The organism is Arsenicicoccus bolidensis DSM 15745 (assembly GCF_000426385.1).
GTDB lineage: Bacteria > Actinomycetota > Actinomycetes > Actinomycetales > Dermatophilaceae > Arsenicicoccus > Arsenicicoccus bolidensis.
In genome coordinates this window covers 114,228-228,524 of sequence record NZ_AUFG01000001.1, presented here as the reverse complement: position 1 = coordinate 228,524, position 114,297 = coordinate 114,228, and the positions used below count along the sequence as shown (strand labels likewise).

Annotated in this window: 101 protein-coding genes (2 of these 101 running past the window's edge); 42 read left to right on the top strand and 59 right to left on the bottom strand. The window is 72.4% G+C overall.

Annotated features, from left to right (window positions below; translation table 11 throughout):
- The 5 genes in view from sufC to K313_RS0101005 are tightly spaced (at most 4 nt apart) and all read right to left on the bottom strand, a layout consistent with a single transcriptional unit that may run on beyond the window.
- Nucleotides 1-533: the 5' portion of a Fe-S cluster assembly ATPase SufC gene (gene sufC / locus K313_RS0101025; protein ID WP_029210051.1), read on the bottom strand. 250 nt of this gene lie to the left of the window's left edge; only the first 533 of its 783 coding nucleotides appear in the window; it begins with the start codon at nt 531-533; its stop codon lies off the left edge, out of view.
- Nucleotides 534-537: 4 nt separating this feature from the next.
- A complete protein-coding gene (locus K313_RS19535) occupies nt 538-897 on the bottom strand; it encodes a non-heme iron oxygenase ferredoxin subunit (RefSeq protein WP_029210050.1) in 360 nt (119 codons plus the stop codon).
- Nucleotides 894-2,126 carry a Fe-S cluster assembly protein SufD gene (gene sufD, locus K313_RS0101015; RefSeq protein WP_029210049.1) on the bottom strand — a complete coding sequence of 411 codons (1,233 nt, stop codon included), beginning with the start codon at nt 2,124-2,126 and terminating at the stop codon, nt 894-896. Before sufD ends, K313_RS19535 begins: the two co-directional genes overlap by 4 nt.
- Nucleotides 2,126-3,547 (bottom strand): Fe-S cluster assembly protein SufB, encoded by a 1,422-nt coding sequence (sufB, locus tag K313_RS0101010; protein ID WP_019284798.1) that lies wholly within the window; start codon nt 3,545-3,547, stop codon nt 2,126-2,128. The genes sufD and sufB overlap by 1 nt, the downstream gene beginning before the upstream one ends.
- A complete protein-coding gene (locus tag K313_RS0101005) occupies nt 3,544-4,320 on the bottom strand; it encodes a helix-turn-helix transcriptional regulator (protein ID WP_205621780.1) in 777 nt (258 codons plus the stop codon). Before K313_RS0101005 ends, sufB begins: the two co-directional genes overlap by 4 nt.
- Before the next feature lie 192 nt (nt 4,321-4,512).
- Here K313_RS0101005 and K313_RS0101000 point away from each other — a divergent pair, with 192 nt between their 5' ends.
- The 3 genes from K313_RS0101000 (at nt 4,513) to K313_RS0100990 (ending at nt 6,979) form a co-directional block, all read left to right on the top strand.
- Entirely contained in the window at nt 4,513-5,220 is a 708-nt protein-coding gene (locus K313_RS0101000; protein ID WP_029210047.1) for an ABC transporter ATP-binding protein, read from the top strand.
- The gene (locus K313_RS0100995; protein WP_019284795.1) at nt 5,217-5,963 is read left to right on the top strand and encodes an ABC transporter permease; all 747 of its coding nucleotides are present in this window, start codon (nt 5,217-5,219) and stop codon (nt 5,961-5,963) included. Before K313_RS0101000 ends, K313_RS0100995 begins: the two co-directional genes overlap by 4 nt.
- Nucleotides 5,964-6,037: 74 nt before the next feature.
- Nucleotides 6,038-6,979, top strand: a complete 942-nt coding sequence (locus K313_RS0100990; protein WP_029210046.1) for a COX15/CtaA family protein — start codon at nt 6,038-6,040, stop codon at nt 6,977-6,979.
- A 299-nt stretch (nt 6,980-7,278) separates the two neighbouring features.
- Here the strand turns inward: K313_RS0100990 and K313_RS0100985 are convergent, their stop codons facing one another.
- Nucleotides 7,279-8,250, bottom strand: a complete 972-nt coding sequence (locus tag K313_RS0100985; protein ID WP_019284793.1) for a heme o synthase — start codon at nt 8,248-8,250, stop codon at nt 7,279-7,281.
- Between the two features lie 249 nt (nt 8,251-8,499).
- On the opposite strand from K313_RS0100985, the gene tkt reads away from it, so the two are divergent.
- The 5 genes from tkt (at nt 8,500) to pgl (ending at nt 15,630) form a co-directional block, all read left to right on the top strand.
- A complete protein-coding gene (gene tkt, locus K313_RS0100980; protein ID WP_019284792.1) occupies nt 8,500-10,725 on the top strand; it encodes a transketolase in 2,226 nt (741 codons plus the stop codon).
- Nucleotides 10,726-10,729: 4 nt separating this feature from the next.
- Nucleotides 10,730-11,836: a transaldolase gene (tal, locus tag K313_RS0100975; protein WP_019284791.1), complete on the top strand. Its 1,107-nt coding sequence runs from the start codon at nt 10,730-10,732 to the stop codon at nt 11,834-11,836.
- A gap of 205 nt (nt 11,837-12,041) precedes the next feature.
- Nucleotides 12,042-13,583, top strand: a complete 1,542-nt coding sequence (zwf, locus tag K313_RS0100970) for a glucose-6-phosphate dehydrogenase (protein ID WP_029210045.1) — start codon at nt 12,042-12,044, stop codon at nt 13,581-13,583.
- Nucleotides 13,580-14,866 (top strand): glucose-6-phosphate dehydrogenase assembly protein OpcA, encoded by a 1,287-nt coding sequence (locus K313_RS0100965; RefSeq protein ID WP_029210044.1) that lies wholly within the window; start codon nt 13,580-13,582, stop codon nt 14,864-14,866. Before zwf ends, K313_RS0100965 begins: the two co-directional genes overlap by 4 nt.
- Nucleotides 14,863-15,630, top strand: coding sequence for a 6-phosphogluconolactonase (gene pgl / locus K313_RS19530; RefSeq protein WP_034250896.1), 768 nt, complete (start codon nt 14,863-14,865; stop codon nt 15,628-15,630). The genes K313_RS0100965 and pgl overlap by 4 nt, the downstream gene beginning before the upstream one ends.
- Before the next feature lie 123 nt (nt 15,631-15,753).
- Here the strand turns inward: pgl and K313_RS0100955 are convergent, their stop codons facing one another.
- From K313_RS0100955 to hemE, 3 genes are all read right to left on the bottom strand, one after another.
- On the bottom strand, nt 15,754-16,104 hold the full coding sequence (locus tag K313_RS0100955; protein WP_019284787.1) for an RNA polymerase-binding protein RbpA: 351 nt from the start codon (nt 16,102-16,104) through the stop codon (nt 15,754-15,756).
- 119 nt (nt 16,105-16,223) lie between these two features.
- The gene (secG, locus tag K313_RS0100950; RefSeq protein ID WP_019284786.1) at nt 16,224-16,469 is read right to left on the bottom strand and encodes a preprotein translocase subunit SecG; all 246 of its coding nucleotides are present in this window, start codon (nt 16,467-16,469) and stop codon (nt 16,224-16,226) included.
- Between the two features lie 93 nt (nt 16,470-16,562).
- A complete protein-coding gene (gene hemE, locus K313_RS0100945) occupies nt 16,563-17,624 on the bottom strand; it encodes a uroporphyrinogen decarboxylase (RefSeq protein ID WP_029210043.1) in 1,062 nt (353 codons plus the stop codon).
- A 79-nt stretch (nt 17,625-17,703) separates the two neighbouring features.
- Here hemE and K313_RS24070 point away from each other — a divergent pair, with 79 nt between their 5' ends.
- The 7 genes from K313_RS24070 (at nt 17,704) to K313_RS0100910 (ending at nt 26,705) form a co-directional block, all read left to right on the top strand.
- On the top strand, nt 17,704-18,285 hold the full coding sequence (locus K313_RS24070; RefSeq protein WP_020424448.1) for a DUF3000 domain-containing protein: 582 nt from the start codon (nt 17,704-17,706) through the stop codon (nt 18,283-18,285).
- Nucleotides 18,286-18,391: 106 nt separating this feature from the next.
- Nucleotides 18,392-18,982: a response regulator transcription factor gene (locus K313_RS0100935; RefSeq protein WP_019284784.1), complete on the top strand. Its 591-nt coding sequence runs from the start codon at nt 18,392-18,394 to the stop codon at nt 18,980-18,982.
- A 52-nt stretch (nt 18,983-19,034) separates the two neighbouring features.
- Nucleotides 19,035-20,285 (top strand): HRDC domain-containing protein, encoded by a 1,251-nt coding sequence (locus K313_RS0100930; protein WP_029210042.1) that lies wholly within the window; start codon nt 19,035-19,037, stop codon nt 20,283-20,285.
- Between the two features lie 147 nt (nt 20,286-20,432).
- Complete coding sequence (locus tag K313_RS0100925; RefSeq protein ID WP_029210041.1) at nt 20,433-21,665, top strand: thiolase family protein; 1,233 nt, start codon at nt 20,433-20,435, stop codon at nt 21,663-21,665.
- Nucleotides 21,662-23,779 (top strand): 3-hydroxyacyl-CoA dehydrogenase NAD-binding domain-containing protein, encoded by a 2,118-nt coding sequence (locus K313_RS0100920; protein ID WP_029210040.1) that lies wholly within the window; start codon nt 21,662-21,664, stop codon nt 23,777-23,779. Before K313_RS0100925 ends, K313_RS0100920 begins: the two co-directional genes overlap by 4 nt.
- A 209-nt stretch (nt 23,780-23,988) precedes the next feature.
- The gene (locus tag K313_RS0100915) at nt 23,989-25,518 is read left to right on the top strand and encodes a UDP-N-acetylglucosamine 1-carboxyvinyltransferase (RefSeq protein WP_029210039.1); all 1,530 of its coding nucleotides are present in this window, start codon (nt 23,989-23,991) and stop codon (nt 25,516-25,518) included.
- Between the two features lie 224 nt (nt 25,519-25,742).
- Nucleotides 25,743-26,705, top strand: coding sequence for a DUF808 domain-containing protein (locus K313_RS0100910; protein ID WP_019284778.1), 963 nt, complete (start codon nt 25,743-25,745; stop codon nt 26,703-26,705).
- A 44-nt stretch (nt 26,706-26,749) separates the two neighbouring features.
- Here K313_RS0100910 and K313_RS0100905 read toward each other — a convergent pair whose 3' ends face one another.
- The 3 genes from K313_RS0100905 to ahpC all read right to left on the bottom strand — a co-directional run bounded on the left by K313_RS0100905 (nt 26,750) and on the right by ahpC (nt 30,041).
- Nucleotides 26,750-27,658, bottom strand: coding sequence for a LysR substrate-binding domain-containing protein (locus tag K313_RS0100905; RefSeq protein ID WP_029210038.1), 909 nt, complete (start codon nt 27,656-27,658; stop codon nt 26,750-26,752).
- A gap of 10 nt (nt 27,659-27,668) precedes the next feature.
- The gene (ahpF, locus tag K313_RS0100900) at nt 27,669-29,249 is read right to left on the bottom strand and encodes an alkyl hydroperoxide reductase subunit F (RefSeq protein ID WP_313534803.1); all 1,581 of its coding nucleotides are present in this window, start codon (nt 29,247-29,249) and stop codon (nt 27,669-27,671) included.
- 228 nt (nt 29,250-29,477) lie between these two features.
- Nucleotides 29,478-30,041, bottom strand: a complete 564-nt coding sequence (gene ahpC / locus K313_RS0100895) for an alkyl hydroperoxide reductase subunit C (protein WP_019284774.1) — start codon at nt 30,039-30,041, stop codon at nt 29,478-29,480.
- A 190-nt stretch (nt 30,042-30,231) separates the two neighbouring features.
- On the opposite strand from ahpC, the gene K313_RS0100890 reads away from it, so the two are divergent.
- Entirely contained in the window at nt 30,232-32,283 is a 2,052-nt protein-coding gene (locus tag K313_RS0100890; protein WP_019284773.1) for a M3 family metallopeptidase, read from the top strand.
- A gap of 35 nt (nt 32,284-32,318) precedes the next feature.
- Here K313_RS0100890 and K313_RS0100885 read toward each other — a convergent pair whose 3' ends face one another.
- From K313_RS0100885 to K313_RS0100865, 5 genes are all read right to left on the bottom strand, one after another.
- Nucleotides 32,319-33,017 (bottom strand): HAD family hydrolase, encoded by a 699-nt coding sequence (locus tag K313_RS0100885; protein WP_029210036.1) that lies wholly within the window; start codon nt 33,015-33,017, stop codon nt 32,319-32,321.
- On the bottom strand, nt 33,010-33,999 hold the full coding sequence (locus K313_RS0100880; RefSeq protein ID WP_019284770.1) for an LLM class F420-dependent oxidoreductase: 990 nt from the start codon (nt 33,997-33,999) through the stop codon (nt 33,010-33,012). Before K313_RS0100880 ends, K313_RS0100885 begins: the two co-directional genes overlap by 8 nt.
- Nucleotides 34,000-34,047: 48 nt before the next feature.
- The gene (gene dxs, locus K313_RS0100875; RefSeq protein ID WP_019284769.1) at nt 34,048-35,901 is read right to left on the bottom strand and encodes a 1-deoxy-D-xylulose-5-phosphate synthase; all 1,854 of its coding nucleotides are present in this window, start codon (nt 35,899-35,901) and stop codon (nt 34,048-34,050) included.
- Nucleotides 35,902-35,992: 91 nt separating this feature from the next.
- Nucleotides 35,993-36,361 (bottom strand): hypothetical protein, encoded by a 369-nt coding sequence (locus K313_RS0100870; RefSeq protein WP_029210035.1) that lies wholly within the window; start codon nt 36,359-36,361, stop codon nt 35,993-35,995.
- A gap of 163 nt (nt 36,362-36,524) precedes the next feature.
- A complete protein-coding gene (locus K313_RS0100865; RefSeq protein WP_034251052.1) occupies nt 36,525-38,624 on the bottom strand; it encodes a glycogen debranching N-terminal domain-containing protein in 2,100 nt (699 codons plus the stop codon).
- Between the two features lie 152 nt (nt 38,625-38,776).
- On the opposite strand from K313_RS0100865, the gene K313_RS0100860 reads away from it, so the two are divergent.
- From K313_RS0100860 to K313_RS0100845, 4 genes are all read left to right on the top strand, one after another.
- Entirely contained in the window at nt 38,777-39,805 is a 1,029-nt protein-coding gene (locus K313_RS0100860; RefSeq protein WP_034251049.1) for a LacI family DNA-binding transcriptional regulator, read from the top strand.
- Nucleotides 39,806-39,943: 138 nt separating this feature from the next.
- A complete protein-coding gene (locus K313_RS19525) occupies nt 39,944-41,050 on the top strand; it encodes an extracellular solute-binding protein (RefSeq protein ID WP_338021316.1) in 1,107 nt (368 codons plus the stop codon).
- Nucleotides 41,051-41,222: 172 nt separating this feature from the next.
- Complete coding sequence (locus K313_RS19520; RefSeq protein ID WP_029210032.1) at nt 41,223-41,936, top strand: carbohydrate ABC transporter permease; 714 nt, start codon at nt 41,223-41,225, stop codon at nt 41,934-41,936.
- Entirely contained in the window at nt 41,933-42,769 is an 837-nt protein-coding gene (locus tag K313_RS0100845; protein ID WP_029210031.1) for a carbohydrate ABC transporter permease, read from the top strand. The genes K313_RS19520 and K313_RS0100845 overlap by 4 nt, the downstream gene beginning before the upstream one ends.
- 59 nt (nt 42,770-42,828) lie before the next feature.
- Here the strand turns inward: K313_RS0100845 and K313_RS0100840 are convergent, their stop codons facing one another.
- Entirely contained in the window at nt 42,829-43,809 is a 981-nt protein-coding gene (locus K313_RS0100840) for a zinc metalloprotease (RefSeq protein WP_029210030.1), read from the bottom strand.
- Between the two features lie 162 nt (nt 43,810-43,971).
- On the opposite strand from K313_RS0100840, the gene K313_RS0100835 reads away from it, so the two are divergent.
- Nucleotides 43,972-45,600 carry an NAD-binding protein gene (locus tag K313_RS0100835; RefSeq protein WP_029210029.1) on the top strand — a complete coding sequence of 543 codons (1,629 nt, stop codon included), beginning with the start codon at nt 43,972-43,974 and terminating at the stop codon, nt 45,598-45,600.
- Nucleotides 45,601-45,681: 81 nt separating this feature from the next.
- Here K313_RS0100835 and acnA read toward each other — a convergent pair whose 3' ends face one another.
- The 3 genes from acnA to K313_RS0100820 all read right to left on the bottom strand — a co-directional run bounded on the left by acnA (nt 45,682) and on the right by K313_RS0100820 (nt 52,124).
- Entirely contained in the window at nt 45,682-48,465 is a 2,784-nt protein-coding gene (gene acnA / locus K313_RS0100830) for an aconitate hydratase AcnA (protein ID WP_034250891.1), read from the bottom strand.
- Nucleotides 48,466-48,624: 159 nt separating this feature from the next.
- Nucleotides 48,625-50,091 (bottom strand): class I SAM-dependent RNA methyltransferase, encoded by a 1,467-nt coding sequence (locus tag K313_RS19515; RefSeq protein WP_029210027.1) that lies wholly within the window; start codon nt 50,089-50,091, stop codon nt 48,625-48,627.
- Nucleotides 50,088-52,124, bottom strand: coding sequence for an APC family permease (locus K313_RS0100820; protein WP_029210026.1), 2,037 nt, complete (start codon nt 52,122-52,124; stop codon nt 50,088-50,090). The genes K313_RS19515 and K313_RS0100820 overlap by 4 nt, the downstream gene beginning before the upstream one ends.
- 78 nt (nt 52,125-52,202) lie before the next feature.
- On the opposite strand from K313_RS0100820, the gene K313_RS0100815 reads away from it, so the two are divergent.
- Both K313_RS0100815 and K313_RS0100810 read left to right on the top strand, forming a co-directional pair.
- On the top strand, nt 52,203-52,865 hold the full coding sequence (locus K313_RS0100815; RefSeq protein WP_029210025.1) for a potassium channel family protein: 663 nt from the start codon (nt 52,203-52,205) through the stop codon (nt 52,863-52,865).
- Nucleotides 52,866-52,879: 14 nt separating this feature from the next.
- Nucleotides 52,880-53,587: a potassium channel family protein gene (locus K313_RS0100810; RefSeq protein WP_019284756.1), complete on the top strand. Its 708-nt coding sequence runs from the start codon at nt 52,880-52,882 to the stop codon at nt 53,585-53,587.
- A 324-nt stretch (nt 53,588-53,911) separates the two neighbouring features.
- Here K313_RS0100810 and K313_RS0100805 read toward each other — a convergent pair whose 3' ends face one another.
- From K313_RS0100805 to K313_RS24065, 8 genes are all read right to left on the bottom strand, one after another.
- Nucleotides 53,912-54,586: a DUF3159 domain-containing protein gene (locus tag K313_RS0100805; RefSeq protein ID WP_019284755.1), complete on the bottom strand. Its 675-nt coding sequence runs from the start codon at nt 54,584-54,586 to the stop codon at nt 53,912-53,914.
- A gap of 2 nt (nt 54,587-54,588) precedes the next feature.
- Nucleotides 54,589-54,999 (bottom strand): OB-fold nucleic acid binding domain-containing protein, encoded by a 411-nt coding sequence (locus tag K313_RS0100800; protein ID WP_019284754.1) that lies wholly within the window; start codon nt 54,997-54,999, stop codon nt 54,589-54,591.
- Nucleotides 54,999-55,766 carry a DUF3710 domain-containing protein gene (locus K313_RS0100795; RefSeq protein ID WP_029210024.1) on the bottom strand — a complete coding sequence of 256 codons (768 nt, stop codon included), beginning with the start codon at nt 55,764-55,766 and terminating at the stop codon, nt 54,999-55,001. The genes K313_RS0100800 and K313_RS0100795 overlap by 1 nt, the downstream gene beginning before the upstream one ends.
- Before the next feature lie 38 nt (nt 55,767-55,804).
- Nucleotides 55,805-56,257, bottom strand: coding sequence for a dUTP diphosphatase (gene dut, locus K313_RS0100790; protein ID WP_029210023.1), 453 nt, complete (start codon nt 56,255-56,257; stop codon nt 55,805-55,807).
- Nucleotides 56,244-56,540 carry a DUF4193 domain-containing protein gene (locus K313_RS0100785; RefSeq protein WP_029210022.1) on the bottom strand — a complete coding sequence of 99 codons (297 nt, stop codon included), beginning with the start codon at nt 56,538-56,540 and terminating at the stop codon, nt 56,244-56,246. The genes dut and K313_RS0100785 overlap by 14 nt, the downstream gene beginning before the upstream one ends.
- Before the next feature lie 167 nt (nt 56,541-56,707).
- On the bottom strand, nt 56,708-57,583 hold the full coding sequence (locus tag K313_RS0100780) for an inositol monophosphatase family protein (protein WP_029210021.1): 876 nt from the start codon (nt 57,581-57,583) through the stop codon (nt 56,708-56,710).
- A gap of 59 nt (nt 57,584-57,642) precedes the next feature.
- Nucleotides 57,643-58,740: a ferrochelatase gene (locus K313_RS0100775; RefSeq protein WP_034251030.1), complete on the bottom strand. Its 1,098-nt coding sequence runs from the start codon at nt 58,738-58,740 to the stop codon at nt 57,643-57,645.
- Nucleotides 58,737-59,363, bottom strand: a complete 627-nt coding sequence (locus K313_RS24065; protein ID WP_051273945.1) for a trimeric intracellular cation channel family protein — start codon at nt 59,361-59,363, stop codon at nt 58,737-58,739. Before K313_RS24065 ends, K313_RS0100775 begins: the two co-directional genes overlap by 4 nt.
- Nucleotides 59,364-59,513: 150 nt before the next feature.
- On the opposite strand from K313_RS24065, the gene sepH reads away from it, so the two are divergent.
- Nucleotides 59,514-61,313, top strand: a complete 1,800-nt coding sequence (gene sepH / locus K313_RS21875; protein WP_051273944.1) for a septation protein SepH — start codon at nt 59,514-59,516, stop codon at nt 61,311-61,313.
- A 33-nt stretch (nt 61,314-61,346) separates the two neighbouring features.
- On the opposite strand, the gene K313_RS0100760 is transcribed toward sepH, so the two are convergent.
- From K313_RS0100760 to K313_RS19505, 8 genes are all read right to left on the bottom strand, one after another.
- Nucleotides 61,347-61,751, bottom strand: a complete 405-nt coding sequence (locus K313_RS0100760) for a VOC family protein (RefSeq protein ID WP_029210017.1) — start codon at nt 61,749-61,751, stop codon at nt 61,347-61,349.
- A 104-nt stretch (nt 61,752-61,855) separates the two neighbouring features.
- Entirely contained in the window at nt 61,856-64,558 is a 2,703-nt protein-coding gene (gene ppdK, locus K313_RS0100755) for a pyruvate, phosphate dikinase (protein WP_029210016.1), read from the bottom strand.
- A gap of 120 nt (nt 64,559-64,678) precedes the next feature.
- On the bottom strand, nt 64,679-65,374 hold the full coding sequence (locus K313_RS0100750; protein ID WP_029210015.1) for a thymidine kinase: 696 nt from the start codon (nt 65,372-65,374) through the stop codon (nt 64,679-64,681).
- A complete protein-coding gene (locus tag K313_RS0100745) occupies nt 65,374-66,537 on the bottom strand; it encodes an alkaline phosphatase family protein (protein WP_240483909.1) in 1,164 nt (387 codons plus the stop codon). Before K313_RS0100745 ends, K313_RS0100750 begins: the two co-directional genes overlap by 1 nt.
- Before the next feature lies 1 nt (nt 66,538).
- Nucleotides 66,539-67,180 carry a DUF5998 family protein gene (locus K313_RS0100740; RefSeq protein WP_019284742.1) on the bottom strand — a complete coding sequence of 214 codons (642 nt, stop codon included), beginning with the start codon at nt 67,178-67,180 and terminating at the stop codon, nt 66,539-66,541.
- An 18-nt stretch (nt 67,181-67,198) separates the two neighbouring features.
- Nucleotides 67,199-69,877, bottom strand: a complete 2,679-nt coding sequence (locus K313_RS0100735) for a bifunctional acetate--CoA ligase family protein/GNAT family N-acetyltransferase (RefSeq protein WP_029210013.1) — start codon at nt 69,875-69,877, stop codon at nt 67,199-67,201.
- Between the two features lie 24 nt (nt 69,878-69,901).
- Complete coding sequence (locus K313_RS0100730) at nt 69,902-71,065, bottom strand: beta propeller repeat protein (RefSeq protein WP_156911080.1); 1,164 nt, start codon at nt 71,063-71,065, stop codon at nt 69,902-69,904.
- Between the two features lie 331 nt (nt 71,066-71,396).
- Nucleotides 71,397-71,939, bottom strand: a complete 543-nt coding sequence (locus K313_RS19505) for an RNA polymerase sigma factor (RefSeq protein ID WP_029210011.1) — start codon at nt 71,937-71,939, stop codon at nt 71,397-71,399.
- Between the two features lie 72 nt (nt 71,940-72,011).
- Here K313_RS19505 and K313_RS0100720 point away from each other — a divergent pair, with 72 nt between their 5' ends.
- The 7 genes from K313_RS0100720 (at nt 72,012) to ptsP (ending at nt 79,165) form a co-directional block, all read left to right on the top strand.
- Nucleotides 72,012-72,671, top strand: a complete 660-nt coding sequence (locus K313_RS0100720; RefSeq protein ID WP_029210010.1) for a nitroreductase family protein — start codon at nt 72,012-72,014, stop codon at nt 72,669-72,671.
- Nucleotides 72,672-72,917: 246 nt separating this feature from the next.
- A complete protein-coding gene (locus tag K313_RS0100715) occupies nt 72,918-73,679 on the top strand; it encodes a DeoR/GlpR family DNA-binding transcription regulator (RefSeq protein ID WP_019284737.1) in 762 nt (253 codons plus the stop codon).
- Nucleotides 73,676-74,620, top strand: coding sequence for a 1-phosphofructokinase (gene pfkB / locus K313_RS0100710; RefSeq protein WP_029210009.1), 945 nt, complete (start codon nt 73,676-73,678; stop codon nt 74,618-74,620). Before K313_RS0100715 ends, pfkB begins: the two co-directional genes overlap by 4 nt.
- A 39-nt stretch (nt 74,621-74,659) precedes the next feature.
- Nucleotides 74,660-75,106 (top strand): PTS sugar transporter subunit IIA, encoded by a 447-nt coding sequence (locus K313_RS0100705; RefSeq protein ID WP_019284735.1) that lies wholly within the window; start codon nt 74,660-74,662, stop codon nt 75,104-75,106.
- A complete protein-coding gene (locus K313_RS0100700) occupies nt 75,103-77,043 on the top strand; it encodes a PTS fructose-like transporter subunit IIB (RefSeq protein WP_029210008.1) in 1,941 nt (646 codons plus the stop codon). Before K313_RS0100705 ends, K313_RS0100700 begins: the two co-directional genes overlap by 4 nt.
- Nucleotides 77,044-77,199: 156 nt before the next feature.
- Nucleotides 77,200-77,469, top strand: a complete 270-nt coding sequence (locus K313_RS0100695) for an HPr family phosphocarrier protein (RefSeq protein ID WP_019284733.1) — start codon at nt 77,200-77,202, stop codon at nt 77,467-77,469.
- A gap of 7 nt (nt 77,470-77,476) precedes the next feature.
- Entirely contained in the window at nt 77,477-79,165 is a 1,689-nt protein-coding gene (gene ptsP / locus K313_RS0100690; RefSeq protein WP_029210007.1) for a phosphoenolpyruvate--protein phosphotransferase, read from the top strand.
- Nucleotides 79,166-79,206: 41 nt separating this feature from the next.
- Here the strand turns inward: ptsP and K313_RS21870 are convergent, their stop codons facing one another.
- Entirely contained in the window at nt 79,207-80,340 is a 1,134-nt protein-coding gene (locus tag K313_RS21870; protein ID WP_029210006.1) for a GNAT family N-acetyltransferase, read from the bottom strand.
- A gap of 143 nt (nt 80,341-80,483) precedes the next feature.
- Between K313_RS21870 and K313_RS0100680 the strand changes: the two genes are divergently transcribed.
- The gene (locus tag K313_RS0100680) at nt 80,484-83,126 is read left to right on the top strand and encodes a DNA gyrase/topoisomerase IV subunit A (RefSeq protein WP_029210005.1); all 2,643 of its coding nucleotides are present in this window, start codon (nt 80,484-80,486) and stop codon (nt 83,124-83,126) included.
- A 96-nt stretch (nt 83,127-83,222) separates the two neighbouring features.
- Here the strand turns inward: K313_RS0100680 and K313_RS19495 are convergent, their stop codons facing one another.
- The 6 genes from K313_RS19495 to K313_RS0100650 form a co-directional block, all read right to left on the bottom strand.
- The gene (locus K313_RS19495) at nt 83,223-83,645 is read right to left on the bottom strand and encodes a DUF1345 domain-containing protein (protein ID WP_029210004.1); all 423 of its coding nucleotides are present in this window, start codon (nt 83,643-83,645) and stop codon (nt 83,223-83,225) included.
- Nucleotides 83,645-83,935, bottom strand: a complete 291-nt coding sequence (locus K313_RS0100670) for a hypothetical protein (protein WP_029210003.1) — start codon at nt 83,933-83,935, stop codon at nt 83,645-83,647. Before K313_RS0100670 ends, K313_RS19495 begins: the two co-directional genes overlap by 1 nt.
- Before the next feature lie 23 nt (nt 83,936-83,958).
- On the bottom strand, nt 83,959-84,933 hold the full coding sequence (locus K313_RS0100665) for a sucrase ferredoxin (protein ID WP_029210002.1): 975 nt from the start codon (nt 84,931-84,933) through the stop codon (nt 83,959-83,961).
- Between the two features lie 40 nt (nt 84,934-84,973).
- Nucleotides 84,974-86,356, bottom strand: a complete 1,383-nt coding sequence (locus K313_RS0100660) for a TrpB-like pyridoxal phosphate-dependent enzyme (protein WP_029210001.1) — start codon at nt 86,354-86,356, stop codon at nt 84,974-84,976.
- Nucleotides 86,357-86,443: 87 nt separating this feature from the next.
- Entirely contained in the window at nt 86,444-87,916 is a 1,473-nt protein-coding gene (locus K313_RS0100655) for an APC family permease (protein ID WP_029210000.1), read from the bottom strand.
- A gap of 79 nt (nt 87,917-87,995) precedes the next feature.
- Nucleotides 87,996-90,203 (bottom strand): DNA gyrase/topoisomerase IV subunit B, encoded by a 2,208-nt coding sequence (locus tag K313_RS0100650; RefSeq protein ID WP_084412318.1) that lies wholly within the window; start codon nt 90,201-90,203, stop codon nt 87,996-87,998.
- Between the two features lie 210 nt (nt 90,204-90,413).
- On the opposite strand from K313_RS0100650, the gene K313_RS0100645 reads away from it, so the two are divergent.
- Both K313_RS0100645 and K313_RS0100640 read left to right on the top strand, forming a co-directional pair.
- The gene (locus K313_RS0100645) at nt 90,414-90,623 is read left to right on the top strand and encodes a DUF7455 domain-containing protein (RefSeq protein WP_029209998.1); all 210 of its coding nucleotides are present in this window, start codon (nt 90,414-90,416) and stop codon (nt 90,621-90,623) included.
- A gap of 91 nt (nt 90,624-90,714) precedes the next feature.
- The gene (locus tag K313_RS0100640; RefSeq protein ID WP_019287066.1) at nt 90,715-91,188 is read left to right on the top strand and encodes a DUF456 domain-containing protein; all 474 of its coding nucleotides are present in this window, start codon (nt 90,715-90,717) and stop codon (nt 91,186-91,188) included.
- Between the two features lie 29 nt (nt 91,189-91,217).
- Here the strand turns inward: K313_RS0100640 and K313_RS0100635 are convergent, their stop codons facing one another.
- From K313_RS0100635 to K313_RS0100610, 6 genes are all read right to left on the bottom strand, one after another.
- Complete coding sequence (locus tag K313_RS0100635) at nt 91,218-91,706, bottom strand: DUF3040 domain-containing protein (RefSeq protein WP_019287065.1); 489 nt, start codon at nt 91,704-91,706, stop codon at nt 91,218-91,220.
- Between the two features lie 107 nt (nt 91,707-91,813).
- Nucleotides 91,814-93,073, bottom strand: coding sequence for a DNA polymerase IV (gene dinB / locus K313_RS0100630; protein WP_029209997.1), 1,260 nt, complete (start codon nt 93,071-93,073; stop codon nt 91,814-91,816).
- Between the two features lie 12 nt (nt 93,074-93,085).
- Complete coding sequence (locus tag K313_RS0100625; protein ID WP_029209996.1) at nt 93,086-93,877, bottom strand: methyltransferase domain-containing protein; 792 nt, start codon at nt 93,875-93,877, stop codon at nt 93,086-93,088.
- Between the two features lie 51 nt (nt 93,878-93,928).
- On the bottom strand, nt 93,929-97,777 hold the full coding sequence (locus K313_RS0100620) for a DNA polymerase III subunit alpha (RefSeq protein WP_029209995.1): 3,849 nt from the start codon (nt 97,775-97,777) through the stop codon (nt 93,929-93,931).
- On the bottom strand, nt 97,767-98,207 hold the full coding sequence (locus tag K313_RS0100615) for an SAV_6107 family HEPN domain-containing protein (protein WP_019287062.1): 441 nt from the start codon (nt 98,205-98,207) through the stop codon (nt 97,767-97,769). The genes K313_RS0100620 and K313_RS0100615 overlap by 11 nt, the downstream gene beginning before the upstream one ends.
- Before the next feature lie 135 nt (nt 98,208-98,342).
- The gene (locus tag K313_RS0100610) at nt 98,343-98,621 is read right to left on the bottom strand and encodes a DUF6504 family protein (protein ID WP_019287061.1); all 279 of its coding nucleotides are present in this window, start codon (nt 98,619-98,621) and stop codon (nt 98,343-98,345) included.
- A gap of 259 nt (nt 98,622-98,880) precedes the next feature.
- On the opposite strand from K313_RS0100610, the gene K313_RS0100605 reads away from it, so the two are divergent.
- The gene (locus tag K313_RS0100605; protein ID WP_019287060.1) at nt 98,881-99,474 is read left to right on the top strand and encodes a DUF4126 domain-containing protein; all 594 of its coding nucleotides are present in this window, start codon (nt 98,881-98,883) and stop codon (nt 99,472-99,474) included.
- A 3-nt stretch (nt 99,475-99,477) separates the two neighbouring features.
- On the opposite strand, the gene metF is transcribed toward K313_RS0100605, so the two are convergent.
- The gene (gene metF / locus K313_RS0100600) at nt 99,478-100,389 is read right to left on the bottom strand and encodes a methylenetetrahydrofolate reductase [NAD(P)H] (RefSeq protein WP_019287059.1); all 912 of its coding nucleotides are present in this window, start codon (nt 100,387-100,389) and stop codon (nt 99,478-99,480) included.
- 113 nt (nt 100,390-100,502) lie between these two features.
- Here metF and K313_RS0100595 point away from each other — a divergent pair, with 113 nt between their 5' ends.
- Nucleotides 100,503-101,600 (top strand): polyprenyl synthetase family protein, encoded by a 1,098-nt coding sequence (locus tag K313_RS0100595; protein ID WP_019287058.1) that lies wholly within the window; start codon nt 100,503-100,505, stop codon nt 101,598-101,600.
- Nucleotides 101,601-101,679: 79 nt separating this feature from the next.
- Here the strand turns inward: K313_RS0100595 and K313_RS0100590 are convergent, their stop codons facing one another.
- Complete coding sequence (locus tag K313_RS0100590; RefSeq protein WP_019287057.1) at nt 101,680-102,069, bottom strand: Rv2175c family DNA-binding protein; 390 nt, start codon at nt 102,067-102,069, stop codon at nt 101,680-101,682.
- A gap of 164 nt (nt 102,070-102,233) precedes the next feature.
- On the opposite strand from K313_RS0100590, the gene K313_RS0100585 reads away from it, so the two are divergent.
- From K313_RS0100585 to K313_RS0100575, 3 genes are all read left to right on the top strand, one after another.
- The gene (locus tag K313_RS0100585; protein WP_029209994.1) at nt 102,234-103,082 is read left to right on the top strand and encodes a LysM peptidoglycan-binding domain-containing protein; all 849 of its coding nucleotides are present in this window, start codon (nt 102,234-102,236) and stop codon (nt 103,080-103,082) included.
- A 33-nt stretch (nt 103,083-103,115) separates the two neighbouring features.
- Nucleotides 103,116-105,029, top strand: a complete 1,914-nt coding sequence (gene pknB, locus K313_RS0100580) for a Stk1 family PASTA domain-containing Ser/Thr kinase (RefSeq protein WP_029209993.1) — start codon at nt 103,116-103,118, stop codon at nt 105,027-105,029.
- A 63-nt stretch (nt 105,030-105,092) separates the two neighbouring features.
- On the top strand, nt 105,093-105,962 hold the full coding sequence (locus K313_RS0100575; RefSeq protein WP_240483908.1) for a DMT family transporter: 870 nt from the start codon (nt 105,093-105,095) through the stop codon (nt 105,960-105,962).
- A gap of 108 nt (nt 105,963-106,070) precedes the next feature.
- On the opposite strand, the gene K313_RS0100570 is transcribed toward K313_RS0100575, so the two are convergent.
- Nucleotides 106,071-106,652: a molybdopterin-dependent oxidoreductase gene (locus K313_RS0100570; RefSeq protein WP_029209991.1), complete on the bottom strand. Its 582-nt coding sequence runs from the start codon at nt 106,650-106,652 to the stop codon at nt 106,071-106,073.
- Between the two features lie 33 nt (nt 106,653-106,685).
- On the bottom strand, nt 106,686-108,089 hold the full coding sequence (locus K313_RS0100565; RefSeq protein WP_084412315.1) for a class II 3-deoxy-7-phosphoheptulonate synthase: 1,404 nt from the start codon (nt 108,087-108,089) through the stop codon (nt 106,686-106,688).
- A gap of 45 nt (nt 108,090-108,134) precedes the next feature.
- Here K313_RS0100565 and K313_RS0100560 point away from each other — a divergent pair, with 45 nt between their 5' ends.
- The gene (locus K313_RS0100560) at nt 108,135-108,992 is read left to right on the top strand and encodes a DUF1028 domain-containing protein (protein WP_029209989.1); all 858 of its coding nucleotides are present in this window, start codon (nt 108,135-108,137) and stop codon (nt 108,990-108,992) included.
- A gap of 58 nt (nt 108,993-109,050) precedes the next feature.
- Here the strand turns inward: K313_RS0100560 and K313_RS0100555 are convergent, their stop codons facing one another.
- The 3 genes from K313_RS0100555 to K313_RS19490 are packed head-to-tail and all read right to left on the bottom strand — an operon-like array spanning nt 109,051 to nt 111,763.
- On the bottom strand, nt 109,051-109,749 hold the full coding sequence (locus K313_RS0100555; RefSeq protein ID WP_019287049.1) for a response regulator: 699 nt from the start codon (nt 109,747-109,749) through the stop codon (nt 109,051-109,053).
- A gap of 1 nt (nt 109,750) precedes the next feature.
- Nucleotides 109,751-110,881, bottom strand: coding sequence for a MacS family sensor histidine kinase (gene macS / locus K313_RS0100550; protein WP_029209988.1), 1,131 nt, complete (start codon nt 110,879-110,881; stop codon nt 109,751-109,753).
- Between the two features lie 3 nt (nt 110,882-110,884).
- The gene (locus tag K313_RS19490) at nt 110,885-111,763 is read right to left on the bottom strand and encodes a lysophospholipid acyltransferase family protein (protein ID WP_156911079.1); all 879 of its coding nucleotides are present in this window, start codon (nt 111,761-111,763) and stop codon (nt 110,885-110,887) included.
- A 107-nt stretch (nt 111,764-111,870) separates the two neighbouring features.
- Here K313_RS19490 and K313_RS0100535 point away from each other — a divergent pair, with 107 nt between their 5' ends.
- The gene (locus K313_RS0100535; protein WP_240483913.1) at nt 111,871-112,623 is read left to right on the top strand and encodes an alpha/beta hydrolase; all 753 of its coding nucleotides are present in this window, start codon (nt 111,871-111,873) and stop codon (nt 112,621-112,623) included.
- 4 nt (nt 112,624-112,627) lie between these two features.
- Nucleotides 112,628-113,290, top strand: a complete 663-nt coding sequence (locus K313_RS23325; RefSeq protein ID WP_029209987.1) for a hypothetical protein — start codon at nt 112,628-112,630, stop codon at nt 113,288-113,290.
- A 60-nt stretch (nt 113,291-113,350) separates the two neighbouring features.
- Here the strand turns inward: K313_RS23325 and K313_RS0100525 are convergent, their stop codons facing one another.
- Nucleotides 113,351-114,031, bottom strand: a complete 681-nt coding sequence (locus K313_RS0100525) for an endonuclease/exonuclease/phosphatase family protein (RefSeq protein ID WP_029209986.1) — start codon at nt 114,029-114,031, stop codon at nt 113,351-113,353.
- On the bottom strand, nt 114,028-114,297 hold the 3' end of the coding sequence (locus K313_RS0100520; RefSeq protein ID WP_029209985.1) for an ROK family glucokinase. Its footprint extends 708 nt past the window's final position; the window shows 270 of its 978 coding nt (coding positions 709-978); the start codon falls outside the window, past its right edge — the gene reads right to left on this strand; it ends in the stop codon at nt 114,028-114,030. Before K313_RS0100520 ends, K313_RS0100525 begins: the two co-directional genes overlap by 4 nt.

The following is a 114,297-nucleotide window of genomic DNA, read 5'->3' as shown; positions in this document are numbered from 1 at the left end:
AGGCCGGAGTCGGTCTCGTCGAGGATCGCGAAGGACGGCTTGAGCAGCTCCATCTGGAGGATCTCGTGGCGCTTCTTCTCGCCGCCGGAGAAGCCCTCGTTGACGTTGCGCTCGGCGAAGGCCGGGTCCATCTTGAGGTCGGCCATCGCGTTCTTGACGTCCTTGACCCAGGTACGCAGCTTGGGGGCCTCACCGGCGACCGCGGTCTTGGCGGTGCGCAGGAAGTTGGACACCGTGACGCCGGGCACCTCGACGGGGTACTGCATCGCGAGGAACAGGCCCGAGCGGGCGCGCTCGTCGACGCTCATCGAGAGGACGTCCTCGCCGTCGAGGGTGACGGTGCCGCTGGTCACCTGGTACTTCGGGTGACCGGCGATGGCGTAGGCGAGCGTGGACTTGCCGGAGCCGTTGGGGCCCATGATCGCGTGGGTCTCCCCCGAGCGGACCGTGAGGTCGACGCCCTTGAGGATCTCCTTGGAGCCCTGCTCGGTGTCGACCGAGACGTGCAGGTCGTTGATCTGCAGAGTGGCCATTGGTTCAGTTCTCCTTGCTGGCGGACTGGGCGCTGACGCGCTGGTCGAGGGTCCCGTGGACGTCCACCAGGACGTCGTCTCCCTCGAGCATGACGGGATAGACCGCGACGGGCACGGTCGCGGGTGGGGTGTTGGGCTCGCCGGAGCGCACGTCGAAGGAGCTGCCGTGCAGCCAGCACTCGAGCTGGCATCCGTCGAGCTCGCCCTCCGAGAGCGACACGTTGGCGTGCGTGCAGGTGTCGTTGACGGCGTGGAACTCGCGCTGGCCCGTGCGGGCGAGGGCGATGGTCACGCCGTCCACCTCGGCGGCCGCGACGCGGCCCACCGGGATGTCCTCGACCTGGCAGACGACCTCGTAGCTCACGCGGTGGCCTCCTTCGGCGACCCGGACCCGGTGGCGACAGGCGCTGCCGCGAAGGCCGCGTCGACGGAGTCGGCGAGCTCGCGGTCGATGACCTCCATCAGGCGGGCCTGGGTGTCGGTCACGCCGATACGGTTGATGATGTCGGCGAAGAAGCCGTGCACCACCAGGCGGCGGGCCTCGCGCTCGGGGATGCCCCGGGCCTGGAGGTAGAACAGCTGCTCGTCGTCGAACCGGCCCGTCGCCGCCGCGTGACCGGCGCCGACGATGTTGCCGGTCTCGATCTCGAGGTTGGGGACCGAGTCCGCGCGCGCGCCGTCCGACAGGACCAGGTTGCGGTTGAGCTCGTAGGTGTCGGTGCCCTCGGCCGCGGCGCGGATGAGGACGTCGCCGACCCACACCGAGTGGGCGGTGTCGCCGCGCAGGGCGCCGCGGTACTCGACGTTCGAGGTGCAGTGCTGCGCCTCGTGGTCGACGAACAGCCGGTGCTCCTGGTGCTGCGCCTCGTCGGTGAAGTAGACGCCGAGGCACTCGGCCGAGCCGCCGGGGCCGGCATACCGCACGTTGGTCGACAGCCGCACGATCGAGCCGCCGAGGGTGACCGCGATGTGCTTGACGGTCGCGTCGCGGCCGACGAGCACGTCGTGCTGAGCCAGGTGGATCGCGTCGTCGTCCCACTCCTGCACGGTGACCACCGTCAGGTGCGCGCCGTCACCGACGCGGATCTCGACGTTGGCGGTGCACTGGGCCGAGCCCTGGTGCGACAGCAGCACGGTCGCCGAGGAGTGCGCGCCGGCGTCGATGACCAGGTGGCCGTTGATGCGCGCCTGGTCGGACCCACGCACGGTGAGGCGGGCGGCCTCGCCGAACTCGCGGCCCTGCGGGATCTGCACGACGTGGCCGTCCGCGAAGGACGTCCAGGCCGCGGCCGAGGCGCGGTCGGCCGGCGTGAGGACCGTGCCGAGCCGCGGGTCGCCGGCGGGGACCTCCGACACCTTGATGCCCGCGGGCACCTGGATGTCGGTCTTGATGCCGGCCACGTCGGACGGCGCCTGCTGGAACAGCTCCTGCAGGCGGTCGACCGGCGTGAAGCGCCAGTCCTCCTCGCGACCGTTGGGGACCGGGAAGTCCGCCAGGTCGTAGGAGGTGCGGCGCTCGCCGCGCGACTGGTCCGGGACGTAGGCCTCGGGGACCCCGGCGAGGGTGGGGGGTGACTTGAGCTCGACTGGCATCAGCCGACGGCTCCTTCCATCTGAAGCTCGATCAGGCGGTTCAGCTCGAGGGCGTACTCCATGGGCAGCTCGCGCGCGATGGGCTCGACGAACCCGCGCACGATCATGGCCATGGCCTCCTCCTCGGACATCCCGCGGGACATGAGGTAGAACAGCTGGTCGTCGCTCACCTTGGACACCGTCGCCTCGTGGCCCATCTGCACGTCGTCCTCGCGGACGTCGACGTACGGGTAGGTGTCCGAGCGGGAGATGTCGTCGACGAGCAGGGCGTCGCAGCGCACGTTGCTCCTGGAGCCGTGCGCGCCCTCGGCGATCTGGACCAGACCGCGGTATGACGTCCGGCCGCCACCGCGGGCCACCGACTTGGACACGATGGAGCTCGAGGTGTGGGGCGCGGCGTGGACCATCTTGGCGCCGGCGTCCTGGTGCTGGCCCTCGCCCGCGAAGGCGATGGACAGCGTCTCGCCACGGGCGTGCTCGCCGAGCAGGAAGACCGCGGGGTACTTCATCGTGACCTTGGAGCCGATGTTGCCGTCGACCCACTCCATGGTGGCGCCGGCCTCGCAGGTGGCTCGCTTGGTGACGAGGTTGTAGACGTTGTTGGACCAGTTCTGGATGGTCGTGTAGCGCACGCGGGCGCCCTTCTTGACGACGATCTCCACGACCGCGCTGTGCAGCGAGTCGGACTTGTAGATCGGCGCCGTGCAGCCCTCGACGTAGTGCACGTAGGAGCCCTCGTCGGCGATGATCAGCGTCCGCTCGAACTGGCCCATGTTCTCGGTGTTGATCCGGAAGTAGGCCTGCAGCGGGATGTCGACGTGGACGCCCGGCGGGACGTAGATGAAGGAGCCGCCGGACCAGACCGCGGTGTTGAGGGCGGAGAACTTGTTGTCGCCCGCAGGGATCACGCTGGCGAAGTACTCCTTGAAGATGTCCTCGTGCTCGCGCAGCCCGGTGTCGGTGTCAACGAAGATGACGCCCTTCTCCTCCAGGTCCTCGCGGATCTGGTGGTAGACGACCTCGGACTCGTACTGCGCGGCCACACCGGCGATGAGGCGCTGCTTCTCCGCCTCGGGGATGCCGAGGCGGTCGTAGGTCGCCTTGATCTCCTCGGGCAGCTCCTCCCAGGAGGTGGCCTGCTTCTCGGTGGACTTCACGAAGTACTTGATGTTCTGGAAGTCGATGCCCGTGAGGTCGCTGCCCCAGCTCGGCATGGGCTTCTTGTCGAACAGCCGCAGGGACTTCATCCGCAGGTCGAGCATCCACTGCGGCTCGTTCTTGCGCGACGAGATGTCCTGCACCACGTCGGGGTTCAGGCCGCGCTTGGCGGTCGAGCCCGCGACGTCGCTGTCGGCCCAGCCGTACTCGTATCGGCCGAGACCCTGCAGTCCAGGGTTCAGCTCCTCGATGTTGGTGGTCATCGCTCGGACCTTTCGTCGGGGTCGGTGGGGTGGGGGTGGATGAGGTCGTCGGTGTGGGTGTCCGGCGGGGCGCTCAGCGCGCTCACCGGCACGAAGGTGGTGCAGACGTGCTCGCCGTGCGCCAGCGTCGCGAGGCGCTGGACGTGCACGCCGAGCAGCCGGGAGAAGGCCTGCTGCTCGGCCTCGCAGAACTGCGGGAAGGCGGACGCGACCTGCTGGACGGGGCAGTGACCCTGGCACAGCTGGACGCCCAGCGTCGTCGAGCCGTCCGCCAGCGTGAGCGGGCGGCTGGACGCGGCATACCCGTCCCTGGTGAGCACCTCGGCGAGCACCCGGGAACGGGCCTCGGGAGTCTCGCCGGCCGACTCGACCAGGGAACGGTAGCGGTCCTCGAAGGACGCGACGTGCTGGTGGGCGAAGGCCTCGACGGCGTGCTCCCCCACCTGCTCGGACAGGTAGCGCAGGGCGGAGGTGGCGACGTCGTCGTACGAGCTGTCCAGGGCCTGGTGACCGGCCGAGGTGAGGACGAAGGCGCGGGCCGGACGGCCACGACCACGGGTCGCGGGCGCGCTGGCGTGCTCCTCGATCAGCCCGGCGGCGGTGAGCGCGTCGAGGTGCCGGCGGACGGCGGTGGTGGTGACGCCGAGCCGCTCGGCGATGGCGGTCGCGGTGATGGGGCCGTGCTCGGAGACGAACTGCTGGACGCGTCCGCGCGTGCCGGACTCCCGCACCGCCTCGACGGTCCGGGCGCGCTGCGGGGTCAGGTCACCCATCGCGTCTGCCTCACGTCCGATAAACACAACACCAGTGTTACCTAATTCCCTGGGAGGCATCTACCAAGGCTTGCCTATCCTCGGGTGGTGCCCGGTCCGGGCCGCCCTCGCCCAGGCCGACCCTTCCATCATCACGCGCGTGACCCGGTCCGCCGCAGGGCGATCCGGGGATCCCGCGTACACTCGCCGACCGTGACGGTAGCGGTGACCACCGAGCGGCTGCGCAGGAGCTTCGGCTCGGTGCGGGCCGTCGACGACATGACCTGGAGCGCCGAGCTCGGTCGGGTGACCGCGGTCCTCGGGCCCAACGGTGCCGGCAAGACCACGACGATGGAGATCCTTGAGGGCCTGCAGCGACCCGAAGAGGGCATCGCGCGCGTGCTCGGCACGGACCCGTGGAACGCGTCGGCCGAGCACCGGGCCCGCGTCGGGGTGATGCTCCAGGACGGCGGGCTGCCCAACGGCGCCAGGCCGGTCGGTCTCCTGCGCCACCTGTCCAGCCTGTATGCCGACCCGGTGCACCTCGACGACCTGGTCTCGCGGCTGGGGATCGATTGCTTCGCCGGCACGACGGTCCGCCGTCTGTCCGGGGGGCAGCGGCAGCGCGTGGCCCTGGCCGCGGCGCTCGTGGGCAACCCCGAGGTGGTGTTCCTCGACGAGCCGACCGCCGGACTCGACCCGCACGCGCGCCTCGACGTCTGGGACCTCGTCCGCGAGACCCGGGACCGCGGGGTCGGCGTCGTCGTCACGACCCACTCCTTCGAGGAGGCCGAGCGCCTCGCCGACCATCTCGTCGTCATCAGCGACGGGCGCGTCGTCGGGGACGGCTCCCCCGACGACCTGTGCGCGGGCCGGTCCCTCGAGGACGTCTACTTCGAGCTGACGAGGAAGGCCCGATGAGCCGCCCCGCACCCACCGCCGCGCGCGTGCGCGCCCAGGCGACCTTCGACACCCTCACCTTCCTGCGCAACGGCGAGCAGACGCTCGTGTCCATCGTGCTGCCCGCCCTGGCGCTGGTGGGCGGGGTGCTGGCGCCCTGGCCCGACCTCGGACCCGGCCGCCGCGCGGACGTGGTCGTGCCCGGCGTCCTCGCCCTGGCCGTGCTGTCGAGCGCGTTCACCGGCCAGGCCATCCAGACCGGTTTCGACCGGAGGTATGGCGTGCTGAGGCTGCTCGGGGCGTCGCCGCTCGGCAAGGGGGGCCTGGTCCTCGCCCGCGTCCTCGCGGTGATGGCGGTCCAGGTGATCCAGTTCGTCGTGCTGTCGGCCGTGGGCCTGGCGATGGGCTGGCGACCCGACGTCGTGGGCGTGCTCCCCTTCGTCGCGTTCTGGCTGCTCGGGACGGCGACCTTCGTGGGGTTCGCGCTGCTGTTCGCCGGCACGCTGCGGGCCGAGGCGACCCTGGCGCTGTCCAACCTCGTGTGGGTCCTCATGCTGGGGCTCGGTGGGGTGCTGATCCCCGGGTCGAGCCTGCCCGAGCCGTGGTCCCGGGTCGTGTCCTACCTGCCGTCCGCCGCCCTCGGTGACGGCTTCCGCTCCGCGTTCGAGCACCACGGGCTGCCGCTGCAGGCCCTGGTGGTCCTGCTGGTCTGGGGTGCGATCCTCTGCACCGCCGCGGCCCGGTTCTTCCGCTGGTCCGACTGACCCGGTCGCCGCTCGACGGGGACGCACCCGGGCCCCTCGTCAGCGCTTGTGCACGCGCGCACTAGGCTGGGCGGGTGAGCACCTCGACCACCCCCGGCGCACCGACCCACTCCCCCACGGACGTCGTGGCACCACCCCGCGGGGCGCGCGACTGGATGTGGATCGCGCTGATCGCCAATCTCGTCGGCAACATCGCGATCATCCTGACCGGAGGTCTGGTCCGGCTGACGGGATCGGGCCTGGGGTGCCCCACCTGGCCCGAGTGCACCCCCGGGTCGCTGGTCCCGACGGGCGACCAGACCGAGGGGTTCCACAAGTTCATCGAGTTCGGCAACCGGCTGATGTCACCCGTGCTCGTCGTCGTCGCGCTCTGGGTGCTGGTCCTCGCCGTCCGGCGGTTCTGGAGGTCCCGTCGGCGCTTCGTCTACGCCTGCGCGATCCCCTTGTTCTTCGTGCTCGTCCAGGCCGTGGTCGGCGGCATCATCGTGCTGGCCAGGCTCGACCCCCGCACCGTGTCCCCCCACTTCCTGATCTCGTTGTTCCTCGTCGCCAACGCGACCTACCTGCTCTACCGCTACCGCGAGGGCGACTCGGCGCCGGAGCGTGTCGTGCCGACCGTCGTGCAGCGCCTCGCCTGGGCAGCGGCCGCCGTGGGCGGCGTCGTGTGCGTGCTCGGCACCGCCGTCACCGGCTCGGGCCCGCACAGCGGTGACAAGTACGAGAACGTCCGCTTCGGCTTCGACCCGCACGCCACCAGCTGGCTGCACGCGGACGCGGTCATGCTCTTCCTCGGGCTGACGGTGGCGCTGGTCGTCGCGTCGCGTCTCGTGGACGTGCCCGCGCCGTTCCGCCGGGCCTGGGACTGGACGCTCGCGCTGTCGCTGCTGCAGGGCCTGGTCGGCTACGTGCAGTACTTCACGGGCCGCCCGATCGCCGTCGTCGCGGTGCACCTGCTGCTGTCCGCCGTCTTCACGGTCCTGCTGACCCAGGGCGTCCTCACCGCGCGTCGCCGCTGACCGCTCCCCACGATCGTGAGGGTTTCGTCCAAGAATGTCGGACGAAACCCTCACGTTGTTGTGGGGTGAGCGGGGTGAGCGGGGTGAACGTTTGGTCCTGGCGGCGGGCGCTCGGCATACGAGCTGGCGGCCCGGCACCACGATCAGCACGATCAGCCCGGGTTGGTCACGTCAGCCCGCCCACGTCACGTCAGCCCGGGTTGGTCACGTCAGCCGGGGTTGGTCACATCAGCCGGCCTCGGGCACATCGGCCTGCCGTGCGAAGGCGGGCGGATGTGACTACCTGAGGTAGGTCTGTGCTAGCCGAGGGAGGTCGGGAGGGGGAGGTGCACGAGGGGGTCGATCGCCACGGCCATGAACAGCAGCGTCACGTAGGTGATCGAGTAGTGGAACAGCCGCATGGGCTTGAGCGAGGCCATCGTGGCGTTGGCGGGGTCCTTGGCGCGGCCCAGCAGCTTGTAGGACTCGAGCAGGAACAGACCGCCGGACAGGATCGCCGTGACGAGGTAGATCCAGCCCATGCCGGCCACCGGGACCAGCACCAGGGAGATGAGCGCCGTCGCCCAGGCGTACGCCACGATCTGGCGCGCGACCGAGGTGTCCTGCTTGAGAACGGGCAGCATCGGGATGCCGGCGGCGGCGTACTGGTCCTTGAACCGCATCGACAGCGGCCAGTAGTGCGGCGGCGTCCAGAAGAAGATCCACAGGAACAGCACGATCGGCGTCCACGAGATCGACTCGGTGACCGCCGCCCACCCGATGAGGACGGGCATGCAGCCCGCGACGCCGCCCCACACGATGTTCTGCGAGGTCCGGCGCTTGAGGACGAGCGTGTAGAAGATGACGTAGAGCAGGATCGCGCTGACCGACAGGACCGCCGACAGCCAGTTGACCAGGAAGCCCAGCCACAGCGTCGACACCACGGTGAGGACGATCCCGAAGCGCATCGCGTTCGACGGGGAGATCTCGCCGGTCACCAGCGGGCGGTTCTGCGTCCGCGCCATGAGCCGGTCGATGTCACGGTCCAGGTAGCAGTTGAGCGTGTTGGCCGCACCCGCGGACAGCGAACCACCGACCAGGGTGTTGACGACCAGCCAGAAGTCCGGGAACCCGCGCTGCGCGAGGAACATCACCGGGAAGGTCGTCACGAGGAGCAGCTCGATGATGCGGGGCTTCGTCAGCGCCATGTAGTTCTTGACGGTGTAGGAGAAGCGCGACGACGAGGCACCGGTCCGGTCACGCGGCGCGGTGCGCGGCTGCGAAGCTGTCACGGTGTCCTTCGGTCGTCGGGCGCGAACCAGACCGTGTGCCGTCGGGGCCGGGCGAGCGCTCGCGCCGACAGCAGGGGGTCGCGGATAGGCCTCCCGATCCTATCCCTTCCGGGGAGCGGGAGCGAAGGCGCGCGACGCGCCGCGCGGCACCGGCCGCTATGACCTCGCCCACGCCGGATCAACGTCACGCGCGGTGGGTAGGAATGGATAGGCTCGATGTGACTCCGACCACGAAGGAAGTGTGACCACGTGAGCATCACCCCCCACGCCAACGGCCGCCAGGTGTCCGACCCCGTCGCCGAGCAGGTCGGCTGGAGCGACGTGGACGTCCGCGCCGTCGACACCGTGCGCACCCTGGCGGCGGACGCCGTGCAGAAGACCGGCAACGGTCACCCCGGGACCGCGATCAGCCTCGCTCCCGCCGCCTACCTCCTCTACCAGAAGGTCATGCGCCACGACCCCGCTGACCCGCACTGGCTGGGCCGCGACCGCTTCGTCCTCTCGGCCGGGCACTCGAGCCTGACGCAGTACATCCAGCTGTACTACGCCGGCCTCCTCGAGCTCGGCGACATCGAGGCCCTGCGCACCTGGGGCTCCAAGACCCCGGGCCACCCCGAGGTGCACCACACCGCCGGCGTGGACCTGACGACCGGTCCGCTCGGGTCGGGCGTCGCGACCGCCGTCGGCATGGCCATGGCGCAGCGCCGCCAGCGCGGGCTCTTCGACCCTGAGGCCGCCCCCGGCGAGAGCATCTTCGACCACGACGTCTACTGCATCGCCGGTGACGGCTGCATGATGGAGGGCGTGGCGAGCGAGGCCAGCTCCCTGGCGGCCACGCAGCGCCTCGGCAACCTCACCCTGATCTACGACCAGAACCAGATCTCCATCGAGGACGACACGGACGTGTCCTTCTCCGAGGACGTGGCGGCGCGCTACGAGGCCTACGGCTGGGACGTGCGCGTGGTCGAGTGGCGCACCAAGCACGGGGTCCGCGACGAGGACTACGTCGAGGACGTGGACGCGCTCCACGCCGCGATCGAGGAGGGCCGCAAGGTCCTCGACAAGCCGACCTTCATCGTGCTGCGCACCGTGATCGCCTGGCCCGCCCCCACCAAGCAGGGCACCGGCAAGTCCCACGGCTCGGCTCTCGGCGACGACGAGATCAAGGCCATGAAGTCGCTCCTCGGCTTCGACCCGGACCAGACCTTCGACGTCTCCGACGAGGTCCTCGCCCACGTGCGCAAGGTCCGCGACCGCGGCGCCGAGCTGCGCAAGGGCTGGGACCAGCGCTACGAGGCGTGGCGCTCGTCCCACGCCGAGGCTGCCGCCCTGCTCGACCGCGTCCGGGCCCACGAGGTCCCCGAGGGCTACGCCGAGGCGTTCCCGACCTTCGAGCCCGACGACAAGGGCCTGGCGACGCGCGCGGCGTCCGGCAAGGTCCTCGGCGCCCTCGCCGACGTGCTGCCCGAGCTGTGGGGTGGCTCCGCCGACCTCGCCGAGTCCAACAACACGACGATGGGTGGTCAGCCCTCCTTCGTGCCCGAGGACCGGCAGACCTCCGAGTGGCAGGGCGGCCCCTACGGCCGCACGCTCCACTTCGGCGTCCGCGAGAACGCCATGGGCATGATCGTCAACGGCATCGCGCTCGAGGGCCTCACCCGGCCCTACGGCGGCACCTTCCTCGTCTTCTCCGACTACATGCGTCCCGCCGTGCGCCTGGCGGCGATCCAGGAGGCGGACTCGATCTTCGTGTGGACGCACGACTCGATCGGCCTGGGCGAGGACGGCCCCACCCACCAGCCGATCGAGCAGCTCGCCTCGCTGCGCGCGATCCCGGGCCTGGACGTCGTCCGCCCGGCCGACGCCAACGAGACCGCCCACGTGTGGCAGACCATCCTGACCCGCCACGGCAACCCGACCGGCATCGCCCTGTCCCGCCAGGCGCTCCCGATCCTGGACCCGTCCTCGACCTCGGTCGAGCAGGTCGCCAAGGGGGCCTACGTGCTCGTCGAGGGCAGCAAGCCGACCCCCGACGTGATCGTCATGGCCACGGGCTCCGAGGTGTCGGTCGCCATCGCCGGCGCCGAGCAGCTCGAGGCCCAGGGCGTCGCGACCCGCGTCGTGTCCATGCCCTGCCAGGAGTGGTTCGCCCAGCAGGACGAGTCCTACCGCGAGCAGGTGCTCCCCAAGGCCGTCAAGGCCCGCGTCAGCATCGAGGCCGGCTCCACCATGGGCTGGCGCGACTACGTCGGCGACGCCGGCCGCGTCATCGGCATCGACCACTTCGGTGCGTCGGCCGACGCCAAGACGCTGTTCACGGAGTTCGGCTTCACGCCGGAGGCCGTCGTCGACGCCGCCAAGGCCTCGATCGCTGAGTCCGGCGACCCCACCCCCGGCGACACGGCGCCCGGCTACGCCTCCAAGGACCCGGGCTTCGAGTCCTCCGCCCCGGCCGAGCGCCAGGAAGGCAAGTGATCGTATGACGAGCAAGAACCTCGAGGCCCTCGCGGCCGCAGGCGTCTCCATCTGGCTGGACGACCTGTCCCGAGAGCGCATCTCCACCGGCAACCTGCAGGAGGTCGTCGACACCAAGGGCGTCGTGGGGGTCACCACCAACCCCTCGATCTTCGCGTCGGCCCTGGCCAAGGGCGAGAAGTACACGCCCCAGGTCAAGGAGCTCATCGCCGAGGGCGCGGACGTGGAGCGGTCGGTGTTCGCCCTGACCACCACCGACGTCCGGGACGCCTGCGACATCATGCGTCCCGTCTACGACCGCACCGACGGCGTGGACGGCCGCGTGTCCATCGAGGTCGACCCGCGGCTGGCGCACGACACCGAGCGGACCGTGCAGGTGGCCCAGGAGCTGTATGCCGCGGTCGACCGGCCCAACGTCATGATCAAGATCCCGGCCACGGTCGAGGGTCTGCCGGCGATCAGCCGGGTCCTGGCGGAGGGCATCTCGGTCAACGTGACGCTCATCTTCAGCCTGGACCGCTACCGCGCCGTCATGAACGCCTTCATGACCGGGGTGGAGCAGGCTCGCGAGGCGGGTCGGGACCTGTCGCAGATCCACTCGGTCGCGTCCTTCTTCGTGTCCCGCGTGGACTCCGAGGTCGACAAGCGCCTCGACGAGGTCGGCACCGACGAGGCCGCCGCGCTCAAGGGCAAGGCCGGCCTGGCCAACGCGCGCCTGGCCTACCAGGCCTGGCAGGAGCAGTTCGGCACGCCGCGCTGGGCCAACCTCGCCGACGACGGCGCGCACGTGCAGCGTCCCCTGTGGGCCTCGACCGGCGTCAAGGACCCGGCCTACAAGGACACGATGTATGTCGACGAGCTGGTCGCCCCCCAGACGGTCAACACCATGCCGGAGAAGACCCTCGATGCCGCGGCCGACCACGGCGAGATCACCGGCGACACCATCACCGGCACCTACGACGAGTCGGACGCCGTCATGGACGCCCTCGAGCGACAGGGCATCTCGTACGTCGAGGTCGTCGAGCAGCTCGAGCGCGAGGGCGTCGACAAGTTCGAGAAGTCCTGGACCGAGCTCCTCGAGACCGTGCAGGGCGAGCTCGACAAGCACTGAACCTCGAGCAGCCTCACCGCTGCCGACCGGCCCCACCACAGCGACGTGCGAGGGTCCCCGCCACCACGGCGGGGACCCTCGCGACTCGTGCGGCGGGCCGCGGCGGCATACGACCCTCTCGCGGTGCGACTCCGATAACGTTGCACCGCACCCGCCCGGCCGCTGAGCGGCCGCGGGAGCACCCACCGCTGACGGGAGACCACACGTGAGCCCCACCGCAGTCACCGCCGACCACAACCCCCTACGGGACGTCCGGGACAAGCGCCTCCCCAACATCGCGGGCCCGTGCGCCCTGGTGCTGTTCGGCGTGACCGGCGACCTGTCCCGCAAGAAGGTCATGCCGGCGATCTACGACCTCGCCAACCGGGGCCTGCTGCCGCCGGGCTTCTCGCTCGTGGGCTTCGCCCGGCGCGACTGGGCGGACCAGGACTTCGGCCAGATCGTCCACGACGCCGTCAAGGAGCACGCGCGCACGCCGTTCCGCGAGTCGACGTGGAAGGCCCTCGCCGAGGGCATCCGCTTCGTGCCCGGCACGTTCGACGACGAGGAGGCCTTCGACCTGCTCGCCGAGACGGTGCAGCAGCTGGAGCGCGATCGCGGCACCGGTGGCAACACCGCGTTCTACCTGTCGATCCCGCCGGGCTTCTTCGGGCAGGTGTGCCAGCAGCTCGAGCGCAGCGGCCTGGCCGAGGCCGAGCAGGGCCAGTGGCGCCGTGTCGTCATCGAGAAGCCCTTCGGCCACGACCTCGAGTCGGCGCGCGAGCTCAACGACATCGTCGAGAGCGTCTTCGCCCCGGACTCGGTCTTCCGCATCGACCACTACCTCGGCAAGGAGACGGTCCAGAACCTCCTGGCCCTGCGCTTCGCCAACGAGCTGTTCGAGCCGGTCTGGAACTCCCACCACATCGACCACGTGCAGATCACCATGGCCGAGGACATCGGCGTGGCCGGTCGGGCCAGCTACTACGACGGCATCGGCGCGGCCCGCGACGTCATCCAGAACCACCTGCTCCAGCTGCTCGCGCTGACGGCGATGGAGGAGCCGACCGCCTTCACCGCCCAGCACCTGCGGGCCGAGAAGGAGAAGGTGCTCGCCTCGGTGCGGCTGCCCGACGACCTCGGCGCCTCGACCGCCCGGGGTCAGTACGCCGAGGGCTGGCAGGGCAGCGAGAAGGTCGTCGGCTTCCTCGACGAGGAGGGCATGAAGCCCGGCTCGACGACCGAGACCTACGCCGCCATGAAGGTCGAGGTCGACACCCGCCGCTGGGCCGGCGTCCCCTTCTACCTGCGGACCGGCAAGCGGCTCGGCAAGCGGGTCACCGAGATCGCCGTGGTCTTCAAGCGGGCCCCCCACCTGCCGTTCAACGACACGGAGACCGAGGAGCTGGGGCAGAACGCCATCGTCATCCGGGTCCAGCCGGACGAGGGCATCACGCTCCGCTTCGGCTCCAAGGTGCCGGGCGCGCAGATGGAGGTCCGCGACGTGACCATGGACTTCACCTACGGCAACTCGTTCACCGAGAAGTCCCCCGAGGCCTATGAGCGGCTCATCCTCGACGTCCTGCTCGGAGCGCCGTCGATGTTCCCGCGCAACGAGGAGGTCGAGCTGTCCTGGGGCATCCTCGACCCGGTCGAGGAGTACTGGGCGGCGAACGGCCGGCCCGAGCCCTACCCGAGCGGCACGTGGGGACCCGCCAGTGCCGACGAGATGATGGCCCGTGACGGCCGCGAGTGGAGGATGCCGTGATCATCGACCTGCCCAACACCTCGACCTCCGCCCTCACCAAGAAGCTCGTCCAGATCCGCAACGACAGCGGAGCCATGGCCCTCGGCCGGGTGCTCACGCTCATCATCGTCGTGGACGAGGACCGGGCCGAGGAGGCCATCGAGTCGGCCATCGAGGCCTCGCACATGCATCCGTGCCGCGTGGTCGCGCTGGTCCACGGCAACCGCCGGGGCTCCAGCCGCGTCGACGGGCAGATCCGTATCGGCGGGGACGCCGGGGCCTCCGAGGTCGTCGTGATGCGTCTGTACGGCGAGGTCAACGGCCACGGCGAGGCGCTCGTGCTGCCGCTGCTGCTGCCGGACTCCCCCGTCGTCGGGTGGTGGCCCTGCGATGCGCCCACCGACCTGGCGAGCGACCCCGTCGGCGCGATGTGCCAGCGTCGCATCAACGACTCGGCCGTCGCCAAGAACCCGCACGCCGAGCTCAAGCGCCGGGCCAAGAACTACGCCCCGGGCGACACCGACCTCGCCTGGTCCCGCATCACCTTGTGGCGGGCCCTGCTCGCGGCGGCGCTCGACCAGCAGCCCTACGAGCCGGTCACAGGCGCGGTCGTGGTCGGCGGCATCGACTCCTCCGCCACCGACCTGCTCGCGGGCTGGCTCGCCGAGGCCCTGGACGTGCCGGTGACGCGAGGCCGCAGCCCCCAGGGCTCGGGCCTGATCAGCGTCCGCCTCGACCGACCCTCCGGCCCCCTGGACCTGGTCCGGCCCGAGGGCACCACCATCGCCACCCTCTCGCACCCCGATCAGCCCGTCCGCCGGGTGGGGCTCACGCGCCGGTCCGACGCGGACTGCCTGACCGACGAGCTGCGCCGGCTCGACCCCGACGAGGTCTACGAGCTCGCCCTGGTCGAGGGGCTGCGGCGCGTGACCGACCGGTCCTCGCTGGCGAGCGCCCTCGTGCGGGCCGGCAAGGCGCCGTCGCCGGACGAGGCGCGCCTGATGGCCCGCCGTGCCGGCGAGAGGTCGCGGCAGACGTCCAGCGACATGGTGACCGTCGACACCGAGCGCGACCAGGTGGTGGCGACCGACAAGGCGACGGACTCCGAGGTCGGGCACCGTGCCGAGGGGCAGAAGCGCATCGGCAGCCGCGTCTCCGACGGGCCGACGGTCGGCCAGGGCAGCGCGCCGGCCGCGGAGGCATCCGCGACCAAGAAGCCGGCCGCGACGAAGTCGTCCGGCTCCAGGTCCACCACCACGAAGTCGTCCACGAAGAAGTCCACCGGCAAGAAGGCATCCTCATGACCTCGCAGGTGATCGTTCACCCCGACAAGGCGACCCTCGCCGCCGCCATCGCCGCCCGCCTCGTCACGGCGATCACGGACGCGCAGGCCCAGCACGGCGAGGCGCACGTCGTCCTCACCGGCGGCTCGATGGGCAACGCCTTGATCGAGGCGCTCGTCGACTCCCCCGCCGCCCCTGCAGTCTCGTGGGAGCTCGTGCACCTGTGGTGGGGCGACGAGCGGTATGTCGACCGCGAGTCCGCAGACCGCAACGCCACCCAGGCGCGCGAGGCGGGGCTCGGCCGCATGGACGCGTTGGGGCTGGACCCCGAGCACGTCCACGAGATGCCCGCGATCGACGATCCCGAGGGCGACGACATCGGTGCGGCGGCCGAGCGCTACGCCGCCGAGCTCGCGCGGGTGGCGGGGACGTCGGACCGCGGGGGCGAGGGCGCACCGACCTTCGACGTGGTGATGCTCGGCGTCGGCCCCGACGCGCACGTCGCCAGCCTCTTCCCCGGCAAGGACACGCTCGGCCTCACCGACCGCACCGTGGTGCCCGAGGAGGACTCGCCCAAGCCTCCGCCGGCCCGGCTGTCGCTGACGCTGCCGGTGCTGTGCTCGGCCGACGAGGTGTGGCTGCTGGTCGCGGGCGGCGACAAGGCCCAGGCCGTCGCGGCTGCGACCGGAGGGGCCGACGTGAACGAGGCGCCCGCCGCCGGCGTCACCGGTCGGCGCCGGACGCTCTGGCTGGTCGACGAGGCCGCTGCCGCCGACCTGCCCTGATCGACCTGCCCTGATCGACCTGCCCTGTTCGAGCTTGCCTGACCGGCCGACCCGCCCCGGGCCGCCCGACGATGGTGGTCGGCGACCGGGGCGGGACCTCTGCTACGTGATCCGGCCGCGCTGCTACGTGATCAGGCCGCGGCGCCGCAGACCGGCGAGCGCCTCGTCGAGCAGCGCCTGGCCGTCGGCGTCGCTGCGTCGTTCCTTCACGTACGCCAGGTGGGTCTTGTAGGGTTCGGTGCGCGGCGGGTTGGGTGGGTCGTCCGGGTCGAGCCCGGCGGGCAGCCCGCACCGCTGGCAGTCCCACTCGGCCGGGACGTCGTCGCCGGCCTCCTGCGAGAAGGCCGGGCGGGTCTCGTGACCGCGGGCGCAGTAGTAGCTGATGACGAGCCGCGGCGCGGACTCGCCGCGCTCCACCTCGCCCATGGGGCCTGCTCCGATGCGGCTGCCCCTGATGGCGTTACCACCCGACATGGGTTTCTCCTCGAGCTACCGGTCCCGACTGGCTGCAGGACCGGGGCGGGCCCAGGTGCCCGCAAGTGCGTGGGAGGGCGGCTCCGCAGGGAGCCGCCGGCTCCGGTGAGCGGCTGCCGTCAGCCGCTGAACCGCTGGATCAGCCCGAGCGCGACGACGCACGCGAACCAGACGATCGCGACGGCGATGGTGAAGCGGTCGAGGTTGCGCTCGGCCACGCTGGACCCGCCCAGGGTGTTGGACACCCCGCCGCCGAACATGTCGGACATGCCGCCGCCCTTGCCCTTGTGGAGCAGGATCAGCAGGGTCAGGAAGAGCCCGCCCAGGACGAGCAGCACCTCGAGGACGATCTTGACTACGGTCATGCGGCAACCATCTGTCGGGACGGCCCGGTGGTGGGCCGTCGGGCGGGACGGGTCGTGAGCGACGTCCGGCGGGACCGGGCGCGAGCACCCATGCTACCGGCCCAGCTCGTGGACGAGCTCGACGACGCGGGTGATCACCGTCGGATCCGTGCTGGGCAGGACCCCGTGACCGAGGTTGAAGATGTGGCCCGGAGCCTCGCGGCCCTCGTCCACGATGCGTCGGACCTCGCGCTCCAGGGCGTCCCAGGGCGCGAAGAGCAGCGCCGGGTCGAGGTTGCCCTGGACGGCATACCCCGGTCCGAGGCGCTCGACGGCGTCGAGGAGGTACACGCGGTAGTCGACGCCCACGACGTCGGCCCCGGCCGCTCCCATCGCCGGGAGCAGCTCCCCCGTACCGACCCCGAAGTGGATGCGCGGCACGTCGGTCGCCTCGGCCACCGTGCGCAGGACGGCGGCGGAGTGCTCCTGCACCTGCGCCTCGTAGGTGCGGCGGGGAAGGGCCCCGACCCAGGAGTCGAACAGCTGGACGGCGGAGGCCCCGGCCTCGGCCTGCACCCGCAGGAAGGTGCCGGAGATCTGGGCGAGCCGGGCGCACAGGTCGTGCCACAGCTGCGGGTCCCCGTGCATGAGGGCCTTGGTGCGCTCGTGGTTCTTGGACGGCCCACCCTCGACCAGGTATGACGCCAGGGTGAACGGCGCTCCGGCGAACCCGATGAGGGGCGTCCCACCGAGCGCGGCGACGGTCTGGCGGACCGCCTCGGTGACGTACGGGACCATGTCCGGGCTCAGCTCCGGGACCCGGTCCAGGTCGGCCCGGGTGCGGAACGGCTCGGCCATGACCGGTCCGACGCCGGCCACGAGGTCGACGTCGACCCCCACGGCGGCCAGCGGCACCACGATGTCGCTGAAGAAGATCGCGGCGTCGACGTGGTGACGGCGCACGGGCTGCAGGGTGATCTCGGTGGTGAGCTCGGGGTTGCGGCAGGCCTCGAACATCGTGGTGCCCTCACGCACCGCGCGGTACTCCGGGAGGGAGCGACCGGCCTGGCGCATGAACCACACCGGGGGGTGGGGCACGGGCTGACGGCGGGCGGCGCGCACGAGGAGGCTGTCGGCCGGGGTCGAGGGAGCCGGGCTGGCTGCAGGGGTGTCCACGCGCACGATCCTCGCACGACCGACCGGGCGGTCGGCGCGCCGCCCGGGCCTCGCGTGGTCGTCCGCATAGCCTCGTGAGGTGGCCGATCGACCCCTCACGGACGACAGCGCGCGCCGGTTCGACGCGGTGCTCGCCCGGCTGCGCGACGCCCGGCGTCGGCCCGAGGTGCTCGTCGAGGAGGTGCCTGCGCCCGGGCGGCTGGCACCCTTCTCCGTGGCCCTGGCCGCCGACGTCGTGCCCGACCGGCGCACCGACGAGGACGTCGCCTCCGGCCGGTTCGTCGTGCTGTACGACCCGTCCTCCCCCGAGCAGTGGGAGGGGCAGTGGCGGGTCGTGACCTTCGCCAAGGCCGCGCTGGAGACCGAGCTCGCCGGCGACCCCGCCCTCGGGGCGGTGGGCTGGACCTGGCTCGAGGACGCCATCGCGGACGCCGGGGCGAGCGCGATCGCCCTGGCCGGCACCGTCACCCACGTGGTGAGCGAGCGGTTCGGTGAGCTCGAGGGCGAGGCGACGACGGTCGAGATGGAGGTCCGCGCCTCGTGGACGCCGGTCGACGACGACCTGGCGGCACACTTCGAGGCCTGGACCCAGCTGCTGTGCACGTTGGGGGGACTGCCCCCGCTGCCGGAGGGCGTCGCCCTGCTCACCTCGCGTCGGTGACCACGGGCAGTCACGACAGTTCGGCCAATCTCACCCGTTCGGCACTAGTCCTGTTCTACAGTCTTCAACATCAGCACTGTCGTGCAGGAGAGACGGAGGGGGCACCGTGAGCGTCATCACCAAGAACGCCCGGATGGCACGCCCGCAGCCCATCAGCGCCATGGTCATCTCGGCGGGGCCGCACACGGGGGCCATGGTGCGCCGCGCGCTCGGCCGCATCACCGAGGGGCACATCATCGAGGCGCAGACCATCGAGCGCGCCCGCATCGTGGCGCGCGAGGTGCCGGCCGGCGAGTTCTGCATCGCCGACCTGACCCTGCCGGACGGCTCCGGCATCCCGCTCCTGCACGAGCTGCGCGCCCGGGGGTGGCGTCGCACGATCGTGCTGTCGGACTCCGAGGACCCGATCTACGTCCGGGGTGCGCTCAAGACCGGTGTCCGGGCCTACATCCGCACCGGCGGACAACCGCCGGCCGGTCCGGGGACCCGGGGAGCCGGCAACGAGCAGTTCTCCGCCCGCGAGGTCGAGGTCCTGCAGCTGGTGTCGCAGGGCAAGACCAACAAGGAGGTCGGGGCCTCCCTCGGCCTCTCGGCCCTGACGGTCAAGAGCCACCTGGCGCGCATCGCCCGCAAGCTCGGCACCGGCGACCGGGCCGCGATGACCTACACCGCGCTCCGCCGCGGCCTCATCACCTGACCGCCGGGACGTCGCCGCGGGACACCTCTCGCGGGGCGTTAGGTTGGAGGGCGTGACGGACCTGACCTCGACCGACGACCCCACCGCGGACGCTCCTGCGGAGACCCCCGAGCCCCGCCTGGTCTCGGCGCCCGCCGAGCCGCTGCGGCCCGTGGTCGAGGACGAGCGCCGGTTGCGGGAGCTGGTCGCCTCCGTCGCCGACGGGCACGGCCCGATCGCCATCGACGCCGAGCGCGCCTCCGGCTTCCGCTACGGGCAGAAGGCCTACCTCGTGCAGCTGCGCCGGGCCGGGTCCGGCACCTGGCTGATCGACCCCGTCATGTGCCCCGACCTGTCCGAGCTGCAGGACGTGATCGCCGACGTTGAGTGGGTGCTGCACGCCGCCACCCAGGACCTGCCGTGCCTCGCGGACCTGGGGCTGCACCCCACCCGGTTGTTCGACACCGAGCTCGGCTCCCGGCTCGCCGGCCGGCCCCGCGTGGGACTGGCCGCCGCGATGGAGCACTACCTCGGCATCACCCTCGCCAAGGAGCACAGCGCCCAGGACTGGTCCACCCGGCCCCTGCCCGAGCCGTGGCTCGTCTATGCCGCGCTCGACGTCGAGGTGCTCGTGGACCTGCGCGACGCCGTCGACGAGGACCTGCGCTCCCAGGGCAAGTCTGGCTGGGCCGCCGAGGAGTTCGAGGCCCTCACCCACTTCCGCGGACCGGCGCCCAAGGTCGACCCGTGGCGCAAGACCTCCGGCCTGCACAAGGTCCGCACGCGGCGCGGCCTGGCGGTCGTGCGCGAGCTGTGGGAGACCCGGGACCGCCTGGCCCAGGACCGGGACTGCAGCCCCGGACGTGTGCTCGGCGACGCCGCGATCGTCGAGCTGGCCCTGCCGTCCGGCGCGGACGGCCCCCGCCGCACCCCCCGCGCCGTGCAGCGCAACCCGCAGGTGTGGCTCGCCGCCGTGGACCGCGCGATGCTCCTGCCGGAGGACGAGCTGCCGGCATACCACCTCCCCAGCGAGGGACCACCCCCGCAACGTGCCTGGGCCGACAAGGACCCGGTCGCCGCGGCCCGGCTCGGCGCCGTCAAGGAGCTCGTCACCGGGCTGAGCGCCAGCGTGAGCATCCCTGCGGAGAACCTCCTCACCCCCGACACGCTGCGGCGCGTCATCTGGGCGCCCCCGGAGGACGAGTCGGCCCACGGCTTCAGCGAGATCCTCCTCGACCTCGGAGCCCGACCGTGGCAGGCGGCCCTCGTCTCCCCGCTGCTGGCCGAGGCCGCGTCGGACAACCCCTATCCCCCGCGGGCCTAGGCCGGAGGACGGGGTTCGGCGCGTGGGTCCCGTCACGTGGGGCTCGGCACGTGGGTCCCGTCACGTCCCGGCGCGCTGGTGCTGACATCGGGATTACCCGCAAGTAGCATCCGACGGGTACCGATCACCTCGACCTGGGAGGCCACCGTGCCCCGCACCCTGCACGAGGTCGTCTTCGTCGACGGCGTCCGCACGCCGTTCGGCCGAGCCGGGGACAAGGGCATCTATGCCCAGACCCGCGCCGACGACCTGGTCATCGCCTGCATCCGCGAGCTCGTCCGCCGCAACCCGTCCCTGCCACCCGAGCGCATCGGGGAGGTCGCCGTCGCGGCCACCACCCAGATCGGCGACCAGGGGCTCACCCTCGGCCGGATGGCAGCGCTGCTGTCCGGACTGCCCAGCACCGTCCCGGGCTACTCGATCGACCGCATGTGCGCCGGTGCCATGACGGCCGTCACCACGTCCGCCGGGTCCATCGCGATGGGCGCCACCGATGTCGTCGTGGCCGGAGGAGTCGAGCACATGGGACGGCACCCGATGGGTGAGGGCGTCGACCCCAACCCGCGGATCGTGTCCGAGCGGCTCGTCGACGAGTCCGCGCTGGTCATGGGCAAGACCGCCGAGAACCTCCACGACCGCTACCCGAGCCTGACCAAGGAGCGCAGCGACGCCTTCGCCGTGGGCTCGCAGCGCAAGCTGGCCGAGGCCTACGCCGCCGGCAAGGTCCAGCCCGACCTGGTCCCGGTCGCGGTCCGCTCCGCGGAGCAGGGCTGGGGCCTGGCCACGGCCGACGAGCCGCCCCGCCCCGGGGTGACCATGGCGGACCTGGCCACGCTCAAGACGCCGTTCCGTCCTCACGGGCGGGTCACCCCCGGCAACGCCGCCGGGCTCAACGACGGCGCCACCGCCTGCCTGCTCGCGTCCGAGGAGGCCGCGACCGAGCTGGGGCTGCCCGTCAAGATGCGGATGGTCACCTACTCCTTCGTCGGGGTCGAGCCCGAGGTCATGGGCTACGGCCCGGTCCCGGCCGCCGAGAAGGCCCTCGCCCAGGCCGGCCTGAGCATCGAGGACATCGGGCTGTTCGAGCTCAACGAGGCGTTCGCCGTGCAGGTGCTGGCCTTCCTCGAGCATTTCGGCATCGCCGACGACGACGCCCGGGTCAACCCCTGGGGTGGCGCGATCGCCACCGGCCACCCGCTCGCCTCGTCCGGCGTCCGCCTCATGACCCAGCTGGCCGCCCACTTCGCCGAGCACCCCGAGGTGCGCTACGGCATGACCGCGATGTGCATCGGCATCGGCATGGGCGGCGCCGTCATCTGGGAGAACCCGCACCACGCCGACTACCGCCCGTCCACCGACCCGCAGGAGCAGCAGCGATGACCGACACCGACCTGCTGGCAGCCTTCGACGACGAGGTCGTCACCCACGCGCTCGAGCGCGACGTCCAGCTCCCCGGCGGCGTCGGGACCATGGCGCTGATCACCCTCGACAACGGCCACGACCACACCCGCCCCAGCACCTTCGGCCCGCGCGGCCTGCTGGAGCTGCGCGACGTCCTCGACCGCTGCGCCGAGCGCGCCGCCGCCGGCGAGATCGCCGCCGTCGGCGTGACCGGCAAGCCCTTCGTGTTCGCCGTGGGGGCCGACCTGACGGGCGTCCCGCGCGTGACCGACCGCGAGCAGGCCGTCGCCATGGGCCTGCTCGGGCACGAGGTATTCTCCCGGCTGTCCTCGCTGGGCGTCCCGTCCTTCGCCTTCGTCAACGGCGCGTCCATGGGCGGCGGCGTCGAGATCGCCCTCGCCTGCGACTACCGCACCGTCAGCTCCTCGGTCCCCGCCGTCGCGCTCCCCGAGGTCTTCCTGGGCCTCGTGCCCGGCTGGGGCGGCTGCTGGATGCTGCCCAACCTCGTCGGCGTCGAGGGCGCCCTCACGGTCGTGGTCGACAACCCGCTGTCCAACAACCGCATGCTGAGCGGTGTCCAGGCGGCCCGCCTGGGGATGTACGACGAGGTGCTCGAGCCCGCGGACTTCCTCGCTCGCTCCGTCGCCTGGGCGGCGGACGTCCTCACCGGCGCCGTCACCGTCGAGCGCCCCGAGGTCGACCGCGACGAGTCCCGCTGGGACGCCGCCGTCGCGGCGGCCCGGCGCACCGTGACGCAGCGCACGGGTGGCCGGTCGCGGGCGGCATACCGCGCCCTGGACCTGCTGGCGGCGGCTCGCACGACGAGCCGCGAGGAGGGCTTCGCGGCCGAGGACGAGGCCCTCGGCGACCTGCTCATGAGCGACGAGCTGCGCGCCGGGCTCTACGCCTTCGACCTGGTGCAGAAGCGGGCCAAGCGACCCGCCGGTGCCCCCGACAAGGCGCTCGCGCGCCCGGTGACCAAGGTGGGGATCGTCGGGGCCGGCCTGATGGCAAGCCAGCTGGCGCTGCTCTTCGTCCGGCGCCTCGAGATGCCGGTCGTCATGACCGACCTCGACGAGGAGCGGGTCGCCAAGGGAGTTGGCTACGTCCACACCGAGATCGACACGCTCGCGGCCAAGGGTCGGCTGAGCGCCGACCAGGTCAACCGCTACAAGGCCCTCATCACCGGGGACACGTCCAAGGACGGCATGGCCGACGCCGGCTTCGTCGTCGAGGCGGTCTTCGAGGAGATGTCGGTCAAGCAGCAGGTGTGGGCCGAGGTCGAGGCCGTGGTCTCGCCCGAGTGCGTGCTCGCCACCAACACCTCGTCGCTGTCCATCACCGAGATGGCCTCGCGGCTGCAGCACCCCGAGCGCGTGGTGGGCTTCCACTTCTTCAACCCGGTCGCCGTCATGCCGCTGCTCGAGATCATCTCGGGCGAGCGCACCGACGACGCGACGCTGGCCACGGCCTTCGCCGTCGGCAGGACGCTCAAGAAGACCACCGTGCTGTGCGCGGACTCACCGTCCTTCATCGTCAACCGGCTACTCGGTCGGTTCATGTCCGACATGGCGCGCATCGTCGACGTCGGGACGCCGGTCGACGTGGCGGACCAGGGCTTCGCAGGGGTCGCCCCCATGCCGCCGTTCGTCCTCATGGGCCTGGTCGGTCCGGCCATCGCGCTGCACAACAACGAGACGCTCGCCGCGGCCTTCCCCGACCGGTTCTACGTCTCGCCCAACCTGCGTCGCGTGGTCGAGGCGGGCAAGCGTGGCTACTACACCAAGGTCGACGGGCGCACGGTGCTGGACCCGGAGGTCCTGGCCCTGCACGAGACGCCGGCGGACCCTGAGGTCCTGACCGCGGAGCAGGTGCGCGAGCGCGTGCTGGCGGGCCTGGCCGAGGAGGCCCGGATCATGCTGGACGGCGGCGTCGTCAGCGCCCCCATGGACCTAGACCTGGCCATGATCACCGGTGCCGGCTTCCAGTTCTGGAACGGCGGGCTCACGCCGCTGCTCGACCGGACCGGCACGTCGGAGCGCGTCACGGGGCGTCGCTTCCTGCCCGCGGGGGCCGCCGACGCAACCCGCTGACCGAGCGACGGGTTCACCGGTCCGGCCAGGCTGCGTGGCAGCATGGTCGGACCGGTCCATCGACGCCGGCGCACCGTCCGGGCGGCCTGCGCACGAGCAACGACCGTCGTCGGGGGACGTCACCGCGCTCCTCGCCGTCTGCCCTGGTGCCACTCCGAGGAGGCGGACGAATCCGGGCGAGCGGCTCTCGCTGACCTACGATGGAAGGCATGACTGATGGCTACCTCCGCCGCATCGGCACGCTCGTCCGCGAGGCGCGCGTCCGACGCGGGTTCACCACCCAGGACCTCGCCGAGCGGGTCGGGATGACCGGCACCGACATCGAGCAGATCGAGGCGGGCGACCACGACCTGAGCCTCGACGTGCTGGCCGCCCTGGGCAAGGAGCTGGAGGCCGAATTCGTCTCCATGGGCCACTCCGGGCCCCAGCACCTACGCATCGAGGGCGGGCGTCGCCTCGCCGGGTCGATCGAGGTGCGCACCTCCAAGAACGCCGCCGTCGCGACCCTGTGCGCCTCCCTGCTCAACAAGGGCACGACCACCCTGCGCAACCTCGCCAAGATCGAGGAGGTCAATCGGATCCTCGAGGTCCTGAGCAGCATCGGCGTCCGCACCGAGTGGGTCGACGGCGGCAACGACCTGCGCATCACGCCCCCCGCCACCATCGACCTTGCCTCGATGGATGAGGCCGCGGCCAAGCGCACCCGCACGATCATCATGTTCCTCGGCCCCCTCCTGCACGAGTTCGACGACTTCTCCCTGCCGTATGCCGGAGGCTGCGACCTCGGCACCCGCACGGTCGAGCCCCACCTCATCGCCCTGCGCCACTTCGGGCTCGCCGTCGAGGCGACCCAGGGGGCCTACCAGGCCGAGGTCTCCCCCGACACCTGGCCGCGCCGGGCGATCGTGCTGACGGAGCGCGGCGACACCGTGACCGAGAACGTCCTGATGGCCGCTGCCCGCTACGAGGGCGAGACCGTCATCCGCAACGCCTCGCCCAACTACATGGTCCAGGACCTCTGCTTCTTCCTCCAGGAGCTCGGGGTCGAGGTCGACGGCATCGGGACCACCACGCTGACGGTGCGGGGCGTCCGCGAGATCGACCGCGACGTCGAGTACTCCCCCTCGGAGGACCCGATCGAGGCCATGTCCCTGCTCGCCGCCGGTGTGGTGACCAAGTCCGAGATCACCATCAAGCGGGTCCCCATCGAGTTCATGGAGATCGAGCTCGCGACCCTCGAGACCATGGGGATGCGCTACACCCTGTCCGAGGAGTACCTCTCGGGCAACGGCAAGACCCGCCTGGTCGACCTGACGCACGTGCCTGGGCCGCTGACGGCGCCGCGGGACAAGATCCACCCGCTGCCCTTCCCAGGGCTCAACATCGACAACCTCCCGTTCTTCGCCCTCATCGCGGCGACGGCCGAGGGCACCACGATGATCCACGACTGGGTCTACGAGAACCGCGCGATCTACCTCACCGAGCTGACCCGCGTGGGCGGCAACGTGCAGCTCCTCGACCCGCACCGGGTGATGATCAGCGGGCCGACCCGCTGGCGTCCGGCCGAGGTGGTGTGCCCGCCCGCGCTGCGTCCCGCCGTGGTCGTGCTCCTGGCGATGCTGGCGGCCCCGGGCACGTCGGTGCTGCGCAACGTCTACGTCATCAACCGCGGCTACGAGGACCTCGCCGAGCGGCTCACCGCCCTCGGTGCGGGCGTCAGCACCTTCCGCGACATCTGATCCGCCGGGCGACGGGCCGGCGGCGGCACCGCGTCGCCGGCCCGTCGTCCGGTCCGCAGCATCGCGCCCGGCGAGGGTCCGCGCCACGTATCGTGGGGCGGGCCCTTCTCGACGCCCTGCGCGCCCTCGTGCCCCGCGCACTCCCTGCGCACTCCCAACGCCCCTCCCGTGCTGTGCTCGCTCTAGACTCCCCTCGCACCCATCCCGACCCTCGGAGGACCTCCATGGCCGGCGGACTCGCTGCCCTGCTCGACGACATCGCCACCATGGCCAAGCTGGCCGCCGCCTCCGTCGACGACGTCGGCGCCGCCGCCGGGCGGGCCAGCGCCAAGGCCGCCGGCGTGGTGGTCGACGACACCGCGGTGACGCCGCGCTACGTCACCGGGTTCACGCCCGACCGCGAGCTGCCGATGATCAAGAACATCGCGATCGGCTCGCTGCGCAACAAGCTGCTCTTCATCCTGCCGGCGGCCCTGCTGCTGAGCCAGTTCGCGTCGTGGGCACTCACCCCCCTGCTGATGCTCGGTGGCACCTACCTGTGCTTCGAGGGCGCGGAGAAGATCTGGGAGAAGGTCTCGGGCCACGGGCACGACGCCGACGAGGCGACGGCGACCATGAGCGGGGAGGAGGCCGAGGGGACCATGACGTCCGGCGCCATCCGCACGGACTTCATCCTGTCCTCCGAGATCATGGTCATCGCCCTCAACGAGGTCGCCAAGGAGGCCTTCTGGACCCGGGCCATCACGCTGGTGATCGTGGCCATCTTCATCACGCTCGGCGTCTACGGCTTCGTCGCCCTGATCGTCAAGATGGACGACATCGGCCTGCACCTGGCCAAGCAGAGCAACGGCGCGTCGCAGTCGATCGGCAACGGCCTGGTCAAGGCGATGCCCGTGCTCCTGCGCTGGCTGGCGATCATCGGCACCGTGGCAATGCTGTGGGTCGGTGGCCACATCCTGCTCATGGGGGTCGACACGCTGGGCTGGCACCCGCCGTACGCCTTCGTCCACCACCTGGAGGAGGCCGTCAAGCACGCGACCGGACCGCTCGGCGGGGTCCTGGGCTGGCTGACCAACACCATCTGCTCGGCGATCGTGGGGCTGGCGGTCGGGGCGGTGATCGTGACGATCCTGCACCTCGTCAAGCGCGGCAAGGGCGAGCCGGCCGAGGGCCACGCCGCACACTGACCGACGAGGCAGCGCGGACGGCTGGACCGACCCGCAGCCGCGCGTCAGAGCGGGGTGACGAGCCCGGCCGGCAGGCGGCCCAGCACCTCGGCCACCTCGTCGAGGAGGGGCGCCTGCACGCTGCTGCGCCGCCAGACCATCGCGATGTCGCGGTGCGGCGCCGCCCCCACGAACTCGCGCAGCACGACCCCGTCCGGGTTGCGGCTCGGCGGCGACACGGCCAGGCGCGGCAGCAGGGTGGTGCCGACGCCTGCGGCGACCATGTGGCGCAGTGTCTCCAGGCTGGTGGCCTGGAAGCCGGACTGCTCCCGGGCCCCGGCGGTCTGGCAGACGTCCAGCGCCTGGTCCCGCAGGCAGTGACCCTCCGCCAGCAGGAGGAGGTCCTCGCCGGCGAGCCGCTCGGCGGGCAGCCTCCCGGTCTCGCCCGCCAGCTCGTGGTCGGCGGGCACCGCGAGCAGGAAGTCCTCACGGAACAACGGCCGCACGTGCAGGGCGTCGTCCACGACCGGCAAAGCGATGAGAGCGGCGTCCAGCGTGCCCGCCAGCAGCTGCTCGCGCAGCTCACCGGTCTTGGCCTCGGTGAGCAGCAGCTCGGCGTCCGGCAGCCGCTCGCGGAGCGCCGGCACCACGTGGGGCAGCAGGTAGGGCCCCAGCGTGGGGAAGAACCCCAGCCGCAGCCGCCCCGCCCGGGGGTCCCGGGCGGAGCGGGCGATGTCGCGGATGTCCTGGGCCTGCCCCAGGATCGACCTGGCCCGCTCGACCACGCGCTCCCCCGCGCCCGTCAGCAGCACCTGGCGGGTGCCGCGCTCGACGAGGTCCACGCCGAGCTCGGTCTCGAGCTTCTTGAGCTGGGTGGACAGGGTGGGTTGGCTGACGTATGCCGCAGCGGCCGCCCGGCCGAAGTGCCGGTGGTCCGCCAGGGCGACGAGGTACTCCAGGTCTCTGAGGTTCACGGGGGACCCGTCAGGCCATCGCCGGGGACGGGGCCGAGGTGCGGATCAGGTGGTCGAAGGCGGACAGCGCGGCCGTCGCTCCGGCGCCCTGCGCCACGACGATCTGCTTGTAGGGGACGTTGGTGCAGTCCCCGGCGCCGAGGACGCCCGGGACCGACGTGCGGCCCATCGCGTCCACGACCAGCTCGCCGCGCTCGGTCAGCTCGACCGCGCCCTTGAGCCACTCGGTGTTGGGCAGCAGGCCGATCTGGACGAAGATCCCCTCGAGCTGCAGCTCCTTGGCCTCGCCGGACGCGCGGTCCTCGTAGCGCAGACCCGTGACCTGCTTGCCGTCGCCGACGACCTCGGTGGTCCGGGCGGACAGGATGACGTCGACGTTGGGCAGGCTGTGCAGCTTGTCCTGCAGGACCTGGTCGGCGCGCATCTCGTCGAGGAACTCGATCAGGGTGACGTGGCCGACGACGCCGGCCAGGTCGATCGCGGCCTCCACGCCGGAGTTGCCGCCGCCGATGACGGCGATGCGCTTGCCCTTGAACAGCGGGCCGTCGCAGTGCGGGCAGAAGGTCACGCCCTTGTTGCGGTACTCCTCCTCGCCGGGCACGCCCATGTGGCGCCAGCGCGCCCCGGTGGCGAGCACGACGGAGCGGGCCTGCAGGGAGGCGTCGCCGAACTTCACCGTGTGGTAGCCACCCTCGGTGTCGGCAGGCACGAGCTCGGTGGCCGCCGGGCCGGAGACCACGTCGACGTCGTACTGGCCGACGTGCTCCTTGAGCGCGTCCGCGAAGCGCGGACCCTCGGTGTAGGACACGGACACGAAGTTCTCGATCGCCATCGTGTCGAGCACCTGCCCGCCGAACCGCTCGCCGACCAGGCCGGTGCGGATCCCCTTGCGGGCGGTGTAGATGGAGGCGGCGGCGCCGGCCGGGCCGGAGCCGACGACGAGGACCTCGTAGGGCTCCTTGCCGTTGAGCTTCTCGGTCGCCCGGTCCACCGCGCCCGCGTCGATCCGGCCGAGGATGTCGGCCATCGTCATGCGGCCGGAGTCGAACAGCTCGCCGTTGACGTAGACGGTGGGGACGGCCTTGATGCCGTGCTCCTCGATCTCGTCCTGGAAGAGCGAGCCCTCGACGGCGGTGTGCTTGATCCGGGGGTTGATGACGGACATGGCGTTGAGGGCCTGGACCACCGTGGGGCAGTTCTGGCAGGACAGCGACATGTAGGTCACGAACTCGAAGTCGCCGTCGATCGCCGCGACCTGCTCGATGGTCTCGGCGTCCTCCTTGATCGGGTGCCCGCCCACCTGCAGCAGCGCCAGGACGAGCGACGTGAACTCGTGGCCGAGCGGGATGCCCGCGAACTCGACGCCCACGTCGGTGCCCGCGCGCTCGATGCGGAAGGACGGACGACGGCTCGAGGTGCCGTCCGTGCGCAGGCTGACCAGGTCCGACAGCGCCGCGATCTCCTCGAGGAGCTGACGCATGTCGCCGGCCTTGGGTCGGTCGTCGAGGGACGCGACCAGCTCGATCGGCTCCTTGACGTTGACGAGCAGGGACTTGACCTGGGTGGTCATGGCGGCGTCGAGCACGGGCACGGGACACTCCTTGGATCGCGTATGACGAGACGGCGGCGGGGTGGGCGCGCGACGCAGGTGCTGCGCGGCGCCGAGGTGAGGTCAGGTGGGGTAGATGCGCGGGGTTGGGGTGGGCCGGACGGCGGCGGCGGGTGACCGGGGTCCGGCCACCCGCCGCGGCACGTGGTGGTGCGTCGGCGAGCGGGTGGGCTCGCCATACGACCTGCTCGGGAGACTCCCGAGGTGAGGTCAGATCTTGCCGACGAGGTCCAGGCCGGGGGTGAGGATGGCCTCGCCCTCTTCCCACTTGGCGGGGCAGACCTCGCCCGGGTGGGCGGCGACGTACTGGGCGGCCTTGACCTTGCGCAGCAGCTCGGTCGCGTTGCGACCGATGCCCTCGGCCGTGACCTCCATGAACTGGATGGTGCCCTCCGGGTCCACCAGGAAGGTGGCGCGGTCGGCGAGGCCGGCGCCCTCGCGCATGTTCTGGAAGTTGTTGGTGATCACGCCGTTGGCGTCGCCGAGCATGTAGTAGTCGATCTTGCCGATCGTGTCGGACGTGTCGTGCCAGGCCTTGTGCACGAAGTGCGTGTCGGTGGACACGGAGAAGACCTCGACGCCGAGCTTCTGCAGCTCCTCGTAGTGGTCCGCGACGTCACCGAGCTCGGTCGGGCACACGAAGGTGAAGTCCGCCGGGTAGAAGAAGAAGATGGCCCACTTGCCGAGGACGTCCTTCTCGCTCACGTCGACGAACTCGCCGCTCTTGAAGGCGGTCGTGGAGAACGGGAGGATCTTGGTGTTCATGAGGTTCATGCGTGCTCCTTGGCTACGGTGCTGGTGGGAACTGCCGATATACAACCTATATGAATCGACCCGGAAACGAAAGTCAGAGTCGATCGTTTGTGTGCATGTGGTGCATAGGCGCCGTCAATGCGGGCGCACCCACCACGCTAGTGCGCGGGCCCGGCGACACGGACCCCGGGGATGGGATTGACTACGAGGCATGACGCGCACCAACCCCCTGCTCTCGCCCTCGGCCCTCCCCCACCACCTGCCGCCCTACCCGGACCTCCAGGACGAGGACTACCGCGAGGCGATCCTCGAGGGCATGGCCGAGCAGCTGCGCGAGCTGGACGCCGTCGCCACCGACCCGTCGGCGCCGACCGTCGAGAACGTCGTCGAGGCCTGGGAACGCTCCGGACAGACCCTGCGCCGATCGATGGACGCCTTCTGGCCCGTGGCGGCGGCCGACACCAATGCGCGCCGGGACGCCATCCGCGCCGAGCTGGCCCCGCTCCTGGCGGCCCACGGGGACGCGATCATGCTCGACCGCCGGCTCTACGACCGGCTCCTCGCCCTGCGGGCGCGGGTGGACGCCGGCGACATGACGCTGGACGAGGAGACGGCGTGGCTGCTCCACGAGGCCGTCCGGGGCTACGAGCGGGGCGGCATCGCCCTCGACGAGGCGGGGCAGTCCCGGCTGCGGGCGATCAACGCCGAGCTCGCCACGCTGGCGGCCGAGTTCAACGAGCGCGCCGTGGCCGGACGCAACGCCGCCGCCGTGCACGTGACCGACCAGGACCGGCTGGCGGGCCTCGACGAGGCCGACCTCGAGGGTGCCCGCGCCGCCGCCGAGGCGCGGGGTCTCGACGGCTGGCTGGTCGAGCTCGTCAACACCACCGGGCAGCCCCGGCTCGCCGTGCTCGCCGACCGGTCGCTGCGCGAGGAGCTGCACCACGCCTCGGTGGGCAGGGGGCTCGAGGGCGAGCACGACACGCGGGAGCTCGTCGTGCGGACGGCGCGGCTGCGGGCGGAGAAGGCCGCCCTGCTCGGCCACGAGCACTACGCGGCCTACGTCGCCTCCGACGGCTGCGCGGGGTCGACCGAGGCGGTCATGCAGATCCTCACCCGGGTGGGGCCGGCCGCGGTCCGCAACGCCCGCGCCGAGGCCGAGGTCCTGCAGGAGCGGCTGCAGGAGATCGAGCCGGGCGCCGTGCTCGAGCCCTGGGACTGGGCGTATGTCGCGAACCTCGTCCGCGGCGAACGCTACTCGCTGGACGAGAGCCTCCTGCGCCCCTACCTCGAGCTCGAGCGCGTCCTCCACGAGGGCGTCTTCGCGGCGGCCACCGCGCTCTACGGCATCACCTTCCACGAGCAGCCGGAGCTCGTGGGCTACACGGCGGACGCCCGGGTCTACGAGGTGCGCGAGCCGGACGGCGCGGTGCTGGGTGCCGTGGTCCTGGACCCGTGGACCCGGCCCGGCAAGCAGGGTGGCGCCTGGATGACCTCGCTGCTGGACCAGAGCACCCTGCTCGGGCACCGCCCGGTGGTCACCAACACGTGCAACCTGTCCCGGCCCGCCCCCGGCCGTCCCACGCTGATGTCCTGGGACGAGGTGATCACGCTGTTCCACGAGTTCGGGCACGACCTGCACGGGCTCCTGTCCGACGTGCGCTACCCGTCGCGGTCGGGCACCGCGACCCCGCAGGACTTCGTCGAGTTCCCGAGCCAGGTCAACGAGATCTGGGCCTGGGACCCTCAGCTGCTCGCGCGCTACGCCGTGCACCACGAGACCGGCGAGCCGATGCCCGCGGCGTGGATCACGACCCTGCTCGACGCCCGGCACTTCGACCAGGGCTACGAGATGACCGAGTCGTATGCCGCGATGCTGCTCGACCAGGCCTGGCACCAGACCCCGCTGGACCGGCTCCCGTCGTCCGTCGACGAGGTGGAGGCCTTCGAGCGGGCGGCGCTCGAGCAGGCCGGCATGGCCTTCGACCTGGTCCCGCCGCGCTACCGGTCCACCTACTTCTCGCACGTCTTCGCGAGCGGGTACGCCGCCAGCTACTACTCCTACATGTGGTCCGAGGTCTACGACGCGGACACCGTGGCGTGGTTCGAGGCGAACGGCGGCCTCTCGCGCGAGACCGGCGAGCGCTTCCGGCGCGAGCTGCTGGCCCGCGGCGGGTCGCTGGACGTCACCGAGGTCTACCGCAGGTTCCGCGGGCAGGACCCCGACGTGCAGCACCTGCTGGACCGGCACGGCCTCGACTGACCTCAGGTCTGACCGCAACGGTCGGAGGCCTGGCGCTAGGAGCGTCCGGCCACGTCGTCGGGCACCGCCCGCGCCACCTGCCCCAGCAGGGACGAGTCGAGGTGGGCCAGCAGGTCGGCGGGGTCGTCATACACCTCGTCGGCCCCGGCCTCGAGCAGCTCGGCCCGGCCGATCCCGCCGCAGGTGACCATGATCGACCGCAGGCCGGCGCGCTCGGCCGCCGCGACGTCCCACACGGTGTCCCCGACGACGACCGTCTGCTCCGGGTCGAGGCCGTAGCGCTCGACCGCCACCGTCAGGAGGTCCGGCTCGGGCTTCGCCTCCTCGACGTCGCCGCTGGTCGTGGCACCCGCGAGGACGTCCTCCGAGACGCCGATCGCCGGGACCATCCAGTCGAGGTCACCCTCCTGGCCGCTCGTCGCGAGCACGACCAAGAGCCCGGCGTCGTGGCAGGCGCGCAGCAGGTCCGCGGCGCGGGGGAAGGCGGTGAGGTCGGCCTTGAGGGGCTCGTACTCCTCGCTGTGCCGGTCCACGGCCTCCTCGTCCTCGCCGCCGGTGAGGTGGCGGACCAGCCCCGCGCTGGCGATGCCGATGGCCGAGTGGCACTGCTGCATGGTGATCTCGTCGTGGCCGGTCGCGCGCAGCGCCCGCCACCAGGCGAGGGTGTGCAGGTAGTTGGTGTCGAGCAGGGTGCCGTCGACGTCGAAGAGGACGCCAGGTCGCAGGTCAGCCACGGGAGGCCTCCCGCAGCCGCTCCAGCAGCGGTCCGGCGGCCTGCTCCAGGAACGCGTCCTGGGTGTCGCCACCGATCTGGACGAGCGCGACGTCGGTGAACCCCGCCTCCCAGTAGGGGCGCACGCTCTCGACGATGGCGTCGAGGTCAGGTCCGCAGGGGATGCTCTCGGCGACGTCCTCGGGCCTCACGAACTGCGTGGCGCCGGCGAAGCCCGCCGTGGTCGGCAGGTCGGCATTGACGTCCCACCCGCCCGCGAACCACCGGAACTGCTCGTGGGCGCGCTCGACGGCGGCGTCCTTGCTGGGGTCCCAGCTGATGGGGATCTGCCCGATGGCCCGGGCGCCGGCGCCGATGCTCGGCTTGCCCGGCAGGTCGTCCCACGCCGCGATCAGGTCGGGGTCCGGCTCTGTCGCGACGAGGTGGTCGGCGAAGGCCGCGCAGCGCTCCAGCGCCTTGGGGCCGCCCGCGGCGAGCGCGATGTCGACGCCCTCCTCTGGCAGGTCCCAGATACGAGCCGAGTCGACGCGGTAGTACTCGCCGTCGTACGTGACCAGCTCGCCGGAGTGCAGCTCGTGGATGATCTCCATGGCCTCGGCCAGCATGTCCTGGCGGGCGGAGACCGCGGGCCAGCCCGCACCGACGACGTGCTCGTTGAGGTTCTCCCCGGAGCCCAGCCCGAGCGTGAACCGGCCGTCGGCCATGATCTGGACGGTGGCCGCCTGCTGCGCCACGACCGCCGGGTGGTAGCGCAGGATCGGGCAGGTCACATAGGTCATGAGCTCGACGCGCTCGGTGACGTGCGCGACGGCACCGAGGACGCTCCAGACGAACGGCGCGTGACCCTGGGCGCTCAGCCAGGGGAAGTAGTGGTCGCTGGCGACCTCGAGGTCGAAGCCGACGTCCTCGGCCTTGCGGGCGAAGCGGACCAGGTCCTTGGGACCGGCCTGCTCGGTCATCAGGGTGTAGCCGAATCGGGTCATGGGACAGGCATACCCGTGGGTGCCGGGTCGGTAGACCTCGGCTGGTCCTCAGGCGAGCAGCGTCTCGGCGATCGCGTCGGGGGTGAGCCCGATGGCCGCGAGCACCTGCCCGCGGGAGGCGTGGTCGAGGAACTCCTTGGGGATCCCGAAGGGTCGCACCGGCGCCGTGACGCCGGCCTGCTGCAGCGCGAGCGTGATCGCGGAGCCCACGCCGCCGGAGACGAGGTTGTCCTCGATGACGACGACCTGGTCGGCGCGGCGAGCCTCGTCCACCACGTCGTCGCTGACCGGGAGCGCCCACACTGGGTCGACGACCCGGACGGACCGGCCGGCGTCCTCGAGCCGGGTGGCCACGCCCAGGGCGGTCGGCACCATGGAGCCCACCGCGACCACGAGGGTGTCGACGTGCTCCTCCCCCGGGCCGTGCAGGACGTCGACGGTGCCGCGCTGCTCGAGGGCGGGGATCGGCGCGGGCGGGTTGCCCTTGGCGAAGCGGATGATCGAGGGGGCGTCGGTGATGTCGACCGCGCGGCGCAGCGCGAGGTCGATCTGCTCGCCGTCGCGGGGGGCCGCGAGGTGCAGCCCCGGCACGACGTTGGCCAGGGTCATGTCCCACATGCCGTTGTGCGACGCGCCGTCCGACCCGGTCACGCCGGCCCGATCCAGCACGAAGGTCACGCCCGCCCGGTGCAGCGCACAGTCCATGAGCAGCTGGTCGAAGGCGCGGTTGAGGAAAGTCGAGTAGATCGCCACGACCGGGTGCAGCCCGGCGTAGGCCAGACCCGCGGCCATGGTCACGGCGTGCTGCTCGGCGATGCCGACGTCGATGACCCGCTCGGGGAACTTGAGGGAGAAGTCGCGCAGCCCGACGGGGATGAGCATGGCGGCGGTCAGGGCCACCACGTCGTCGCGCTCCTGGCCGAGGGCGACCAACGAGTCGGAAAAGTCGTCGGTCCAGGAGCGGCCCGACACCTCGAGGGGCAGGCCGGTCTCGGGGTTGATGACGCCCACCGCGTGGAACTGGTCGTCCGCGTGCTGGCGGGCGGGGCGGTAGCCCTTGCCCTTCTTGGTCAGGACGTGGACCAGCACCGGCGAGCCGTAGCCCTTGGCCTGGCGCAGCGCCACCTCGAGGGCGTGCTCGTCGTGCCCGTCGACCGGACCGACATACTTGATGCCGAGGTCCTCGAAGAGCCCCTGCGGCGCGACGATGTCCTTGAGACCCTTCTTGATCCCGTGCAGGGTCTCGAAGGCGGGGCGCCCGACCACGGGAGCCCCCGAGATGGCGCGCTTGCCGATGCTCAGCATCCGCTCGTAGCCCTGGGTGGTGCGCAGCGTCGACAGGTGCTCGGCGAGCCCGCCCGTGGTGGGGGCGTAGGACCGCTCGTTGTCGTTGACGACCACGACGAGGGGCAGGTCCTTGCGGGCGGCGATGTTGTTGAGCGCCTCCCAGGCCATGCCGCCGGTCAGGGCCCCGTCGCCGATGACGGCGACCGTGTGCCGCTGGCGGTCACCCGTGAGCTGGTGGGCGATGGCGATCCCCTCGGCCCAGGACAGGGAGGTCGACGCGTGGGAGTTCTCGACCACGTCGTGCTCGGACTCGGCGCGGGACGGGTAGCCGGAGAGCCCGCCCTGGGCGCGCAGGGCCGAGAAGTCCTGCCGCCCGGTCAGCAGCTTGTGGACATAGCTGATGTGTCCGGTGTCGTAGACGATCGTGTCGTGCGGCGACTCGAAGACGCGGTGCAGCGCGATGGTCAGCTCGACGACGCCGAGGTTGGGGCCGAGGTGCCCGCCCGTCCTGGCCACCTGGTTGACCAGGAACTCCCTGATCTCCGCCGCCAGGGCGGGGAGGCGAGAGGCGGGCAGCCGACGCAGTGCCGTCGGGCTGGTGATGGTCGAGAGCACACCTTGAGCCACGAGTGGATCCGACTCCTTCGGAAGAGGACGCGACTTGCGAGTCTAGACCAGCGGATGGTCCCGGACGGGCGGGGCGGGCTCAGAGCCGGGGCACGAACCGGCGCCCCTGCATGGCCTCGTGCACGAGGTGGACGCTGCGCGCCGTGGCTCGCAGGCGCACCCCCTCCGCCTCGAGGTCGGCCATGACGTCGCGGAGCGCCTCGGGGGGCAGCTCCTCGCCCAGCGCCACCCGCACCTGGCGGTAGGCCTGCCGCATCGCGGCGAGCTGGGCGTCCACGTGCTGCACCGCCACCCAGGCGAGCGCCTGCGGGTGCCGGCGCCACGACGCGTAGCCGCGGAAGTCGGCCGGGCACTGGTCGAGCAGCCACGGGACGGCGTGCTCGCGCCAGCCCTGGCTCTCGGGCGGCGGGATCTCCCCGGGCCAGCCGGGTGGGACGTGCGCGGTCATGGGACCAGTGTGCCGCGGGCCTCTGACAGACCCTCGGCGGCGGGACGCCCGGGACGTGGTCGTCCCCGCCGATCGTGACGGATGCCGTATGCCGGATGCCGGATACCGGATGCCGGACCCCGTATGCCGGACGCCGTGCTCCCTGTGCCCACGCCCTGTGCCGTCAGGCGGTCGCCACCGTGACGTCGTCGGGCAGGCCCTCCACCGTGGCCGTCCCGTCCGCCGCCACCGTGACCGAGAACGCCGTCGGGCCGAAGCGCAGGCCCCGCACGGTGAGCGGGCCGAAGGGCAGCGACGGCAGCGGCCGCACCTCGACCTGCCGCCCGGGCACGTCGACGCGCAGGCCGAGGACGGCGGTCACGACGGCGGCGGCCGACGCTGCGGACCAGGCCTGCGGGCGGCAGGACGCGGGGTACGGCGCCGGGCGACCGAGGACCGGGTCCCCGGCATACAGCTCGGGCCATCGGTAGCCGAAGGCGACCGACGAGGCGACCAGGCTGCGGGCCACGTCCCCGGCCCGCTCGGTGCGGCCCTCGGCCACCAGGCCGAGGAGCCCGATAGCCGTGTCGTGGACCCACACCGAGCCCGTGTGGTAGCCGATGGGGTTGTAGGCGGGGTTGCTGCGCGAGAGCGTGGCGATGCCGTAGGGGCCGAGCAGGTCAGGCCCCGTCAGGGTGTCGGCGACGAGGGCGGCCTCGTCCGCAGTGAGGGCACCCGAGCCGAGGGCGTGGCCCATGTTGGACCCGATCCCGTCCACCGGGCGCCCGTCTGCGTCCAGGGCCATGGCCAGGTGCGGACCCCGCGGCCCGCGCACCCAGTAGGCCTCGCGGACCCGGGTCGCCAGCGCGTCGGCCAGCCGGTCCAGGTCCGCGAGCTCCTGCGGCGTGCCGGCGTCCAGGGCCTCCAGCAGCGCTCGGGCCTCGCGAGCCGCCTCGACCGCGTAGGTCTGCGCCTCGAGCAGGGCGATCGGCGCGGGGGCGATGGAGCCGTCGGAGCGGCGCATCGAGTCGCCGCTGTCCTTCCAGCCCTGGTTGGCCAGCCCCGTCCCGCTGCGGTCGACGTAGCGGAGCAGCCCGTCGGGGCTGTCCTGCACCTGTCGGGCGATCCACCCGAGGGCCGCCCGCAGGGGCGGGAGCAGGTCACGCACCTCGTCCTCGGGGAGGCCGTGGCGCCACGCGTCGTGCAGCAGGCACACCCACAGCGACGTGGCGTCCACCGTGCCGTAGTAGGTGGACGGCAGGGCCAGGCCGGTGACGTCGTCGACGTACCGCTCGCGGCGCACCTCGTGCAGGATCTTGCCGGGCTCCTCCGCGGTCGTGGGGTCGTCCACGCGGCCCTGGCGTCGGGCCAGGGTGCGCAGGGTGCCCCCCGCGAGGGTGGTCCCGAAGGGCAGGGACAGCCGGGCGGCCCAGATCGAGTCGCGACCGAACAACGTGAGGTACCACGGGGACCCGGCACCCGCGAAGACGTCGTCCGGGGCGTCGGGGTCCCGCATCGTCAGCTGGCGCAGGTCCTCGAGCGCGCTGCTGACCACGACGTCGAGGCGGGTGTCGGCGGCCTCGACCAGCACCGAGGACCAGTCCACCAGGTCCGCGCCGGGGTCGGCGTCGAACGCCGTGGCGGCGAGGCGCTGGGTGACCACCGACACCCGCACCGACCTGGTCTGGCCCGGGGGCACCTCGAGGTCGAAGCGGATGCGCGAGGGCCGGTCCGGCTCCCCCGCCTCGACGGCGGAGGGTCGCGGCTCGGTCACGACGTGCGTGAGGTGCCGGTCGTCCGACCAGGTGAGGACCACGTCGGGGGTGCGGGCCCCCGCGGTCATCGTGGGCAGCAGCGGGCCCGCGGGCTCGCCGGACTTGACCGCGCCCAGGGAGGCCACGTCCCCGCCGATCTCCACCACCAGGCGGGTGCGGACGGTCTCGGCCGCGCGTGAGGTCAGGCGGATGGTCTCGGTCATCCCCGCGTCGTGCACCGCCCGGACGCGCCGCAGCTCGACCGTGGGGTCCGGGCCGGGGGTGCCGAGGTGGCGCAGAGAGGTGAGGACATGGGTCTCGGGCCCGACGCTCGAGGACATCACCAGGTCGCCGGCGTGGTCGTCGGCCAGCACCCTGAGGTGGGAGACGACACGACGGTCGTCGACGAAGACCCCCGTGCCAGGCGCGGTCATCGTCCCGTCGCGCGCGGACAGCGCCGTGGCATTACCGTGAACTGCCAGCTCCAGCTCGTGCAGCCATGGCCGCCGGCGGCTGGCGTCTGGTGTCAAGCGGCTCTGCTCCGGCACGGGACGACCTCTCGTGGAGACCCGAGCGCCGCTGTTGACAGGCTGATTGCCCGGGGTGACGATGATTCTGATCGTTCAAAGATGATGATACCTCGCAGCGATCGCACAGCCTGTCCAAGGAGTCGATGGTGACGATGAGCAGCAGCATGGGGCACCGCCGCGCGACGATCAACGACGTCGCCCGGGCGGCCAACGTGTCACGGCAGACCGTGAGCAACGCCGTCAACCGGCCGGATCGCGTCGCACCCCAGACGCTGCAGCGGGTGCAGATCGAGATCGACCGTCTCTCCTACCGCCCCAGCTCGGCCGCCAAGTCCCTGCGCGAGCAGCGGGCGGGCGCGATCGGCCTCGAGCTCGACGCCCGCGGCGACGCCGCCAGCGCCGAGGTGGCCTATCCCTTCCTCACCCAGCTCTCCCTGGCCGCCCGCAGCCACCGCTGCCACGTCGTCACCTTCGGGACGGACTCCCCCACGCCCACCACCTCGGGCTACGAGTCCATGGTGCGGGCCCACCTGGTCGACGCCTTCGTGCTCTACGGCACCCACCACGGCGACCCGCGCCCCGAGTGGCTCAACGAGCACGGCATCCCCTTCGCGACCTTCGGGCGGGTCTGGGACGACCCCGAGTTCACCGCCTGGGGCGACGTCGACGGCCGCGCCGGCACGACCGCCGCGGTGCGTCACCTCGTCGACCAGGGCTACCGGCGGGTGGCCTTCCTCGGCTGGCCCGAGGGCTCGGCCGTCGGGGACGACCGCCTGAGCGGGTGGCGCGACACCGCGGCGGATCTCGGCGTCCTCGACGAGTCGCTGGTGGCTCGCACCGAGCAGGACCTCCCGCAGGCCAAGGCCGCCGCGGCCGACCTGCTGGGGTCGCTCCAACCGGGTGACGCGATCGTCTGCGTCTCGGACATGGTCGCCCTCGGCGCCCGGCATGCCGTCGTCGACGCCGGCCTCGTCCCCGGCCGGGACATCGGCCTCGTCGGCTTCGACGGGACCAGCACGGCCGGCATGTTCGACCTGACCACCGTGGTGCAGCCGCTGGCCGAGATCGTCGAGCACCTGCTCACCCAGATCGACGTCCTCCTCGCCGACGGCGACGAGCCGGCGCAGGGAGCCCTGCTGGCGCCGACCCTGCGCCTGGCCGGCAGCACGAGACGTCCCTGACGAGAGGGCGACCTCACCACGAGCCCGACCCCGCCCCGCGGCGGGTGGGCGGCATACCCGTCGATCCCCAGATTTGAACGATCCAACCCCGAGCACCAACCAAGCGCACCCACCGTCCCGGACCACCAGGAGCCAACGATGACTCTCCCCACCCGCACCGTCGTCCTCGTCAGCCTCGCGGCCACGACCGCCCTCGCCCTCGGGGCGTGCGGCGGAGGGGGGTTCGACGCCGCCCCGAGCAGCAGCGCCCCCGCGGCGCAGTCCGGACCGGCCTCCCTGCGGATGCTGGTCGGCGTCTCCAACGACGTCGAGCTCGGGGCCGTCCGCAAGGCCACCGAGGCGTGGGCGGCCAAGACCGGCAGCTCCGTGCAGGTCACCGGCACCGCCAAGCTGCCCGAGGAGCTGGCCAAGGGCTTCGCCGGGGGCTCCCCCGTCGACCTGTTCTACCTCGAGCCCGCCCAGGTGGGCACCTTCACCAAGGCCGGCAACCTCTACGCCTACGGCGACCAGCTGACGGGCCTGGACTACGTCCCCTCGCTGCGGCAGACCTTCACCATCGACGGCAAGCTCCAGTGCGCGCCCAAGGACTTCTCCACCCTCGCCCTCGTGATCAACGAGGAGCTCTGGACCAAGGCCGGCCTCACGGACGCCGACGTCCCCAAGGACTGGGCCGGCCTCGAGCGGGTCGCCACCCGCCTGACCACCGGATCCCAGACGGGGCTGGTGATCTCCCCCGAGTTCCAGCGCGTGGGTGCCTTCATGACCCAGGCCGGGGGCTGGGTGCTGTCCGAGGACGGCAAGACGGCGACGGCCGACTCCCCCGAGAACCTCGCCGGCCTCACCGAGGCGCAGAAGCTCCTGCGCAGCGGTGCCATGAAGCTCTCCAAGCAGGTCGACGCGGGCTGGGGCGGCGAGGCCCTGGTCAAGGGCAAGGCCGCCATGACGATCGAGGGCAACTGGATCCGTGGCGCGCTCGCCAAGGACGCCCCCGACCTCAAGGTCAAGGTCGTCGAGCTGCCCGCCGGCCCCAAGGGCAAGGGCACCCTGATGTTCACCAACTGCTGGGGCATCGCCGCCAAGAGCAAGAACCAGGCCGCCGCGGTGGACCTCGTGAAGTTCCTCGGCGAGGACGCCCAGCAGCTGAGCGCCGCCAAGGCCTTCGGGGTCATGCCGTCGACCACCTCCGCGATGGCCAAGTACAAGGCGGCCACCCCGGCGGACGCCGCCTTCGTCGCCGGGGCGTAGTACGGCAAGGGAATGCCCACCACGCCTGGCTTCGACGCGGTGCTCGCGGACGCCAACGCCCCAGATCGAGTCCCTGGCGACCGGTGACCCCAAGGCCATCCTCACGACGATGCAGCTCAACGCTGAGGCAGCGATCAAGGGCTGACCGGGCCGTCGGCAGCGAGAGGACGCCATGACAAGCCCCACGACGGAGCGACGTTCGCGACGGTCCGGGCCCGGCATCCACGCCGGGCAGACCGCCGCGGGTTGGGCCTTCACCCTGCCGATGATCGTGGTCCTCGGCACCTTCATGATCGTGCCGATCGGTATGGCGCTCTACGTCTCCTTCACGCGCTGGAGCGGCAACGGCGACCCGTTCGTCCAGGCCAACGCCCCGTTGGTCGGCCTGGACAACTACGCGACGCTGCTGTCCGGCCAGGGCCTGACCGGGCGCGACTTCATGACCTCGGTCGGCAGCCCGTCGGTCGCGATGCTCGTCCTGATCCTGCTGGCCGTGTGGACCACGACCGGGACCTTCATGCTGATGTTCCTCGCCGCCCTGCAGGACCTGCCCGAGGACGTCGACGAGGCGGCCGCGCTCGACGGCGCCACGGGCTGGCAGAAGCTGTGGTACGTCACGGTCCCGCAGCTGCGGTCCGTGCTCTTCCTCGTGGTCACGCTGGGCCTGATCGGCACCTGGCAGGTCTTCGACCAGGTCTACGCGACCGGCGGCGGCTCCCCCGGCAAGACCCTGCTCACCCCGGCCTACCTGTCCTACGAGCAGTCCTTCAAGCAGGGCCGGTTCGGGACCGGGGCCGCGATGGCCTTCATCATCTTCGTGATCATCGTGCTGCTCACCTGGGTGCAGCGCCGGGTCATGACCGAGCGCGACGAGGTGGGGCGATGAGCCTGCGACGCACCCTGGCGTACGCCGTGCTGGTGGCGGCGGCCGTGGTCTACCTCTACCCCTTCGTCATCCAGGTGGCCACGTCCCTCAAGACCGACCCGGACGCCTCGACCAACCCCCTGTCGCTGCTCCCCCACCCCCTCTCGACCCAGGCGTGGGGCGCGGTGCTCGGCAGCGGCGACAGCCAGCTGCCCGTCCTGCGGTGGCTGACCAACTCGGTGGTCGTGACCGTGGCCGTGACGGCCGGCCGGGTGTTCTTCGACTCCCTCGCCGGCTACGCCCTGTCGCGGTTGCACTTCCGCGGGCGCGGCGCGGTCTTCGCCCTGGTCCTGGCCGTCATGTCGGTCCCCGGCGTCGCCCTGCTCATCCCCAAGTTCCTCATGGTCAAGTACCTCGGCATCTACGACACCTACGCCGCGATGATCCTGCCGCTGCTGGTCGACGCGGCCGGCGTCTTCATCATGAAGCAGTTCTTCGACAGCGTCCCCGTCACCATCGAGGAGGCCGCCCGCCTGGACGGCGCGTCGGTCTTCCGGACCTTCTGGTCGGTGATCCTGCCCATGGCGCGACCCGCGCTGATCACCTTGACGATCCTGTCCTTCCAGGGTTCGTGGAACGAGTTCAGCCACTTCCTGGTGGTGACGGGCAGCCCCGAGCACAAGACGCTCGTGACCGGCCTGGCGGACCTGACCGCGGGCGGGCTGGGGTCCGGGACGCAGTTCCCGCTCAAGATGGCGACGGCCCTGATCACGACCATCCCGGTCGCCGTCCTGTTCTTCGTCTTCCAGCGGCACCTCGTCCGGGGCGCCAACGGCGGGGCCGTCAAGGGCTGAGGCAACCCTCAACGGCCTCGACGGCCCCGCCGGCCGCGTCGGCGGGGCAGGACGCGTGATCAGGCCTTGGACGGGTCGCGGAAGTACTGCCAGGCGTCGCTCATGCGCTTGGCCTGACCGGCGGTGAAGCTGTCCATGCACGAGTCCTGCGTGTAATCCATGAAGTTGTGGATCGGGTCCAGACCGGGAGCGTCGCAGGAGTCGGCGCCGACGGGGCAGTCGAACTGCGGGTGCGCCTCGGCAGGGGTGTCGGCGACGAAGTCGTTGGACCACGTGCAGCCGCCCTGGAAGGTGTGGTAGAGCGAGAGCCAGTGCCCGGCCTCGTGGACCAGGGTGTCGCCGAGCGCGTACTTGCCGGCGGTGCCGCCCGGCATCGACTCGTCGAGCATCACCACGCCGTCGAGGTAGTCGCGCCCGTTGTTGTAGTCCTTGGGGAAGTAGGCCCAGCCCAGCAGGCCGCCCCCGATGTCGCCGGTGTAGACGTTGAGGGTCCGGGAGTCGCCCGTGTGCAGGGCGGCCTTCATGGCCTTCTCGGTCTTGCCCGGGACGACCGTGTACCACGCCGGGTTCACGGTGTGGTCGATGCCCGCCAGGCGCCAGCGGAAGGGTGTGTCGGCGCCGCCGGTCTGCCCGCTGTAGGACGCGTTCATGACGTCCATCTGCGCCGCGATCATCCGCTCGTAGCGCGCCCGCTCGGCGGCGGTCAGCACGTGGTCCGACGTGACGTGGAAGACGACGGGGACCGTCACGCTTCCGGGGGCCAGCTGCGGGAAGCTCTTGAGCACGCCGTAGGCCTTGGCGCCGCTGCCGCGGGTGACGTCCGGCTCCTCGGCCGCGGAGGTGTCCTTCTTGCGGGCGGCCGAGAACAGCTCGAGGCAGTCCTGCACGGCGGCGGACGGCTGGACGGCGGTGCTCGCCGCGGTGGGGGCGGCGACGGTGGAGGTGGCGACGGTGGAGGTGGCGACGGCGGCGGGACCGGCGGTGATCGCCGCGGCGGCAGCGATCGCGAGGGCACCGGGGAGAGCGAGCCTGCGGGACATGGCAGAGCCTTTCGTTGGGGGTTGCGTGACCGTATGCCGGACCCGCCCCTCACGTCAGCACCCGAATGGGCGAAACGCCCGGCTCGTTCCCAGCGAGGGACCGTCCCGGCGACGGCTCGCGGGGCCGGCCGTCTGTCGGTGGCGCCCCCTACGATGCGGACCATGGAGCAGCACGTCATCGTCGTCGGGGTCGAGACCACGACCGTCCGCGTGGTCGAGGAGCCGGCCCGCTCGCGCACGGCCGCCGTGGTCGTGGTCCCGCCCACGGCCGACCCGATGGTCGTGGCGGAGCTGCGGGCCCGGGACGTCACGGTCGTCGAGGCGGCCCGCACGGACGAGCGGGTCCTGCGCGAGGCCGGCGTCCACCGGGCGCGGGCCGTCATCGTCCTCGGCCGGGACGAGGTGGCCTCCACGAGGACGGCCCTGGCGGTCGAGGATGCCGACGGGCGCGTCCCCATCGTGCTCGAGGTCGTCAACCCGGCGTTCGGCTCGCGGCTCGCCCCGCTGCTCGGCGACTGCACCGTCCTGTCCCCCGCCCAGCTGGCGGCGCCGGCCTTCATCGGGGCCGCGATCGGCGACGGCGAGGTGCAGGCCCTGCGGCTCGGCGGTCGTGACGTGGTGGTGGGTCCCAGCACATCGGTCGCCGGGCAGGTGCTGGCCGACCTCGGGGACCCCGTGCGCGGGCCGCTCCCGGACGCCCACGGCGCGAGCGCAGACGTGCGCCCGGACGACGCGACGGCCGTGGTCATCGGCACGCAGCACCGCCACCACGGCCGGCAGGTCCGCACCCGCGGGATCCTGGGCGGCGCCGCACGACTGCTGGACCGGCGCCAGCGGATCGTGCTCCTGCTCCTGCTCGGCGTCATCCTCGCGAGCACGGCCTACTTCCACAGCACCGCCGGCAAGGACTGGCTCACCTCGCTCTACCTCGCGTTCACCACGGCGACGGGGACGGGCTACGGCGACCCGGACGACGCCGAGCTGACGGTGCGGTTCACGGCGATCGTCATCCAGGTCATGGGCCTGCTGCTCGCCTCCGGCCTGACGGCCGTCATGACCGACGCCCTGACCAGCTCGCGCCTCGCCACCCTCACGGGCAGCGTCCGCGGGCGGCCCCGGCACCACGTGGTGGTGTGCGGGCTCGGCCGGATCGGCACCGCCGTGGTCGTGGGCCTGCGCGAGCGCGGGATCCCGGTGGTCGCGGTCGAGCGCAACGAGGAGGCCTACGGCGTCAACCGGATCCGCCGCCTCAAGGTGCCGGTCGTGATCGGCGAGGCGAGCGACCCCTCCACCCTCGAGGAGGCCGGCATCCACCGCTGCGACGCCGCCATGGCCCTGACCGACGACGACGCCGTCAACCTCGGGATCTCCCTGGTGGCCAGGGCCGCCCGCGAGGACCTGCGTATCGTGACCCGGCTCTACGACGACGACCTCGCGACCCGCGTCGAGCGTCGGCTGCAGCTCGGCGCGACCCGGTCGGTGTCCATGCTGACCGCGCCGGCATTCGTGGCGGCGGCCCTCGGGCGTCCCCGCTCCACGATCGTCCCTGTGGGGCGCCGGGTGGTCCTGCTCACCGAGCTGCAGGTCGAGGAGGACGCCGGGCTGGTGGGGGTGCTGCCGTCCCAGCTGTCGCAGGGCGGCGACGTGCGGCTGCTCGCCGTGCGGCGCGAGGGCGGCGCGTGGGTCTGGCACGAGCCGGACGAGGCGTTCGGCCCCGGCGACCGGATCGCGGTCGCCGCCACCCGCACCGGGCTCGGGCAGCTGCGGCTCGCCTGCCGACCCCCAGCGTGACGGCGCGGGACGGCATACGGCCGTGGCCCGGTCCCCCTCGAGGAGGAACCGGGCCACGACCAGCCGGACGACGCTGGGTCGTCAGGCGGTGACGAGCGACCGCAGGACGTACTGCAGGATGCCGTCGTTGAGGTAGTACTCACGCTCGCCGGGGGTGTCGATCCGGACGACCGCGTCGAACTCGACCGTGTCGCCGCCGTCCTTGGACGCCGTGACGTGCACGGTCTTGGGGGTCTTGCCCTCGTTGAGCTCGGTGACCCCGGTGATGTCGAAGGTCTCCGTGCCGTCCAGGCCCAGCGAGTCGGCCGACTCGCCCTCGGGGAACTGCAGCGGCAGCACGCCCATGCCGATCAGGTTGGAGCGGTGGATGCGCTCGTAGGACTCGGTGATGACCGCCTTGACGCCCAGCAGGCGCGTGCCCTTGGCCGCCCAGTCGCGCGACGAGCCCGAGCCGTACTCCTTGCCGCCGAGGATCACCAGCGGGACGCCGGCCTCCTGGTAGGCCTCGGACGCCTCGTAGATCGTCGTCTGCTCGCCACCGTCGAGGAAGTTGCGGGTGTAGCCGCCCTCGACGCCGTCCAGCAGGAGGTTCTTGAGACGGATGTTGGCGAAGGTGCCGCGCACCATGACCTCGTGGTTGCCGCGGCGCGAGCCGTAGGAGTTGAAGTCCTTGCGCTCCACGCCGTGCTCGGCGAGGTACGTGCCCGCAGGGCTGTCGGCCTTGATCGACCCGGCCGGGCTGATGTGGTCGGTGGTGACCGAGTCGCCCAGCTTGGCGAGCACCCGCGCGCCCGAGATGTCCTCGGCCGGCGTGAGCTCCATGGTCATGCCGTCGAAGTAGCTCGGCTTGCGGACGTAGGTCGAGTCCTGGTCCCACGCGAAGGTCTTGCCCTCGGGCGTCTCCAGGCCCTGCCAGCGCTCGTCCCCGGCAAAGACGTCCTTGTAGTCGTCGACGAACAGGTCGCGGCTGATCGACTCGGCGATCGTGCGCTCGACGTCCTCCGGCGAGGGCCAGATGTCCTTGAGGTAGACGTCCTTGCCGTCGGTGTCCTGACCGAGCGCCTCGGCCTCGAAGTCGAAGTCCATCGTCCCGGCCAGGGCGTAGGCGATGACCAGCGGCGGGGACGCCAGGTAGTTCATCTTGACGTCCGGGCTGATCCGGCCCTCGAAGTTGCGGTTGCCCGAGAGCACGGCCGACACCGACAGGTCGTTGTCGTTGATGGCCTTGCTGATCTCGTCGTCGAGGGGCCCGGAGTTGCCGATGCAGGTGGCGCAGCCGTAGCCGACGAGGTGGTAGCCCAGCGCCTCGAGGTGCGGCCACATGCCGGCCTTGTCGTAGTAGCCGGTGACGACCTGCGAGCCCGGCGCCATGGAGGTCTTGACCCACGGCTTGGCCTTGAGACCGCGCTCGTTGGCGTTCTTGGCCAGCATGGCCGCGGCCATCATGACCGACGGGTTGGAGGTGTTGGTGCAGGACGTGATCGAGGCGATCGCGACGTGGCCGTGGTCGATGTCGAAGGTGCCCTTGTCGGTCGTGACCGAGACCTTGTGCGAGGGGCGCGAGGACCCGTTGCCCTCGTTGGCCGGCTGGGTGCCGCCGCTCTCGGTGTCGCTGGTCTGGGACGGGGCGTCGGAGGCCGGGAACGACCCGCCCGAGGACCCGTTACCCTCCTCGTGCTTGACATAGGTCGGCAGGACCTTGCGGAACGCGGCCTTGGCGTCGGTGAGGACGATGCGGTCCTGGGGACGCTTGGGCCCGGCGATCGAGGGCACCACGGTGCTCAGGTCCAGCTCCACCAGCTCGCTGTAGCGGGCCTCGGCGCTGGGGTCGAGCCACATGCCCTGCTGCTTGGCGTAGGCCTCGACGAGGGCGACCTGCTCGTCGTCGCGCCCCGTGAGGCGCAGGTAGTCCAGCGTCACGTCGTCGATCGGGAAGATCGCGCAGGTGGAGCCGAACTCGGGGCTCATGTTGCCGATGGTGGCGCGGTTGGCCAGCGGGAGCTCGCCGACGCCCTCGCCGTAGAACTCGACGAACTTGCCGACGACCCCGTGCTTGCGCAGGATCTCGGTGATGGTGAGGACGACGTCGGTGGCGGTGACGCCGGCGTTCATGGAGCCGGTGAGCTTGAAGCCGACGACGCGCGGGATGAGCATCGACACGGGCTGGCCGAGCATGGCCGCCTCGGCCTCGATGCCGCCGACGCCCCAGCCGAGGACGCCGAGACCGTTGACCATGGTCGTGTGCGAGTCGGTGCCGACGCAGGTGTCGGGGTAGGCCTGGCCGCCCCGCGACATGGTGACGCGGGCGAGGCGCTCGATGTTGACCTGGTGGACGATGCCGGTGCCCGGGGGGACGACCACGAAGTCGTCGAAGGCCGTCTGGCCCCAGCGCAGGAACTGGTAGCGCTCGTTGTTGCGCTGGTACTCGAAGTCCTGGTTGATCTGGAAGGACTTGGGGTTGCCCGCGGAGTCGATCTGCACCGAGTGGTCGATGACGAGCTCGGCGGGGGCCAGCGGGTTGATGCGGGTGGGGTCGCCACCCAGGTCGGCGACGGCCTCGCGCATCGTGGCGAGGTCGACGACGCACGGCACACCGGTGAAGTCCTGCATGATCACGCGCGCGGGCGTGAACTGGATCTCGGTGTCGGGGTCGGCCTTCTCGTCCCAGCCGCCCAGCGCCCGGATGTGGTCGGCGGTGATGTTGGCCCCGTCCTCGGTGCGCAGGAGGTTCTCCAGCAGGACCTTCAGGGAGTACGGGAGGGTCTGGCTGCCCTCGACCTTGTCGAGCCGGAAGATCTCGTAGGACGCGTCACCGACCTCCAGGGTGTCCTTGGCTCCGAAGCTGTTCACACTCTCTTGGCTCACGCCTGTTCCTTCCACGAAGGGTCGTTGTCTCGACGTCGAGACAACGATCTCACGGTGATGTCTTGACGTCAAGACACCTGTCGTACGCGGGATGGTGCTCCCGCCGATTGTCCCCCACCAGCGCCGTCGGGGCGAGGGCAGGGTGGTCCTGGGCGCCGGTCAGAGGACGCTCCTGCTCGTCCCGTCGCCGTCGGCCTCGGCTCGCGCGTCGCTGTCGAGCACCTCGTCGTCCTCGTCGTCCTCGTCGTCCTCCAGCTCCTCGTCGCCGGCCGGCTCGAGCAGCGCGATGCACTCGACGTGGCTGGTCATCGGGAACGCGTCGAAGGCCCGCAGGTCGGTGAGCCGGTAGCCGAGCTCCTCGGCGATGGCCAGGTCGCGCGCCAGCGCGGACGGGTCGCACGCGACGTACGCCACGGCCCGCGGCCCGAGCTGGGCGATCTGCTCCATCACCCTCCGACCGGCTCCGGAGCGTGGCGGGTCGAGGACGACCAGGTCGGCTCCTATGCCGCCGCGCGCCGCCTGCCCCAGCACCGCGTCGACGCGGCCCTGCCGCACCTCGACGTTGGCGTGCTCGGCGAGGTTGTCGAGGGCATGGTCCACGGCCTTGGCGTCGGCCTCGATGGCCAGCACGTGCCCGGACTCCCCCACGGCGTCGCCGAGCCCGGCGGCGAACAGCCCCACGCCGCAGTAGAGGTCGAGCGCGTGCTCCCCCTCGACGGGGTCGAGCATCTCGACCACCTCGGACAGGAAGGTCGTGGCGGCGCCCGGGTGGACCTGCCAGAAGCCGCGCGCCGCCACCTCGAAGCCGTGCTCCCAGTCCTCGAACGCGACCAGCTCCAGGACCGTGGGGTCGGCGCCGGCCGTGCCGTCGGCGTGCAGCGGGACGAGCACGGCCTCCTCGAGTCCCGAGGCGTCGACGACGTCGACGCCGGTGCACCCCTCCCAGGAGGTGGTCAGCACGCCGCTGGCGATCACGGGGCGGGTGGCGATGAGGCAGTCGTCGATGACCTCGACCTCGTGCGAGCGGTGCCGGCGCAGCCCCGCGTGGCCGTCCTCGGTGACGGCGAACTCGACGCGCGTGCGCCAGTCGAGCCCGTCGTCGGGTCCGGTGCCGTCGAGGGGCTCGACGACGATGCCCTCGACGTCGAGCCCGGCGAGACGGTCCAGCTGCTCGTGCACCACCGCGGCCTTGAGCTCGCGCTGGTGCTCCAGCGAGGCGTGCTGCCAGTCGCAGCCCCCGCAGCGGCCGGGACCGGCATACGGGCAGGGCGGGGTCACCCGGTGCGGCGAGGGCTCGAGGACCTCGACCGCGTCCGCCCGCAGGAACCGGTCGCCCGTGCCGCCCTCGGTGATGCGGACGCGCACCCGCTCGCCCGGCAGCGAGTGCCGGACGAAGACGACGCGGCCGTCGAGGCGCCCGACGCAGAACCCGCCGTGCCCGACGTTGCCGATCTCGAGCTCGGCCTCGGTGCCGACCAGCGACTCCCCCTTGACGCGACGCTCGCGCGCGGGCGAGGTCCGCTGCCCGCGACCCGCGTCCTTGCCGGCCCTCGTGCCGTGCCTCCTGCCGGAGGACGCTCCAGGGCGGCCGGACGAGCTCTTGGGGGTGCGGTGGGGTCCGCTCACGGGGTGGGGCCTTCCTCGGCGTGGACCAGGCCGCGGCCGCGGTCCTGGGCGGCGGTCGCCGCGTCGATCTCGTCGCGCAGGTCGTCGGACGAGCGGAGCTGGTAGGGGACGCTGGTCATCATCACGCCGGGCATGAACAGCAGCCGGCTCTTGATGCGGAACGCGCTCTGGTTGTGCAGGATCGACTCCCACCACCGGCCCAGGACGTACTCCGGGACGAAGACCATCACCAGGTCGCGGGGCGAGGTGCGCCGGATCGACGCGATGTAGCCGAGGACCGGGCGGGTGATCTCGCGGTAGGGCGAGTCGAGGACCTTGAGGGGGACGGGGATCCCGCGACGCAGCCACTCCTCCTGGAGGCGCTCGCCCTCCTCGGGGTCGACGGCCACGGTGATCGCCTCGAGGGTCGAGGGGCGCGAGGCGCGGGCGTAGGCCAGGGCGCGCAGGGTCGGCTTGTGCACCTTCGAGACCAGGACGACGGCGTGGACGCGTGACGGCAGACGACCCTCGAGCGTGTCGTCCTCGGGGACGGCCAGCTCACGGCTGACGTGCGAGTAGTGACGGCGGATGGCCTTCATCATCACGAACAGCACGACCATGGCGAGGATGGCGTACTTGGCACCGGCGGCGAACTTGGTGACGAGGACGACGAGCAGCACCGACCCGGACATGAAGGCACCGACGTAGTTGACGACGCGGCTCGTGCGGTACTGCCGCCGCTGCTTGGCGTCGGTGTCGCCGCGCAGCAGGCGGTTCCAGTGCCGGATCATGCCGATCTGGCTCAGGGTGAACGACACGAACACCCCGACGATGTAGAGCTGGATGAGCTTGGTGACCTCCGCGTTGAAGATCACCACCAGGACGATCGCGGCGGCCGCCAGGATCATGATGCCGTTGGAGTAGGCGAGACGGTCGCCGCGGTTGTGCAGCTGGCGCGGCAGATAGCCGTCCTTGGCGAGGATCGAGCCGAGGACCGGGAAGCCGTTGAAGGCCGTGTTGGCGGCCAAGATGAGGATGAGGCCGGTGACGGTCGACACGAGCACGACGCCGAGCGGGAAGTTGTCGAACACCGCCAGGGCGAGCTGCCCGATGATCGTGTGCTGGACGTAGTCCGGGCCGACGTGCTGGCCGTTCAGGAGCAGCTGCTCCTGGGGGTTCTCGGCATACTTGACCCCGGTCTGGATCGCGAGGTAGACGATCGACATGAGCATGGTCACGGACAGGGTGCCCATGAGCAGCAGGGTGGTCGCCGCGTTGCGGGACTTGGGCTTCTCGAACGCCGGGACGCCGTTGGAGATCGCCTCGACGCCCGTGAGCGCCGCGCAGCCCGAGCTGAACGCACGCAGCAGCAGGAACACCAGCGCCACGCCGGTCAGCCCCTCGTAACCGTGTTCCGGCAGCAGCTCGAACCTGGCGCTCTCGGCCTGGGGCAGCGACCCGCTCGCCGAGCGCACCATGCCCCACACCGCCATCCCGATGATGGCGAGCATGAAGGCGTAGACCGGGATGGCGAAGGCCTTGCCGGACTCGCGGACCCCCCGCAGGTTCATCGCGGTCAGCAGGACGATGAGGGCCACCGCGACCGGCATCTCGTGCCCGTCCAGACCGGGTATGGCGGCGGTGGCGTTCTGGACGCCGGACGAGATCGAGACGGCCACCGTGAGGACGTAGTCCACGAGCAGCGCGCTCGCGACGCCCAGGCCGGCCCAGGGCCCGAGGTTCTCGTTGGCGACCTCGTAGTCGCCGCCGCCGCTGGGATAGGCGTGGACGTTCTGCCGGTAGGACATGACCACGACGACCATCACGAAGACGACGCCGAGCCCGATCTGCCAGGAGTGGGTGGTCGCGAACGCCCCGCCCGCCAGGGCCAGGGTCAGGAAGATCTCGTCGGGGGCGTAGGCCACGGACGACAGAGCGTCGCTGGCGAAGATGGGGAGGGCCAGCTTCTTCGGCAGGAGCGTCTCGCCCAGCTTGTCCGACCTCATGGCGGGGCCGACGACGACGCGCTTGAGCGCACGACCTAGATCTGACACGACGACAACTGTAGGCCCGCCGGGCGGTGACGGTGGCGCGGCCCCGGACGGTGGGCGCGCCCGGTGTAGCGTTCTCACGTGCACTTCGTGATCATGGGCTGCGGCCGAGTCGGATCGACCCTGGCGCTGAGCCTGGAGGAGCGCGGCCACGACGTGGCCGTCGTGGACCAGAACGCCGCGGCGTTCCGTCGGCTGGGGCGCGGGTTCGAGGGTCGCCGGGTCAAGGGCATCGGCTTCGACCGCGACACGCTCAAGGAGGCCGGCATCGAGTCGGCCTACGCCTTCGCCGCCGTCAGCAACGGCGACAACTCCAACATCCTCGCCGCCCGCGTGGCCCGCGAGACCTTCGGCGTCGAGCACGTCGTCGCCCGCATCTACGACCCGCGGCGCGCCGAGATCTACCAGCGCCTCGGCATCCCCACGGTCGCGACCGTGCAGTGGACCGTCGACCGCGTGGTCCGACGACTCATGCCCCAGGGCTCCGTCCCCGAGTTCATCGACCCCAGCGGCCAGGTCGCCCTCAGCGAGGTCGCGATCGACCGCAGCTGGGTCGGGCTGCGCCTGTCCACCGTCGAGACCGCCACGGGCGCCCGGGTCGCCTACCTCAGCCGCCTCGGCGTCGGGATGCTCCCCGGCCCGGACACCGTGCTGCAGGAGGGCGACATCGTCCGGGTCCTGTCGACCACCGAGGACATCCCAGCCATCGAGCGCGCGCTCGCCGCCGCGCCGCCCACGGAGTGAGGTCAGCCAGTCCCATGCGCGTCGTCATCGCCGGAGCCGGGTCCGTGGGTCGCTCCATCGCCCGCGAGCTGCTCCACAACGGTCACCAGGTCCTGCTCGTCGACAAGGACGCCGACGACGTGCAGGCCAGCCGCGTCCCTGAGGCCTCCTGGCTGCTGGCCGACGCCTGCGAGATCACCTCGCTGACCGAGGCGGGGCTCGCCGACTGCGACGTCGTGGTCGCGGCCACCGGCGACGACAAGGCCAACCTCGTCGTGTCCCTGCTCGCCAAGACCGAGTTCGGCGTGCCCCGCACCGTCGCCCGCGTCAACAACCCCCGCAACGAGTGGATGTTCGACGAGTCCTGGGGCGTGGACGTGGCCGTCTCCACCCCGCGACTCATGACGGCGCTGGTCGAGGAGGCCGTGAGCATCGGCGACCTGGTCCAGATCTTCACCTTCCAGAAGGGCGGGGCCACGATGGTGGAGATCACCCTCCCCTCGGACAGCCCGTATGCCGGGAGCCGCGTCGGTGACGTGGACCTCCCCCGCGACACGGCGCTGGTGGGGATCATCCGCGACGGCCTGCCGATCGCGCCCACGCGGGACGACTCGGTGGAGGCCGGCGACGAGCTGCTGTTCCTGACCGTGCAGGAGGTCGAGGACCACCTCGAGGACCTGCTCTCCCCCGGGCACCGCAAGCCGCGCACCGAGGTGGACCACGCCGAGGACGACGACGACTGACCTACCTCAGGTCGTCACATCCGCCCGGCTTCGCACGCCAGGTCGATGTGCCCGCCTGAGGTAGGCACATCCGCCCGGGTTCGCACTCCCGCCCCGCCTCGCCGACACACCTACCCCCGGCCGTCACATCGACCGGCCTTCGTTCCCCAGGCTGATGGACCTACCGGGGGCGGGTCTTGAGCCTGGGTGGCCTCCGAGCCCTTTTCTGGCCGTATGACGACCGCCGCCGCCTCGCACCGCGCCGACAACGCCGGCCCGCGAGCACGTCCGGTCACGCATCGCGCTCGCAGCGCGGGGTCGACGAACCGCGGTCGCTCCTGACCGTCAGAGCTGGCGGTCGGCCTCGTGCTCCAGCTCGTGGCGCTCCACCGGCGTCGCGCCCCTGACCAGGATCAGGCCCATCACCGCGATGGCGGCGAGATAGGCCGGCCACCCCAGCGCGATCTTGGCGATGCCGAGCGCGGCCACCTGCCCGGCGAGGTAGAGCGGGACCATCACGATCAGGCGTAGCGCGAACAACCCGACGAGCACCCAGGTCAGGCGCGCGCTCACCCGCACGAGGGGGGCGTTGCGGCGCCACCCGAGCGGGTCCTCTCGGTAGCCGGGGTCACCGATGGCCACCAGGAAGCCGACGGCCGGGACGCGCCCGAGGATCGACAGGAGGGTGCCGGCGAGATACGCGGCGCTGACCGCCATACCGGGTAGGAAGGCATCCTCGGCCCGCCCCGACCGCAGGGCGAAGAAGGCCGCCAGGGCGGTCGCGACCAGGCTGGACAGGACGTACTGCGGCGTCTGGCGCTGGGCGAGACGCAGCAGGAGCAGGATCGCCACGGGAACGAGCGAGGCGATCACCGCGGTGCGCACGTCGCTCGTGACGAGCCACACCACGACGAAGGCGATGGTGGGCAGCGCAGCCTCGAACGACCCGCGCAGGCCTCCGACGGCGGTGGCCAGCCGGGTGCGGATCAGGTGCTCGACGGTCTCGACGTCGCCGGCCACGGTCAGTGCCCCCCGGCGGTCGGCGTGCCGCGCCCGGGCAGCAGCTCGTAGCGCGGGTTGTAGATGGTGGGGACGCCGTCGACCCGGCAGACGCGGCCCTGGGCCGTGAGGTAGGTGCCGGGGCGGATGCCCGCGATGCGGCGCCGGCCGAGCCAGATGAGCTGGAGCCGCTGGGTGCCGTCATAGATCTCGGCCTTGAGGGCAGGGACCGTGCCCTCGGGGCTCAGGGTCGTGGAGCGGACCGCCCCGGAGACCGTCGCGACCTCGCGGTCGACGAGCTCGGCGATGCAGGTCACGCCGAGCCTGTCGGAGTCCGAGCGCAGCTCGTCGTCCTCGATCTCCTCGGCCGGCTGGACCATCCGGTGCAGCGCCCGGCGCAGGAAACCCCCTCGGCGGTCGGCGCGGGTGGCCATCAACGGATCTCGGTGATCTCGGGCCCGCGCTCGAAGGGCTGGAGGTCGTCGGTGCCGCGCGCGGGCCGGTCGCCCCGGTCCGCGGCAGGGTCGCCGTCCCCGGGGCCGACGCCGGCGTCGACACCGTCCTGACCGACCTCGTCGAAGCCCGGCTGGGCTCCCTCGGGCAGGGCCAGGGGCAGCAGCTCGCGCGGCGCCATCGCGTGCTCGCCGCGCACGACGACGACGTTGGCGAAGACGTGCAGCAGATCGGCGGCCTGTTGGTCGTCCTCGGCGGCCGGGCCCGAGAGGAAGCCCCGCAGGAACCAGCGCGATCCGTCGACGCCGAGGAAGCGGGCCGGGGCGAAGGTACCGGGGCCGGTGGGCATCTGCACGGCCAGCTCGGTGCCGAACCTGCCGTCGCGCGTCTCGGCCGCCCCGCCCTGGCCCTCGATGCCGGCGGCGATCTCGTCGCGGATGTCGTCCCAGATGCCGAGGGTCCGCGGTGCCGCGAAGGCCTGCAGCTGCAGGGCCGATCCCCCCAGGTGGCAGCTCACGGCCACGACCTCGCCGGTCTGCTGGTCGAGCTCGAGCCGCAGCTCCATGCCGGTGATGCCGGGGACCCACAAGGACCCGAGGTCCAGCCTCTCGCCGAGCTCGGTGACCTGGGCGCGGTCGTAGGGACCGTCCTCCGTGGCCGCGTCGTCCGCGGTCGCCTCCGACGTCGGGTCGGCGGGGATGCTGTCGACGTCGGCCTTGTCGGCCTTGCCTCGGCGGAAGAGAGCCACGGGATCGGTGTCCTTCGGTGGTCGGGTGCAGTGGGTCGTCAGGCGCGTCCGCTGGCCCCGTGCCCGGTGACTCCGCGGACGGACTCCGGCAGCGAGTCTACTGTCCGGAAGCTCGCGTGGGACACGCGTTGGAGGACCAGCTGGGCGATGCGGTCGCCGCGGCTGATCCGCACCTCGCGCTCACGGTCGGTGTTGAGCAGGTTGACCAGGATCTCGCCCCGGTAGCCCGCGTCGACCGTGCCAGGGGCGTTGACGATCGTCACGCCGTGCCGTGCCGCCAGCCCCGACCTGGGGTGGACGAAGCCGGCATACCCCTCGGGGATCGCGACGGCGATCCCGGTCGGGACCAGGGAGCGCTCCCCCGGGGCGAGGACGAGGTCCTCGCGGGCGCGCAGGTCGGCACCGGCGTCGTCGTGGTGCGCGTATGCCGGGGGCTCCAGCTCCGGGTCGAGCCGGAGCAGGAGCACCTCGATCTGGTCAGGCGCACTCACGGCAGACCGGCTGGCCGCCGACCTCCTTGGCGAGCTGGCTGCGGTGGTGCACGAGGAAGCAGCGGCTGCAGGTGAACTCGTCGGCCTGGCGCGGGAGCACCCGGACGGAGAGCTCCTCGCCGGACAGGTCTGCGCCGGGCAGCTCGAAGCCCTCGGCCTGCTCGGTCTCGTCGACGTCGACGCTCGACGAGGCGGTGTCGCCCCGACGTGCCTTGAGCTCCTCGATGGAGTCCTCGGAGAGGTCGTCGTCGGTCTTGCGCGGTGCGTCGTAGTCAGTTGCCATGTGGGGCCTCTCCATGCAGCTCTCGCCGGGGACCTCCCCCGACGGTGCGCCGGGTCCAACGCATCGCTGGTCGGTTTTGTGCCCGGTCTCGCGGCGCATTGTGCCGCAAATCGAGATCGGCTGCACCTCGGGTCGCGATCAGCTCGGGCCCGCGCCCGGATCGAGACTCAGGACGGCTCGACGAGGCCCTCCAGCAGGGGCACCAGCGCACCCACCAGACCGGCCGGCCCGGCGACCGTGACGGGGTCGGCCGGGGCGGTGTCGTGCAGCCCCCGCACCACGCCGCCGGCCTCGGTGACGACGAGCCAGGCGCCGGCAAGGTCCCACTCGTGCAGGCCACGCTCGTAGTAGACGTCGAGGCGCCCCTCCGCCACCCAGCACAGGTCCAGCGCAGCGCTGCCGCCCCGGCGGATGTCGCGGACCCGTGGCAGCACCTCGGCCACGACCCGGCCCTGATCGGCGCGCACGTCGGCGTCATAACCGAACCCCGTGCCGCACAGCGCCGCGCCCAGGTCGTCCGACTCCACGCAGACGAGGGTCTGCTCCTGCGGACCCGACCCTGGGTCGCGAGGGTCGCTGCGCAGGAGCCGGGCGCCTCCCCCACGCCGGGCGACATAGGCGTCGCCCCGGGCCGCGTCGACCACCGCGGTGGCGACCGGTGCCCACGCGCCCGGCACCGACGGGTCTCCCACCACTGCGGCGACGGAGACGGCATACGCCGGTATGTCGTAGAGGTAGTTGACCGTCCCGTCGATCGGGTCCACGACCCAGGTGATGCCGGACGTGGCGGTCACCCGCCCGCTCTCCTCGCCGTGGAACCCGTCGTCGGGGCGGGCTCGGCCGAGCAGCTCGCGCGCCAGCGCCTCGGAGCGCTGGTCCATGACCGTGACGACGTCGGTGCGGCTCGACTTGGTGGCCGCGACGCCGAGGTCGCGAGGGCGCTCGTCGACGATCAGCCGCGCGCAGGTGCGGGCCACGTCGAGGGCGAGGGACTCCAGGGCGGCCAGGTCGAGGTCGGCGGGTGGCTGCGGGGTCTGCGACATGGCGCCCAGTCTGTCACCGGGCCCCGCCCGGGGTGCGTCCGCGCCGGGGCCCGGCGCCGTCAGCCGCCGCAGAGGGCCGGTCGCCCCGAGCGGCCCCGGCAGCAGCCAGGAGGGCAGGTGGACCACAGCGGGCCGGGGGCGACCGCAGGACGCTCGACCTCCTCGCCGCGGGCCTGCGCCGCCCGCTCGAGCACCAGGTCGGCCAGCCCGGCCACGAAGTCCGGGTGCGTGCCCACGGTGGGCACGCGGTGCAGCCGCAGGCCGAGCCGTTCTGCCGTGGCCATGGCCTCGGTGTCGAGGTCGTAGACGACCTCCATGTGGTCCGACACGAAGCCGATCGGGGCGACCAGCACGTCGGAGACACCCTCCGCAGCGAGCACCTCGAGCTGGTCGTTGATGTCGGGCTCGAGCCACGGCTGCGAGGGCGGGCCGGAGCGGGAGCAGTAGGCCAGGGAGCTGGGCACGGGGACACCGATCCGCTCCTCGACGGTGGCGTCCACGAGCGCGGCCAGCTGCTCGTGCTGGTGGCGGTAGGACACGTCCGGGGCGTCCGCCGGGCCGGAGGAGTCCTGCATCCACCGCGGGATCGAGTGCGTGACGTGGACGAGGCGGGTCGACGGCAGGACCTCGCGCGGCAGCGCGGCGGCGGTGTCGGCGGTGAGCGACGCCATCGTGCGGGCGAACCCCGGGTGCGTGGCATAGACGCGCACCTTGTCGACGTCCAGGACGCGCCCCTCGGCCGCCAGCTCGCTGACGGCGTCGGCCAGGTTCTCGCGATACTGACGGCAGGAGGAGTATGACGAGAAGGCACTCGTCACCACCGTCACGACCCGGCGAGCCCCCGCGTCGTGGAGCGTCCGCAGGGTGTCGACGAGCCACGGCGACCAGTTGCGGTTGCCCAGGGCGACGGGCGTGTCCACGCCCCGGCGACCGAGCTCGTCGTGCAGCGCCGCCACCAGGGCGCGGCCCAGGTCGTTGACCGGGCTGCGGCCACCGCGGTCGTAGTAGTGCTGGCCGACCACGGCGAGCCGCTCGTCGGGGATCCCGCGTCCGGCGGTCACCTGACGCAGGAAGGGCAGCACGTCCTCGGGGCGCTCCGGACCTCCGAAGGACAGGACGAGCACGGCGTCATAGGGGTCGCAGGGATGGCTGGTCACGGGATGCTCCTCGGGGGTCGGGGGGCCGACCAGCGCCACCGCAGGGCGGCCATCCGGACGGTGAAGACGAACGCGGCGCACGCCACGCTGGGCAGGGGCCCGGTCACCTCGAGCGACGTGAGGACCACGAGCAGGGCGCTGCCGGCCAGGGCGGGCACGGCATACAGCTGGGTGCGGAGCACCTCCGGGACGACGCCGGCCAGGACGTCGCGGATCATGCCACCGCCCACGGCCGTCATGAGCCCGACGAGCACGGCCTCGAGGGCCGGCGCGTCGAGGCTCAGCGCCTTGACGGTGCCGGCGATCGCGAACGTCGCGAGACCGACGGCGTCGAAGGTCAGGACCAGCTTGGACAGCCGCTGCACCACGTGGGCGTAGCCGAAGGCCACGAGCCCGGCCAGGACGGCCGCGAGGACGAGCCGCCAGTCGGTCAGACCGACGGGTGGGACGTCGAGGACGACGTCGCGCATCACCCCGCCGCCGAGCGCCGTCACGCAGGCCAGCACGAGCACGCCGAAGATGTCGAGCCCCTTGCGGACGCCGACCAGGCCTCCGGACAGGGCGAACGCGAAGACGCCGACGAGATCGAGGCCGAGCAGGGCTTGGGGGTAGGAGTTCAGCATGTCTCGGCCAAGCCTAGTGGGCCGGTGCTGCGGCGGTCGGCGTGGTCGGTTGGTGGACGTCCCGTTCCGTGAAAACCTAGGGTCGACGTGTACTGGGCAGGTGCTGGGCATCGCCCGCGCCGCGCCTGCGAGCGGTAGGACGGAGACTTCATGAGCGTGCAGGACCTGCGGTTGGTCGGGATCTCGGACGACGGCGTGCACCTGCTGCTCGCGACCGACGACGGCACCCGCTACCGCGTCCCGCTGGACGCGGCGCTGCGGTCCGCCATCCGGCACGAGCGTCCGCGCCCCGGCGACGGCCCCGCCTCGCCGTCCGCCGGCCCGCGACAGGTGCAGGCCCTGATCCGCGCCGGCGCGTCCGCCGACGAGGTCGCCGAGCTGACGGGATGGTCGCTCGACAAGATCGCCCGCTACGAGGGGCCGATCATCGCCGAGCGGGAGCACGTGGCCGGTCTCGCCACCACCGTGCGTCTGCGGACCGGCGGTGGGCAGACCGCCCCCTTGCTGGGTGCCCGCGTCGCCGACCGTCTCACCGAGCGCGGCGTGGACCCGACGAGCGCGTCCTGGGACGCGTGGCGCGCCGCGGACTCGCCGTGGACCCTTGCTCTGACCTTCGCCGCGGGCGGCCGGCTGCGCGAGGCCCGCTGGCACTTCGACCTCAGCACCCGGGCCGTCGACCCGGTGGACGACGAGGCGCGCTGGCTCAGCGGCGACGACGCCCCTGCCACGCCGGGCCCCGCTCCCCTCGTGCCGCTCAACGCCACCCCCCGCGTCTACGACGTCGAGTCCGAGGGCGGCATCCACTCCGCGCAGCAGGACGACGACCCCGGCGACGACCTGCGCCCCATCACGGCCACCGAGCCCGCCCGGGCCCGCCGCCAGCACGACGAGGACGAGGACAGCGACCTCGTCGACTCGATGCGCGAGCGCAGCAGGGCGCGCCGTCGGCGCGCCCCGTCACGCCCGGCCCGTCCGGTGGCGTCCCAGGAGTCACTGATCCCCGTGTCCGGCGACGACCCGGCGCGCGTCACCTCGCCGGTCGAGCCCGCGTCGGCCCCGGTCGAGTCTGCTCCGGTCGAACCGGCCCCAGCGCGACGCGGACGGTCGCGCAAGCGCGGCGCGCAGCAGCCCCCGCCCCCCGCCCCGAATGAGACGGCTACCAGTCCGACGTCGAGCCACACAGACGCACAGGGCGCACAGGACACAGGGGACGCAGAGCCCGCGCAGCACGCACCAGACCCGTCGGACGCGCCGGCAGCAGCGAGGGGCGCCGGGTCACGGGCCGCGCCCACGGTGCCCCTGGCGCGTGAGGAGATCGCGGCCGCCCTGTCGCAGGGGTCGGTCGGCGAGCTGGACGCCGTCGTGGACGAGGTCATCGCCGACCGGGAGCTCGAGTCCGCGAGTGCCTCCACGCCTCCCGCACCCGACGAGCCGGCGCTGCCCCAGGGGGGCCCGGTGAGCCGGGAGTCGCTGCGGCCGGACGACGGCACCGAGGACGCGGCGAACCCCGCGCCTCGACCTCACCCACGCGTGCCCGGCCAGGTCGCCCTGCCCGAGCTGGACCACCGGGACGACGACGCGAGCGAGGGCGCTGAGGTGGCCTCGCCGAGCCGCGCCACCGAGGTGCCCCACATGCCCGACGACAGCGCTGCCCCGATCGACGAGGCCACGTCGCTGGCGGACCGCACGAGCGGCACCAGCTCCAGGGCGGCAGACGTGGAGTCCGAGAAGTCGTCCAACAAGCTGCCGCAGGCCGATCCGTCGGTCGGCGCGCAGCCTGGTCGGGCGGAGCCCGCGCCGCCGGCAGCCGCGCAGCCCGACGCAGAGCAGCCGGAGGCAGAGCAGCCGGCGACCAACCGTTCGCAGCGGCGGGCGCAGGCCCGACGCAAGGCCGGTCGGCCGTCGGTGCCCAGCTGGGACGACATCATGTTCGGCGCCAAGCCGGAGTGACCGTCTGACGCGGTGGCCCCTAGCGCCTCCGGCTCAGCGGTCCCGCGAGGACAGCACGCAGAACTCGTTGCCCTCCGGGTCGGCGAGCACCTCCCAGGTGACGTCCGCACGGTCCTGACCCACGTCGACCCGACGGGCCCCGAGGGCGACCAGGCGGTCGATCTGCGCCTGGCGGTCGTCGCTGACGTGCGGGGCGAGGTCGATGTGGAGACGGTTCTTGACCTCTTTGCCCTCGGGCACCGGGACGAACACCAGCCCGGGCGGGGTGGAGGCCCAGCGGTCGGCCGCGATCGGATCCTCCGACAGGTCCCGTGGGACGACGGCGACCTCGTGCTCGTCCTCGTAGACGATGTGCCAGTCGAGCACCTCGACCCACCAGCGGGCCTGGGCGGCGATGTCGTGGCAGTCGATGACGATGGTGTACCAACGCAGGTTCATGCCCCCAGCCTCCCAGCGGATGCGGACGATCTGCGTCCTGCTCTGGGACGACCGTGCGCGCCGGCCCTGGAGGTCCAGGGCCGGCGCGCACGGCATACGGCAGGTCAGGCGGTGGCGTCGCTGTCCCCGACCGTGGCGCGGCCCGCCTCGAGCCGGGCGACCGGCACGCGGAACGGCGAGCAGGACACGTAGTCCAGCCCCACGGAGTCGAAGAAGTGGATCGACGCGGGGTCTCCACCGTGCTCGCCGCAGACGCCGAGGTGGATGCCGGGGTTGCCCGCGCGGCCGCCCTCGGCGCCGAGCTGGACCAGCCGACCCACGCCGGTGCGGTCGATCGTCTCGAACGGCGACACCGTGAAGACGCCCTTGTCCATGTAGTTGGTGAAGAACGCCGCCTCCACGTCGTCGCGCGAGAAGCCCCAGGTCGTCTGGGTCAGGTCGTTGGTCCCGAACGAGAAGAAGTCGGCGGACTCGGCGATGCGCTCGGCCGTGAGGGCGGCGCGCGGCAGCTCGATCATGGTGCCGATCGGCATCTGCAGCTCGACGCCCTGCTGCTCGGCGACCTCGGCGATGATGCGCTCGGCCTCGTCCCGGATCAGGTCCAGCTCGTTGATGGAGCCCACGAGCGGCACCATGACCTCGGGCCGGGGGTCGCCCCCCGCCTGCTTGCGGATGGCGGCGGCCTCGGCCAGCGCCCGCACCTGCAGCGCGAACAGACCCTTGACGGTCAGGCCGAGGCGGACGCCGCGCAGACCGAGCATCGGGTTGGACTCGTGTTGCTTGCGCACGGCCGTCAGCAGCTCGACGTCGCGCGCGTCGGGCTCGCCCTTGGCCTCGGCGACCGCGACCTTGACGGACAGCTCGGTCAGGTCGGGCAGGAACTCGTGCAGCGGCGGGTCGAGCAGGCGCACCGTCATGGGCAGCCCGTCCATCGCCTCCAGCATCTCGACGAAGTCCTGGCGCTGCAGCGGCAGCAGCGCGTCGAGCGCCGACTGCTTGTCCTCGTCGGACGTGGCGAGGATCATCCGCTCGATCAGCACGCGGCGGTCCCCGAGGAACATGTGCTCGGTCCGGCACAGGCCGATGCCCTGGGCGCCGAGCTGCCGGGCGCGGCGGGAGTCGTCGGCGGTGTCGGCGTTGGTCCGGACGTCGAGGCGGCGGACCTTGTCGGCGTGGGTGAGCAGCCGGTCGACCGCCTTGACGAGCTCCGTGGTCTCGTCGTCGAGACCCTCGACACCCCGCTCGATCCCCTCCTCGAGGTAGCGCATGACCGGGCTGGGGACGACCTCGAGCTCGCCCTCGAAGACCTCGCCGGTGGCGCCGTCGATGGAGAGCCAGTCGCCCTCGCCGAAGGTCCGGTCGCCGACCACCATGGTCTTGGCGTTGGCGTCGATCTGGAGCTCTTCGGCCCCGCACACGCAGGTGCGGCCCATGCCGCGCGCGACGACGGCGGCGTGGGAGGTCTTGCCGCCGCGGGCGGTGAGGATGCCGACGGAGGCGATCATGCCCGACAGGTCGTCGGGGTTGGTCTCACGGCGGACGAGCAGGACCTTCTCCCCCGCCTCGGCCTTGGCCACGGCGGCCGCCGAGTCGAAGACGATCGTGCCGACCGCTGCGCCCGGGGAGGCTGCCATGCCCCTGGTGAGCAGCGTGCGATCCCCGTCGGGGTCCAGCTGCGGGAACATCAGCTGGACGAGCTGCTCTCCGGTGACCCGCTCGAGGGCCTCGTTCATCGTGATGAGCTGCTCGTCGACCAGCTGACCCGCGATGCGGAAGGCCGCGTTGGCGGTGCGCTTGCCCACGCGGGTCTGCAGCATCCAGAGCTTGCCCCGCTCGACCGTGAACTCGACGTCGCACAGGTCGCGGTAGTGCGTCTCGAGCAGGTGGAGGTTCTGCTCGAGCTGCTTGAACGGCTCGGGGTGGTGGGTGCCCATGTCGGCCAGGGACATGGTGTTGCGGATGCCGGCGACGACGTCCTCGCCCTGGGCGTTGATCAGGTAGTCGCCGTAGTGGCCCGAGTGACCGGTGGAGGGGTCGCGGGTGAACGCCACGCCGGTGCCGGACGTGTCGCCCATGTTGCCGAACACCATGGTGCAGACGTTGACGGCGGTGCCGAGGTCGTGCGGGATGCGCTCGCGGCGGCGGTAGAGCCGGGCGCGCTCGGTGTTCCACGACTTGAACACCGCGATGATCGCCATGTCGAGCTGCTCGCGCGGCCACTGGGGGAAGTCCCGGCCGGTCTCGTCGCGGACGATCTGCTTGTACTCGTCGACCAGCTCACGGAGCGCGTCGACGCTGAGCTCGGGGTCGGTCTTGGCGCCGTGCTCGTCCTTCTTGGCGTCCAGGGCGTCGGCGAACCGGCTCGACTCGATGTGCATGACCGTGGCGCCGAACATCTGGATGAGCCGGCGGTAGGAGTCCCAGGCGAACCGCTCGTCGCCGCCGATGCGGCCGAGCCCCTCGACGGAGTCGTCGTTGAGACCGATGTTGAGGACCGTCTCCATCATCCCGGGCATGGAGAACTTGGCTCCGGACCGCACGGACACGAGGAGAGGGTCGTCGGCGTTGCCCAGCCGACGACCCATCTTCTGCTCCAGGAGGCGGAGCTCCTTGGTGACCTGGACCCCGAGCTCCGCGGGGGCCTGGCCCTGCTCCAGGTAGGCCCGGCAGGCCTCGGTGGTGATGGTGAAGCCGGGTGGCACCGGGAGGCCGAGCTTGGTCATCTCGGCGAGGTTGGCACCCTTGCCCCCGAGCAGGTCCTTCTGGTCCTTGTCACCGTGCTCGAAGTCGTATACGTACGTCGTCATCGATCGTCCCCTTTGACAACCTTCTGGTCACGAGCCGTCGGTGCTCGCCCTGGTGGCCCCAACCTAGCCCGGTCCTCGCAGGCACCCGAGCCGGGGGTCGGTGGTGCAGGTCACATCGCGTCAGAGGACGCCGGGACCGGGCTCGCCCTCGCGCCAGTGCCGTCGGCAGAGCACGCGGTAGGTCGCGCCCGCGCCCCCGCCCAGGTCGCCCACGGCCACCTGCGAGCCCGACCGGATGACCTCGCCGCCCTCGATGCGGGCGTTGACGCGGCCCGCCTGGCCGCACCAGCACAGCACCTCGACGAGGTCGAGGATGTCGTCGGCGAGCTCCACGAGCCGCTGCGAGCCGGGGAAGGTGTGCGAGTCGAAGGCCGTCAGCAGCCCGAAGCAGTCGACGTCGACGGCCATCTGGTCCACGAGCAGGGCGAGCTCGTCGACCTGGCCCGGGGTGAGGAACTGGGCCTCGTCGACGATGACGAAGCCGCGAGCAGGGAGGGCCTCGCCGACGGTCGCGACGAAGTCGGTCTCCTCGGTGAACTCCCGCGCGGACACCGACAGGCCGAGCCGGGACGAGAGGGTGCCGGACCCCGCGCGGTCGGCGGAGGTGAAGATGAGGCCGGGGCGGCCCGCCTGCCGTCGGTGGAAGCCGACCTGGATCGCGAGCGCCGACTTGCCCGCGCCCATCAGCCCCGCGTGGAAGCGCAGGCGACCGACGGCGGGCGCCAGGTGGCAGATGCCGAAGAGCGGGTTCTGGTCCGGGCTCGGGCGGACCGCATCCTCGTCGTCCATGTCGTCACCGTCGTCACCGTCGATCATCAGCTCTTCCTCGCGGGCCAGGTCAGCAGGGGTATGGCGGTCTCCTGCTCGGTCACGGACCCGTGCACGCCGAGCAGACCCATCAGCTCGGGACGCATGATGCGCGAGTCGACCACCGCCATCGACCCCGTCATGGCGACGACCACGTCACCGATGCGCGGCACGACCGCCGGGCCGACCACGCCGAACCAGCCCTCGTCGACGACCTGCTCACGCGTCCTGACGAGCGCGTCGTCACCGAGCCGGGCCGCCCAGCGCTCGACCATGGCGGCGACGGACGAGGCGCCGGGGTCCTCGGCATACAGCTGGAGGGAGCGCGGCTCGCCCCCGACGTGGCGCACGCCGGCGGCCAGGTCCGGCTCGGCCGCGACGTCGAGGCGACGGTCGAGGGGCACGTCGACCATGCCGTGGTCGGCGGTGACATGCAGGGCGCAGTCCTCGGGCAGCAGCCGGCGCAGGCGGGCGAGCTGGTCGTCGACGTGCTCGAGCTCGGCGGTCCACTCGGGCGACTCCCAGCCGTGGACGTGGCCGGTCTTGTCGAGCTCGCCCCAGTAGAGGTAGACGAGGGTGCGAGGCGCCGCCGCCGCGGTGCGCGCCGCGACCTCGACCCGCGCGTCCAGGTCCTTGGCACCGAGGAAGGCTCCGCCGCGCAGCGCCGCGTTGGTCAGCCCGGACCCGTCGAAGTAGTGCGGCCCGATGCGGGTCACCGCGACGCCGGCGCGCTCGCAGCGCTGCAGGACGGTGTCGTGCGGCTGCCACACGAAGGGGTCGACGCCCTCGTCCCAGGCCAGCTCGTTGAACGTGCGGTCCTCGCCCGGCACGAGCACCTGGTAGCCGACGAGGCCGTGGGCGCCCGGCGGCAGGCCGGTGCCGAAGGTCCCCATGCTCGTGGCCGTGGTGGAGGGGAATCCCGCCTGCAGCCCCGGCGAGCCGGTCATGGCGCCGCGCAGGAACGGCGCGTGCCCGCGGCGCGCCTCGAGCAGGTGGCGGCCGAGCCCGTCGACGAGCACCACCACGGCGCGCCGCGAGCGCGGGAGCGTCAGTCGCCCCACCTCGCGGGGACCCAGGTCCACCCCGAGGGACCGTGCCACCCCGGGCAGCACGTCGGCGAGCCCCAGGCCGGTGTAGGCGTCCGCCAGCCGGGCCACGACCTCCCGCCGCACGTCAGCGACCCGTGGCGAGGGACAGCGCGCGCGCGAACGCCCGGGCCTGCGCCACGGCCTCGGGGCCGTCGGCGTCCGAGCTCACGCGGAACGAGATGTCGTCGCTGGAGATCGTGCCCTCGTAGCCGTGGTCGGCGTCGCACTCCGGGTTGTCGCAGTCGGCGGGCATGAGGTCCACGCGGTTGACCGCGCCCCACCCGAGCGAGACGGTCACCTCTCCCCCGAGGCTGCCGGGCCGGTATGACGTCGCCGACGCCACGACGTGCGTGAGCATGACCCCGCGGACCGAGGACAGCGGCACCGACTCGGAGGTCGCCGTCACGACGGTGTCGACGGGGCGGTCGGCCGCGCGTCCGGTGCGGGGCACCCCGGCGGACGAGGCGGCGTCGACGTGGTCGTCCACGTGCCCCACCACGAGCCGCGAGGGCGTCAGCACGAGGACCGTGACGTGGCGCAGGATCCCGTCGTGGTCGAAGGTCGTCTCCTGGTGGACCAGGTGCTCGACGACCTCCTCGCCGCAGGCGGCCTCGGCGACGACGTCGGCCACGAGGGCCGGGTAGTAGCCGGCCCGCTCGATGTCACGCCGCAAGGAGTGCGGGAGCAGGTCGGCCGGGGTCTGCGAGGCGCGAGGCATGGCCGCCATTGTGGCACCTGCGAGCCGTCAACCCGTCATGGCTCGACGGTCGGAGTCCGTGCGCAGCCCGGGCCGGGCCAGCGTGATCTCGGCGCCCAGCACGTCGACGCCGCCGGGGCGGGCGTTGAGGGGGTTGAGCTCGAGGGCGGCGACCTCGGGGAAGTCGTCGGCGAGCACGGAGACGCGTCCGACGACGTCCTGCAGCGCCGCCAGGTCGACCGGCTCGGCGCCGCGGTGCCCGTCGAGCATCGGGAAGGCCTTGACCGTGGTGACGAGCTCCCTGGCGTCGCGGTCGGTCAGCGGGGGGATGCGGTGGCTGACGTCCCCGAGGAGCTCGGTGGGCGCGCCGGCGACGGAGAAGCTCACGACGGGTCCGAAGAGCGCGTCCTCGGTGGAACGGACCACGCAGGCCACCCCGGGCCCGGCCATCGCCTGGACGACGAGGGCGAGGTCGCCGAGGGAGCCGAAGCGCGTGACCAGGTGGCCGTAGGCCTCGCGCACCTCCTCCTCGTCGTCGAGGTCCAGCCGGAGCGCGCCGAGCCCCGGCGAGTGCCGCAGCACCTGGGAGACGGACTTGATCATGACGGGATAGCCCACGACGGCGGCGGCCGCGACCGCCTCGTCCGGCGACAAGACCCGCACGCGGCGCCATACGGGCACGCCGTAGGCCGCGAGGAGGTCGTGGGCCTCGTCGTCGGTGAGCGCCCGGCCTTGCGGCGCGTCCTGCAGGACGCCGTCGATCACGGCGAAGGCGGCGTGCCGGTCGATGTCGTCATAGCTCACCCGCTCGCCCTTGTCGGCCTCGCGCCAGGCGGCGTACCGGACGGCCTGGTCGAGGGCGAGGACGGCGTCCTCGGGCATGGGGTATGCCGGGACCGACCCCACGTGACCAGGACCCTCACCGGTCCGGGGGTCCGCGACGCCCCGCATGCCGAGGAAGGTGCCGAGGACCGGCTTGTCGCTGCCGGCGGCCACCTGCGCGACGGTGCTGACGATCGACTCGTCGGCGGTGACCAGCGGGGGGATGAAGCAGGTCAGCACGGCGTCGACGGCGGGGTCCTCGAGCGCGGAGCGCAGCGCCTGGGCGAAGGCCTCGGCCGTCGCCTCGGGAGCCAGCGACACCGGCCCGTGGGTGACCTCGAGCCCGCGGTCCAGGCAGGCGTCCCCGGTGAGGGCGCCCAGCGCGTGCGCGTTGCCGACGATCGCGACCCGACGCCCCCGGGGCAGCGGCTGGGAGGTCACGAGCGCGGCCACGTCGAAGAGCTGGTGGACGTTCTCGACGCGCATGACCCCGGCCTGGGTCATCATCGCGTCGAAGGCCTCGCGGGGCACCCGGGTGGGGCGGACCGGGTGGCCGGGCGGGACCGAGTAGCCGGAGTAGCCCGACTTGACCACGATGACGGGCTTGGAGGCCGCGAGCTGACGGGCGATGCGGGAGAACTTGCGGGGGTTGCCCACCGACTCCAGGTGCATGCCCACGGCCTCGGTGCCCGGGTCGTCGATGAAGTACTGCATGAGGTCGTTGCCGGAGACGTCGGCGCGGTTGCCCGCGGACGCGAACACCGAGACGCCGAGGTTGCGCCTCTGCGCGGCGTCCAGGACCGCCACGCCCAGGGCACCGCTCTGGGCGAACAGCCCCAGCGTGCCCGGCTTGGGGAGCCGGGGTGCAACCGTGGCATTGAGGTGCAGCGCGTTGTTGGCGACGCCGATGGTGTTGGGCCCGACGACGCGCAGCCCGTTGGCGTGGGCGTGCTGCAGCAGCGCGCGCTGGCGCTCCTGCCCCTCGGGACCGGACTCCGCGAAGCCGGAGGACGCCACGACGAGGGACTTGACGCCCGCGGCGGCGCAGTCGTCGACGACGCCCAGCACCTCGGACGCCGGGACGGCCACCACCGCGAGGTCGACGGGCTCTCCGATCGCGCTCACCGAGGGGTGGCACGGGACGCCGAGCACCTCGGACGCCGTCGGGTGGACGGCGTGCAGCACCCCGGTGTAGCCGCCACGCAAGAGGTTGTCGAGGATCAGGTGGCCGAGCGCCTCGACGCGGGGACTGGCGCCCACGACGACCACCGAGGCCGGCTCGACGACGGTGCGGATGCTGGCCGCCTCCGAGCGGTGCTCGCGCGAGAGCCGCACGAGCTCGGAGCGCACGGTGGGCCTGATCTGGAAGGTGACGGCGATTACGCCGTCGTCGAAGTGGTGCTTGACCTCGTAGCCGGCGTCGGTGAAGACCTTCATCATCTTGCGGTTCTGCGGCAGGACGTCGGCCACGAACTCCTCGACGCCCAGCTCCTGGCCGATGGCCGCGAGGTGCTCGAGCAGCACCGAGCCGATGCCCTTGCCCTGGTAGTGGTCGGAGATGTTGAACGCCACCTCGGCGACCCCCGGGCGGATCGTGTCGTAGCGACCGATCCCGATGATGTCGTCGCGCACCGTGGCCACCAGCGCCACCCGGTCGACCTGGTCGACCTCGGTGAAGCGGGTCAGGTCCTTGGCGCTGATCTCCTTGATGGGCGCGAAGAACCGCAGGTAGATCGACTCGGCCGACTGGCGCGAGTGGAAGGCCTGGACGCGGTCCCGGTCGTCGGGGCGGATCGGGCGCAGGTGGCACACCGACCCGTCCCGCAGGACGACGTCCGCCTCCCACGAGCTGGGGTCCGAGACCCCGAGCCGACCGGGTCCGTGGCTGCCACGCTGCACGCTCATGCGGTCAGGATCCCACGTCGCGCGTCAGGGCGCTCCGGCGACCTGGACCTTGCGCCACGTCAGGCCGTCGTGGCTGCCGAGGTAGTAGGCGCCCCGCTCGCCGCGCGGCACGGCCAGGAAGCCGCCGGCCTCGTGGCGCAGGGCCACCCAGCCGTTGCGGGCGGCCGGAGGCTTCGTGGGCGCCGCGAAGGTGGCGCCCCCGTCGCGGCTCGCCTGCAGCACGTATGACGTGGGGGACGCCGCGACGACGTGCTGGTCGTCGGAGGGGGCGACCAACGCGTTGGCCGGCACGCCCTTGGCCGGGTCCATCGCGGTGAAGTCCCAGGTCCGGCCGCCGTCGGCACTCATCACGAGGCTGAGATCGGCCGAGCCGGCGGCAGACCCGATGGAGCAGCGGGCGTAGAGGTACTCGCCGGCCGGCCGCGAGATCTGCAGGCCCATCGAGTTGGGGCACCCCTCGTCGATCGCCGTGAGCGGCGTGGCCACGCCGGTCGCGGACACGGACGCGGCCTGCATGCCCTGCGGGCCGCGGTCGGTCCCGACGATCCCCGAGACGAGGACGTTGCCGTCGTGCCAGCCGAGGTCGACGCGCTGCACCGGGGCATCCCCCCGCGTCGTCGGCACCCGGACGTCCACCGGCACGGTGCCGTCGAGCTCGGCGCGGCGCACGAGCACGGCCTGGCCACAGGCCCGGGCCCCGCACTCGTCGACGGCGGCCACCGCGACCTCGTCGTCGGTGGCCTCGACGGCGAGCACGATCGCCCCCGGGTGGGCGGCGGGGCTCCAGGTGCGCCCGCCGTCGGTGGTGCGCAGCAGCGCCCCGCCGTAGACCCAGCCGTTGAGGTCGTCGGCGAAGACGACCTCGGAGAGCGTGCGGGGGGTCGGCCGCGCGGAGGCGTCGGCCCGGTCGAGCACGGTGTGCTGGGGGAAGACGGCCGTCACGCGCCAGCTGCGCCCGCCGTCGGTGCTGGTCGCGCGGACCGGGCAGGTGGTCGCGCCGGCGCAGCTGCCGCTGCCCAGGGCGTGCAGCGGTCCGGGAGCGGTCGTGCCCGGCTTGCGCGCCTGGGTCACGGCCCCGACGTCGAAGCCCGCCGGGACCCGCTGACCCACCTGGGCGGTCGAGGCGTCGGTGGCCGGGGCCACCGAGGAGGACCGGTCAGGAAGGAGGCCGCCCTGCTGGGCGACCACCACACCGCCGCCGACGGCCGCGACGGCGGCGGTCGCGGCGATGGTCTGCCACCGCCCACGAGGGCGGCGAGCCCCCCGACCCTCGCGGGCGATGCGCTGCCAGCGCAGGTCGTCGGCCGGCAGCGGGGTGATGCCCTCGCGCTGGGCGCGGAAGAAGTCGGCGACGGGATCGTGCTGGTCGAGCCGGCCGTCCTCGTCACGGTAGGGCTCGTCACGGTAGGGCTCGTCACGGTAGGGCTCGTCACGGTAGAGGTCGTCGCGGTAGGGCTCGCCGCGCTCGCCGAAGGACTCGCCGAAGGGATCGCGACCGCGGGGTCCCGGGTCGACGGGCTCATCGGACTCCCTCCAGGATCGGGGCGAGGCGGGCCCGCGCGTCGTACAGGTCGCGCTTGACCGCGCCCTGGGACTTGCCGAGCTGTTCGGCGTCCGTGGCCACCGGCCGGTCGGCGAAGTAGTGCATCATGACCGCCATCCGCAGCCGGTCGGGCAGCGACTGGACGGCGTCACGGACGGTGAGCGTCGTCGAGTGGTCGGTGGCGACGGTGGTGGTCTCGTCGCCGACCTTGCCGTAGGCGATCGCCTCACGACCGCGCTTGCGCCAGTGGTCCCGCACGAGATTACCGGTGGCGGTGTAGAGCCACGCGCGCGGCTCGTTGACCGAGTCGACGTGCCGCAGCAGCTTGACGAACGCCTCCGTGGCGAAGTCGTGCCCGAGGTCGGGGTCCCCGGCGAGCTTGGTCGCCCAGCCTGCGAGCATGCCGTAGTGCGCGCGGTAGATCTCACGCACGGCGTCCTCGGTGGCCGTCTGCGGACGCGCCACGATCCTCCCTCCCCACACCCGGGGGACGTCGAGGGCGATCGTTGCTGTGGTCATGCCCCTTCGACGTCCCTGTCCCCTCATGGGTTGGGTGCTGATCCAACGCGGTCACTATGTCACGCTCTGGTGATGGACCACGGCACCCTCGTCACCACGCGTCGCATGCGCCGCCGCTTCGACCCCGACCGGCCCGTCCCGCGCGAGGTGCTCGTCCGCGCGCTGACCGAGGCGACGCACGCGCCGAGCGCCGGCTGGGCCCAGGGCTGGGACTTCGTGGTCCTGGCGCGGCGGCCAGACGTCGACCGCTACTGGGAGGCGACCCGTCGACCCGGACCGCCCGACGCGTGGCTGCGCGGCCTGCTCACGGCGCCCTGCCTGGTCCTGGTGTGCAGCGACCCCGAGAGATACCTCGACCGCTACGCCGAGCCGGACAAGGGGTGGCAGGACCGGTCCGTCGACCGGTGGCCGATCCGCTACTGGGACGTCGACGCCGGGATGGCGGCCCTGCTGGCCCTGCTGGCGGTCCACGACGAGGGGCTCGGCGGACTGCTCTTCGGCGTGCCCGGCGACCGCCATGACGCCGTGCGGGAGGCGTTCGGCATACCGGCCGACCGGCGCCTGGTGGCGACGCTGGCCCTGGGACATCCCCACCCCGACGGCGACCGCGGGACGAGGGGCAGCGCGTCCCGGGCGCGTCGGCCCGTGTCCGAGGTGGCCCACGAGGGCACCTTCGGGCGGCCGTTCCTCGCCGAGCGGCCCACGTCGACCGGGTATGCCGAGCCGAGCTGACCACCCACCACGGAGTCCGGTTGCCCCTGATCGGACATCGCTAGCGCCCGGTCGGACACAACTCTTGTGCTCGACCGCGGCAAAGCGCGCCAACTTCCTCTGTTTGTTCGCCACATCTCTGGCAGAACAAACACAACCGGGTATACGGTTGCGGCATCCGCGAGCCATGGCCGTCTGGCCGGGTCCGCGGTGCTCCGCTCGTCGTCGACGACGAGCGGGCCTGGCCCGACGAAGGAGAGGCCGCCTGTGCACCAGCACGAGCGTCACCAGCTGATCGTGGAGCGATCCCGCTCGCAGTCCCGCGTCGAGGTCGCCGTGCTGGCGGCCGAGCTCGACGTCACGCCCGAGACCATCCGCCGCGACCTGACCGTCCTGGAGCGCCACGGCCTGGTGCGTCGTGTCCACGGCGGGGCGATCGCCATCGAGAAGCTCGCGTTCGAGCCCACCACCCAGATGCGCTCGGAGCAGCGGACCGCCGAGAAGTCCGCCATCGCCCAGCGCGCCCGCGAGCTGGTCCCCGTCGACGGCAGCATCCTCCTGGACGCCGGCACGTCCACCCTGGCGCTCGCGCACCTGCTGCCCACCGGCGGCGAGCTGACCGTCGTCACCAACTCCCTGTCGATCGCGCAGGCGGTCAGCACGCGGGAGGACATCTCGCTCTATCTCCTCGGAGGTCGCGTGCGTGCCAAGACGCTCGCCTCTGTCGGCTCCTGGTCGGTCGACGCGCTGCGCGACATCCACGTGGACGTCGCCTTCATCGGCACCAACGGCCTCACGCCGGACGAGGGGCTCACCACGCCCGACCCGTCCGAGGCCACCGTCAAGCGCGCCATGGTCACCGTCGCCCAGCGTGTCGTCGTCCTGGCCGACCACAGCAAGATCGGCGTCGCCCACTTCTCGCGGTTCGGGCGGCTGAGCGACGTCGACACCATCGTCACCGACAGCGGTCTCGACCCCGAGACCGCCGCAGAGCTCGAAGCCCACGGCCCGGAGGTGGTCCGCGCGTGATCCTGACCCTGACACCCAACCCCAGCGTCGACCGCACCATCGCGGTGACGACGCTGCAGCGTGGCGCGGTGCAGCGCGCCACCGACTCGCGGCTCGACCCGGGAGGCAAGGGCATCAACGTGTCCCGGGCCCTCGCGGTCAACGGGACCGACACGGTCGCCGTGCTGCCGGTCGGCGGCCCCCAGGGCCAGATCATGCAGACCCTGCTGCGCGAGATCGCCCTGCCCGTCGAGGCCGTCGAGATCGCGGGGAGCATCCGCGCCAACGTCGGCATCGTCGAGCCGGACGGCACCACCACCAAGGTCAACGAGCTCGGGCCGGCACTGTCCGAGAACGAGGTGGCGGCGCTCCTGGCCGCCGTCGACCGCGCCGCGGGCCGGGGCCTCACCTGGCTCGTGGGCTGCGGCTCGCTCCCCCAGGGCCTGGACCCCGCCTTCTACGTCGACCTGGTCCGCCGCGGCCACGAGGCGGGCGCCAAGGTGGCCATCGACTCCAGCGGCGCACCGATGGCCGCGGCCGTCGCCGCCTCCCCCGACCTGATCAAGCCCAACGACGAGGAGCTCGAGGAGCTCGTCGGCCGCCCGCTGGCGACCGTGGGCGACGTCGTCGACGCGTGCCGCACCCTGATCGCCGGCGGCGTCGGCAGCGTCGTGGTCAGCCTGGGCAGCAAGGGCGCCCTCCTGGTCACCCCCGACGAGGTCGCGCACGCCGCCGCCACCATCACCAACCCGCTGTCCACCGTGGGCGCCGGGGACTCCCTGCTCGCGGGCTACCTGCACGCGCTGAGCCGTGGCGACACGCCGTCGGCGGCGCTGCGCACCGCCGTCGCGTTCGGGTCGGCCGCGGTCTGCCTGCCGGGCACCGAGGTGCCGACTCCCGAGGATGTTGCGAGGATCGACGTCAGGGTCAGCGACCCGGTCGACCTCACCCTGTCTCTCTGAGACGCCGCTCACCAGACCCCACCCCATCAAGGAGAGATCATGTCCCTCATCACCGAGAAGCAGGTCGTGCTGGACCTCCGCGCCACCGACCGCACCGACGCCACCCGGACCCTGGGCGAGACCCTGGTCGCGGAGGGGCGGGTGACCGACCTCGAGGGCTTCCTCGACGACGTGCGCAAGCGCGAGGAGCAGATGGCGACCGGGCTGCCCGGCGGCATCGGCATCCCGCACTGCCGCTCCACGCACGTGACCGAGCCCTCGCTCGTCTTCGGGCGCTCCCGCGAGGGCATCGACTGGGGGTCCGAGGACGGGCCCGCCACCTTGATCTTCCTCATCGCGGCGCCCGAGGGCGGCGGCGAGGACCACCTCAAGATCCTGGCCATGCTCGCCCGCAAGCTCATGCGTGCCGAGTTCAAGGAGTCCCTGCGCAACGCCGTGACCCCGGCCGAGGTCGTCCAGATCGTCCGGTCCGAGGTCGAGCAGTGAGGCTGGTCGGCGTCACCAGCTGCCCGACGGGCATCGCGCACACCTACATGGCCGCCGAGGCCCTCGAGCAGGCTGCTCGGGAGGCAGGCCACGAGATGGTCGTCGAGACCCAGGGCTCGGCCGGCTCCGAGCCGCTCGACCAGTCGGTCATCGACGCCGCCGACGCCGTCATCTTCGCCCACGACCTCGAGGTCAAGGACGCCGGCCGGTTCGCCGGCAAGCCGACCATCGACGTGGGCGTCAAGAAGGCTGTGTCCGGGGCACCGGCCCTGGTCGCGCAGGCGGTCGAGGCCGCGGAGCAGGCTCGTACGGCGGCGCCCGCCGCCTCGGGTGGGACCGCGTCCGGCGTCACGTCGGGTGGCGCCCGCTCGCTCTCCCTGGTCGGCGTGACCAGCTGCCCCACCGGCATCGCCCACACCTACATGGCCGCCGAGGGCCTGGAGCAGGCGGCCAAGGAGGCCGGCCACACCATGGTGGTCGAGACCCAGGGCTCGGCCGGCTCGGAGCCGCTGGACCAGTCGGTCATCGACGCCGCCGACGGGGTGATCTTCGCCCACGACCTCGAGGTCAAGGACGCCGGCCGGTTCGCCGGCAAGCCGACCGTCGACGTGGGCGTCAAGAAGGCCGTGTCCGACTCCCCCGCCCTCATCGCCGAGGTCGAGCGGCTGGTCGCCGAGCGTGGGAGCTCGACGGCGTCCGCCACACCGGTGTCCGCTGCGAGCACCGCCGCGACGACAGGGGCCACGTCCGCCCGCGAGACCGAGCGCGTCGGCACCGGCACGAAGATCCGTCAGTGGCTGATGACCGGTGTGTCCTACATGATCCCGTTCGTCGCGGCCGGCGGCATCCTCATCGCCCTGGGCTTCATGCTGGCCCAGGTGTTCGGCGGCAAGCAGGGCGCCATCGACGTCACGTCGATGTACACCCTCAACCCGGCCGGCGCCACCGACAAGGTCACGGTCCTGCAGAACGCCTTCAACCCCGGCAACGGGATGCACTGGGCGGCGCTGCTGTTCCTGATCGGCGGGGCGGCCTTCAACTTCCTGGTGCCGATCCTGTCGGGCTTCATCGCCTACGGCATCGCCGACCGGCCGGGCCTGGTCCCGGGCATCGTCGGCGGCTTCATCGCCAACACCATGGGCGCCGGCTTCCTCGGCGGCATCGTCACCGGCTTCATCGCCGGCTTCGCGGCGCGCTGGATCGCCGGGTGGAAGGTCCACAAGGGCATCCGCGGCGTCATGCCGGTCGTCGTCATCCCGCTGCTGTCGACCCTGATCACCGCCGGCGCGATGATCCTGATCCTCGGCCGCCCGATCAAGGGCCTCATGGACTCCCTGAGCAGCGCGCTGACCGGCATGTCCGGCTCCAACGCGATCCTGCTCGGTCTCATCCTCGGCCTGATGATGGGCTTCGACCTAGGCGGTCCCGTCAACAAGGTGGCCTACACCTTCGGCACGACCGGCCTGTCCGCCGTGGCGGCCGGGGCGACGGACGCCCCGCAGCTCAAGATCATGGCTGCGGTCATGGGCGCGGGCATGGTCGCACCGTGGGGCATGGCCCTGGCGACCGCCCTGCGACCCAGGCTGTTCACCAAGGCGGAGCAGGAGAACGGCAAGGCCTCGTGGCTGCTCGGCGCGTCCTTCATCTCCGAGGGCGCGATCCCGTTCGCGGCCGCCGACCCGTGGCGCGTCATCCTGTCGTCCATGGTGGGGTCGAGCATCACCGGCGCGCTGATCATGGCCTTCGGCTCGGGCAGCCGTGCGCCGCACGGCGGTCTGTGGGTCACCCCGCTGATCACCAACCCGCTGATGTTCCTCCTCGCGGTCATCGTCGGATCCCTCGTCACCGGGCTGCTCGTCGTCGCGCTCAAGGGCGCCGACAAGAGTCGCCGAGCCGTTGCGGACACTCCCGCGGCGCGGGACGCCGTCGCCGCCTGATCCACCCGCACACCGCACCGCTGCACCACCCTCACTGGCTGCACCAGCTCCACCAGCTGCACGAGCTGCACGAGCCCGGTATGACGGGGACCACGTTCCCGACATACCGTGAGTCCCACGACCTGACCCCCGCACAACTCAGAAGGATTGATCCTCATGGCATCTCGCAACGTCACCATCGCCTCCTCCGTCGGCCTGCACGCCCGCCCGGCCTCGATGTTCGTCCAGGCCGCCACGGCCACGGGCCTGCCCGTCACGATCGCCAAGGAGGGCCAGACCCCGGTCGACGCCCGCAGCATCCTGGCCGTCATGGCCCTGGGCGCCAAGCACGGCGACGTGGTCACCTTGTCCGCCGAGGGCGACGGCGCGGAGGACAAGCTCGGCGAGCTCGTCGCCCTGCTCGAGCGCGACCTCGACAACGAGTGATCTCGCGATGACCGACGCCCCCCACCGCCAGCTGAGCGGCATCGGCGTGAGCGTGGGCACGTCGGCCGGACCTGTCGTCCAGGTCCGGCCGGCGCCCACGGCCCCCGCCAACGAGCCGGCCGCGGCCGACCCCGCCGCCGCCAAGGCCCAGGTCCGCGAGACCATGGAGCAGGTCGCGTCCGGGCTCGAGGCCCGCGCCGCCAAGGCCGACCCCAAGGCCGCCACGATCCTGCAGGCCACCGTGATGATGGCGCGCGACCCCGGCCTCGCCGGCGGGATCGACACCCAGCTCGACGCCGGCAAGGGCCCTGCGACCGCCGTGACCGCGGCCGTCGAGGAGTTCTGCACGATGTTCGAGTCGCTCGGCGGCTACATGGCCGAGCGCGTCACCGACCTGCGCGACGTCCGTGACCGCACGGTCGCCCGCCTGCTGGGCGAGCCGGAGCCGGGAGTCCCCCAGTTCGACGAGCCGAGCGTGCTGGTCGCCCACGACCTGGCTCCCGCCGAGACCGCGACCCTCGACATCGACAAGGTGCGCGGGATCGTCACCGAGGCCGGCGGGCCGACCAGCCACACCGCGATCCTCGCGGCCCAGCTGGGCATCCCCGCCGTCGTCCGGGTGCAGGGCGCCCTGCAGATCCCGGCCGGCACCGTCGTGGCACTGGACGGCGGGGTGGGCGAGGTCATCGTCAACCCCACCGACGACGAGCAGGAGCAGCTCGCCGAGCGGTCCCGCCGCCGGGCGGCCGCCCTGTCCAACGTGAGCGGCGTCGGGGTCACGCGCGACGGCACCAAGGTCGCGCTCCTCGCCAACATCGGCACCGCCGAGGACGCCGAGAAGGCCGGCACGATGGACTGCGAGGGTGTGGGCCTGTTCCGCACCGAGTTCCTCTTCCTGGACCGCGACGACGCGCCCACGCTGGAGGAGCAGACCGCGACCTACACCCGCGTCTTCGAGGCCTTCCCCGAGCGCCGCGTCGTCGTGCGCACGCTCGACGCGGGGGCCGACAAGCCGCTGGCCTTCGCCGACCTCGGCGAGGAGGAGAACCCCGCCCTCGGCGTGCGCGGCCTCCGGCTGCAGCGCGAGCGCCAGGACCTGCTGGACACCCAGCTCCAGGCTCTCGCCGCGGCCTACCAGGCCACCGGGGCGGACGTGCGCGTCATGGCCCCGATGGTGGCCACCCGCGAAGAGGCCCGCTGGTTCGCCCAGCAGGTCAAGGCCGTCGGGCTGCCCAAGGGCGGCACGATGATCGAGGTCCCGGGTGCGGCGATCCGCGCCAAGGACATCCTCGAGGTCTGCGACTTCGCGTCCCTCGGGACCAACGACCTGTCGCAGTACACCATGGCCGCCGACCGCATGCAGGGCGCCCTGGCTCCCCTGCTGAGCCCGTGGCAGCCCCCGCTGCTCGACCTGGTCAAGATGGCCTGCGAGGGTGGCCGCGCGACCGGCAAGCCGATCGGCGTGTGCGGCGAGGCCGGCGGCGACCCGCTGCTGGCGCTCGTGCTCGTCGGTCTCGGGGTCTCGTCCCTGTCCATGGCCACGCCCAAGCTGGCGGCCGTGCGCACCGCGCTCAGCCTCCACGAGCTCGGGACCTGCCAGCGGATGGCGACGGCGGCCCTCAAGGCTCGCTCGGCGCGCAAGGCCCGCCAGGCCGTCCTCGACCTGGCCGACCCGATCATGATCGACCTGCTCTGACGGTCTGATCAGCCGGCCCTGCCGGTGCGAGGCCCGGTGCGCTACCCCCTTGGCGCACCGGGCCTCGTGCTGCCGGCGTCCCCCTCGTCCATCGTGTCGGCCGGGTCCACCTGCTGCACAACGTCCGCGGCGTCCGTCGGGTATCGGTAGACCGCCAGGCTGTCGGTGCGGTGGTAGCCCAGGCTCTCGTAGAGGCGCAGCGCCCCCGTGGGGTTCTCGGCGTCGACCCCGAGCCCGGCGGACGCCATGCCGGAGCCTGCGAACCTGCGCATCGATTCCTGCAGCAGCGCGGACGCCACGCCTCTCCCCCGGTGGCTGCGCAGCACCGTCAGCTGCTCGGTCCACCCCTCGGTGTAGCCCTGGGCGGCCCAGTCCTGCTCGTAGGCCGAGCTCATCGCCAGGCCCACCATGGCCCCCGTGGCGTCGTCCACCGCCAGCACCGACCAGTCCGGGCGGAAGCTCGCCGACGTCAGCTGCTCCTGCCACATGTCGGGAGTCGTGCCGGCATAGGCCCAGTGGTCGCGGAAGCCCTCGTCCAGCACCGCCAGCGCCTCGTCCGAGCGAGACGGGTCCCAGTCGAGCAGGCGCACTCCTCGGGCCGACCCGACCGGCACGACCGGCACAACCGGCACGACCGGCACGGGAGCGTCCAGCCACCGCCCCATGCCGAAGAAGTACCGCACCGCCTCCAGCCCCGCGCGCTCCGCCAAGTCGCGCAGCTCGGTCTGGTGGACGGGGGCCGACAACCGCATCTCGAGCGGTCCGTGCCCCTCCCTGCGTCCGGCGCGGCCCCAGGCCACGCCGTGCGCCAGCTCCCACCGGAGCAGGGCCGTGCCGATGCCCTCGCCGCGCCGGCTCGGCCCCACCACTCCCCCGAGGTGCACCCGGCGGACCTGCGTGATCGACCGGTTGCACCCGGACCATCCGACGGCCACGAGGGCACCGCGGTCGTCGTGCCCGAGGATCAGGTCCTCTCCCGGGACCGACCGCGGGGAGTCCCAGTACTCCTCGATGTCGCTTCGGGCCGTACGCTCGGGATTGCGGTCGTGGGCCTCGGCCTCGGCATACAGCCGCGCGATCGCCGGCACGTCGGCGCGATCACCACGACGCCACGTGATGCCCGGCAGGGCGTCCAGGTCCGCCAGGGCGGTCTGCTCGGCAGGGATGGCAGTCATGCGTCGATCCTGCGCCGCGGCCCGAGGCCGCACAACCACCTTTCCTCGGCGCCCGATCCGGCGGGCCCGGCGCGCCATACGGCCCGTCACCCGACCCCCGGGGCAGGATGGGGCGGATCCGCTCGCGAAGGAGAATGCACCTGATGGCGCGTCGCACGACCGCACCGACCCTGGACGACGACTTCGTCGAGAACATCATCGACATCGACGTCTCCGACGAGATGCAGCAGGCGTTCCTCGAGTACTCCTACTCGGTCATCTTCAGCCGGGCGCTGCCCGACGCGCGCGACGGCCTCAAGCCCGTGCAGCGACGCATCCTCTACGGCATGCACGAGCTGGGGCTGCGTCCCGACCGCGGCCACGTCAAGTCCTCCCGCATCGTCGGCGAGGTCATGGGCAAGTACCACCCCCACGGGGACACCGCGATCTACGACGCCCTCGTGCGCCAGGCCCAGCCGTTCACGATGCGGCTGCCCCTGGTCGACGGGCACGGCAACTTCGGCTCCCTCGACGACGGTCCGGCGGCCAGCCGCTACACCGAGGCGCGCATGGCCCCGTCCGCGCTGGCGATGCTGGGCAGCCTGGACGAGGACACGGTCGACTTCGTCCCCAACTACGACGAGCAGCTCACCCAGCCCGGGGTGCTGCCCGCGGCCTTCCCCAACCTCCTCGTCAACGGCGCCTCGGGCATCGCGGTCGGTATGGCGACCCAGATGCCGCCCCACAACCTCGTCGAGGTCATCGGCGCGGCCCGCCACCTCATCGCCCACCCGGACTGCTCGCTCGACGACCTGATGAAGTTCGTGCCGGGGCCGGACCTGCCCTGCGGGGGCCGGATCATCGGCCTCGAGGGCATCCGCGACGCCTACCTGACCGGACGCGGCAGCTTCAAAACGCGCGCCACCTGCCGCGTCGAGAGCGTCACCGCCCGCAAGAAGGGCATCGTCGTCACCGAGCTGCCCTATCTCGTCGGCCCGGAGAAGGTGCGCGACAAGATCAAGGACCTCGTCCAGTCCAAGAAGCTGCAGGGCATCAGCGACTTCAAGGACCTCACCGACCGCAAGCACGGGCTGCGGCTGGTCATCGAGATCAAGAACGGCTTCAACCCCGACGCGGTCCTGGAGCAGCTCTACAAGCTGACGCCGATGGAGGACTCCTTCGGCATCAACAACGTCGCCCTCGTCAACGGGCAGCCCCAGACCCTCGGGCTCAAGGACCTGCTGCGGGTCTACGTCGACTTCCGCACCGACGTGGTGCGTCGCCGCTCGCAGTTCCGCCTCGGCAAGAAGGAGGACCGCCTGCACCTCGTCGAGGGGCTGCTCATCGCGATCCTCGACATCGACGAGGTCATCCAGGTCATCCGCACCTCCGACGACGCGGGCATCGCGCGGGCGCGGCTCATGGACGTCTTCGAGCTCTCCGAGCCTCAGGCGACCTACATCCTCGACCTGCAGCTGCGCCGCCTCACCAAGTTCTCCCGCATCGAGCTGGAGAACGAGCGCGACGAGCTCCTGCGCGAGATCGCCGAGCTGCGCGAGCTCCTCGGCGACGAGGCGCTGCTGCTCCGGCTGGTGTCCACCGAGCTGGCCGACGTCGCCAAGCAGCACGGCACGCCGCGCCGCACGGTCCTGCTCGAGTCCGCCGGCACCCCGGCGACCTCGGCCACGCCGCTCGAGGTCGCCGACGACCCCTGCTACGTCCTGATGTCGTCCACCGGGCTGCTGGCCCGGACGTCGGACGCCGGTGGCCTGTCCAACGAGGGCGGTCGGTCCAAGCACGACGCCGTGGTGGCGGCCGTGGCGACGACCGCGCGCGGCGAGGTGGGCCTGGTCACCTCGACCGGTCGGGTGGTCCGACTGTCCGCCCTCGAGCTGCCGACCCTGCCACCGACCAACGGCGCCCCGTCGCTGTCGGGCGGTGCGCCCCTCGCGGCCTACGTCGAGCTGGGCAAGGACGAGGTTCCCCTCACGATCATGTCGCTCGCCCCGGAGTCCCGCGGCCTGGCCCTTGGCACCGCCCAGGGCGTGGTCAAGCGGGTGACGACGGACTACCCCGGCAACCGCAAGGAGTGGGAGGCCGTCTCGCTCAAGCCGGGCGACCGCGTCGTCGGCGCGGTCGAGCTGCGCACCGGGGACGAGCACCTGTGCTTCGTGACGACGGACGCGCAGCTGCTGCACTTCCCGGCCTCGGTGGTCCGGCCCCAGGGCCGCACCGCAGGCGGTATGGCGGGAATCCGCCTGTCCCCCAAGGCGTCCGCGCTATGGTTCGGCGCCATCGACCCGTCCGCCGAGACGGTCGTCGTGACCGGGGCGGGATCCGCCGGAGCCCTTCCGGGCACGGAGACCCCATCGATCAAGGTCACCCCTCTCGGCGAGTACCCCGCCAAGGGCCGCGCCACCGGCGGGGTCCGCTGCCAGCGCTTCCTGCACGGCCAGGATCAGCTGGTCCTCGCCTGGGTCGGCGCCCTGCCCGCGCGGGCCTCCGGGCCCAACGGCGTGGCGGTGCCGCTCCCCGAGGCGACCGGCAAGCGGGACGGCTCCGGGCTCTCGGCCAAGGGGCCCATCGCCGGGATCGGCGGGCCGCTGCCGACCGAGTCGCCCGTGAGCGCCGGGGCCGCCGCCGCGTCGTCGCCGACGAGCTCGGACGCCGCCGGCACGGCCGAGGGTGGCGAGGGGCTCTTCGACCTGCCGCCCAACACCGGGCCGACCCGCGAGCGGGTCGTCGTGGACCGGGACGACTACGACCCCGACAGCCTCGACGACGTGGTGCAGACCTCCACGGAGTGACCCGCCGGCTCGCCGGTGGTCATCGATCCGACCTTGCGACCTTGCGACTCTGCGACCTTGCAACGCCGCGACGCGCGCAGCGGTCAGCCGTATGGATCACGCGCGGCCGGCGAGGAGCAGCGACACCAGGATCGCGATGATCACGGTGTTGAACGCGAAGGCCATGAGCGCGTGGACCATCATGGCGCGGCGCATCTGCCTCGTCGTGACCGAGACGTCGGTCGTCCCGAAGGTCACCTGCCCGTTGAGCGAGTGGTAGAGGTAGTCGCTGAAGGCTCGCTCCTCGGTGCCCGGGAACTCCAGGCCGCCCTCCGTGAGGTCCAGCCGCGCGTAGTGCAGGGCGTAGGAGAGCACGACGTTGCACCAGGACACGACCACCGCCACGATGCACCCCACGAGGGCCCAGGGGATCGCGCGCGCGTGCGGGTTGGTCGCGAGGACGAGGCACACCCCGAGCGCGAACACCGAGAGCTGGATCGACCACGACGGAGCGGACCCCACCCCGAAGGACCGACGCATCAGTCGACGCGCCACCCCTCGCGTCGCTCCGCGTGCACCGAGGCCAGGACCTCCCGCCGCAGGTCGGCGCCGCCCAGCCCGTGGAAGGCCCGCCAGGTGAGCCAGGTGTAGACGAGGATGAAGGCGATCATGGCGCTCAGCGGCATCATGATCACGAACTCGTCCACCTCGATCCCCAGCCGGCCTCTCGCCAACGGGCCGACCACCACGAAGGGTGCGAACGCGCCCATCGCGATCAGGCTGCGGGTGGTGTCCGAGGACAGGCGGGCGGGTCGGGACGGCGCGCTCATGGCTCACGACCCTAGCGCGCTGGTCACACCTGCTCGTCGACGTAGAACCGGTGCGCCGGGGCGGGGTCGTTGCCGCAGGAGTCGTAGAGGCGCTCGCCCGTGGGCTCCTTGTGGACCCGCAGCCGCCACGCGCGACCGTCCTCGTGCGCGACCCTGACCTGCGCGTCCCACTCGTCGCCGCGCTCGATCCGGCTCGTCAGGGCCCTCAGCGACGTCTCCTGGGTGCGCGCCCGGACCCAGGCCTCGGCGGCCTGGACGGGCAGCTCGAGGTGGCTGCGGCCTCGGTCGTGCGCGGCGTCGAGGGCGGCGAGGCACAGCTCGCGCCGCGCCTCGGCGTCGACGACCTGGACGGCGAGCTCGCCGGTCAGCCGGGCGATCGTGTGCCCGCTGGGCAGCGCGATGCCGGTGGCGGCGAACCGGTGGCCGCCGGTGTGGGTGCACTCCCACACCTGGCCGGGGCGGTGCCGCGCACCCTCGAGCACCACCGGCCTGCCCCGCACGGCGCAGCACACGTCCCGCTTGCCGTTGGTGCAGACCAGGAGGATCCCAGCGTCGGTGCGGTGCAGCCCGGGCAGGGCCTGCAGCACCGCGTCCGGTCCCTGGTCGACCAGGCCACCGAGGTCCAGGCCGAGCAGCTCGGCGGGGTCGACGATCGCCCCGGCCAGCAGCCAGGGGCCACCGGACGCGCCCTGCAGGTCACCGGCGACGAAGACCTCGCGCGGTGCCCCGTCGGCCTGGGACCGGCGGTCGGACACCGAGCGGATGAGCACCAGGCGCCCACCGGCCCGGGCACAGGCACCCTCCAGCCGGTCCCCCAGGGCGGGGTCGAGCCAGGACTCGGTGAACGCGTCCCTGCCCCACGGGCCGGGCTGCTCGAGGGCGATCCAGAAGTCCGCCATCGCGGCGGTCCCGCCCACCGGGCTCCCGGCCCCCTCCCAGGACAGCGAGCAGGCCGTCTCCGGCAGTTTGGAGGTCGGGTCAGGGCGCTCTGAGGTCACCCGCCCACCCTATGACGGAGGGCACGGTCGTCGGCCGCCGTCACGACGCGCGTACCTCGGGCAGGGCGGCCATCGACCCCCGCAGGTGGGCGTCGAGGTCGGGGTCGTCGGCCGCCGACGAGCGCAGGCGTCCCGCCGTGTGGTCGCCGTAGGCCGGCAGCTCCAGGTGCCCGTGGCCCGAGAGCCCCACGACCACGACCTTCTCCTCGCCCGACTCCGCACAGCGACGCCCCTCGGCGACGAGCTCCGCGATCGCGTGGGTCGACTCCGGCGCCGGGATGATCCCCTCGCAGCGCGCGAACAACGCGCCGGCGTCGAAGCACTCGGCCTGCTCCTTGGCCACCGCCTCGAGGTGCCCGTGGTGGTAGAGGTGGCTGACCAGCGGCGCCATCCCGTGGTAGCGGAGCCCGCCCGCGTGGATCGCGCTCGGCATGAAGCCGGACCCGAGCGTGTGCATCTTCATCAGCGGCGTCATCCCCGCGACGTCGCCGAAGTCGTAGGCGTAGGTCCCGCGCGTGAGGCTCGGGCACGCCGCGGGCTCCACGGCCCGCAGCGCGGGCGTCATACGGCCGGCCCAGGTCTCCCGCAGGAAGGGGAAGGCCAGACCGGCGAAGTTGGACCCGCCCCCGGTGCAGCCGATCAGCAGGTCGGGGGTCTCCCCGACCTTGGCCAGCTGCAGGAGGGTCTCCTCGCCGATGATCGTCTGGTGCAGCAGCACGTGGTTGAGCACGGACCCCAGGGCATAGCTGGTCGTGGGGCTCTGGACCGCGGCCTCCACGGCCTCGGAGATCGCGATGCCCAACGATCCGGTCGTGCCCGGGTGCGAGGCCTGTATGACGCGCCCCGCCTCGGTCAGGTCGCTCGGGCTGCGGTGGACCTGCGCCCCGAAGGTCTCCATCATCAGCCGCCGGTAGGGCTTGGAGTCGAAGCTGCCCGCGACCTGCCAGACCTCGCACTCCATGGCGTACTGCGCGCAGGCGAACGCCAGGCTGGCGCCCCACTGGCCCGCGCCGGTCTCGGTGGTGAGCCGGGTGATGCCTGCCTGGTGGTTGTAGTAGGCCTGAGGCACGGCGGAGTTGGGCTTGTGGGAGCCGGCGGGCGAGACGCCTTCGTACTTGACGTAGAGCCGGGCAGGGGTGCCGAGCTCGCGCTCGAGACGGGTCGCCCGGATCAGCGGGCTCGGCCGCCACAGGCGATAGACCTCCTGGACCTCCTCCGGGATGTCGTAGTAGCGCTCGGTGCCGAGCTCCTGCTCGATCAGGGCCGGCGGGAAGAGCGGCGCGAGGTCCTCGGGGCCGACCGGTTCGTGGGTGCCGGGGTGCAGCATCGGTGGCAGCGGCTCCGGGAGGTCGGCGACGATGTTGTACCACCTCGTCGGCATCTCGGACTCGGCGAGGGTGATCCGGTGCTGCGGTGCGTCCATGACCGCAATCTAGCGACGACCGCGCCCGCCCGCGAGACATGTCTCGGTCGGGCGGGCGTGGTCGCTTCGTCGTGGTGGACGAGGCGATCAGGTCCAGGGACGGCCCTCGCGCTGGCGGTTGAGCTCGTCGTGATGGATGCCGAGCTCCTCGATGTGCTCGGGCTTGTTGGTGCGACCGGTGCCGATGAACCGCGTCGACAGCCAGTGCAGCAGCCAGAGCACGACACCGACGACCAGCAGCACCGCCGCGACCTGGTAATCCTTGGGGTCGCGCTTGGACAGCGGGGAGGCGAGGAAGCCGCACAGGACCGCGCCGATGACGGGGATGACCGTCGGCGCCTTGAAGTGCCGGTGCTCGACCTTGTCGCGCCGCAGCACGAGCACGGCGATGTTGGTGATGGTGAACACGATCAGCAGCAGGAAGGACGTCGTGCCGCCGAGCGCCTTGAGGTCGGCGAACCAGACCAGGCCGAAGGCCAGCACCGTGGTGAACAGGATGGCCACCCACGGCGTGCGCCGCTTGGGCAGGATCCGCCCGAGGGTGACGGGCAGCACGCCCTCGTGCGCCATGCCGTAGAGGAGGCGCGAGGCCATCAGCATGTTGATCAGCGCGGAGTTGGCGACGGCGAACATCGTGATGACGGCGAAGATCGCGATCGGGAAGGCCGGCGCTCCCGCCTGGACGACCTTGAGGAGCGGGGTCTCGCCCTCGCCGAGCTCGGCGGGCTTGACCAGCGTGACCGAGGCGATGGCCACCAGCACGTAGATCACGCCCGTGATCGACAGGCCGATGAGCATCATCTTGGGGAAAGTCTTGACGGGGTCCTTGGTCTCCTCGGCCATGTTGACCGAGTCCTCGAAGCCCACCATGGCGAAGAACGCGAGGGCCGTGGCGGAGGCGACCGCCGTGAAGAGGTTCGAGCCCTCCTTGACGTTGAACTGGGTGAGGGTCGCGGCGTCGCCCTTGCCCTGCATGATCGCCCACACGCCGATGGCGATGATGATGAGCAGGCCCGACAGCTCGACGATGGTCAGGACGACGTTGACCTTGACGCTCTCCCCCACGCCCCGCAGGTTGATGATCGCGACGAGGGCCATGAAGCCGAGGGCGGCGAGCAGGAGCATGGTGCCCCCGGACTCCCAGCCGAAGTGGGCCGCCTTGTTGAGGTTGCCGGCGAAGGCCTGGGCTGCGCTGGAGGCCGAGGTGAGACCCGAGCACATGACGGTGAAGCAGACCAGGAAGGTCAGGAAGTGCACCCCGAAGGCCTTGTGGGCGTAGACCGCGGCTCCACCGGCGCGGGGGTACTTCGTAACGAGCTCGAGATAGCTGAAGGCGGTCAGCATCGCGACGATGAAGGCGCACAGGAATGGAAGCCAGACCGCCCCGCCGACCTCCTTGGCCACCTTGCCGGTCAGCGCGTAGACGCCGGTGCCGAGGATGTCGCCCACGATGAAGAGCAGCAGCAGACCGGGTCCGATCGCGCGGTTCAGCTCGGGCTTGCCCTCGCCGGCGCTGGGTTCGGCCGTGCCGGTCATCGGCGACGTGTCGTTGTCACTCATGGCGGACACGATCACTGACGAAACAGGTTTCGTCCAGCCAGGATCGCCCCGGATGCCCAGATCGTGACCGTATGACGGCTCAGGCGTCGATGCGCTCGGCGTCGAGGGAGTGCGCGGAGTCCACGATGAAGTCCTTGCGCGGCGCGACCTCGTTGCCCATGAGGAGCTCGAAGACGCGCTCGGCCGCCTCGGCGTCCGCGAGGGTCACGCGGCGCAGGGTGCGCTGGCGTGGGTCCATCGTGGTCTCGGCCAGCTGGTCGGCGTCCATCTCGCCGAGGCCCTTGTAGCGCTGCATCGGCTGCTTGATCCGGCGTCCCTTGCGCTCGAGCTGACGCACCGTGGTGCGCATCTGCTGCTCGTTGTAGGTGTAGATCAGCTCGTTCTTGCGCGAGCCCGCCCCGACGACCTCGATGCGGTGCAGCGGCGGGACCGCGGCATACACCCGGCCTGCCTCGACCAGCGGACGCATGTAGCGGAAGAAGAGCGTCAGCAGCAGCGTCCGGATGTGGGCGCCGTCGACGTCGGCGTCGGTCATCACGATGACCTTGCCGTAGCGCGCCGCGTCGAGGTCGAAGCTGCGGCCGCTGCCGGCGCCGATGACCTGGATGATGGCCGCGCACTCGGCGTTCTTGAGCATGTCGCCGACCGAGGCCTTCTGGACGTTGAGGATCTTGCCGCGGATCGGGAGCAGGGCCTGGTGGTCGGAGTCGCGCGCGAGCTTGGCCGTGCCCAGGGCGCTGTCACCCTCGACGATGAACAGCTCCGAGCGCTCCACGTCGCTGCTGCGGCAGTCCGCCAGCTTGCTCGGCAGGGTGCTGGTCTCGAGGGCGTTCTTGCGGCGCTGCGTCTCCTTGTGCTGACGGGCCGAGATGCGGGACTTCATCTCGGAGACGACCTTCTCCAGCAGAAGGCTGGCCTGGGCCTTCTCCCCCCGCTTGGACGAGGTCAGCAGGGCGGTCAGCTCGCGCTCGACGACCCGGGCGACGATGGCGCGCACCGCGCTGGTCCCCAGGACCTCCTTGGTCTGCCCCTCGAACTGCGGCTCGGCGAGGCGCACCGTCACGACGGCCGTGAGGCCGGCGAGGATGTCGTCCTTGTCGACCTTGTCGGTGCCGACCTTGAGCCGCCGGGCGTTGACCTCGAGCTGCTTGCGGAACACCTTCATCAGGGCCTGCTCGAAGCCGCTGACGTGGGTGCCGCCCTTGTGCGTGTGGATGATGTTGACGAAGGACTCGGCGCGCGTCTCGTAGCCGGTCCCCCAGCGCACCGCCACGTCGACGGTGCACTCGCGGGTCATCTCCGTGCTGACCATGTGGCCGCGGGCGTCGAGCTGCGGCACCGTCTCGGTGAACTCGCCGCTGCCCTGCAGCCGCCAGACGTCGGTCAGCGCCGGGTCCGAGGCGAGGAACTCCGCGAACTCGCTGATGCCGCCCTCGTTCTGGAAGGTCTCCTCGTAGACACCCTCGCCGTCGAGGTCGCGCTCGTCGCGCACCGCGATGGCGAGCCCTGGGACGAGGAAGGCCGTCTGCCGAGCCCGCGAGACGAGGTCGGCGCGGTCCAGGCCGGCGTTCTTGAGGAAGATCTGGTGGTCCGCCCAGTAGCGGACCCGGCTGCCCGTCACGCCCCGCTTGGCCTTGCCGACGACCTGCAGCTCCGAGGTCTGCTCGAACGGCGTGAAGGTGTTGTCCGGACCCGGCGCACCAGCGTCGTCGAAGGTGCCGGGCTCGCCCCGCCGGAAGCTCATCTGGTAGGTCTTGCCGCCGCGGTCCACCTGCACGTCCAGCCGACTGGACAGGGCGTTGACCACGCTGGCGCCCACGCCGTGCAAACCGCCCGAGGCGGCATACGACCCGCCACCGAACTTGCCGCCCGCGTGCAGCTTGGTGAAGATCACCTCGACGCCGGACAGGCCGGTGCGGGGCTCCTTGTCGACGGGCATGCCGCGTCCGTTGTCGCGCACCACGACCGAGCCGTCGCGCCCGAGGACGACCTCGATGTGGTCGCAGTGGCCGCCCAACGCCTCGTCCACGGCGTTGTCGATGATCTCCCACAGGCAGTGCGTCAGGCCGCGGCTGTCCGTCGACCCGATGTACATGCCCGGCCGCTTGCGGACGGCCTCGAGGCCCTCCAGGACCTGGAGGTGGCGGGCGGAGTAGGTGTCGCTGCTCGTGCCGACCGTGCTGGCTGCGCTGGCTGCGCTGGCTGCGCTGGCTCGGCCTGCTCGGCTCGCTGGGCTGGCTGGGCTGGCTGGGCTGGCTGGGCTTGCTGTGGTCGTGGCGTCTGGCACGCTCGGCAGGGTACCCGCCGGGTATGACACCCCCGTGCAGACTCGCCATGCACCGCTCGTCCGGGGAGGTCGGGCCACGGCTGGCGCTCCGCCCAGCGAGAAATGCGCGGGTGGGAACGAATGCACGTGCTTGACTGTTGTCACCGCCGTAGAGGCCGCACCCACAGCCGTCCGGGAGCGACCCCCACTGACGTGAAAGAGAGGCCCATCGTGACCACCGCACTGGCACCGACCGAACTCACCGCAGCCGACCGCTGCGACCGTTGTGGCGCGCAGGCCTACATCCGAGCCCGTCTCGCGTCCGGAGGTGAGCTGCTCTTCTGCGCCCACCATGGTCGCGAGCACCTGGATCGCCTGCGTCCCCTGGCTACCGACATCGACGACCAGACCGACCGGCTCCACGCGTCGTCGACCAGCTGACGGCGCCGCACCACCGTCCGCGAGGACGGCACGACGAGACCCCCGACCGACGACGGCGGGGGTCTCGTCGCGCTGCCCCTAGGCTGGGCACGTGACCACCACCCTGACCGTCCTGCTCGCCGTCTGCGTCGTGATCGGGCTGCTGGGGATCGTGATCCCCGTGCTGCCCGGCCTGCTGCTCGTGTGGGGCGCCGTCCTGGTGTGGGCCGTCGTGACCCAGACGTGGTGGCTCGCCGTGCTGGTGACGGTGCTGTATGCCGTGGGCCTGGCCCTGCAGTACGTCCTGCCCGGGCGCCGGTTGCGCACCGGCGGGGTCCCGACCCGGTCGCTGGCCGCGGGCGTCCTCGTGGCGGTCGTGGGCTTCTTCGTCATCCCGGTCGTGGGGGCCGTCGCCGGCTTCGTGCTCGGCGTCTTCCTGTCCGAGCTGCAGCGCCTCGGCTCGACGGGCGCGGCCTGGCCGTCGACCGTGCACGCGCTCAAGGCGGTGGGCCTGTCGATGCTGATCGAGCTGACGGCCGGCCTGCTGATCAGCGCGTCCTGGGCCGCAGCGCTCATCTGGGCCTAGCAGAGGCCTCGTTCAGAGCTCCCCGCGGTCTAGAACTCGCCGCGCTGACGACGCTCGTCCCACCGCTGCTCCAGCCGCTGCATGAAGGTCCCCGACCGGGGGGTCCGGTCTCGGGGCAGGCGCCCGGCGGCACCCGGTGCCCGGTCGGCACGCCTCATCTTGGTGGCGCCACCGGCTCGACCGACGCCCGGGCGACCGAAGCGCCTGCTGGTGCGCTGCTGCACCGTGCCGTCCTCGCCCACCGCTCCGAGCTTGCGCCTCGGTGAGGCCAGGGCGTAGAAGCCGGCCGCCACCATGATCAGGAACCCGATCACGCCGATCCATACCTGCTGCTGCGTCACGCCGAGGAGGACGACCCCGAGACCGGCGAGGACGCCGATCGCGCCGAGGATGTAGCGCCGACGGCGCCCTGGCGTCGAACTGGCGCTCGCGAGCTGGGCCGCGAAGCGCGGGTCCTCGGCATACAGCGCCTGCTCCATCTGCTCGAGCAGCGCCTGCTCACGCTCTGAGAGCGGCATCTCGCTCCCCTCCCTCGGGGTCGTGCGGTCGTGAGGTCCTCGAGGCCGGGTCGCGCGGCGCGGGTGCGCCGTCAGAGCGGTCTCCGTAGGACTCAACGAAGATGATCTCAGGATAGATCCCGGCGAGGGGTTGTGGTAGATCCGTCCCCAGGTCGGACCAGACTCGCCGGACGCACCGCACCGGCCCCGAACCTCGCGCTCGCCCGGTCGACCGCACGCTCGGCGTCCCGCCACCCGTGCTCTCGCTCGTCCAGCAGGCCCTGGCGCGGCACCAGGCCGGCGTCCTGGAGCCCCTCGAGCCGGACCCCGACGAGGCGGATGCGGGCGCGCTGCAGCCCCAGCGCGTCGAACAGGTCGCGGGCGGTGCGATAGACGTCCTGCCCGACGTCGGTGTGCTCGCGCAGGGTCTTGGAGCGGGTGATCGTGGTGAAGTCCGCGAACCGGACCTTGATCGAGACGGTGCGCGCCATCATCCCCTGGGACCGCAGCCGGGCGGTGGAGCGGTCGGCGAGCTTGAGCAGGTGCCGGTGGATCTCGACCGGGTCGTCGATGTCGTGGCCGAAGGTCTCGTCGGCGCCGACGCTCTTGTCGACGTGCACCGGGGTCACGCTGCGGGGGTCACGCCCCCACGCCAGCTCGTGCAGCGAGGCGCCCATCGCCGGGCCGAGGGCCCGCTGCAGCGTCGCCACCGGGGTGTGCGCGATGTCGGCCACCGAGCGCAGCCCCAGCCGCAGCAGGGTCTCCTCGGTGCGGTCGCCCACCCCCCACAGCGCGGCGACCGGCAGCTGGTGCAGCGTCGCCACGACCTGGTCGACCGGCACGACGCGCAGGCCGTCGGGCTTGGCGAGGCCCGACGCGAGCTTGGCGACGAACTTCGTGGGGGCGACGCCGACCGAGCAGGTGATGCCCTGCTCGTCGGTCACGGCGTCACGGATGTGGTGGGCGATCTGCGTCGGACGACCGTGGGTGTGCACCGACCCCGACACGTCGAGGAAGGCCTCGTCGACGGACAGCGGCTCGACGACGGGGGTGACCGAGCGGAAGACGGCCATGACGCCGCGCGAGACCTCGGCGTAGCGCTGGTGGTCGGGCCGCAGGACGGTCGCCCGGGGGCACAGCCGACGGGCGCGGGCCATCGGCATCGCCGAGGCGACGCCGTAGCGTCGCGCCTCGTAGGTCGCCGAGAGCACCACCCCTCGCGTGCCGCCACCGATGATGACGGGCGTGCCGACGAGGTCGGGATGCTCGAGCAGGGTGACGGAGGCGTAGAACGCGTCCATGTCGACGTGCAGGACGTGGCACCCGGTGTCGTCGAGGGCCCCGGCCTGCGCCTCCTGGTCCTCGAGGCGGAACTGCCGCCGGCTCACGGCGTGCCCGTCTCAGTGCCGCGCGGCGATGACGTGCAGGGCCGCGCCGAGCTGGGCGAGGATCGCGAAGTCCGGGTGGCTCGCGGCCGCGCGCTCGAGGTCCAGCAGCGCCATGCGGTCGGCCTCGGAGTCCACCAGGGCGGAGGGGACGAGGTCGCTGAAGATGCGGACGCCGTGGGTGTCGGTGATCTCCAGGCCGGCGGCCTCGACGAGCCCCGAGACCGAGGACAGGTCGAACCGGCGGGGCAGCGGGTCGGGCGCTCCCCACGTGCCCTCGGGCGTGGTGAGGGCGTGCTGGGCCTGACCGAACTGCCCGGCGATCGCCCGGGCGAGCACCACGGCGAGCCGCTGGGCGACGACCAGGCTGAGCACGCCGTGGGGCGCGAGGGCGGCGCTGATCTGCGCGAGGGAGTCGCTCGGGTCGTCGACGAACTCCAGGACGCCGTGGCAGCAGACCAGGTCCGCGGTGCCGACATCGTGCACCTCGCGGAGCGTGCCGGCGTCGCCCTGGACCCCACGGACGCGGTCGTCGACGCCGGCCTCGCGGGCGCGCCGGCCGAGTGCGGCGAGAGCGTCCGGGCTGGGGTCGACGACGGTGACCTCGTGACCGAACCCGCCGAGCGCGACGGCGACCCCGCCGGTGCCGCCACCGAGGTCGAGGACCCGCAGCGGCCGGTCGAGCTGGGCGGACAGGTCGTCGGCGACGGACTGGACGGCCTCCCACACGGCGGCGGTGCGCAGGTTGGTCTCGACACCGGCGCCGCGGGAGCGGCGGGCCGCGGGTCGGTCCGCGTGGTCGGGCATCGCTGGGCTCCTTCGGGGCGGGGTGCGCGCGGACGCGCCGTCTCGTCCACCCTAGTGCCCCGAGCTGCCCGGGCTGGAGTGCCACAGCTTGCGCGGCGGCGTGCGATGAGCCTCGCCCTGGTCGCCCCCCGCGGGCTTGATGTCGGCATAGGGCGACTGCTCGAACCCCGAGGCGTGGCGCAGGACCCGACGCGTGCGCTGCCCCTCGGTGCCGGTCGCCCGCTCGACCTCGGCCGCCAGCTCGCGGGCCTCGGCGTCGACCTGGGCCAGCAGGTCGTGCACGCCGCGCGGCCCGTCGCGCAGCCACGCGTCCCACAGCGCCCCGAGCTCCCACGCGCCGGTCGCGCGCAGGGAGATCCCCCGGGGGCCCGTGCGGCGCACCTCGCCGCGGACGAGCAGCATCCAGGAGTGGAAGACGGTGGAGGCGTAGGGACCCTGGACGTCCTCGAAGAAGGTCGCGTCGACCGGTCCGGTCGTGTCGTCGAGGGTGAGGAAGACGACGCGCCGTCCCGAGCGGACCGGCGGGGTCTGGGTGGCGACCTTGACCCCGGCGACGTGCACGACGGCGCGGCTGCGGCAGCCCAGGAGGTCCGCCGACCGCACCACGCCGAGGGCCTGCAGCATCGGGGCGTAGGGCTCGAGGACGTGCGCGGTCGCGTCGAGGCCCAGCACGTCGAGCTCGGCGCGCACCCGCTCGGTCTGGGTCATCTCGGGCAGCCCGCTGCCCGCGGTGAGCGTGGGCTCGTCCCCGAGGTCGAGGGCCAGCTGGACGGGCTGCTCCCCGGCGGGCGCCACGGGGGCGTGCTGCCGGGACTGACGCGCGGCGGCGGCGCGCACGTCCGGCGCGGCGGGCCTCAGGTCCGCGCGCTGCCGGTCGAGGTCCTGCCGGTCGGAGGCCTGCCGGCCACCGGCCGACGACGCGGCGGGTCGGTCGATGGCGGCGGGTGCGCTCCCCCGGCGGCCACGTGGCGCCCTGCGCGCGGTGGCGCGGCTGTAGCGCTCGAGCTCGGCCACGTGCAGGAGCAGGTCGCGGCGGGTGACCTTGCCGCGACGTCCGAGCCCGGCGACCGCGCGATGGCCCGACAGGCCGTAGAGGGAGTCGAGCGCCCCGGCCATCACCAGCCGCTCGAGGACCGGGCGCGAGGGCTGGGCGCGGTTCCACACGTCGGCCAGGGTGACGTAGGGCCGGCCGGCGACCAGACGCTGCACCTCGGCCTCGCTGATGCCCTTGACGTCCGAGAGGGAGAGCCGGATGCCGTAGGCCCGCCCGTCGGGCAGGTCGGGGTGCGCGGGCCGGGACCGGGACTGCTGGTCGAGGATCTGCGGCGGCGGCTCGTCCCACGGCGCGACCTTCTCGACGCGATAGGTGTCGTCGGAGGCGTTGACGTCCAGGCCGAGGACCGCGATGCCGAGGTTGCGGGCGTCGTCGAGGATGAGCCGTTTGGGATACATCCCCGGGTCGTGGGTGAGCACGCCGGCGAGGAAGGCCGCCGGGTGGTGGGTCTTGAGCCACGCGGACTGGTAGGTCGGCAGGGCGAACGCCGCCGCGTGCGCCTTGCAGAAGCCGAACGACGCGAAGGCCTTGAGGACGGCCCAGATGCGGTCGACGTCCTCCGGGGCGTAGCCGCGTGCCGTGGCTGCCGGGCGCCACCACGCCTCGACCTCGACCTGACCCTCAGGTGATCCCATGGCGCGACGGACCTCGTCCGCCTCGGCGAGGGTCACCCCGGCCGTCTCGGCGACGATCCGCAGCACCTGCTCGTGGAAGACCACCACCCCGGCCGTCTCGCGCAGCGCGGGCACGAGGGTCTCGTGCAGGTGGTCGGGCTCGGACCAGCCCTGCCTGGCTCGCAGGAAGGGGGTGATCATGTCGGACTTGACCGGGCCGGGGCGGAACAGCGAGATGTCGATGATGATGTCGTCGAAGCTCTCGGGCCCGAACTTGCCGATGAGCTCGCGCTGCCCGGGCGACTCGATCTGGAAGCAGCCGAGGGTGTGGGTGCTGCGGATCAGGCGGAAGGTCGCCTCGTCGTCCAGCGGCACCTGACGCTGGTCGTCGAGCTGGATCCGGACGCCGTCGACCCGCTCGACCTCGGCCACCGCGTGGGCCATGGAGGACTGCATGCGGATGCCGAGGACGTCGAGCTTGAGCAGCCCCATCGCCTCGACGTCGTCCTTGTCGAAGTGGCTCATCGGGAAGCCCAGCCAGCTGGCCTCGACCGGCGTGCGGTCGAGCAGCCCCGAGTTGGACAGCACCACCCCGCACGGGTGCAGCGCGATGTGGCGGGGCAGCCCGTCGACCCGCTCCACGAGGTCGAAGAAGGTCTGCAGCCGCGGCGCGTCCAGGCCGCTCGCCCGCAGCTCGGGCAGGTCGGCGATGGCCGACCGGGCGTCCCGGGCCCGGATGTGGGGAAAGGCCTTGGCGATCGCGTCGACCTCGTTGGGCGGCATGCCGAGCGCTCCCCCGACGTCCCGGACGGCGTGGCGCACGCGGTAGGTGTCCATCATCGACACGCAGGTCACCCGGTCGCCGCCGAAGCGGTCCAGGATGCGCTCGTAGATCGCGGTGCGCCGGTCGGACTCCACGTCGATGTCGATGTCGGGCAGCTGGGCGCGCAGCGGCGAGCAGAAGCGCTCCATCAGCAGGTCGTGGCGGATCGGGTCGACGCCGCTGATCCCGAGCAGGTAGTTGACCAGGCTGCCGGCGCCGGACCCGCGCGCCGCGACCCGGCCGTCCATGTCGCGGATCAGGTCGCACACGGTCGCGACGGTGAGGAAGTAGGTCGGGTAGCCGAGGCCGGCGACGACCCCCAGCTCGTCGTCGAGCCTCGCCTCGATCGCCCGCCGCCCGCTGTCGCTCGCGTCGGGATAGCGGGTCAGCAGCGCGCCTCGGCAGCGCTCGGCCAGGACCGCCTGGGGGGACTGCCCGGGCCGTATGCCGAGGATGCCGGGCTCGGGCAGCTGGACCGATCCGATCCCGAGGTCGCCGCGCGGGTCGAGCCGGCAGTCGTCGGCGACCCGCAGCGTGGTGCGCACGAGCTCGTCGGCGCGGGCGCGATCCCCGCCGCACGCCTGGCGGGCGAGGGCGAGCATGTCCGGGGTCGAGGCGAGGTGACCCAGCGTGGTCACCCGGTCGAGGTGCCGGGTGTCGAGGGCGACGAGCCGGCGGGCCGCGTCGAGCACGTCGGCCGTGACCGCGTCCTCGGCGCGGCCGTGGCGCACGGCGGCGGTCAGCACGGCGGGGACCCCGACGTCGTCGGCCAGCGCGAGCAGCGCGGCGGCCTGGCGGCGGCTGCCGACGGATCCCGGCGGCCCCTCGTGCAGGACGACCTCGACGACGAGGGCGTCCCCGGGCAGCGCGTGCCGCCACTGCTCCAGCAGGTGCCGGGCCTGGTCGGGCCGGCCGCGCAGGACCGCCCGGCCCACGTCGGAGTCGGGGCCGACCAGCACCGTGAGGGCGTCGGCGTGCTCGGCCACGAGCGCCCGGCTCGTCACCGGCTCTCCCCGCTCGCCCGCGAGGTGGGTCGCCGACACCAGCCGGCACAGCCGCGCCCAGCCGTGGCCCTGCTCGACCCGGGAGCGTCCCCGGGCGAGCACGGTGACCCGGGGCAGCCGTGGGTCGACGACCGCACCACCGCGCACGGGGGTGCGTCCGGCCGGCCTGGCCCGCTGCCCGGCGACCTCGCCCAGCGCGAGGTCCGCCCCCAGGATCGGGTCGATGCCCCGGGCCAGGCAGGACTGGGCGAACTTCACCGCGCCGTAGAGGCCGTCGCGGTCGGTCAGCGCCAGCGCAGCCTGGCCGTGCCCCACGGCGAGATCGACCAGGTCGGCCGGTGGGGTGGTGCCGTAGCGCAGGGAGCAGCCCGACGCCACGTGCAGGTGGACGAAGTCATCGGCCACCGGTGGCCACCTGCAGGGACGGCAGCGGTGCGTGCGGCGGGGCCCCGAGGGCGGACTCGACCAGGGCGAGGAAGGTCTCGGAGGCCCGCACCAGGTCGTCCGCCTCGCGCGCCGAGACGGGTCCACCCCGCTCGGCCACGGAGCGGCGGGTCGCCGAGGCGGCGTAGAACGCGGCCCACTCCCCCAGCTCCGGCGCGGCGGCCGGCAGCAGCTCCCAGACGCTGCGGGGCCGTCCCCGGCCCGAGACCGGTCCCCGGGTGGCGAGCAGCGCCGCCCCGGCGCGCAGCCCCGACAGGTGCGCCGCGACGTAGCGGTCGGCGGTCGTGCCCGCGCAGGTCGCCTCGGCGAGGGCGGCGTAGGCGCGGTCGAGCAGGTCGAGCGTCGCCGTGGTCAGCGGCGGACGCGTGCTGGTGGCGATCGTGGCGGTCATGGTGCACCTGCTTTCGTCATACGGTCCGGTCGGGAGAGCCGGAAGAAGAACGAGAGGGAGATAGAGGGAGATAGAGGGGAGAGAGGGGAGAGAAAGGGCCGGGAGGAAGGCCGGAGAAAGAGCCGGAGGGGAGTCCTAGTCGGAGAGCCGGACGAGCTGCCAGCGCGAGCCGCGCACCGCCAGGTCGTAGACGCCGAGGGAGCCGGAGCGGCCGGGGGCCGCCTCGACCCGCCAGACCTCCTCCTCGAGGTCGGCGGGGGTGATGGACCGCGTGTCGGGCACCTCGCGCCACCACGGGCGGCGCTCGCGCCAGTGGTCGACGACCGCGCGCACGTCGTAGAGGCGCCCTCGCCAGATGAACTGCAACGGTCGGCCCTCGTGCCTGACCTCGATGACGTCCTCGCACCGCCTCATCGCCGTCCTCCTTCGAACAACCGACCCGTGAACCGAACATGTGTTCGATGGAGAGAACTCTAGGCCCGACCACCGACAGACCCCACCCCCACGTCACCCGCTTGCGCATCGGCGCAGGTCAGTCGATCCCTGACCGAGGGGCCCCGACCGGATACCGTGAGGCGTCGTCGTCGGACGCCCTTGGCTCGAGCCAGGCCGCCGGCCCGGCGAGACCCGAGCACGAGCACGAGCACGAGCACACGATCACTGAGGAGGACCCATGGGGACCGAGCTGCTACCGATGGTCTTCACGAGCGGCTGGGCGAGCGGCATCAACGCCTACGCCGTGGTGCTCGTCATGGGCCTGGCCGGGCGGTTCTTCTCGATCGACCTGGTCCCGCACGTGCTGACCCGCACGGACGTGCTGATCGCCGCCGCGGTGCTGTTCCTGCTGGAGATGTTCGCCGACAAGATCCCCTACCTCGACTCGATGTGGGACAGCGTCCACACCGTCGTCCGGCCGGCCGTCGGCGCGACCCTGGGCTATCTCCTGGCCGGCCACGAGGGGTCCGGGCTGGAGCAGGCCTTCGCCGCCGCGACCGGTGGCTTCAGCGCCCTGGCCAGCCACGGGGTCAAGGCCGGGATCCGCGCGGGGGTCAACGCCTCGCCGGAGCCGGTCAGCAACGTCGCCATCTCGTCCGCGGAGGACGTCGCCGTGATCGGCGTGATGACCCTCGCCACCGAGCATCCCTGGGCGGCCGCCACGGTGGCCGGGATCCTGCTGCTCGCCGGCATCGTCGCCGTGGTCTGGCTGCTGCGGCGCATCGTCCGGCTCAAGCGCAGGTATGACGACTGGGGCACCCGCACCGGCTGAGGGTCAGTGCCCCAGGTTGGCGAAGACCTCGAGCGTCGCGGTCGAGCGGTTCATCGTGTAGAAGTGCAGCCCCGGCGCGCCCTCGGCCATGAGGCGGGACGCGTGCTCGGTCGCGATCTCGACCCCCACCTCGCGCACGGCGTCGGCGTCGTCCCCCACCGCCTCCAGCCGCGACGTCACGGCGACGGGCAGGGCGGCCCCGGACAGCTCGGCCATGCGCGTGATCTGCTTGGCCGAGGTGATCGGCATCAGCCCCGGGATGATCGGCAGGGTCCCGCCACGCGCCGCCACCATGTCCCGCAGGCGCAGGTAGTTGTCGACGTCGAAGACCATCTGCGTCACCGCGAAGTCCGCCCCGGCCCGCTGCTTGGCGACCAGCACGTCGGCGTCCTGCTCCAGCGAGGCCGACTCGGGGTGCTTGTCGGGGAACGCCGCCACCCCCACCGTGAAGCCGCCCAGGGCGCGCACCAGGGACACGAGCTGGTCGGCGTGGTCGAGCCCCTCGGGGTGGGCCACCCAGGGGCTGCCGAGGCCGCCGGCGGGGTCGCCGCGCAGCACCATGACGTTGCGGATCCCGGCGTCGGCATACGCCCCGACCACGCTGCGCAGCTCGGCCCGCGAGGAGGCGACGCAGGTCAGGTGGGCCATGGGCAGCAGGGTCGTCTCCTCGGCGATGCGCCGGGTGACGCGGACCGTGCGGTCGCGCGTGGACCCGCCGGCGCCGTAGGTCACCGACACGAACGACGGGCGCTTCTTCTCCAGGTGGCGGATCGCCTCCCACAGCACCTGCTCCGACTCGTCGTTCTTGGGCGGGAAGAACTCGAAGCTGAAGCTCGTCCCCTCGGACCGCAGCATGTCCGGGATGGAGATGCCGGAGAGGTCGCGGGGAGCGAGGAAGGACGTGCCCGATGCCATGGCCGCGACTCTAGGTGACCCGACCGCGTAGGCTCGGTCTGCACCGACATGTGGGCACTCCCGTGTCGCCGTACCCACAGTGCCGCAGGGCCGCACCGACGGAGGATGCCGGGATGACCACCGCAGGGACCGAGATCGTCGACCTGGCGCAGCTGCGTCACCGGGTCCAGGCCGAGATCGACGAGGAGATCGCCCTGCGCACGTCCCAGCTCGCGCCCGTGGGGCGCGACACCCGCCTGCTCGTCGACGCGATCGCCGACCTGCTGCGCGGGGGCAAGCGGCTGCGCGCCGCCTTCTGCTACTGGGGCTACCGCGCCGCCGGGGGCGACGACAACGAAGCCATCGTGCGGGCCGCCGCCGCGATGGAGCTCTTCCAGGCCGCGGCGCTCATCCACGACGACGTCATGGACGACAGCGACACCCGACGCGGCCTGCCCGCCGCGCACCGCCGCCTCGCCGCGCACCACGCGGAGCAGCAGTGGGAGGGGCTGTCGGACCGGTTCGGCGTCGCGGGGGCCATCCTCGCCGGCAACCTCTGCCTGACCTGGACCGACTCGATGTTCGCCGGCTCCGGGCTGAGCCGGCACGAGCTGCACGGCGCGCGGCCGGTGTTCGACGAGATGCGGACCCAGCTCATGGGCGGGCAGTTCCTCGACGTGCTCGAGGCCGCGCGCGGCTGGGACGACCTCACGACCGAGCAGCGCCTGCGGCTGGCGCACCGCGTCATCACCTACAAGAGCGCGAAGTACTCCATCGAGCACCCCCTCGTCATCGGGGCCGCGGCGGCGGGTGCCAAGCAGGGCGACCTCAAGAAGCTCGGCGAGTTCGGGCTGGCCGTCGGCCAGGCCTTCCAGCTGCGCGACGACCTGCTCGGGGTGTTCGGCGACCCCGAGGCGACGGGCAAGCCCGCCGGCGACGACCTGCGCGAGGGCAAGCACACCGTCCTGGTGGCGCACACCCTGTCCACCCTCGACGACGAGCGCGCCGCGCGCTTCAGCCGCCACCTCGGCGACCCCGACGTGGACGACGAGACGGTGGACTGGATGCGCGAGACGATCGTCGCGTCCGGAGCCGTCGACGCGGTCGAGCGCGACATCGAGCGCCTCGTGGCCCAGGGTCTGGAGCGGCTGCACGACACGCGGGCGCTCCTCGACGACGGCCGTCAGGTCCTCGTCGACCTCGCGACCTACGCCACGAGCCGCACCACCTGAGCGGCGTCAGCCGCCGGGCCGACGGCTGACGAGACCCCGGCCGTATGCCGGGAGGCGCCACCGCCTCGCGGGGTCACCCTCAGAAGGCCAGCTCCTGCGCACGGCGGCGGATCTCGGTGCGGTGCCCCGCACGCAGGTCGCCGACCGGGGTGCCGGTGCGCAGCGTGTCGTCCGGCTCGTGCAGCCAGGCGATCGCCTCGGCGTCGCTGAGGCCGGAGTCGTGCAGGACCGACAGGGTCCCGCGCAGCAGGTGCAGCGGCGCCCCGTCCTGGACGAAGGTCGCGGGGATGCTCACGACCTTGCGCTCGCCGCGGCGCACGGACGCGATCTCACCCTCCGCGAGCCACGACCGGACGGTCGCCAGGGGGACGGCGCACGCCTCGGCGACGTCGGGCACGGTGATCCACTCGGGCACGAGCTCGTCGAGACGGGCGAGGAGGACCTGGTCAGGGGCTGAGGAGCGGCTCACGGCCCCTAGCCTGCCATGCGCGCCGGTCGACGCGCACGGATGCGCCATCCGGGTGAGCGTGCTTCACTGGACGGGCTGGATCGTTCAAGGTCGCCCGACGCGCTCGGGCCCTGACCTCCCACCGGACGGACCACGCTCCCCGACACCGACCACAAGGACCCACGATGCCCCTCGTCGCCGGAATCGCCGCCGTCTCGATCGCCGTCGCGATCACCCCCACCGCCACCTCCCCGTCCACCACGTCGCACCCGTCCACGTCCTCCGCAGCGTCCGCCACGTCCGCAGCGTCCGCAGCGTCGGCGCTGTCTGCGCTGTCGGTGCTGTCCGCCGTCCAGGGGGACTACACCGTGCGCCGCGGAGACTCGACCTACACCATCGCCCGGCGCGCCGGCACGACCGTGCAGGCCGTCGTCGCGGCCAACGGCCTGCAGGGCGGGGGACGTCGCATCCACCCCGGCCAGCGGCTCGTGATCCCCGCGGCCGGCACCGACGCCCAGGCCGGACGTCGCCAGGCTCCCGCGACCACGGCCCCCACGCGCACGGCACCCCCGTCCAAGGCCCCCACGAGCAAGGCACCCGTCGCCAGGGCCACCGCCCGCACGTCCCCACCTGCCGCTGCCGGGACGCAGAAGGCCCAGGTCCGCGCCCTCATCGAGCAGGTGGCCGACGAGCACGGCGTCGACCGGCGGCTCGCGCTCGCCGTCGGGCTCCAGGAGTCCGGGTGGCGCCAGGACGTCACGTCCCACGTCGGCGCGAGGGGCACCATGCAGGTGATGCCCGCCAACGCCCGCTGGGCCTCGTCGCTCGCAGGCCGCCGACTCGACCTCGGCGACGCCCGCGACAACGTCACGGCCGGGGTCGTCATCCTCAAGCAGCTCCAGGCGACCGCCGGCAGCGAGGACGCGGCCATCGGCGCCTACTACCAGGGGCTCCCCTCGGTCAAGAAGCGCGGGATGTACCGCGAGACCCACCGCTACGTCGCCTCCGTCAAGGCACACCGGTCCCGGATGTGAGGTCGGGGAGGCTCCCCCGCCTAGGATCGAACGGTGCCTCGACCCACCGACGTGACCGCGCCCGGGCGTGTGCTGGACGGGCGTTATCGCCTGGTCCGGCACATCGCCGACGGCGGTATGGCGTCCGTGTGGGAGGGCCTGGACGAGCGCCTCGACCGTGAGGTCGCCGTCAAGATCCTGCGGCGTGGGCTGACCGACGACGAGTCGTTCACCTCGAGGTTCCAGCGCGAGGCGAGGTCCGCGGCCCGCCTCAACGACCCGCGCATCGTGGCGGTGTTCGACCAGGGCATCGACCATGACGACATGTTCCTCGTCATGGAGCTGGTGCCGGGTCGCACCCTGCGCGAGGTCGTCCACGCCGAGGCTCCCCTCACGGTTCGTGCCGCCCTCGACCTGGTCGTGCCCCTGGCCGAGGCGCTCGGCGTGGCCCACCGGGCCGGGATCATCCACCGCGACGTCAAGCCCGAGAACGTCATCATCCGTGACGACGGCCGCGTCAAGGTGGCCGACTTCGGCCTGGCCCGTGCCGTCACCGCTCAGACCGTCACCGCCGCCAGCAGCACGATCCTCGGCACGGTGTCCTACCTGTCCCCCGAGCAGGTCGAGCGGGGCATCGCCGACGCGCGCAGCGACGTCTACGCGACCGGCCTGATCCTCTACGAGCTCTTGACCGGTCAGAAGGCCTACGAGGGCGAGTCCCCGATCCACGTCGCCTACCAGCACGTGCACGGCAGCATCACGGCCCCGAGCGACGTCGTCCCCAGCGTGCCCGCCGCGCTCGACGAGGTGGTCGCCTGGGCCACGCACCGCGACGCCGGGGAGCGTCCCGCTGACGGCGCCGCCCTGGCCGAGCGGCTGCGCGAGGTGCGGGCGGAGCTCTCCCCCGACGACCTCGACGCCCGGCCCCGCGAGCCGGAGGCCTCCGCGGCCAGGGCGACCCCGACGGTCGCCATACCGCGCTCCGGCGCAACCGGGTCCGCCCGACCGATCCCCACCCCGGTGCAGCACCGCGACCCCGTCGGCGCCACGCGCGGCGCCGCCTCTCCGTCAGCAGCCCCCCGCCGGCGCCGGCTGCGCCTGCTCCTCCCCCTGCTGGCGTTCCTGGTCCTGCTGGGGGGCGGTGGCGCGTGGTACCTCACCCAGGGCCCCGGTGCCTCCACCACCGTGCCTGCCCTGCAGGGCCTCGCCCTCGCCGACGCCCAGTCGAGGCTCGCGGCCGCCCACCTGGACGCCGCCATCGAGGAGACCTACGACGAGCGGGTCCCGCGCGGGTCGGTCATCCAGGCGTCGCCGGGCGAGGGCACGGCCCTGCACCGCACCGACGACGTCACCCTCGTCGTGAGCCGCGGGCCCGAGCGCTACCAGGTGCCGCAGGTCCGGGGCACCCCGGTGGACGCGGCGCGGCAGGCCCTCAAGGACACCCGCCTGTCCGTCGGCGCGGTCACCGAGGCCCACGACGAGCAGGTGCCGGCCGGCCAGGTCGTCTCCACGGACCCCGCGGCCGGCGCCTCGCTGAAGCCGCTCACCAAGGTCGCCCTCGTCGTCAGCAAGGGTCGTCAGCCCATCCCCGTCCCCGCCCTCGCCGGACGCACCTCCGCCGAGGCGCGCACCGCCCTCACGGCGGCGGGCCTGACCTATGCCGAGGCGCCCGACCGCGTCTACTCCACCACGGTGCCCGAGGGGTCCGTGACGCAGCACAGCCCCGCGAGCGGCACGCTCTTCAAGGGCGACACCGTCACGGTGACGCTGTCCAAGGGCCCGGAGCTGGTGGCCGTGCCGTCGGTGCGGGGACGGAGCAAGGACGACGCGGTCGCCGCGCTCAAGGCCGCCGGCTTCCAGGTCCGGGTGTCCGCCCCGCTGGGCGAGGTGTTCGGGCTGGTGTCCCAGCAGCGCCCCTCCGGCGGTCGCGCGCCCAAGGGAAGCACCGTCACGGTCGTCGTGGTCTGAGTGGCCGTGGCTCCCCCGCGGCCCTCGGTCGCACCGCGCTCGGGCCTCGCCACGCTCGCCCTCGTGGCGGTCACCGCCGTCTGGGGCTCGACGTTCTACCTCATCCACGACCTGCTCGACTCCATGGACGCCGTGGACTTCCTGGCCGTCCGGTTCACCATCGCCGCCGTCTGCCTGCTCCTGCTCTTCGGCCGCAGCCTGCGGGCCCTGGACCGACGCGCCTGGATGGCCGGCGGGCTGCTCGGCCTCGTCTACGCCCTGGCGCAGGTCCTGCAGACCGTGGGGCTCGCCCACACCGCCGCGTCGCGGTCCGGCTTCATCACCGGTCTGTACGTCGTCCTCACCCCCGTCCTCGGAGCGATCCTGCTGCGCGAGCGGGTCGGACGACCCACCTGGGTCGCCGTCGTGCTCTCCGTCGCCGGTCTCGCCGTCCTGTCCCTCGGTGACGTGGCGTCTGCGGTCGGTCTCGGCGAGGCCCTGACGCTGGCGTGCGCCGCGGTCTACGCCATCCACATCCTCGGGGTGGGGAGGTACTCCACCGCCGAGCTCGCCACGGCACTGGCGACCGTCCAGATGATCGCCCTCGCCGTGGGGTGCACCGTCACGGCGGCCGTCGACGGCGTGCGCCTGCCCCCGACCCCCGCCGCGTGGTGGGCCGTGGTCTACATGGCGGTCGTCGCCGGCGCCGGCGCGCTGTGGGCGCAGACCTGGGCCCAGGCGCACCTGAGCGCCAGCCGCGCCGCGATCGTCATGACGCTCGAGCCCGTGTTCGCCGCGGGCTTCGCGGTCACGCTCGGCGGCGAGTCGGCCACCTCGCGCATGGTCCTCGGCGGCGGGCTGGTCCTGGCCGCGATGTATGTCGTCGAGCTCGCGGGTCGCCGTGGTCGCTCGGCGGACGACCCGCCGCTGGAGGCACTGCACCACGAGCCGTGACGCGACCCGCACAGCCGCCCGGTCAGGCAGCGACTCGGTCCTTCAGCTGCTCGGTCGTGCAGCTGCTCGGTCATGGGGCGACACGGTCTGGCGGTCACGCGGTCACACTCATTCTTGGTAGGCGTACCGCTCCTGGCGCCATACGTCGCCCACCAGGTGATAGCCGCGCTGCTCCCAGAAGCCGCGGCCCGGCTCGCGCAGGTAGGCGATCTCGCCGATCCACTTGGGGCCCTTGTAGCCATAGAGGTGCGGCACGACCAGGCGCACCGGCCCCCCGCGCTCGGCGGACAGGGGCTCACCGTTGCGGTGCGTGGCGAGGAGCGAGCGCGGCGACACGAGGTCGTCGAGCGGCAGGCTGGCGCTGTAGCCGTAGGTCGCCGAGACGAGGACGTGCCCGACCCCATCGGCCGGGGGTGCGAGGTCGACGACGTGGCGCACCAGCACGCCCTCCCAGACGACGTCCTGGCTGGTCAGCTTGGACACGCAGTGCTGGTCGGCCACGATCGCGTCGCGCGGCAGCTGCTGCAGGTCGTCCCAGGTCAGGACCCGCTCGGGCCCGGCCGTCTCGCCGACGACGGACAACGTCCATGTCTCGGGCGAGAGCGCCGGGACGCGCCCGTAGTGCTGCACCGGGAGCTCGGCGACGAGCCGTTGCCCGGGGGGCACGGTGCGCGGCTCGGTCCGAGGCATGGGACGAACTCTCTCACATCACCCAGGTGGGGCTCAGGACCGCTGGGCGAGCATCTCGGCGACGAGAAAGGCCAGCTCCAGGCTCTGCTGGTGGTTGAGCCGGGGGTCGCACACGGTCTCGTAGCGCGAGGACAGGTCGGCGTCCTCGATGCGGATCGAGCCGCCGGTGCACTCGGTGACGTCGTTGCCCGTGAGCTCGACGTGCATGCCGCCGGGGATGGTGCCGAGGTCGGCGTGGACCTCGAAGAAGCCCCGCACCTCGTCGACCACGTCGTCGAAGTCACGCGTCTTGTAGCCGCTCGCGCTCGTGTGGGTGTTGCCGTGCATGGGGTCGGTCACCCAGGTGACCTGGACGCCCTCCTGCTTAACCCGCTCGACGATCGGGGGGAGCGCCTCGCGGATCGTGCCGGCGCCCATCCGCGTGATGAAGGTCAGGCGGCCGGGACGGCGCTCGGCGTCGACCTTGTCGACGATCGCCATGACGTCGTCGCCGGTCGTCGTCGGCCCGAGCTTGACCCCGATCGGGTTGCGGATGTGCGAGACGAAGTCCAGGTGGGCGCCGTCGAGCTGGCGGGTGCGCTCGCCGATCCACACCATGTGGCCGCTGGTGTCGTAGGCCACGCCCGTGCGGTGGTCGATGCGCGTGAGGGCGCGTTCGTACTCCAGCAGCAGGGCCTCGTGGCTGGCGAAGAACTCCACGGACCGCATGGCGTCGAAGTCGGCGCCGCAGGCCAGCATGAACCGCATCGCCTTGTCGATGTCGCGCGCCATGGACTCGTAGCGGGCGTACTCGGCGTTGGCGGAGAACCCGCGGTTCCACGCGTGGACGTGACGCAGGTCGGCGAACCCGCCGGTGGTGAAGGCCCGCACGAGGTTCAGCGTCGCAGCGCTGGCGTGGTAGCCCCGGACCATGCGCTGCGGGTCGGGCCGCCGCGAGTCCGGCGTGAACTCGAAGTCGTTGACCATGTCACCGCGGTAGGCCGGGAGCGTGACGTCACCCCGCGTCTCGGAGTCCGAGGACCGGGGCTTGGTGTACTGCCCCGCCATACGGCCGATCTTGACGACCGGCACGCTGGCGCCGTAGGTGAGGACCGCGGCCATCTGCAGGAGGGTCTTGACCCGGTCCCGGATGTTGTCCGCCGTGGCGTAGGCGAAGGTCTCGGCGCAGTCGCCGCCCTGGAGCACGAAGGCCTCGCCACGGGCGGCCGACGCCAGCCGGTCGGTCAGCTGGTCGCACTCGCCGGCGAACACCAGCGGCGGCATCGAGCGGAGCGTGTCGACCGCCGCGTCCAGGCCGGACCCCTCGGGCCACGACGGCTGCTGGGCGGCGGGCAGGTCGCGCCACGCGTCGAGGGCAGTCAGGAGCTCGGGAGCGGGTTCGGTACTCACGCGCCCCAGCCTAGGGCCCGCGACGTCCCCGCCCGGACGCGTCCGCATCACGGGCGCCGCGCCGCTGACTCCCCCAGCCGTTAGGGTCGACGCATGACATTCTCGATCGTGGCCAACGTCGGAGATGCCTACGGCGTCGCCGTCGCGAGCAGGTTCCTCGCCGCCAGCGGACCGGTGGCGATGGTGCGCCCGGGTGTCGGCGCCGTCGCCAGCCAGGCGCTGGCCAACGCCGGCTACCGCGTGGCGGCGCTGGACCGGCTCGAGGAGGGGCGCACCGCCGACGAGGCCCTGACGGCCATCACCGGGGAGGATTCCCAGACGTCCACCCGCCAGGTCGGCATCGTGGGCTCGGCCAGCCAGGTCACCTTCACCGGCGCGGACTGCGTCCCCTGGTGCGGCGGCGTCGCCGGGCGCGACGCGGACGGCGGCTACGCGATCCAGGGCAACATCCTCACGGGCGAGGAGGTCATCACCTCGATGGAGCGCACCTGGCTCGAGGGTGCGCACCTGCCCTTCGTCGACCGGCTGGTCGAGACCCTCCTCGCGGGCGACCGCGCCGGCGGGGACCGTCGGGGCCGCCAGAGCGCCGGCGTCTACGCGACCTACCCCGGCGCGGGCTACGACGCCTGCGGCGTCCTGGCCGACCTGCGGGTCGACGACCACCCGCAGCCCGTCCAGGAGCTGCACCGCCTCGTGGCGCTCAACGAGCTGCACTTCGGCCGACCCACCAAGGTCCTGCCCCTCGAGGGACCGCTGCTCGAGGACGTGCGCGAGCGGCTGGAGCGTCTCGGCTACGCCGGCGACGTCCCCACCGCGCTGGACGCGTGGGGCGCCATGGAGAACCTCGAGATGCGCCTGACGCCCGAGGGCATCGACGCCCGCGTGCTCCAGGTGCTGCGCGAGCAGACCCTGCCCCCGGAGCAGACGAGCGAGCGCTTCCCGACCTTCTGACCTGATCTTCTGACCCGGCCTTCTGACCTGATCTTCAGGCTCGACCTCCTGAGGCGAGTCAGGCCGGGCCGTCGAGCCCCTGGTCGATGGCGTAGCGCACCAGCTGCACCCGGTTGTGCAGCTGCAGCTTGGTCAGGGTGTTCTGGACGTGGTTCTGCACCGTGCGGTGGCTGATCGTCAGCTCGGCCGCGATGTCCTTGTAGGACATGCCCGTCGCGACCAGGCGCAGCACCTCGACCTCTCGCGCGGTCAGCTCGGGCACCGGCGCCGATCCCGGCTCGGGGTCTCGCTCGGAGCGGGTGGCGAGGCGGCGGTACTCCCCCAGCACCAGGCCGGCGAGCCCGGGTGTGAAGCTGGCCCTGCCCTGCGCCGTCGCCTGGACCGCGGCGAGGAACTCCGTGCGGCCGGTGGACTTCAGCAGGTAGCCCGTGGCCCCGGCCTTGATGGCGTCGAGGACGTCCTGCTGCTCACCGCTGGCGGTGAGGATGAGCACGCGGGTCGCGATGCCGGCCTCAGCGAGCCGGGCACAGACCTCCTGCCCGCTCAGCCCCGGCATGTTGAGGTCGAGGACGAGGACGTCGGGTCGTGTCGCCAGGGTGCGACGCACGGCGGCGGCCCCGTCGTTGGCCGTGCCCACGACCTCGTAGCCCGCGTCGTCGAGATCGCGCACCACCGCGTCCAGCCACATCGGGTGGTCGTCGGCCACGAGCACCGAGGTCCGGCGGCCGTCCTCACGGGTGTCCGTCTGCTGAGCCATGTCACTCCTCCTGGGCGGGCAGGCACAGCCGCACGGTCGTGCCCCGCCCCACGGTCGATCGGATGGTCGTCTCTCCCCCGAGGTCGCGCAGCCGCCCTCGCACCGACGACGCGACGCCGAGCCGGCCGTCGCGCTCCGCCTGGTCCAGCCGACCGGGCGGTATGCCGCAGCCGTCGTCCCGCACCGTGACCTCGATGGCCGGGCCGAGGTCGTCGAGCAGGACCCAGGCGCGGGCGCCGGGCCCGGCGTGACGCGCGACGTTGTCGAGGCAGGCGGCGACGGCGGCGACCAGCTCGTGGCCACGCTGCGACGGGACCGGCACGGCTTCGGCCGGCGCCACGACCTCGACCCCCGGCCCGGCCAGGGCCAGCAGGGCGGCCCGCACGTCGATGCTCGTCGCCGTGTCGGGGCGCTCGCGTGGGCGGGCCGCCGTCACGAGCGAGCGCAGGTCACGCTCCGACTCGGCCGCGAGCGCCCCGAGGGCGGCGGCCTCGCCACCGGCCTGGGCACCGCGCCGGTGGATGAGGGCGAGCGTCTGCAGGACACCGTCGTGGACGACGCGGGCGATGCGCTCCCGCTCGGCGGCCTCGGCCTGCAGGCGCAGCCCCTCGTCGATCGCGGCCTGGCTGCGGCGGGCCAGCTCCATGCAGATGCCGAGGCAGGCGGCCACGACGACCAGCAGCAGGGTGTTGTAGATCGTGGCTCCCGTCGGTCGGCCGACCTCCACGAGGTTGGCCACCGTCACGAGCCCGGACGAGCCCAGCGCGCCCCGCAGGCCCCAGCGGACGGCCGAGGCGGCGACGGGCGCGGCGGCATACATCGACGGGATGGTCGTCGCCCCTCCCGCGATCTCGGCGGGTGGGTGCACGGCGAGCGTGGCGAGGATCGCGCCGCAGGCCAGGGCCACGTCGACCACCAGGGCGGGCGCGCTGCGGTCCTGACGCGTCGCCAGCCAGCAGGACCACGCGGCCAGGGCGAGCAGCACCGCCCACGCCAACCACGGGCGGGTCATGACGTCCTGCTCCATCCACACCATGCTGGCGGCGTAGCACAGCGCCAGGAGGCGGAAGACGTCGATGCCGCGCCAGATCCCCCGCTCCAGCCCGGCCATCGTCGAGCGCAGCGCCGCCACGTCTCAGTCCTTGTGAGTGCGTCGGTCCTTGGCCTTGGCGATGGCCTCCTCGGCCCGCGCCAGGGTCTGGTCCCCCAGCTCCTTGAGGGCCGCCGGGTCGCCGAGCTCCTTGGCCCGGGTCAACGCCTCGTCGGCCTTGACCCGCGTCTGGTCCTGCAGCTCGCGCGCCCTGACCTTGGCCTCCTCGGCCTTGGCCCGGGCGGAGTCCACCATCCGCTGCTTGCGGGTCGCGGCGTACTCGTCGACGTACTCCTGGCCGGACAGCTCCATCAGGGCGTACATGATCTCGTCCGTCATGGCGCGCAGGACGTGGCGGTCGCCCTCCATCCCGGCATACCGCGAGAAGTCGATCGGCTCGCCGAAGCGCACCCCGATCCGCATGACCTTGGGGATGATCTTGCCGGTGGGCTGGGCCTTGTCCGTGCCGATCATGGCCACGGGTATGACGGGCACGCCCGCCTCGAGGGCCAGCCGGGCCACCCCGGTCTTGCCCCGGTAGAGCCGTCCGTCAGGAGAGCGCGTCCCCTCGGGATAGATGCCGAAGAGCTCGCCGCGGTCCAGGACCTCGAGACCGGACTTCAGGGCGGCGGCGCTGGCCGAGCCTCCCGAGCGGTCGATGGGGATCTGGCCGACCCCGCGGAAGAACGCCGCCGTCAGCCGGCCCTTGATCCCCCGGCCGGTGAAGTACTCCATCTTGGCCGGGAAGGTGATGCGCCGGCTCAGGACCAGCGGCAGGAAGAACGAGTCCGAGAAGGACAGGTGGTTGCTCGCCAGGATCGCTCCGCCACGGGTGGGGACGTGCTCGGACCCCTCGACCCAGGGTCGGAAGAGCAGCTTCAGCAGCGGGCCGAGGGCCAGCGACTTGACGAACCAGTACAGCACCGTGGCCACCTCGATCTGTGCGCGTGATCAGCACTCTAACCCAGCCCCGGTTACCCTGGGACGGCCGTGTCGGACGGCTCAGCCACCAGGAGGTCGACGTGCAGGTCATGCCAGGTGCCGAGGCGTTCAGCAGCCCCGGCCGGCCCGAGGGGGGCGGGGTCGGCGTCCTGGTCAGCCACGGCTTCACCGGCAGCCCGCAGTCCCTGCGGCCCTGGGCCCAGCACCTCGCCGACCAGGGGTATGCCGTGCGACTCCCCCGCCTCCCGGGGCACGGGACGACCTGGCAGTCGCTCAACCGCACCCAGTGGCAGGACTGGATCGCCGTGCTCGAGCGCGAGCTGCTGCGGCTGCTCGACGAGTGCGACACCGTCTTCGTCGCCGGCCTGAGCCTGGGCGGCGCGCTCGTCACGCGCCTGGCCGAGGAGCACGGCCCGAGCATCGCCGGCCTGATGCTCGTCAACCCCGCCTATCGCAGCGACGACCCCCGCATGCGGGCCCTGCCCGTCCTGCGCCGGCTGGCCCCCTCGATCGCCGGGATCGCCAGCGACATCCGCCTCGCCGGCGTGACCGAGCTGGCCTACGACCGCACGCCGCTGCACGCGCTGTCGTCCATGCTGCAGCTGTGGGCGCTGACGGTCCGGGACCTGCCGGAGATCACCCAGCCGGTCCTGCTGATGCAGTCGGACGAGGACCACGTCGTCCCGGCGTCCAGCTCCGAGCTGCTGCTGAGCCGCATCTCGAGCACCGACGTCACCCACGTGCGCCTGGCCGACAGCTACCACGTCGCCACCCTCGACCACGACGCGCACGTGATCCACGACCGCTCGGTGGAGTTCGTCGAGCGCGTGCGGCGAGGCTGAGGGCATGGGCACCCACGAGCCGGACGACATCGACGCTCGCTTCGAGGAGATCGTGGCGCGCTGGGACGACGAGCAGCGCGCGCAGGACGGGTCCGAGCCGGGCGGGGAGGGTGGACCCGATCCTGCGGGGCGGCCGGACCGGACGGGTCGGGAGACGCCGCAGCACGAGAGCGCGCCCGGACGTCCGACGCACCCCTCGGCGATCAATCCCCCGCCCGGGCGTCGCGCGTCCCCACCGGCGGCCGACCCCTCGCCCGGCTCCCCGCCCGGCTCCCCGCCCGCTCCCCCAACCGCTCCCCCAGCGTCGCCGCAGCAGCGCCGCGCCCTCGACCCCCGCCTCGTCTACCGCGACCCCGGCTCCGGCCTCTCGATGGGGACGGACCACCGGTCGTGGACCCCTCCCGTCGACCCGGACGACCCGGACGACGACTACGTGCCGCCACCGCCCACCCCGATGCCGTCGTGGCGCGCGGACCCGGTCTGGTGGGCGATCCTGGTCGGCCTGGTGGCCGGGCCGATCGTCCTGCTCACGATGGTCCTGACGGGCCACACCAGCCCCCGCATCTACCTGTGGCTCGCCGGTCTCGCCACCGTCGCGGCCTTCGTCGGGCTGGTGCTCCGGCTGCCCAGCACGCACGACGAGGACGACGACGGCGCCCGGGTGTGACCCTCACCCGACGCTGGTGCTCCGCGGTCGGCCGATCGGCCAGATCGCCTCTGGTCCGCGTCAGGACCCCAGCACGTCCACGTCGACCCACACCGGCAGGTGGTCCGAGGCGCGGCGCACGTCCCTGCCTCGTCGGTCCAGCTCCGACGGTGGCGTGCCGTCCACGCGCCGCACACCCCTGCCCCAGACCACGTCGAGCATCTCGACCGGCGCCCAGGACGGATAGGTCGGCTCCTCCACCGACAGCACGTCGAGCAGGCCGGCGAAGGTCTGCCAGCTGGGCCCGCCCGGGCCCTCGTTGAGATCCCCCGCGACCACCAGCGGCCCCTCGACCGGCAGGTCCCGGAGGATCTGGTGCGTATGCCGCAGCCGCTGCCCCTCGAACAGCCCCAGGTGCACGCTCGCCGCCGTCAGCAGCGACCCCTCGGGGAGCCGGGCGCGCAGCACGGCATACCCGCGGGTCCGCTGACCCAGGGGCACCGGGAGACCACGGTGCACGCAGTCGACCAGGGTGAGCCGGTCCGAGAGCATCACGGTGGTGCCGCCCGAGCCGCGGTGCCCACCCGGCCAGCGCAGGCCCGTCTCGCGCGCGAAGTCCCGCACCAGGGGACCCGGCCAGAAGCGGCGGGGCGCCTCCTGCAGCAGCAGGACGTCCGGCGCCAGCGCGCGGACGACGCGAGCCGCGGCCCGTCGGTCGTCGAGGAAGTCGCGCGTGTTGTAGCTCGCGACGCGCACGGTCATGACGTGGCGAGCACCTCGGTGCGGGCGAGGTCGGCCGCACCGATGAGTCCTGCCTCGTTGCCGAGGCTGGCCTGCAGGATCTGCGCCATCGGGCGGTAGCCGCGCCCGGTCAGCTCGCGGGCGAAGGTCTCACGGGCGGGACCGAGCAGCAGGTCTCCGGCCGCGCTGACCCCGCCTCCGATGACGAAGCTGCCGGGGTCGAACGCCGCCGCGAGGTTGGCCAGTCCCGTCCCGAGCCAGCGGCCGATGTCGGCGATGAGCTCGAC

Excerpts from the sequence above, each read along its gene's own strand:
- K313_RS0100860 (WP_034251049.1), top strand. The coding sequence starts at position 38,777 with ATGAGCAGCAGCATGGGGCACCGCCGCGCGACGATCAACGACGTCGCC.
- K313_RS0100680 (WP_029210005.1), top strand. The coding sequence starts at position 80,484 with ATGGCGCGTCGCACGACCGCACCGACCCTGGACGACGACTTCGTCGAG.
- K313_RS19520 (WP_029210032.1), top strand. The coding sequence starts at position 41,223 with ATGACAAGCCCCACGACGGAGCGACGTTCGCGACGGTCCGGGCCCGGC.
- K313_RS0100595 (WP_019287058.1), top strand. The coding sequence starts at position 100,503 with ATGACCACCGCAGGGACCGAGATCGTCGACCTGGCGCAGCTGCGTCAC.
- tal (WP_019284791.1), top strand. The coding sequence starts at position 10,730 with ATGACGAGCAAGAACCTCGAGGCCCTCGCGGCCGCAGGCGTCTCCATC.
- K313_RS0100625 (WP_029209996.1), bottom strand. The coding sequence starts at position 93,877 with ATGCCCGACCACGCGGACCGACCCGCGGCCCGCCGCTCCCGCGGCGCC.
- sepH (WP_051273944.1), top strand. The coding sequence starts at position 59,514 with ATGAGCGTGCAGGACCTGCGGTTGGTCGGGATCTCGGACGACGGCGTG.
- K313_RS0100890 (WP_019284773.1), top strand. The coding sequence starts at position 30,232 with ATGACGCGCACCAACCCCCTGCTCTCGCCCTCGGCCCTCCCCCACCAC.
- K313_RS0100535 (WP_240483913.1), top strand. The coding sequence starts at position 111,871 with ATGCCAGGTGCCGAGGCGTTCAGCAGCCCCGGCCGGCCCGAGGGGGGC.
- ahpC (WP_019284774.1), bottom strand. The coding sequence starts at position 30,041 with ATGAACCTCATGAACACCAAGATCCTCCCGTTCTCCACGACCGCCTTC.
- K313_RS0100565 (WP_084412315.1), bottom strand. The coding sequence starts at position 108,089 with ATGCGGACGCGTCCGGGCGGGGACGTCGCGGGCCCTAGGCTGGGGCGC.
- K313_RS0100995 (WP_019284795.1), top strand. The coding sequence starts at position 5,217 with ATGAGCCGCCCCGCACCCACCGCCGCGCGCGTGCGCGCCCAGGCGACC.
- metF (WP_019287059.1), bottom strand. The coding sequence starts at position 100,389 with ATGGCATCGGGCACGTCCTTCCTCGCTCCCCGCGACCTCTCCGGCATC.
- K313_RS19525 (WP_338021316.1), top strand. The coding sequence starts at position 39,944 with ATGACTCTCCCCACCCGCACCGTCGTCCTCGTCAGCCTCGCGGCCACG.
- K313_RS0100610 (WP_019287061.1), bottom strand. The coding sequence starts at position 98,621 with ATGAGGCGGTGCGAGGACGTCATCGAGGTCAGGCACGAGGGCCGACCG.
- K313_RS0100560 (WP_029209989.1), top strand. The coding sequence starts at position 108,135 with ATGACATTCTCGATCGTGGCCAACGTCGGAGATGCCTACGGCGTCGCC.
- K313_RS0100705 (WP_019284735.1), top strand. The coding sequence starts at position 74,660 with ATGTCCCTCATCACCGAGAAGCAGGTCGTGCTGGACCTCCGCGCCACC.
- K313_RS0100605 (WP_019287060.1), top strand. The coding sequence starts at position 98,881 with ATGGGGACCGAGCTGCTACCGATGGTCTTCACGAGCGGCTGGGCGAGC.
- ppdK (WP_029210016.1), bottom strand. The coding sequence starts at position 64,558 with ATGACGACGTACGTATACGACTTCGAGCACGGTGACAAGGACCAGAAG.
- secG (WP_019284786.1), bottom strand. The coding sequence starts at position 16,469 with ATGACCGTAGTCAAGATCGTCCTCGAGGTGCTGCTCGTCCTGGGCGGG.
- K313_RS0100845 (WP_029210031.1), top strand. The coding sequence starts at position 41,933 with ATGAGCCTGCGACGCACCCTGGCGTACGCCGTGCTGGTGGCGGCGGCC.
- K313_RS19505 (WP_029210011.1), bottom strand. The coding sequence starts at position 71,939 with ATGACCACAGCAACGATCGCCCTCGACGTCCCCCGGGTGTGGGGAGGG.
- ptsP (WP_029210007.1), top strand. The coding sequence starts at position 77,477 with ATGACCGACGCCCCCCACCGCCAGCTGAGCGGCATCGGCGTGAGCGTG.
- K313_RS0100910 (WP_019284778.1), top strand. The coding sequence starts at position 25,743 with ATGGCCGGCGGACTCGCTGCCCTGCTCGACGACATCGCCACCATGGCC.
- pgl (WP_034250896.1), top strand. The coding sequence starts at position 14,863 with ATGACCTCGCAGGTGATCGTTCACCCCGACAAGGCGACCCTCGCCGCC.
- K313_RS0100695 (WP_019284733.1), top strand. The coding sequence starts at position 77,200 with ATGGCATCTCGCAACGTCACCATCGCCTCCTCCGTCGGCCTGCACGCC.
- K313_RS0100525 (WP_029209986.1), bottom strand. The coding sequence starts at position 114,031 with ATGACCGTGCGCGTCGCGAGCTACAACACGCGCGACTTCCTCGACGAC.
- K313_RS0100660 (WP_029210001.1), bottom strand. The coding sequence starts at position 86,356 with ATGGACGCACCGCAGCACCGGATCACCCTCGCCGAGTCCGAGATGCCG.
- K313_RS0100735 (WP_029210013.1), bottom strand. The coding sequence starts at position 69,877 with ATGAGCGTGCAGCGTGGCAGCCACGGACCCGGTCGGCTCGGGGTCTCG.
- K313_RS0100880 (WP_019284770.1), bottom strand. The coding sequence starts at position 33,999 with ATGACCCGATTCGGCTACACCCTGATGACCGAGCAGGCCGGTCCCAAG.
- K313_RS21870 (WP_029210006.1), bottom strand. The coding sequence starts at position 80,340 with ATGACTGCCATCCCTGCCGAGCAGACCGCCCTGGCGGACCTGGACGCC.
- K313_RS0100810 (WP_019284756.1), top strand. The coding sequence starts at position 52,880 with ATGCGCGTCGTCATCGCCGGAGCCGGGTCCGTGGGTCGCTCCATCGCC.
- K313_RS0100840 (WP_029210030.1), bottom strand. The coding sequence starts at position 43,809 with ATGTCCCGCAGGCTCGCTCTCCCCGGTGCCCTCGCGATCGCTGCCGCC.
- K313_RS0101005 (WP_205621780.1), bottom strand. The coding sequence starts at position 4,320 with ATGGGTGACCTGACCCCGCAGCGCGCCCGGACCGTCGAGGCGGTGCGG.
- K313_RS0100955 (WP_019284787.1), bottom strand. The coding sequence starts at position 16,104 with ATGTCGGGTGGTAACGCCATCAGGGGCAGCCGCATCGGAGCAGGCCCC.
- K313_RS0100570 (WP_029209991.1), bottom strand. The coding sequence starts at position 106,652 with ATGCCTCGGACCGAGCCGCGCACCGTGCCCCCCGGGCAACGGCTCGTC.
- K313_RS0100800 (WP_019284754.1), bottom strand. The coding sequence starts at position 54,999 with ATGGCCACCCGCGCCGACCGCCGAGGGGGTTTCCTGCGCCGGGCGCTG.
- K313_RS0100750 (WP_029210015.1), bottom strand. The coding sequence starts at position 65,374 with ATGATCGACGGTGACGACGGTGACGACATGGACGACGAGGATGCGGTC.
- K313_RS23325 (WP_029209987.1), top strand. The coding sequence starts at position 112,628 with ATGGGCACCCACGAGCCGGACGACATCGACGCTCGCTTCGAGGAGATC.
- K313_RS0100585 (WP_029209994.1), top strand. The coding sequence starts at position 102,234 with ATGCCCCTCGTCGCCGGAATCGCCGCCGTCTCGATCGCCGTCGCGATC.
- K313_RS0100555 (WP_019287049.1), bottom strand. The coding sequence starts at position 109,749 with ATGGCTCAGCAGACGGACACCCGTGAGGACGGCCGCCGGACCTCGGTG.
- K313_RS19495 (WP_029210004.1), bottom strand. The coding sequence starts at position 83,645 with ATGCGTCGGTCCTTCGGGGTGGGGTCCGCTCCGTCGTGGTCGATCCAG.
- K313_RS0100915 (WP_029210039.1), top strand. The coding sequence starts at position 23,989 with ATGACTGATGGCTACCTCCGCCGCATCGGCACGCTCGTCCGCGAGGCG.
- K313_RS0100615 (WP_019287062.1), bottom strand. The coding sequence starts at position 98,207 with ATGACCGCCACGATCGCCACCAGCACGCGTCCGCCGCTGACCACGGCG.
- K313_RS0100780 (WP_029210021.1), bottom strand. The coding sequence starts at position 57,583 with ATGTCGCAGACCCCGCAGCCACCCGCCGACCTCGACCTGGCCGCCCTG.
- K313_RS0100835 (WP_029210029.1), top strand. The coding sequence starts at position 43,972 with ATGGAGCAGCACGTCATCGTCGTCGGGGTCGAGACCACGACCGTCCGC.
- K313_RS0100635 (WP_019287065.1), bottom strand. The coding sequence starts at position 91,706 with ATGCCGCTCTCAGAGCGTGAGCAGGCGCTGCTCGAGCAGATGGAGCAG.
- K313_RS0100920 (WP_029210040.1), top strand. The coding sequence starts at position 21,662 with ATGACCGACACCGACCTGCTGGCAGCCTTCGACGACGAGGTCGTCACC.
- K313_RS0100785 (WP_029210022.1), bottom strand. The coding sequence starts at position 56,540 with ATGGCAACTGACTACGACGCACCGCGCAAGACCGACGACGACCTCTCC.
- K313_RS0100760 (WP_029210017.1), bottom strand. The coding sequence starts at position 61,751 with ATGAACCTGCGTTGGTACACCATCGTCATCGACTGCCACGACATCGCC.
- K313_RS0100870 (WP_029210035.1), bottom strand. The coding sequence starts at position 36,361 with ATGACCGCGCACGTCCCACCCGGCTGGCCCGGGGAGATCCCGCCGCCC.
- K313_RS0100670 (WP_029210003.1), bottom strand. The coding sequence starts at position 83,935 with ATGAGCGCGCCGTCCCGACCCGCCCGCCTGTCCTCGGACACCACCCGC.
- sufB (WP_019284798.1), bottom strand. The coding sequence starts at position 3,547 with ATGACCACCAACATCGAGGAGCTGAACCCTGGACTGCAGGGTCTCGGC.
- K313_RS24065 (WP_051273945.1), bottom strand. The coding sequence starts at position 59,363 with ATGCTGAACTCCTACCCCCAAGCCCTGCTCGGCCTCGATCTCGTCGGC.
- K313_RS0100740 (WP_019284742.1), bottom strand. The coding sequence starts at position 67,180 with ATGGCGGCCATGCCTCGCGCCTCGCAGACCCCGGCCGACCTGCTCCCG.
- sufD (WP_029210049.1), bottom strand. The coding sequence starts at position 2,126 with ATGCCAGTCGAGCTCAAGTCACCCCCCACCCTCGCCGGGGTCCCCGAG.
- K313_RS0100655 (WP_029210000.1), bottom strand. The coding sequence starts at position 87,916 with ATGAGTGACAACGACACGTCGCCGATGACCGGCACGGCCGAACCCAGC.
- K313_RS0100720 (WP_029210010.1), top strand. The coding sequence starts at position 72,012 with ATGGACCACGGCACCCTCGTCACCACGCGTCGCATGCGCCGCCGCTTC.